Origin of the sequence: Streptomyces sp. S07_1.15 (genome assembly GCF_020739505.1) — a bacterium.
Classification (GTDB): domain Bacteria; phylum Actinomycetota; class Actinomycetes; order Streptomycetales; family Streptomycetaceae; genus Streptomyces; species Streptomyces xinghaiensis.
On the sequence record NZ_JAJBZK010000001.1, the window covers coordinates 3099051 to 3214393 of the forward strand.

The 115343-nt window shown below is 72.7% G+C and carries 96 protein-coding genes, 3 rRNA genes and 1 pseudogene (2 of these 100 cut by a window edge); 31 read left to right on the plus strand and 69 right to left on the minus strand.

Annotation, left to right across the window (positions count from 1 at the left end; genetic code table 11):
* Together LIX60_RS13260 and LIX60_RS13265 are read left to right on the plus strand one after the other, a co-directional pair.
* Positions 1–132: the 3' end of a hypothetical protein gene (locus LIX60_RS13260; RefSeq protein WP_185831215.1), read on the plus strand. Its footprint begins 450 nt before the window's first position; 132 of the gene's 582 nt are visible here — the last part of the coding sequence; the start codon falls outside the window, past its left edge; its stop codon occupies positions 130–132.
* 111 nt (positions 133–243) lie between these two features.
* Entirely contained in the window at positions 244–1137 is an 894-nt protein-coding gene (locus LIX60_RS13265) for a phosphorothioated DNA-binding restriction endonuclease (RefSeq protein WP_227958595.1), read from the plus strand.
* A gap of 72 nt (positions 1138–1209) precedes the next feature.
* Here LIX60_RS13265 and LIX60_RS13270 read toward each other — a convergent pair whose 3' ends face one another.
* Positions 1210–1779, minus strand: coding sequence for a TetR family transcriptional regulator (locus LIX60_RS13270; protein ID WP_227958596.1), 570 nt, complete (start codon positions 1777–1779; stop codon positions 1210–1212).
* A 218-nt stretch (positions 1780–1997) separates the two neighbouring features.
* Between LIX60_RS13270 and LIX60_RS13275 the strand changes: the two genes are divergently transcribed.
* Positions 1998–3536, plus strand: coding sequence for an FAD-dependent oxidoreductase (locus LIX60_RS13275; protein WP_227958597.1), 1539 nt, complete (start codon positions 1998–2000; stop codon positions 3534–3536).
* 34 nt (positions 3537–3570) lie between these two features.
* On the opposite strand, the gene LIX60_RS13280 is transcribed toward LIX60_RS13275, so the two are convergent.
* From LIX60_RS13280 to LIX60_RS13290, 3 genes are all read right to left on the minus strand, one after another.
* Positions 3571–4800, minus strand: coding sequence for a cation:proton antiporter (locus tag LIX60_RS13280; RefSeq protein WP_227958598.1), 1230 nt, complete (start codon positions 4798–4800; stop codon positions 3571–3573).
* Between the two features lie 4 nt (positions 4801–4804).
* Positions 4805–5290 carry a cation:proton antiporter regulatory subunit gene (locus LIX60_RS13285; RefSeq protein WP_078650092.1) on the minus strand — a complete coding sequence of 162 codons (486 nt, stop codon included), beginning with the start codon at positions 5288–5290 and terminating at the stop codon, positions 4805–4807.
* Between the two features lie 241 nt (positions 5291–5531).
* Positions 5532–6014 (minus strand): PepSY domain-containing protein, encoded by a 483-nt coding sequence (locus LIX60_RS13290; RefSeq protein WP_227958599.1) that lies wholly within the window; start codon positions 6012–6014, stop codon positions 5532–5534.
* 193 nt (positions 6015–6207) lie between these two features.
* Between LIX60_RS13290 and LIX60_RS13295 the strand changes: the two genes are divergently transcribed.
* Complete coding sequence (locus tag LIX60_RS13295) at positions 6208–6963, plus strand: SDR family NAD(P)-dependent oxidoreductase (protein WP_227958600.1); 756 nt, start codon at positions 6208–6210, stop codon at positions 6961–6963.
* A 113-nt stretch (positions 6964–7076) separates the two neighbouring features.
* On the opposite strand, the gene LIX60_RS13300 is transcribed toward LIX60_RS13295, so the two are convergent.
* Both LIX60_RS13300 and LIX60_RS13305 read right to left on the minus strand, forming a co-directional pair.
* On the minus strand, positions 7077–7367 hold the full coding sequence (locus LIX60_RS13300; protein ID WP_227958601.1) for a hypothetical protein: 291 nt from the start codon (positions 7365–7367) through the stop codon (positions 7077–7079).
* Entirely contained in the window at positions 7364–7771 is a 408-nt protein-coding gene (locus LIX60_RS13305) for a DUF6247 family protein (protein WP_227958602.1), read from the minus strand. Before LIX60_RS13305 ends, LIX60_RS13300 begins: the two co-directional genes overlap by 4 nt.
* A gap of 216 nt (positions 7772–7987) precedes the next feature.
* Between LIX60_RS13305 and LIX60_RS13310 the strand changes: the two are divergent.
* A pseudogene (locus tag LIX60_RS13310) lies at positions 7988–8281 on the plus strand (ADP-ribosylglycohydrolase family protein); the annotation flags it as partial.
* Between the two features lie 20 nt (positions 8282–8301).
* Here the strand turns inward: LIX60_RS13310 and LIX60_RS13315 are convergent.
* Positions 8302–9084, minus strand: a complete 783-nt coding sequence (locus LIX60_RS13315; RefSeq protein WP_227958603.1) for an AraC family transcriptional regulator — start codon at positions 9082–9084, stop codon at positions 8302–8304.
* 398 nt (positions 9085–9482) lie between these two features.
* Between LIX60_RS13315 and LIX60_RS13320 the strand changes: the two genes are divergently transcribed.
* Entirely contained in the window at positions 9483–9773 is a 291-nt protein-coding gene (locus LIX60_RS13320) for a hypothetical protein (protein ID WP_227958604.1), read from the plus strand.
* Positions 9774–10267: 494 nt separating this feature from the next.
* Here the strand turns inward: LIX60_RS13320 and LIX60_RS13325 are convergent, their stop codons facing one another.
* Together LIX60_RS13325 and LIX60_RS13330 are read right to left on the minus strand one after the other, a co-directional pair.
* The gene (locus LIX60_RS13325; RefSeq protein WP_308101266.1) at positions 10268–10840 is read right to left on the minus strand and encodes a tyrosine-type recombinase/integrase; all 573 of its coding nucleotides are present in this window, start codon (positions 10838–10840) and stop codon (positions 10268–10270) included.
* A 65-nt stretch (positions 10841–10905) separates the two neighbouring features.
* A complete protein-coding gene (locus tag LIX60_RS13330) occupies positions 10906–12099 on the minus strand; it encodes an RtcB family protein (RefSeq protein WP_227958606.1) in 1194 nt (397 codons plus the stop codon).
* 203 nt (positions 12100–12302) lie between these two features.
* Here LIX60_RS13330 and LIX60_RS13335 point away from each other — a divergent pair, with 203 nt between their 5' ends.
* From LIX60_RS13335 to LIX60_RS13345, 3 genes are all read left to right on the plus strand, one after another.
* Positions 12303–13262, plus strand: a complete 960-nt coding sequence (locus tag LIX60_RS13335; RefSeq protein ID WP_227958607.1) for a hypothetical protein — start codon at positions 12303–12305, stop codon at positions 13260–13262.
* Between the two features lie 72 nt (positions 13263–13334).
* The gene (locus tag LIX60_RS13340; RefSeq protein ID WP_227958608.1) at positions 13335–14033 is read left to right on the plus strand and encodes a DUF3558 domain-containing protein; all 699 of its coding nucleotides are present in this window, start codon (positions 13335–13337) and stop codon (positions 14031–14033) included.
* A 192-nt stretch (positions 14034–14225) separates the two neighbouring features.
* A complete protein-coding gene (locus LIX60_RS13345; RefSeq protein WP_227958609.1) occupies positions 14226–15617 on the plus strand; it encodes a DUF2637 domain-containing protein in 1392 nt (463 codons plus the stop codon).
* 60 nt (positions 15618–15677) lie between these two features.
* Here the strand turns inward: LIX60_RS13345 and lysS are convergent, their stop codons facing one another.
* A complete protein-coding gene (lysS, locus tag LIX60_RS13350) occupies positions 15678–17453 on the minus strand; it encodes a lysine--tRNA ligase (RefSeq protein ID WP_227958610.1) in 1776 nt (591 codons plus the stop codon).
* A 272-nt stretch (positions 17454–17725) separates the two neighbouring features.
* Here lysS and argS point away from each other — a divergent pair, with 272 nt between their 5' ends.
* Positions 17726–19513: an arginine--tRNA ligase gene (gene argS, locus LIX60_RS13355; RefSeq protein WP_227958611.1), complete on the plus strand. Its 1788-nt coding sequence runs from the start codon at positions 17726–17728 to the stop codon at positions 19511–19513.
* A 383-nt stretch (positions 19514–19896) separates the two neighbouring features.
* Positions 19897–21036 carry an alanine--glyoxylate aminotransferase family protein gene (locus tag LIX60_RS13360; RefSeq protein ID WP_227958612.1) on the plus strand — a complete coding sequence of 380 codons (1140 nt, stop codon included), beginning with the start codon at positions 19897–19899 and terminating at the stop codon, positions 21034–21036.
* Between the two features lie 895 nt (positions 21037–21931).
* On the opposite strand, the gene LIX60_RS13365 is transcribed toward LIX60_RS13360, so the two are convergent.
* From LIX60_RS13365 to LIX60_RS13395, 7 genes are all read right to left on the minus strand, one after another.
* A complete protein-coding gene (locus LIX60_RS13365; protein ID WP_227958613.1) occupies positions 21932–23275 on the minus strand; it encodes an HNH endonuclease signature motif containing protein in 1344 nt (447 codons plus the stop codon).
* Between the two features lie 803 nt (positions 23276–24078).
* Positions 24079–24780: a LysE family translocator gene (locus LIX60_RS13370; RefSeq protein ID WP_227958614.1), complete on the minus strand. Its 702-nt coding sequence runs from the start codon at positions 24778–24780 to the stop codon at positions 24079–24081.
* 292 nt (positions 24781–25072) lie between these two features.
* The gene (gene hemB, locus LIX60_RS13375; protein ID WP_227958615.1) at positions 25073–26095 is read right to left on the minus strand and encodes a porphobilinogen synthase; all 1023 of its coding nucleotides are present in this window, start codon (positions 26093–26095) and stop codon (positions 25073–25075) included.
* Entirely contained in the window at positions 26092–27759 is a 1668-nt protein-coding gene (locus LIX60_RS13380; protein WP_227958616.1) for a bifunctional uroporphyrinogen-III C-methyltransferase/uroporphyrinogen-III synthase, read from the minus strand. Before LIX60_RS13380 ends, hemB begins: the two co-directional genes overlap by 4 nt.
* On the minus strand, positions 27756–28904 hold the full coding sequence (gene hemC, locus LIX60_RS13385; RefSeq protein ID WP_227958617.1) for a hydroxymethylbilane synthase: 1149 nt from the start codon (positions 28902–28904) through the stop codon (positions 27756–27758). Before hemC ends, LIX60_RS13380 begins: the two co-directional genes overlap by 4 nt.
* A complete protein-coding gene (locus tag LIX60_RS13390; RefSeq protein WP_227958618.1) occupies positions 28901–30307 on the minus strand; it encodes a glutamyl-tRNA reductase in 1407 nt (468 codons plus the stop codon). Before LIX60_RS13390 ends, hemC begins: the two co-directional genes overlap by 4 nt.
* A complete protein-coding gene (locus LIX60_RS13395; RefSeq protein ID WP_227958619.1) occupies positions 30304–31068 on the minus strand; it encodes a redox-sensing transcriptional repressor Rex in 765 nt (254 codons plus the stop codon). Before LIX60_RS13395 ends, LIX60_RS13390 begins: the two co-directional genes overlap by 4 nt.
* 403 nt (positions 31069–31471) lie before the next feature.
* Here LIX60_RS13395 and LIX60_RS13400 point away from each other — a divergent pair, with 403 nt between their 5' ends.
* The 4 genes from LIX60_RS13400 to LIX60_RS13415 all read left to right on the plus strand — a co-directional run bounded on the left by LIX60_RS13400 (position 31472) and on the right by LIX60_RS13415 (position 35377).
* A complete protein-coding gene (locus LIX60_RS13400; protein ID WP_227958620.1) occupies positions 31472–31756 on the plus strand; it encodes a glutaredoxin family protein in 285 nt (94 codons plus the stop codon).
* Positions 31757–31906: 150 nt separating this feature from the next.
* Positions 31907–32845, plus strand: a complete 939-nt coding sequence (locus LIX60_RS13405; RefSeq protein ID WP_043473466.1) for an HAD family phosphatase — start codon at positions 31907–31909, stop codon at positions 32843–32845.
* 293 nt (positions 32846–33138) lie between these two features.
* Positions 33139–33933 (plus strand): ECF subfamily RNA polymerase sigma factor, BldN family, encoded by a 795-nt coding sequence (locus tag LIX60_RS13410; RefSeq protein ID WP_227958621.1) that lies wholly within the window; start codon positions 33139–33141, stop codon positions 33931–33933.
* Between the two features lie 235 nt (positions 33934–34168).
* A complete protein-coding gene (locus tag LIX60_RS13415; protein ID WP_227958622.1) occupies positions 34169–35377 on the plus strand; it encodes a DUF5667 domain-containing protein in 1209 nt (402 codons plus the stop codon).
* A 95-nt stretch (positions 35378–35472) separates the two neighbouring features.
* Here the strand turns inward: LIX60_RS13415 and LIX60_RS13420 are convergent, their stop codons facing one another.
* The 20 genes from LIX60_RS13420 to LIX60_RS13515 form a co-directional block, all read right to left on the minus strand.
* Positions 35473–36567: a lysophospholipid acyltransferase family protein gene (locus LIX60_RS13420; RefSeq protein WP_227958623.1), complete on the minus strand. Its 1095-nt coding sequence runs from the start codon at positions 36565–36567 to the stop codon at positions 35473–35475.
* A gap of 14 nt (positions 36568–36581) precedes the next feature.
* The gene (locus LIX60_RS13425; RefSeq protein WP_227958624.1) at positions 36582–37688 is read right to left on the minus strand and encodes an NAD-dependent epimerase/dehydratase family protein; all 1107 of its coding nucleotides are present in this window, start codon (positions 37686–37688) and stop codon (positions 36582–36584) included.
* A gap of 212 nt (positions 37689–37900) precedes the next feature.
* Positions 37901–37999: a 30S ribosomal protein bS22 gene (locus LIX60_RS13430; RefSeq protein ID WP_003948845.1), complete on the minus strand. Its 99-nt coding sequence runs from the start codon at positions 37997–37999 to the stop codon at positions 37901–37903.
* A gap of 111 nt (positions 38000–38110) precedes the next feature.
* The gene (locus LIX60_RS13435; protein WP_019707698.1) at positions 38111–38320 is read right to left on the minus strand and encodes a helix-turn-helix domain-containing protein; all 210 of its coding nucleotides are present in this window, start codon (positions 38318–38320) and stop codon (positions 38111–38113) included.
* Positions 38321–38448: 128 nt separating this feature from the next.
* The gene (locus tag LIX60_RS13440) at positions 38449–39246 is read right to left on the minus strand and encodes a phosphatase (RefSeq protein WP_227962759.1); all 798 of its coding nucleotides are present in this window, start codon (positions 39244–39246) and stop codon (positions 38449–38451) included.
* A 261-nt stretch (positions 39247–39507) separates the two neighbouring features.
* Complete coding sequence (locus tag LIX60_RS13445; protein WP_227958625.1) at positions 39508–40680, minus strand: acetoin utilization protein AcuC; 1173 nt, start codon at positions 40678–40680, stop codon at positions 39508–39510.
* 77 nt (positions 40681–40757) lie between these two features.
* Positions 40758–41432: an HAD family hydrolase gene (locus LIX60_RS13450; protein WP_227958626.1), complete on the minus strand. Its 675-nt coding sequence runs from the start codon at positions 41430–41432 to the stop codon at positions 40758–40760.
* Positions 41433–41561: 129 nt separating this feature from the next.
* A 5S ribosomal RNA gene (gene rrf, locus LIX60_RS13455) occupies positions 41562–41678 on the minus strand.
* A 75-nt stretch (positions 41679–41753) separates the two neighbouring features.
* Positions 41754–44880 (minus strand): 23S ribosomal RNA (locus tag LIX60_RS13460).
* Between the two features lie 305 nt (positions 44881–45185).
* Positions 45186–46711 (minus strand): 16S ribosomal RNA (locus tag LIX60_RS13465).
* The 16S, 23S and 5S rRNA genes sit together here, the layout of an rRNA operon.
* Before the next feature lie 639 nt (positions 46712–47350).
* Complete coding sequence (gene proC, locus LIX60_RS13470; protein WP_043471536.1) at positions 47351–48160, minus strand: pyrroline-5-carboxylate reductase; 810 nt, start codon at positions 48158–48160, stop codon at positions 47351–47353.
* 246 nt (positions 48161–48406) lie between these two features.
* A complete protein-coding gene (locus LIX60_RS13475) occupies positions 48407–49144 on the minus strand; it encodes an ABC transporter permease (RefSeq protein WP_227958627.1) in 738 nt (245 codons plus the stop codon).
* Positions 49141–50064, minus strand: coding sequence for an ABC transporter ATP-binding protein (locus LIX60_RS13480; RefSeq protein ID WP_227958628.1), 924 nt, complete (start codon positions 50062–50064; stop codon positions 49141–49143). Before LIX60_RS13480 ends, LIX60_RS13475 begins: the two co-directional genes overlap by 4 nt.
* Before the next feature lie 214 nt (positions 50065–50278).
* Complete coding sequence (locus LIX60_RS13485) at positions 50279–51478, minus strand: NAD(P)/FAD-dependent oxidoreductase (RefSeq protein WP_227958629.1); 1200 nt, start codon at positions 51476–51478, stop codon at positions 50279–50281.
* Positions 51479–51951: 473 nt separating this feature from the next.
* On the minus strand, positions 51952–52836 hold the full coding sequence (sigJ, locus tag LIX60_RS13490; protein WP_227958630.1) for an RNA polymerase sigma factor SigJ: 885 nt from the start codon (positions 52834–52836) through the stop codon (positions 51952–51954).
* A gap of 214 nt (positions 52837–53050) precedes the next feature.
* Entirely contained in the window at positions 53051–53566 is a 516-nt protein-coding gene (locus LIX60_RS13495; RefSeq protein WP_043471546.1) for a hypothetical protein, read from the minus strand.
* A 146-nt stretch (positions 53567–53712) separates the two neighbouring features.
* Positions 53713–55566 (minus strand): dihydroxy-acid dehydratase, encoded by a 1854-nt coding sequence (ilvD, locus tag LIX60_RS13500; protein ID WP_227962760.1) that lies wholly within the window; start codon positions 55564–55566, stop codon positions 53713–53715.
* A 247-nt stretch (positions 55567–55813) separates the two neighbouring features.
* Complete coding sequence (locus tag LIX60_RS13505) at positions 55814–56473, minus strand: TetR family transcriptional regulator (protein ID WP_227958631.1); 660 nt, start codon at positions 56471–56473, stop codon at positions 55814–55816.
* On the minus strand, positions 56470–57321 hold the full coding sequence (locus LIX60_RS13510; RefSeq protein WP_095757029.1) for a sugar phosphate isomerase/epimerase: 852 nt from the start codon (positions 57319–57321) through the stop codon (positions 56470–56472). The genes LIX60_RS13505 and LIX60_RS13510 overlap by 4 nt, the downstream gene beginning before the upstream one ends.
* 236 nt (positions 57322–57557) lie before the next feature.
* Positions 57558–58487 carry a Ppx/GppA phosphatase family protein gene (locus LIX60_RS13515; protein ID WP_019707686.1) on the minus strand — a complete coding sequence of 310 codons (930 nt, stop codon included), beginning with the start codon at positions 58485–58487 and terminating at the stop codon, positions 57558–57560.
* 80 nt (positions 58488–58567) lie between these two features.
* Here LIX60_RS13515 and LIX60_RS13520 point away from each other — a divergent pair, with 80 nt between their 5' ends.
* Complete coding sequence (locus LIX60_RS13520; protein WP_227958632.1) at positions 58568–59389, plus strand: hypothetical protein; 822 nt, start codon at positions 58568–58570, stop codon at positions 59387–59389.
* A gap of 250 nt (positions 59390–59639) precedes the next feature.
* Here LIX60_RS13520 and LIX60_RS13525 read toward each other — a convergent pair whose 3' ends face one another.
* Positions 59640–61301 carry a hypothetical protein gene (locus tag LIX60_RS13525; RefSeq protein ID WP_227958633.1) on the minus strand — a complete coding sequence of 554 codons (1662 nt, stop codon included), beginning with the start codon at positions 61299–61301 and terminating at the stop codon, positions 59640–59642.
* A 393-nt stretch (positions 61302–61694) separates the two neighbouring features.
* Here LIX60_RS13525 and radA point away from each other — a divergent pair, with 393 nt between their 5' ends.
* Together radA and disA are read left to right on the plus strand one after the other, a co-directional pair.
* Positions 61695–63200, plus strand: a complete 1506-nt coding sequence (gene radA / locus LIX60_RS13530) for a DNA repair protein RadA (RefSeq protein WP_227958634.1) — start codon at positions 61695–61697, stop codon at positions 63198–63200.
* Between the two features lie 350 nt (positions 63201–63550).
* On the plus strand, positions 63551–64675 hold the full coding sequence (gene disA, locus LIX60_RS13535; RefSeq protein ID WP_019707684.1) for a DNA integrity scanning diadenylate cyclase DisA: 1125 nt from the start codon (positions 63551–63553) through the stop codon (positions 64673–64675).
* An 89-nt stretch (positions 64676–64764) separates the two neighbouring features.
* On the opposite strand, the gene LIX60_RS13540 is transcribed toward disA, so the two are convergent.
* On the minus strand, positions 64765–65598 hold the full coding sequence (locus LIX60_RS13540; RefSeq protein WP_227958635.1) for a hypothetical protein: 834 nt from the start codon (positions 65596–65598) through the stop codon (positions 64765–64767).
* A 326-nt stretch (positions 65599–65924) separates the two neighbouring features.
* On the opposite strand from LIX60_RS13540, the gene LIX60_RS13545 reads away from it, so the two are divergent.
* The 5 genes from LIX60_RS13545 (at position 65925) to cseC (ending at position 70855) form a co-directional block, all read left to right on the plus strand.
* The gene (locus tag LIX60_RS13545) at positions 65925–66962 is read left to right on the plus strand and encodes an A/G-specific adenine glycosylase (protein ID WP_227958636.1); all 1038 of its coding nucleotides are present in this window, start codon (positions 65925–65927) and stop codon (positions 66960–66962) included.
* Positions 66963–67311: 349 nt separating this feature from the next.
* Positions 67312–67866 carry a SigE family RNA polymerase sigma factor gene (locus LIX60_RS13550; RefSeq protein ID WP_019707682.1) on the plus strand — a complete coding sequence of 185 codons (555 nt, stop codon included), beginning with the start codon at positions 67312–67314 and terminating at the stop codon, positions 67864–67866.
* Positions 67863–68639 (plus strand): hypothetical protein, encoded by a 777-nt coding sequence (locus LIX60_RS13555; RefSeq protein ID WP_227958637.1) that lies wholly within the window; start codon positions 67863–67865, stop codon positions 68637–68639. Before LIX60_RS13550 ends, LIX60_RS13555 begins: the two co-directional genes overlap by 4 nt.
* Positions 68640–68649: 10 nt before the next feature.
* Positions 68650–69360 (plus strand): two-component system response regulator CseB, encoded by a 711-nt coding sequence (gene cseB / locus LIX60_RS13560; RefSeq protein ID WP_019707680.1) that lies wholly within the window; start codon positions 68650–68652, stop codon positions 69358–69360.
* Complete coding sequence (cseC, locus tag LIX60_RS13565) at positions 69281–70855, plus strand: two-component system sensor histidine kinase CseC (protein WP_265584851.1); 1575 nt, start codon at positions 69281–69283, stop codon at positions 70853–70855. Before cseB ends, cseC begins: the two co-directional genes overlap by 80 nt.
* An 84-nt stretch (positions 70856–70939) precedes the next feature.
* Here cseC and LIX60_RS13570 read toward each other — a convergent pair whose 3' ends face one another.
* Positions 70940–72676, minus strand: a complete 1737-nt coding sequence (locus LIX60_RS13570; RefSeq protein WP_227958639.1) for an MDR family MFS transporter — start codon at positions 72674–72676, stop codon at positions 70940–70942.
* A gap of 285 nt (positions 72677–72961) precedes the next feature.
* Here LIX60_RS13570 and LIX60_RS13575 point away from each other — a divergent pair, with 285 nt between their 5' ends.
* Positions 72962–73552, plus strand: a complete 591-nt coding sequence (locus LIX60_RS13575; protein WP_374117851.1) for a TetR/AcrR family transcriptional regulator — start codon at positions 72962–72964, stop codon at positions 73550–73552.
* Positions 73553–73583: 31 nt separating this feature from the next.
* Here LIX60_RS13575 and LIX60_RS13580 read toward each other — a convergent pair whose 3' ends face one another.
* Positions 73584–74321, minus strand: a complete 738-nt coding sequence (locus LIX60_RS13580; RefSeq protein WP_227958640.1) for a M23 family metallopeptidase — start codon at positions 74319–74321, stop codon at positions 73584–73586.
* 543 nt (positions 74322–74864) lie between these two features.
* On the opposite strand from LIX60_RS13580, the gene LIX60_RS13585 reads away from it, so the two are divergent.
* The gene (locus LIX60_RS13585) at positions 74865–76895 is read left to right on the plus strand and encodes an NACHT domain-containing NTPase (RefSeq protein ID WP_227958641.1); all 2031 of its coding nucleotides are present in this window, start codon (positions 74865–74867) and stop codon (positions 76893–76895) included.
* Between the two features lie 244 nt (positions 76896–77139).
* Positions 77140–80436, plus strand: a complete 3297-nt coding sequence (locus tag LIX60_RS13590) for an NACHT domain-containing NTPase (RefSeq protein WP_227958642.1) — start codon at positions 77140–77142, stop codon at positions 80434–80436.
* A gap of 108 nt (positions 80437–80544) precedes the next feature.
* On the opposite strand, the gene LIX60_RS13595 is transcribed toward LIX60_RS13590, so the two are convergent.
* Positions 80545–83073: an ATP-dependent Clp protease ATP-binding subunit gene (locus LIX60_RS13595; protein ID WP_227958643.1), complete on the minus strand. Its 2529-nt coding sequence runs from the start codon at positions 83071–83073 to the stop codon at positions 80545–80547.
* 477 nt (positions 83074–83550) lie between these two features.
* Between LIX60_RS13595 and LIX60_RS13600 the strand changes: the two genes are divergently transcribed.
* Positions 83551–84114 (plus strand): SCO3374 family protein, encoded by a 564-nt coding sequence (locus LIX60_RS13600; RefSeq protein ID WP_227958644.1) that lies wholly within the window; start codon positions 83551–83553, stop codon positions 84112–84114.
* On the opposite strand, the gene LIX60_RS13605 is transcribed toward LIX60_RS13600, so the two are convergent.
* From LIX60_RS13605 to LIX60_RS13650, 10 genes are all read right to left on the minus strand, one after another.
* On the minus strand, positions 84093–84431 hold the full coding sequence (locus LIX60_RS13605) for an Lsr2 family protein (protein WP_125625981.1): 339 nt from the start codon (positions 84429–84431) through the stop codon (positions 84093–84095). The genes LIX60_RS13600 and LIX60_RS13605 overlap by 22 nt on opposite strands.
* 225 nt (positions 84432–84656) lie before the next feature.
* Complete coding sequence (locus tag LIX60_RS13610; protein ID WP_227958645.1) at positions 84657–85175, minus strand: amino-acid N-acetyltransferase; 519 nt, start codon at positions 85173–85175, stop codon at positions 84657–84659.
* A gap of 9 nt (positions 85176–85184) precedes the next feature.
* Positions 85185–85580 (minus strand): BlaI/MecI/CopY family transcriptional regulator, encoded by a 396-nt coding sequence (locus tag LIX60_RS13615; protein WP_227958646.1) that lies wholly within the window; start codon positions 85578–85580, stop codon positions 85185–85187.
* Positions 85581–85720: 140 nt separating this feature from the next.
* Entirely contained in the window at positions 85721–85906 is a 186-nt protein-coding gene (locus LIX60_RS13620; protein WP_227958647.1) for a hypothetical protein, read from the minus strand.
* Positions 85907–85953: 47 nt separating this feature from the next.
* On the minus strand, positions 85954–86841 hold the full coding sequence (locus LIX60_RS13625; RefSeq protein ID WP_308101279.1) for a hypothetical protein: 888 nt from the start codon (positions 86839–86841) through the stop codon (positions 85954–85956).
* A 227-nt stretch (positions 86842–87068) separates the two neighbouring features.
* The gene (locus tag LIX60_RS13630) at positions 87069–87866 is read right to left on the minus strand and encodes a type III pantothenate kinase (RefSeq protein ID WP_227958649.1); all 798 of its coding nucleotides are present in this window, start codon (positions 87864–87866) and stop codon (positions 87069–87071) included.
* Positions 87867–87872: 6 nt separating this feature from the next.
* On the minus strand, positions 87873–88961 hold the full coding sequence (gene nadC, locus LIX60_RS13635) for a carboxylating nicotinate-nucleotide diphosphorylase (protein ID WP_227958650.1): 1089 nt from the start codon (positions 88959–88961) through the stop codon (positions 87873–87875).
* On the minus strand, positions 88958–90823 hold the full coding sequence (locus LIX60_RS13640) for an L-aspartate oxidase (protein WP_227962762.1): 1866 nt from the start codon (positions 90821–90823) through the stop codon (positions 88958–88960). Before LIX60_RS13640 ends, nadC begins: the two co-directional genes overlap by 4 nt.
* A gap of 379 nt (positions 90824–91202) precedes the next feature.
* The gene (gene panC, locus LIX60_RS13645) at positions 91203–92180 is read right to left on the minus strand and encodes a pantoate--beta-alanine ligase (protein ID WP_374117976.1); all 978 of its coding nucleotides are present in this window, start codon (positions 92178–92180) and stop codon (positions 91203–91205) included.
* Positions 92181–92296: 116 nt separating this feature from the next.
* On the minus strand, positions 92297–93208 hold the full coding sequence (locus tag LIX60_RS13650; protein ID WP_043467358.1) for a Rossmann-like and DUF2520 domain-containing protein: 912 nt from the start codon (positions 93206–93208) through the stop codon (positions 92297–92299).
* Positions 93209–93393: 185 nt separating this feature from the next.
* Here LIX60_RS13650 and LIX60_RS13655 point away from each other — a divergent pair, with 185 nt between their 5' ends.
* Positions 93394–94548 carry a low specificity L-threonine aldolase gene (locus LIX60_RS13655; RefSeq protein WP_227958652.1) on the plus strand — a complete coding sequence of 385 codons (1155 nt, stop codon included), beginning with the start codon at positions 93394–93396 and terminating at the stop codon, positions 94546–94548.
* 66 nt (positions 94549–94614) lie between these two features.
* Here the strand turns inward: LIX60_RS13655 and LIX60_RS13660 are convergent, their stop codons facing one another.
* Both LIX60_RS13660 and LIX60_RS13665 read right to left on the minus strand, forming a co-directional pair.
* Positions 94615–95286, minus strand: a complete 672-nt coding sequence (locus tag LIX60_RS13660) for a response regulator transcription factor (RefSeq protein WP_019707665.1) — start codon at positions 95284–95286, stop codon at positions 94615–94617.
* 171 nt (positions 95287–95457) lie between these two features.
* Entirely contained in the window at positions 95458–96657 is a 1200-nt protein-coding gene (locus LIX60_RS13665; protein ID WP_227958653.1) for a sensor histidine kinase, read from the minus strand.
* Positions 96658–96791: 134 nt separating this feature from the next.
* Here LIX60_RS13665 and LIX60_RS13670 point away from each other — a divergent pair, with 134 nt between their 5' ends.
* Entirely contained in the window at positions 96792–98195 is a 1404-nt protein-coding gene (locus tag LIX60_RS13670) for an SAM-dependent methyltransferase (RefSeq protein WP_308101281.1), read from the plus strand.
* Between the two features lie 21 nt (positions 98196–98216).
* On the opposite strand, the gene LIX60_RS13675 is transcribed toward LIX60_RS13670, so the two are convergent.
* Complete coding sequence (locus LIX60_RS13675) at positions 98217–99896, minus strand: PH domain-containing protein (RefSeq protein WP_227958654.1); 1680 nt, start codon at positions 99894–99896, stop codon at positions 98217–98219.
* Positions 99893–100432 carry a PH domain-containing protein gene (locus LIX60_RS13680; protein WP_019707663.1) on the minus strand — a complete coding sequence of 180 codons (540 nt, stop codon included), beginning with the start codon at positions 100430–100432 and terminating at the stop codon, positions 99893–99895. Before LIX60_RS13680 ends, LIX60_RS13675 begins: the two co-directional genes overlap by 4 nt.
* A gap of 42 nt (positions 100433–100474) precedes the next feature.
* On the opposite strand from LIX60_RS13680, the gene LIX60_RS13685 reads away from it, so the two are divergent.
* Positions 100475–101617 carry an NADH-quinone oxidoreductase subunit D gene (locus LIX60_RS13685; RefSeq protein ID WP_227958655.1) on the plus strand — a complete coding sequence of 381 codons (1143 nt, stop codon included), beginning with the start codon at positions 100475–100477 and terminating at the stop codon, positions 101615–101617.
* Positions 101618–101876: 259 nt separating this feature from the next.
* Here LIX60_RS13685 and LIX60_RS13690 read toward each other — a convergent pair whose 3' ends face one another.
* From LIX60_RS13690 to LIX60_RS13705, 4 genes are all read right to left on the minus strand, one after another.
* Entirely contained in the window at positions 101877–103196 is a 1320-nt protein-coding gene (locus LIX60_RS13690; protein ID WP_308101284.1) for a hypothetical protein, read from the minus strand.
* Between the two features lie 64 nt (positions 103197–103260).
* The gene (locus LIX60_RS13695; protein WP_227958656.1) at positions 103261–104238 is read right to left on the minus strand and encodes an ABC transporter substrate-binding protein; all 978 of its coding nucleotides are present in this window, start codon (positions 104236–104238) and stop codon (positions 103261–103263) included.
* A gap of 216 nt (positions 104239–104454) precedes the next feature.
* On the minus strand, positions 104455–105201 hold the full coding sequence (locus LIX60_RS13700) for an ABC transporter permease (RefSeq protein WP_227958657.1): 747 nt from the start codon (positions 105199–105201) through the stop codon (positions 104455–104457).
* 4 nt (positions 105202–105205) lie between these two features.
* On the minus strand, positions 105206–106006 hold the full coding sequence (locus LIX60_RS13705) for an ABC transporter permease (RefSeq protein WP_227958658.1): 801 nt from the start codon (positions 106004–106006) through the stop codon (positions 105206–105208).
* A 254-nt stretch (positions 106007–106260) separates the two neighbouring features.
* Here LIX60_RS13705 and LIX60_RS13710 point away from each other — a divergent pair, with 254 nt between their 5' ends.
* The gene (locus tag LIX60_RS13710; protein ID WP_227958659.1) at positions 106261–107547 is read left to right on the plus strand and encodes an ABC transporter ATP-binding protein; all 1287 of its coding nucleotides are present in this window, start codon (positions 106261–106263) and stop codon (positions 107545–107547) included.
* Positions 107548–107751: 204 nt separating this feature from the next.
* On the opposite strand, the gene LIX60_RS13715 is transcribed toward LIX60_RS13710, so the two are convergent.
* From LIX60_RS13715 to tilS, 9 genes are all read right to left on the minus strand, one after another.
* The gene (locus LIX60_RS13715; protein WP_227958660.1) at positions 107752–108243 is read right to left on the minus strand and encodes a DUF3180 domain-containing protein; all 492 of its coding nucleotides are present in this window, start codon (positions 108241–108243) and stop codon (positions 107752–107754) included.
* A gap of 82 nt (positions 108244–108325) precedes the next feature.
* Positions 108326–108919, minus strand: coding sequence for a 2-amino-4-hydroxy-6-hydroxymethyldihydropteridine diphosphokinase (folK, locus tag LIX60_RS13720; RefSeq protein ID WP_227958661.1), 594 nt, complete (start codon positions 108917–108919; stop codon positions 108326–108328).
* Entirely contained in the window at positions 108916–109275 is a 360-nt protein-coding gene (folB, locus tag LIX60_RS13725) for a dihydroneopterin aldolase (RefSeq protein WP_043467300.1), read from the minus strand. The genes folK and folB overlap by 4 nt, the downstream gene beginning before the upstream one ends.
* A 395-nt stretch (positions 109276–109670) precedes the next feature.
* Complete coding sequence (locus LIX60_RS13730; protein ID WP_043467296.1) at positions 109671–110165, minus strand: nuclear transport factor 2 family protein; 495 nt, start codon at positions 110163–110165, stop codon at positions 109671–109673.
* The gene (folP, locus tag LIX60_RS13735; protein WP_227958662.1) at positions 110162–111016 is read right to left on the minus strand and encodes a dihydropteroate synthase; all 855 of its coding nucleotides are present in this window, start codon (positions 111014–111016) and stop codon (positions 110162–110164) included. The genes LIX60_RS13730 and folP overlap by 4 nt, the downstream gene beginning before the upstream one ends.
* Before the next feature lie 176 nt (positions 111017–111192).
* Complete coding sequence (gene folE / locus LIX60_RS13740; protein ID WP_019707653.1) at positions 111193–111798, minus strand: GTP cyclohydrolase I FolE; 606 nt, start codon at positions 111796–111798, stop codon at positions 111193–111195.
* Between the two features lie 110 nt (positions 111799–111908).
* Positions 111909–113936, minus strand: coding sequence for an ATP-dependent zinc metalloprotease FtsH (gene ftsH / locus LIX60_RS13745; protein ID WP_019707652.1), 2028 nt, complete (start codon positions 113934–113936; stop codon positions 111909–111911).
* Between the two features lie 225 nt (positions 113937–114161).
* Positions 114162–114701, minus strand: coding sequence for a hypoxanthine phosphoribosyltransferase (hpt, locus tag LIX60_RS13750; RefSeq protein WP_039820502.1), 540 nt, complete (start codon positions 114699–114701; stop codon positions 114162–114164).
* Between the two features lie 96 nt (positions 114702–114797).
* On the minus strand, positions 114798–115343 hold the 3' portion of the coding sequence (tilS, locus tag LIX60_RS13755) for a tRNA lysidine(34) synthetase TilS (protein ID WP_227958663.1). It continues 642 nt past the right edge of the window; only the last 546 of its 1188 coding nucleotides appear in the window; its start codon lies beyond the right edge, outside the window — the gene reads right to left on this strand; its stop codon occupies positions 114798–114800.

Sequence of the window (115343 nt, forward strand, 5' to 3'; positions counted from 1 at the left end):
TGGTCCACCGTCCCCGACCGCGGCGGCCCGCGCGACGCCTTCACCGTCTACCAGCTGCTCCACGAGTGGCAGGACTTCTCCGAACGCCTCCACCACGCGGGCCACCAGCCGTACTGCCTCGTCTGGCCCTGAGCCGGGGTTTCCCGCGGACTGAGCGGGGCTTCCGGGCTCCGCCCTCGTCATGCGCCGGGAGGGGCCGCCGGCCGCCCGGGCACATCGAGGGGCACACTACGCTCAGCCGCCATGGACTGGCTGGAGCGGATCGCGAAGCTGAGGCAGTGGACCAAGGGCGGAACGCGCGCTCCGCACAAGCCGCTGCTGCTCCTCTACGCCCTCGGCCGGTTCCAGGAGGACGCCGACGGCGGTCTGCGCTACACCGCGGTGGAGCAGGATCTGCAGCAACTGCTGACCGAGTACGGACCGCCCCACAAGACGACACCCGCCTACCCCTTCCACCACCTGGTCGGCGACGGCGTATGGGAAGTCCGCACCGATCGCGGACCGGGCAGCCCCGGCAGCGGGGTACGGGACCTCCGCGGGACGGGGGCCACCGGGCAGCTCGCGCCGGACCTGAGAGCGGCCCTGCGGCGTGAACCGGACCTGCTCGGCAGCATCGCGCGCTTGCTGCTCGACCTCCACTTCCCGCCCTCTCTGCACGGCGAACTGTGCGAAGCCGTCGGCCTGGACCTGGAGCCGGCCGAGGCCGAGCAGCTCCCGGCGGTGCGCAGGCAGCGGGACCGGAGGATGCGGCAACTGGTGCTGACCGCCTACGAGTACCGGTGCGCCTTCTGCGGATACGACGGCAGGATCGGCGCGGTACCGGTCGGGTTGGAGGCCGCCCACGTGCGCTGGTGGGCGTTCGGCGGACCCGACGAGACGGACAACGGGCTGTGCCTGTGCGCGCTGCACCACAAGCTCTTCGACAAGGGCGTCCTCGGCGTGGGACACGACCAACGCATCCTCGTCTCACAACGCTTCACCGGTCACAGCCCCGCCGCCCGCGAGCACGTCATAGCGCTCGCGGGACGCCCGCTCATCGGCCCGCAGCCCGGCTCGCGCCCTCTTGCCGCGGCTCACCGCGACTGGCACACCCGACAGGTCTTCCGCGGCGAACCACGCCCTGCCACGGCCGCCTGACCCCGACAGCCTCCGCGCCCCCCTCACAGAATGCGCGTCCGCGTCAGTCCGGCACCGTGACGTGCCGCCCCGTCACGGCGCCGCCGCCGTCAGATAGCGCTGCACCGTCGGCGCGAGCCAGGCCACGACCTCCTCGCGGGGCATCTCCGCCACCGGCGGCAGCCGCAGCACGTAGCGGGTCAGCGCCATGCCGAGCATCTGGGAGGCCGTGAGTCCCGCGCGGACGGCGGCCTGGGCGGGGTCGGGGCAGACGGCGGCGACGACCGGGCCGAGCTGCTCCCGGAAGATCGCGCGGGTGCGCTCGGCGCCCGCCGCGTTGGTGACACCGACGCGCAGGGTCGCCGTCATCACCTCGTCCTCCTCCCAGCGCTCCAGGAAGTGGGCGACGAGGACGGTGCCGATCTCCTCGCGCGGTACGGCGCCGAGGTCCGGGAGGCGGAGGTCGACGGCGGAGGAGGCCGCGGCGAACAGGCCCTCCTTGTTGCCGTAGTAGCGCATCACCATCGACGGGTCGATCCCCGCTTCCCGGGCGATGGCGCGGATGGTGGCGCGTTCGTACCCGTCGGCGGCGAAGCGCTCGCGGGCCGCGGCGAGGATCGCGTCGCGGGTGGCCTGGGAGCGGCGGACGGGTGCGGGATCCATACCGGTCAGCCTAGGCCCACACCTGTGGGCCAACAGCCGTGGGCCGACGGCCGCGCACCGCAGCGGCACGCCAACGTCCCTGCGGAGCCCCCCTGTTGACCTCGCTGAGCCGCACCCCTACGCTTGCCAACAAGCGTTGGCCAACAACCGTTGACATCATCGGCGGGCGCGGCCCCCCGGATCACGGGGGCAGACCGCGCCGTTCCCAGGAGGCGGATATGCGCACCCCCCTCACCACCTCGGACGTGCTTGTCGTCGGCGCCGGCCCCGCCGGGCTGCTGCTGGCCGGCGACCTCGCCGAGGCCGGGCTCTCCGTCACCGTCCTGGAGAAACGCCCGCCGGGCCGCTCCTCGCTGACCCGCGCCTTCGCCGTGCACGCCCGCACCCTGGAACAGCTCGACGCCCGCGGCGTCGCCGGCGACCTGGTCGCGCGCGGCACGCCCCTGGAGCGCGTCGAGCTCTTCGGCACCCTCGCCCTCGACCTCGGCCGGCTTCCGAGCCGCTTCCCGTTCCTCCTGGTCACACCGCAGTACGAGGTCGAACGGCTGCTGGAGCGGCGCGCCGCGGAGCACGGGGTCCGCTTCCGGTACGGCTCGGAGGTCACCGGCCTGCGCCAGGACCCCGATGGAGTGGAGGTGACCGCCGCCGAGGTGACCGCCGCCGAGGAGCACGGCACGGCGACCCACCGTGCCGCGTACCTCGCCGGCACCGACGGCCACCACAGCACCGTCCGCCGCGCCCTGGGCCTGCCCTTCCCCGGCGGCTCCGTGATCCGCTCGCTGGTCCTCGCCGATGTGCGGCTGGACCGGGAGCCGACGGAGCTGCTCGCGCTCCGGGGCGACGGCGAGAACTTCGCGCTCGTCGTGCCGTTCGGCGACGGCTGGTACCGCGTGGGCGGCTGGAACCGGCACCGCCAGGTGCCCGACGACGCGCCGGTGGACCTGGCGGAGGTGCGGGACATCGTGCGCCGCGCGCTCGGCGACGACTTCGGGATGCGGGACCCGCGCTGGCTGTCCCGGTTCCACAGCGAGGAGCGTCAGGTCCCCGCCTACCGCACCGGGCGGGTGCTGCTCGCGGGCGACGCCGCCCATGTGCACTCCCCCGCCGGCGGACAGGGCATGAACACCGGCCTGCAGGACTCGGCCAACCTCGGCTGGAAGCTCACCGCCGTCCTCCGCGACGGTGCCTCCGGCAGCCTGCTGGACACCTACCACGACGAGCGGCACCCGGTCGGCCGCATGGTGCTGCGCAGCAGCGGCGCGATCCTGCGCCTGGCGATGGCCTCGGGCCCGGCCGGGCTCGGCGCGCGCCGGCTGGCCGCGCTGGCCGTCGGCCGGATCGGTCCCGTGGGCCGGCGCGCGCTCGGCAACGTCACCGGCATCGGCGTCGCCTACCCCGCCGGACGCGGGGCGCACGTCCTGACGGGGCGGCGCGCCCCGGACCTCCGGCTCGCCGCTCCACCCGGGGCCGCCGCGGGCACCGATGCCCCCGCCCGGCTCCACGAGGCCCTGCGCGGGGGCCGGTTCGTCCTCGTGGCTCCGGCGGACGGGCCGGGACAGGCGGGGCTGAAGGAGGCGCTGGCCGGATACGGGAGCCGGGTCCGGCCGGTGCACTGGGCAGGTGACCGGCGCACCACCCTGCTCGTCCGCCCCGACGGCTACGTGGCCTGGGCCTCGGACGCCCCGTCCCCGTCCGGCCTCCGCACGGCCCTCCACCGCTGGGCCGGACCGCCGTCCCCGCCCGGCTCCGGCAGCTGACGGCCGGCCGTGCCCGGGCGCCCGCCGCCCCGCGTCAGGGCTTGCTGCCCGCTGCGGCCGAGGCGTCCGTACCGGCACCGCCGCCCTCCGCGGGCGCGGCCGGGGGCTTCCGGCCGCCGAACAGCCGCAGGGCGACCGGCTCGGTGTAACGGGCGGTCAGCGGGCCGATGATGACGAGCAGCAGCACGTACGCCGTGGCCAGGGCGCCGAGCCGCGGTTCGACTCCGGAGCTGATCGCGAGCCCCGCGATGACGATGGAGAACTCGCCGCGGGCCACCAGCGCGCCACCGGCCCGCCAGCGGCCCTTCTCGCCGATCCTCGCCCGCTTCGCCGCCCAGTAACCCGTGGCGATCTTGGTGATGGCGGTGAGGACCGCCAGGATCAGCGCCGGGACGATCACCGGCGGGATGCTCTCCGGATTGGTGTTCAGCCCGAAGAAGACGAAGAAGACCGCGGCGAAGAGGTCCCGGAGCGGGACCAGGACCGCGTGCGCCCCCTCCGCCACCTCACCGGAGAGTGCGATGCCGACCAGGAACGCGCCGACCGCCGCCGAGACCTGCAACTGCTGGGCGATACCGGCGACCAGCAGCGTCAGCCCCAGCACGACCAGCAACAGCTTCTCCGGGTCGTCGCTGGAGACGAAGCGCGAGATCACCCGGCCGTAGCGGACCGCGGCGAAGAGGACGAGGCCGGCGACGCCCAGCGCCACACCGAGGGTCACACTGCCGGCCGCGATGCTCAGCCCCGAGAGCAGCGCCGTGAGCAGCGGCAGGTAGACCGCCATCGCCAGGTCCTCGAAGACGAGGACGCTGAGAATGACCGGTGTCTCCCGGTTGCCGACCCGGCCGAGGTCGCCGAGGACCTTGGCGATGACCCCCGAGGAGGAGATCCAGGTGACGCCCGCCAGCACCACGGCGGCGACCGGGCTCCAGCCCAGCAGCAGCGCCGCGGCGGCGCCCGGCAGCGCGTTGAGGACGAAGTCGACGATCCCGGCCGGGTACTGCTTGCGGAGGTTGCCCACCAGATCCGCGGCGGTGTACTCCAGGCCGAGCATCAGCAGCAGCAGGACGACGCCGATCTCCGAGGCCTGGGCGACGAACTCCTCGCTCGCGCCCAGCGGCAGCAGCCCGCCGTGGCCGAAGGCCAGACCGGCGAGGAGGTAGAGCGGGATCGGCGAGAAGCCGTAGCGTCCGGCGAGCCGTCCCAGCAGGCCGAGCGCGAGGATGAGGCCGCCGAGTTCGATCAGGAATATGGCTCCGTGCATGCGCTCATTCCCGTTCGAGGATCGCGGCGGCGGCGTCCACGCCCTCGCGGGTCCCGATGACGATGAGCGTGTCACCCCCGGCGAGGCGGAAGTCCGGGGTCGGCGAGGGGATCGCCTCGGAGCGGCGCAGCACGGCGACGATGGAGACACCCGTCTCCGTGCGGAGGCAGGTGTCGCCCAGGACGCGTCCGTTCCAGTGCGAGGACCCGCTCAGCGGGATGCGCTCCGCGACCAGGCCGAGGTCCGTGGTGTAGAGCAGGCTCGGGCTGTGGTCCTGCGGGGCCATGCTGTCCGCCAGGAGGGCCGCTTCGGAGCCGGTGAGGCGCAGCGACAGCGCGCAGGCGTCGGGATCGTCGGACCGGTAGGCGTTGAAGGTGCGGGTGCCGTCCCGGTGGGCGACCACGGACAGATGGCGCTGTTCGCGCGTGGTCAGGTCGTATTGGACACCAATGCCGGGCAGTGGTGTCGTGCTCATGCGTGGTGCCGGCACGGTGACCCCCTCTTTCCGGCCTCACTGGGCCGACGTGGCGGAACGGAGGGCGCGGCCGCGTCAGCGGGGCCGCCCGTCCAGAACCCTGCCATACGGCCCGCCGGCGCCGGACGGCGGTGAAGGGCGCCGGGGGCGGGGGCCGGAGCCGGAGGCGCTGTGTGCGGCTCCGGCCCCGGCCGTCGTGCTCCGGCCCCGCTACCGGGCCGTCCGCCGGGCGTGTCCCGGGTGTCTCTCCGGTGTCTCAGTCGTCCTTCTCGACCTTCAGGATGCAGCCGGTCCTCGGGTCGATCAGCACGTCGTACGTGATCTTGCCGCGCTTGACCTCCACCTCCCAGACCTTCCGCTTCTTCTTGTCCTTGGGGTGGAGCCTCTCCTCCTCCACCTCGGCCGCGGTGACCTTCCCGGGCACGGCGCCCTCCGCGATCGCGATCGCCTCGCGGATCTCCACCGGGTGCGCGTGGCCGTGCCGGCCGCCGTGCTTGTTCTGCTTGCCCTGGTGGCCGTGGTGCTTGTGGTGCTTGTGGCACCGGCCGTGGCCGTGGCCGGAGTGGTGGCCGTGGCCGTGACCGGCGTGGTGACCGTGACCGCGGTGGTGGTCGTGGGCCGAGGCCGTCGCCGGGACTCCGGCGACCAGGGCGGTGGCGGCGACCAGACCGGTGACCGCGGCGCCCAGCCGCTGGGCGACCGTGCGCGAACGGCGGAGGGCAGGGTCCGTTACGGGCATAAAAGGTGCTCCTCGATGTCGGGATCCGATCCGTCCGGTGATGCCGGACGACCGCACCTTTCCCCGCCGACCTGACGGTCTGTCATAGAATATGCATCTCATCCCCCGATCAGACCTTCCTCTGATCCGATCAGCAGCGGCATATCCTGCGTGCGGACGATCACAGCCAAGCCAGGCTCGCAACGGAGGCACCATGAGCACGCGTACCGCAGTCGTCACCGGCGCCAGCAGCGGAATCGGCGCGGCGACCGCCCGCAGACTGGCCGAAGCCGGATACCGGGTGCTGCTCACCGCGCGCCGTGCGGACCGCATCGAGGCGCTGGCGGCCGAGTTGACGGCGGCCGGGCTGGAGGCCGCCGCCCACCCGCTCGACGTCACGGACCGTGCGGCCGTCGACGCCTTCGCCGCCTCCCTCGACCGCTGCGACGTCCTGGTCAACAACGCCGGCGGCGCGCTGGGCCTCGACCCGGTGGCGACCGGCGACCCCGCCGACTGGCGGGCGATGTACGAGGTGAACGTCCTCGGCGTACTGCACGTCACCCAGGCCCTGCTGCCCGCCCTGACCGCCTCCGGCGACGGCACGGTCGTCGTGCTCACCTCCACCGCCGGACACGGCACCTACGAGGGCGGCGGCGGCTATGTGGCCGCCAAGCACGGTGCCCACGCCCTCGCCGGGACCCTCCGGCTGGAGCTGTGCGGCGAACCGGTCCGGGTCATCGAGGTGGCCCCCGGCATGGTGCGCACCGACGAGTTCGCGATGACCCGCTTCCGCGGTGACGAGGAGCGGGCGGCGGCCGTCTACGCGGGCGTGGCGGAGCCGCTCACCGCCGAGGACGTGGCCGACACCGTGGCGTGGGCGGTCACCCGCCCCCCGCACGTCAACATCGACCTGCTCGTCGTCCGCCCGCGCGCACAGGCGTCCAACACCAAGGTCCACCGCGAGAGGTGAGTCCGGCGCCGGCGACGCCGCACGGCCGGCTCTGGAGGGGCAGACTGCCCGCAGGCCCGGAGACGATAGGCGGCACAGCGTCGAGACCCGGTACCGCGGCCATCTCAGTCCCGTCAGAACTGGGTGAAAGGCGGAATCACCCGCGTGATTGCGATGAGCCGCAGGCGTGGAAGGGGCAGTGCGTAGAACCAGCCGTCGGCCAGGAGCGGGATGCGCCGCACACCGCCCGGTACGCCCTTCCGCGGCCCCTCGCCGAGGTCGGTGACGTCAACGCCGACCTCGGCGAGGGCGACCATCTCCCCCGCGAGGCGCTCGACCTCGGCCACCACCTGCGGGGGCAGTCCCGCGACGACGTGCTCGGCATCCGGGTCGTACTCCCAGCGCCAGTCGCTGCGGTCGCTCACGCCGCTCCCTGCCGGTGGTTGATGCCGGCCTCGGCGCACGCCTCGTCGAGGATGCGGCCGATCTCGGCCGCGATCTCCCGGGCCTGCCCGATGTCCTCGGTCTCGGCCGCACGGGCCTCCAAGGCCCGCAGCCGGGCTGCACGTTCCGGATGGCGCTCCACGGCGACGTGGACGGCCCACTGCCCGACGAAGCGACGCATGGGCGCGGCACTCACCTGCTCCCGGGACTGCTGCAGAGCCGCCGCACGCTCGGCGTCGAAGGTCGGCAGCGCGTCCGGGGCGATCACCGCGAGGGCGGCACGCAGCTCCTCCGGAGTGCTCGCCGGCTGCGCGATCCGGTGCACCTCCGCCTCCGTGTCAGCGCTGGCGGTGCCGTGCCGCGGGTGGTCGGGCTGCGTGCTCATCGCGGTCTCCAGTGGGAATCGGCAGGTCCGCTGAGCCTCCTACGGTACGGCCCCGGTCGGCTCCCGCGCAGACAGGGGCCGCATTCGTCCCGGTTCGCCCGGCAGTGCCGGCCTCACGGCGGCGGTCACCCACCAGTCAGTCCTCTCCCAACCCCTGGTCCAAGGGGCCGATCCCATGCCCCGCGATAGCCTGCCCCCGTGCAGGGGACTGACAGGATCCGGCGGGCCCGCGGTGCGATCGTCGGCTCAGCAGTGGGTGACGCCCTCGGGGCACCCTTCGAGTTCGGACCCGAGGGGGCGTTCTCCGCCCGCTTCCCGGCGCCCGGCGCAGGCGGCGAGATGTGCGGCGGCGGTGGCTGGGACCCCGCAGAGGCCACCGACGACACCCAGATGGCCGTCCTGGTCGGGGAATCACTGGTGGAACGCGGCGGGCTCGACCTCCCGGACATCTTCGCCCGATTCCGGCGCTGGGCCCGCTCCGAACCCAAGGACATCGGCCTGCAGACCGAGTCCTGACCACGGAATACGGGTCATGGTGGAGCCAGAACAGAGGTGAAGGGGTGGGCGAGGGGACTGGTGTCGCCCCCCGCGCTGTGGGTGGCAAGTTCCTGGAGGGCGGTTGCGGTCATTCCCGCAAAGGTGCGGAACTCGCGGGCGAGGTGAGCCTGGTCGTGGTAGCCGCACGTAGCTGCCGTTTCGGCCCAGGTCGCACTCGGCTTCAGCAGCCTGGTCAGAGCCTTTTGGAAGCGGAGAACGCGGGCGGCGCTCTTGGGAGTGAGGCCGATCTGCTCCGCGAAGAGGACCTCCAGGCGGCGACGGCTCCGCCCGGTCGCTTCGGCCAGCCGCCCGACGGGCAGCGTGCCGTGACTGGCCTGCAACAGGGTCCAGGCCTCCGACACCACTGGTGAGGGCCAGCACCGGCTGTCCGCGAGCCGCATGGAGATTGCTTCGTCGAGAAGAGCCCAGCGACTTCTCCAGTTGGATGCGCGGGCGAGTTGACCGGTGAGGGCGACGCCCCAGTGCCGTCCCAGTACGTCCACTGGGTGGACCATGGTGTCGGCCAGGTGACGAAGCGGCATGCCGAGGAGTGCATAACCGCCCAACGGCGTCAGTTCCACCTGCACGCCGTGGCCCGTGCCGCCGGTGCGGCTGATCACCGGGCCGGTCTGGAGTCCCAGCAGCACCGCGTCACGGCCCCCGCCCGACGGCGGATCCCGGTCCGAGGCGAGGTCCAGTGGGGCTCCCCACGTCAAACACAGCGTCACGGTGGTCGAGGGGAGGTTCAGCCTCTGCGCGACCGGTGCCGTACTCATGCGGTAGCCGGTGTAACTGACCACGTGGGCGCGCAGCCGGGCAGGAGGATGCCGACGCACCCGGCAGCCCTCCGAGCTCGCATCGTCCGGTGCCGACTCGCGGACCACAACTGCCGCCCTTCTCGATCCATGCGCCTCCAAGGAACACGCACCCGGCAGGGTGCGCGTTTGTACAAGACACCTCGCCGACCTTGGCTTCAGTCTGATGGTGTTCACGACGGGCCGTGAAGCCAAGATCACGCCATCCGGGCGACCGGCCTCGGAGTTCCTCCCTGGGACAAGACACATGCTGACCAGGGACGTTTGCCTATGGCGGTTGCCCAATGCCGACGTGTTGTCGGTCACGGCGGCCCTCGTCCCAACGAATCGAAGGAGTACCCATGCGTTTCCGTACGGCTGTGGCAGGACTGGGAATCGGAGCGGCCCTGCTGCTGGGCGGGGTGTCGGCGCCCGCGCAGGCTGCCGCCCACGACGGAGTTGCCTCTGCGCTCGGGCCCTCGTGCACCAAGGGCAAGAACCTCACCAACGGCTGGGGGAGGTGCACCACTGCGGGGAACTACAAGTGGCGCGTCAACGTCGACTGCACGCTGGGGGGTTCGGGGTCGAGCAGCATCGTGACCGGCCCCACCCGCACCAACGCATACTGCAACTGGGGCTATGTGGAGTACGTGTCCATCGAGCACTTCTGATCGCCCGTGCACCCACGGCGTCCCATGGTGCCGTAATCCCGCCGGGACCCTGACCGCCGACGCTGAACCGTGATTCTCCGAAACACCCATGGGCGCCGGGCCGTTCCTTGCCAACGGCGCCACAACGCAACCGAACAGAAGCCGGCGGCGCTGGAGAGCGAACCGAGTCGATGGTGCTGCGCACGCCGTTGTGGGCCGAAGACTTCCCGTCTTCGGCCCACTGCTCATTCGTTGGCTTGCGGAGTTCCGGGCTGGCTGTGGGTTCAGCGACCGGTCGGGGAACGGGTGATGAGCGCGGTGAAGGTGGGCAGGACGGGTTGGGTCCGGGCCGTGGCGGCTGAGACTCAAGGAGGGGTACCGGTCACTGCCGCATCGACGGCGACGACAGCGGAAAGCCCACAGGCCGAGCGGATGCGCACGAGAAGACTCCGTGGCGAGGAAGGAACGGAAGAAGGGCGACGCGCGGTAGCCCAGGGTCAGCAGGGCCCCAGCCGTCAGCTTCCGCGCTCCCCCTCAACGAACCGGTCCACCAGGTGGTCGTACACCGCGACCGCCGCCGTGGCGTGCTTCGCCTTGAGCAGGTCGGCGTCCCGGCGGCGGATGTACCGCAGCGTGGTCTCGATGTGCGCGTGGTCGGCGTACTCCCGGATCTCCTCCACCGGCACCTGCGCGTCGTGCATGTGCGTCAGCTTGGAGGCCCGCAGGACGTGCGGGGTGAGGTCCCGGCCCGGCAGCACGCCGGCCGTGCGGCCCAGGCGGTTCAGCAGCCGGTCCACCGCGTGCCGGTCCATCGGTTTTCCGGCGTCGTCCAGGAGCAGCCGGCCCTCCGCGCGGCGGCCGGCGGCGACGTCGATCAGGTCGCAGAGACGGTCCGGCAGCGGGAACACGCGTCCCTTGCCGCCCTTGCGGCGCAGGTCGAGCCTGCGCGCGCCGTCCAGCACCCGCACGTCCACCAGGGTTGCCGCGCAGCACTCGGAGAAACGGCCGACCAGCGTGTAGATCAGGACCGGCACCAGCGCCTCGCGCGGTGTGGCGGCCGCGTTCACCACCGCCTGGAACTCGGGCACTTCCAGCACGGGCGTGGCCCGGCAGCCGCCCGGGCCCGGATCCACGGGCCCGGGCGGCGCCCTCCTCAGCCCTTCACGCAGATGACCTGCTTGAGCTTGGCCACGACCTCGACCAGATCGCGCTGCTGGTCGATGACCTGCTCGATCGGCTTGTACGCGGCCGGGATCTCGTCCACGACCCCGGAGTCCTTGCGGCACTCCACGCCCCGGGTCTGCTCCTCCAGGTCCCGGGCCGTGTACCGCCGCTTGGCCGCGTTGCGGCTCATCCGCCGGCCCGCGCCGTGGGAGGCGGAGTTGAAGGACGCCTCATTGCCGAGCCCGCGCACGATGTACGAGCCGGTGCCCATGGAGCCCGGGATGATGCCGTGGTCCCCGCCGCCCGCACGGATCGCCCCCTTCCGGGTGACCAGCAGGTCCATGCCGTCGTACCGCTCCTCGGCCACGTAGTTGTGGTGGCAGGAGATGACCGGTTCGAAGACGGGCCGGGCCTTCTTGAACTCCTTGCGGACGACGTCCTGGAAGACGCCCATCATGATCGCGCGGTTGTGCTGGGCATACTCCTGCGCCCAGAACAGGTCGTTCCGGTAGGCCGCCATCTGCGGGGTGTCCGCGACGAACACGGCGAGGTCCCGGTCCACGAGGCCCTGGTTGTGCGGCAGCCGCTGCGCGATACCGATGTGGTGCTCGGCCAGCTCCTTGCCGATGTTGCGGGAGCCGGAGTGCAGCATCAGCCATACCGTGCCGGACTCGTCCAGGCAGAACTCGATGAAGTGGTTGCCCGAACCGAGCGAACCCATCTGCCGGGCGGCCCGCTCCCGGCGGAACCTGACCGCCTCGGCCACCCCCTCGAAGCGGGACCAGAAGTCCTCCCAGCCCGCCGTCGGGAAGCCGTGCAGCCGCCCCGGGTCGACGGGCTCGTCGTGCATCCCGCGCCCCACCGGTATCGCCTGCTCGATCCTCGACCGCAGCCGGGAGAGGTCACCCGGCAGGTCGTTGGCGGTCAGCGAGGTCTTCACCGCCGACATCCCGCAGCCGATGTCCACCCCGACCGCGGCCGGGCAGACGGCGCCCCGCATCGCGATCACCGAACCGACCGTCGCGCCCTTGCCGTAGTGCACATCGGGCATGACGGCCAGGCCCTGGATCCAGGGCAGCGTGGCGACGTTCTCCAGCTGGCGCATCGCGCCGTCCTCGACGGTGGCCGGGTCGGCCCACATCCGGATCGGCACCCGCGCACCGGGCAGCTCGGTGTATCCCACGACGTCCTCGATTCCCCCGCCGGCCGGGGTCCCCCCGTGACCGGGACTGATGTCTCCCGCTGGTCGAAAGCGCACGGCACAAAACCCTCCATCCCCCCGGATAACCGGCATCGGCCCGGCGGAGGCGGCGGCGCGTGCGGTACACATTGTCTCCATCGGCCGCCGACCGGCGGCAACAGCTTTTCCGAAGGGAGCCGGGCACCGTGCAGCGATGGGCGTACGGAACGAGCGCCGTGGCAGCCGCGCTGCTCGTCGGGCTGACGGGGTGCACCGGTTCCTCCGGTGACGGCGGCGGGGACGGTTCCGAGCAGGGCGGCCCCTCCGCCACCTCCTCCGCCAGGCCCGGCAAGTACCGCACCCTGCCCGAGGCCTGCGGCGCCGTCGAACGCGGCACCCTGCGCGCCCTCCTCCCCGGCCTCGACAAGCTGGAGGGGACGAAGCGCGAGAAGGCGTACGACGGCCAGCCGGCGCTCACCTACGACACCGACCGCCGCACCGGCTGCCGCTGGACCACCGGGCTCTCCGACGGCACCCGCAGCCTGGTCATCGACTTCGAGCGGGTCGTCTCCTACGACCCGGCCCTCAGCGACGACGACCGCGCCCAGCAGCTGTACGACAAGAAGGCGGCCGAGGCCGGCATCCCCGCCCCCGTCGACGAGAAGCCGGAGGACGGCAAGCCGTCCGCCGCCGCTTCCGAGTCCCAGGCCGAGAACGCCGATCCGGCCGAGACCTCGGGCGCGGCGGACAGCGGAGAGGGCGAGGACGGCAAGAACGCCGGGGACGGCGAGCAGGGCAGCGGGGACAAGGGCGGCGAAGGCGGCGCGGACACCGGAGAGAACGGCACATCCGGGGAGAACGGCGAAAAGGGGGAGAAGGAGGAGAAGGGCGACGAATCCCCCGCATCCTCCCCCTCCGCCGGTCCCTCCACCGCCCCCCGCGCCCTCGACGGGCTGGGTGATGTCGCTTACATCGACGACCACCTCGGCACCGCCGATTCCGGCGCCCACCGCGACATCACGATCGTCTTCCGGGCCTCGAACGTCCTGGTGACCATCACGTATGACCAGTGGTCGACGCACCGTTCGGACATCCCCGGCAGCCGGGAGCTCCAGGCCAGGGCGCAGCGCCTGGCCCGTGAGCTGTCCGACACCTTCGACGCATGACCGCCGCCCGTCCCGCCGTCCTCCCTTACGGTGGTGCGGCGTACGGGTGGTACCACCGCCCCTGGATGACAGATGAGCGAAGGAACCATGCACCGATCAGCCACGCGACTTCTCGCCGCCGCAGCCGTCATACCCATGATGTTCGTCGCCGGCTGCTCCTCGGACTCCGGTGACGAGGCGGAGGCCAAGCCGTCCGCGTCGTCGGGGGAGGCGAGCGCCTCGCCCACCACGGCCCCCGCGAAGTACGCCGACCTGCCCAAGGCGTGCAAGGCCGTCGGCAAGGACACCATCGAGGACCTCGTCCCCAAGGCCGACAGCAAGACCGGCACGGCCGGCAAGTCGAGCGACGTCAACGCGCGCAGCACCTGCTCCTGGTACGGCCTCGACGGTTTCCAGTACCGCTGGCTGGACATCTCCCTCCAGCGCTTCGAGTCCGACGCGACGCTCGGCAGCGCGGAGTCGCGCGCCGAGCAGTACTTCACCAAGCAGGTCGGCGAGGCCAAGTCCGTCAAGGGCGGCAAGGACGTGAAGAACGCGGCGCCGTCCGGCATCGGCGACGAGGCGGCCACGGTGCGCTACGACATCACCAAGGACGGCGACGGCTTCAAGAACCAGACCGTCGTGACCCGCACCGAGAACGTCGTCATCACCCTGAACTACAACGGCGCCGGCTACGAGGACGCCAAGCCGCCGAAGGCCGACGATCTGCTCAAGGACGCCGAGAAGGCCGCCAAGGAGGCCGTCAAGGCCGTCGCCGACGCCAACAAGTGAGCGACGGCCGCCGCCCCCGGACCGGGATCCGGACGGGCCTCCGCCCGAACCGCCCCTGAGATACCGCGCGTAACCGGGGATACCGCCCGGGAGCCCGGGCCCGCGACAGGTCCGGGCTCCTCGCACTCGCACACATGTGCCAGGCTGTGCCCGCCAGTTGTCGACACCGGAAGGGGAGCGCGGGTGGCCGCCATGCAGCTGACACGCACACACCGCATCTTGATCGGGGTGGTGGTCGCCGGTGCCGTGCTGATCGCGGCGATCGGCTTCGCCGGTTCGTACGCGGCGGTCCGCGACCTCGCCGAGCAGAAAGGGTTCGGCGCCTTCTCCGTCGTCTTCCCCATCGGGATCGACGCGGGGATCGTCGTCCTGCTCGCCCTGGACCTGCTGCTGACCTGGATCCGCATCCCGTTCCCGCTGCTGCGCCAGACCGCCTGGCTGCTCACCGCCGCCACCATCGCCTTCAACGGTGCCGCGGCCTGGCCCGACCCGCTGGGCGTCGGCATGCACGCGGTCATCCCCGTCCTCTTCGTCGTCTCCGTCGAGGCCGCCCGGCACGCCATCGGCCGGATCGCCGACATCACCGCCGACAAGCACATGGAGGGCGTACGCCTCTCCCGCTGGCTGCTGGCCTTCCCCTCCACCTTCCGGCTCTGGCGCCGGATGAAGCTGTGGGAACTGCGCTCCTACGACGAGGTCATCCGCCTCGAACAGGACCGCCTCGTCTACCAGGCCCGCCTCCGCGCCCGCTACGGCCGCGCCTGGCGCCGCAAGGCACCGGTCGAGTCGATGATGCCGCTCCGGCTGGCCCGCTACGGCGTCCCGCTCGCCGAGACCGCGCCCGACGGACTCGCCGCCGCCGGCATCGACCCGGCCGCCCCCGCCGCCGTACGCCCCTCACCGCGCCGCCCCGAACTCACCGCCGGGGAACACCACGCCGGGGAGCACCACTCCGGGGCCGGCGCCGGGCAGGCGCCCGGCCACGAACGCCCGGCGGAACACACCACCGCCGGGGAGTCCGCGCCGACCGCCGGATACGGCGCCGCGGACCACACCGCCGCCGGCCCCGAGTACACCGGAACCCCCCGGTACGACGGAGCCCCGCACCACGACGGAGCCCCGCACCACGACGCAGCCCCGCACCACGACGGAGCCTCCGAGTACCCCGCCGCCCCCGGGCCCGTCCGCGAACCCCTCTCCCCGGCCGAGCCGGTCTCCCCCCGGGTGACCGTGCCGGTCGCCCCGGGCCGCGAGCGCCCCCTGGGCAGCCCGCAGCCGTACGTCCCGGCGCAGAGCGGCCCCTTCCCGGCCGAGCCGGGCCCCGCCGCGGAGGAGGAGACCGCCGCCGCGCCGGGCCTGCCCGACGACATGTCCCGCGAGGAGGCGTACTTCGGCGCGTTCCGCCGGTACGTCGCCGAGCGCGGCGACTTCCCCAACGCCCGCCAGTTCGGCCTTTACCTCATGGACCTCTACGGCATCCGCGGCCGCACCGGCGGCCCGCTCAGCGAGAGCTCGCTCCGCGGCTACCTCCGCGAGTTCCGCCACCGCTACACGGCGGAGATGGACACCGAGCACATCGCCTGACGGGCCCGCGCCGGCCCGCGCCGCCGCTGCGCCGGCCCGCCCCCGCGGCTCGCCCGCGCCCTACACCCGGGCCGCCAGCAGCTTCCGCACCCGGTCCGCGCCGACCGCCAGCAGCAGCGTCGGCAGCCGCGGCCCCGTGTCCCGGCCGACCAGCAGCTTGTACAGCAGGGCGAAGAACGACCGCTGCGCCGTCTTCAGCTCCGGCGTCGGCTTCGCGTCCGCCGGGAGGCCCGCCTGCAGCTTCGGCACCCCGTAGACCAGAGCCGTCAGCCCGTCGAGCGACCAGTGCTCGTCCAGCCCGTCCAGGAGCAGCCGCAGCGACTCCCGCTCCGTCTCCCCGAGCGAGGCCAGCAGCTCGGTGTCCGGCTCCTCCCGGACCCGGGTGCGCTGCTCGGCCGGCACCTGCGTCCGGATCCAGTTCTCGGCGCGGTCCAGCCGGGGCCGGGCCTCGTCCAGGGAGTTGATCGGGTTCTCCGGGTCGAGGTCACGCAGGATCCGCAGCGTCTGCTCGCCGTGCCCCGTGGTGACGTCCACCACGGAGGCGAGCGTCCGGTACGGCAACGGGCGCGGCGTCCGCGGGAGTTCACCGACGGCCGTGCGGGTGGCACGGCGGTACGCGGCGGCGTCCGCGGGCTGCGCCGAGCCGTCGGCGATCCTCCGCTCCAGGGCGTCCCACTCGTCGTAGAGCCGCTGGATCTCCTGGTCGAACGCGATCTTGAAGGACTGGTTCGGCTTCCGCCGCGCGTACAGCCAGCGCAGCAGCGGCGCCTCCATGATCTGCAGGGCGTCCTCGGGCGTCGGCACACCGCCCTTCGAACTCGACATCTTGGCCATGCCGCTGATGCCGACGAAGGCGTACATCGGCCCGATCGGCTGCTCGCCGCCGAAGATCTCCTTCACCAGCTGCCCGCCGACGACGTACGACGAGCCGGGCGAGGAGTGGTCCACCCCGGACGGCTCGAACACCACGCCCTCGTAGGCCCAGCGCATCGGCCAGTCGACCTTCCACACCAGCTTGCCGCGGTTGTGCTCGGAGAGCAGCACCGTCTCGCCGTGCCCGCACCGGCAGACGTACGTCAGCTCGGTGGTCTCGTCGTCGTATCCGGTGACGGTCGTGAAGTCCGTCCCGCAGACCGAGCAGTACGGCTTGTACGGGAAGTAGCCCGCACCGGCGCCCGAGCCGTCGTCCTCGGCCGCCGCGCCCGAGCCCTCGGCGGCGGCCTCCGCCGCGGCGGCCTCGGCCTCGTCGAGCTTCTTGCCCTTCTGCTGCCCGCCCGCTCCCGCCTTCTGCGCCCCCGGCTTCCCGGCCCCGCTCTTCTCCTTGGTGCGGTAGCGGTCCAGGACGGCGTCGATCCGCGCACGCTCGCGCATGGCGAACAGGATCTGGTCGCGGTACGCGCCGGAGGTGTACTGCAGCGTCTGGCTGATCGGGTGCACCTCGATGCCGAGCTGCTCCATCGCCGCCACCATCGGCGCCTTGAAGTGCTCGGCCCAGTTGGCGTACTCGCTGCCGGGCGGCGCGGGCACGCTGGTCAGCGGCTTGCCGATGTGCTCCGACCAGGACGGGTCGATACCGGCCGGCACCTTGCGGAAGCGGTCGTAGTCGTCCCAGGACAGGATGTGGACGCAGTCGTGCCCGCGCCGCTTGATCTCGTCGGCGACGAGGTGCGGGGTCATCACCTCGCGGAGATTGCCGAGGTGGATCGGACCGGACGGGCTCAGCCCCGAGGCGCAGACGATCGGTTTGCCGGGGGCACGGCGCTCCGCCTCGGCGATGACCTCGTCCGCGAAACGGGAGACCCAGTCGGTCTCAGTGCTCTGAGCCACGATCGGCACGTCCTCTTCTTTCTTCGCTTCCTGCGCTCGGAAGCCGGGCGGTGCGCCCGGCGGTGAGTCCGGCGGTGAGCCCGACGCCGCCATTCTCCCAGACCCGTTAATGCCCCGGATGCCACGGGAGCGCCGTGGGATACTGGCGGCGAACGCCGCCGGTCCGCCCGGCACCGCGGCCCGGCAGCGCCGGAGCGGCACCGGGCGGCACTGGGCGGCACAGTCCGCCGAGCGGCCGCCACGGCCCCGCACCCCACCGCGAAAGAAGGCGCTAGCTCCTCATGGCCCCGGTCCCTTCCCTTGCCGCAACCGTCCACCAGCGTCTCGCCGAGGCCCTCGCCGCCGCCCTGCCGGAGGCCGGCGCCGCCGATCCGCTGCTGCGACGGAGCGACCGGGCGGATTTCCAGGCCAACGGCATGCTGGCGCTGGCGAAGAAGCTGGGCGGCAACCCCCGGGAGCTGGCGGGGCAGGTCGTGGACCGCATCCCCACCGCGGACGACGCCGACCCGGACCCGGTCGTCCGGGCCATCGAGGTCTCCGGCCCCGGCTTCCTCAACATCACCGTCGCCGACTCGGCCATCACCTCCACGCTGGCCCTGCGCGCGGCGGACGACCGGCTGGGCGTGCCGTACGCGGAGCGCCCCGGCACCACGGTCATCGACTACTCCCAGCCCAACGTGGCCAAGGAGATGCACGTCGGCCACCTCCGCTCCACGGTGATCGGTGACGCCATCGTGCAAATCCTGGAGCACCGGGGCGAGACGGTGGTCCGGCGGCACCACATCGGCGACTGGGGCACCCAGTTCGGCATGCTCATCCAGTACCTGATCGAGCACCCGCACGAGCTGGACCACGCCTCCGACACCGCGGACGCGACCGCCGAGGGCGAGGCCGCGATGTCCCGCCTCAACCGGCTCTACAAGGCGTCCCGCGCGCTGTTCGACTCCGACGAGGAGTTCAAGGACCGGGCCCGCCGCCGGGTGGTGGACCTCCAGGCGGGGGACGAGGAGACCCTCGCCCTCTGGCACAAGATCGTCGACGAGTCGAAGATCTACTTCCGCGGCGTCTACACCAAGCTCGACGTGGAGATCCGCGACGAGGACGTCGTCGGCGAGAGCGCCTACAACGACGACCTGCACGCGGTCTGCCGGGAACTGGAGTCCTCCGGGGTCGCCGTGCGCTCCGAGGGCGCGCTCTGCGTCTTCTTCGACGATGTGAAGGGCCCCGACGGCAAGCCGGTGCCGCTGATCGTCCAGAAGTCCAACGGCGGCTTCGGCTACGCGGCCACCGACCTCGCCGCCATCCGCGACCGCGTCGGCAGCCTCAAGGCCGACACCCTGCTGTACGTCGTGGACGCCCGGCAGGCCCTGCACTTCAAGATGGTGTTCGAGACCGCCCGCCGCGCCGGCTGGCTGCCGGAGGGCGCCGCGCGGCAGCTCCCGTTCGGCACGGTCCTCGGCAAGGACGGCAAGCCGTTCAAGACCCGTGAGGGCGAGACCGTGCGGCTGGTCGACCTGCTGGACGAGGCGGTGGACCGGGCCGCGGTGGTCGTCGCCGAGAAGGCCCCGGACCTGACGGCGGAGGAGGTCTCCGAGCGCGCCGCGCAGGTCGGCATCGGCGCGGTGAAGTACGCGGACCTCTCCACCTCGCTCACCCGCGACTACATCTTCGACCTGGACCGGATGGTGTCCCTGAACGGCGACACCAGCGTCTACCTGCAGTACGCCTACGCCCGTATCCAGTCCATCCTCCGCAAGGCCGGCACGGCCGTCCCGAAGGCCCGCCCCGAGCTGCCGCTGTCCCCGGCGGAGCGGGCGCTGGGGCTCCATCTGGACGAGTTCGCCGAGACGCTGGCGGCGGTCGCCGAGACGTACGAACCGCACAAGCTGGCCGCCTACCTCTACCAGCTGGCCTCCGCGTTCACCACCTTCTACGACCAGTGCCCGGTGCTGAAGAAGGACAACTCCCCGGAGCTGGTGGAGAACCGCCTCTTCTTCTGCGACCTCACCGCCCGCACCCTGCGGCAGGGCATGGCGCTGCTGGGCATCCGCACCCCCGAGCGGCTCTGACGGGACGGTCCGCCACCCGTCGCGGCTCCTGCGGGTCCGGCGGGCCGGCGGGCTCACGCCGCCGGGTCACCCGGGCGGCGAGGCGGCCAGGGCGGCCACCCGACCTCAGGATCCAACGGGCCCCCATCCACCGGCGACCGGCCGGCGGGTGGGGGCCCGCGGCGTTTCCGTCCCGGCGAGCGCACACGGGCAAGCGCCGCAGACGCCGGGCCCCCGGCTCTGCGACGCACCCCGCCTGCCGCACGACCGGCGTACGCGGCCCGGAGTGGATCACGGCGGTACGCTCACCCCGGCAACCGATACCGCACCACCCGGCACAAAATCCCCCGCACCGCCCCCCACAGCCCCTTGACCCCACCGAACGAAACGAGTGAGCGAGCCCCATGCCCCACCCCCTCCTCGACCTCGCACCGCTCTCCGCCGAGCACTTCGCCGCCATCGAACGGCAGGTCGCCTCCGTGATGGGCACCGACGCCGACGTGATCGTGATGCAGGGTGAGGCGCTGCTGCCGTTGGAGGGCTGTATCCGGAGCGCCGCCCGCCCCGGCTGCACCGCGCTCAACATCATCACGGGCCCGTACGGACAGACGTTCGGCGGCTGGCTGCGCGACAGCGGCGCCACAGTCGTCGACATCGAGGTCCCGTACGACACCTCCGTCTCCGCCGAGACCGTCCGGAGGGCCCTGCAAGAGCACCCGGAGACCGAACTCGTGTCCCTGGTGCACGCGGAGGCCGCGACCGGCAACACCAACGCCGTCGCACCGGTCGGCGCGGTGGTCCGTGAACACGGCGCGCTCCTGATGCTCGACGCGGTGGCCTCCGTCGCCGCCGAGCCGCTGCACACCGACGCCTGGGGTGTCGACCTGTGCGTGATCGGCGCCCAGAAGGCGATGGGCGGCCCGGCCGGGGTCTCGGCCGTGTCGGTGAGCGAGCGGGCCTGGGAGCGGATCCACGCCAACCCGGGCGCGCCGCGCCGCTCGTACCTCTCCCTCCTGGACTGGAAGGAGCGCTGGATCAACCCCGGCCGCATCGCCCTGCCGCACGCACCGGCGCAGTTGGAGATGCTGGCCCTGGAGGCGTGCATCCGGCGCATCGAGGAGACCGGCGGGCTGGACGCGTCCATCGCCCGCCACCGCGCCACGGCCGCCGCTCTGCGCGCCGGTGTCGAGGCCCTGACCGATCAGAGCGCGGAGGGCCTGCGCCCGTACGTGACCGACGCCCGCGACGCCGCCCCGGTCGCCACGACCCTGCGGGCCCCCGACTCCCTCGACGCCCGCGAACTCGTCGCCGCCGCACTGGCCGTCGCCCCGTCCGGCTCCCCCGCCCCACCGCTGGCCGCGGGCGGCGGCGCCCTGGGCGGCGAGATGATCCGGGTCAACCACTACGGCCCCGACGCCACCCCGGGCACGGTCGTCCGCGTCCTCTCAGCTCTGGCCGAGGCCCTGAACGCGGCAGGCGTCCGCGCCGACTTGGACGCCGCCTCCACGGCGGCAGAGGCGGCCTGGTCGGGCCCGGAGGAGTAACACCGGCAGGAGAGGCCGAGAGGCTGAGAGGCCGGAAAGACACGGACCGAGGTCGCCGACGGCATCCCCGGCCCTGTCCCCATACGCGAGGCAAGAACGCGGACGGCCCGGCCCCTGCCTTCCCCGCCGACAACGCCCAGGCCGCCTGCACGGCCCGCCCCACCGCAAGCCGCTTCCACCGAGTCCCCGGAGAAGGCAACAAGCTGTCCACACGCCATGGGAGCTTCGCCGGGTGTGCCGCACGGCTGCCGCTGCGGCGGGTGTGTCCGGGGTTGTCCGGTGCCGCGCTGGTGCAGGTTACGGCGCCGGGTGGGCGGCGCGATGGTGGTCGCGGGTGCATCGCGGACCGCGGGTGTCGTTCTGGTGCAGGTTACGGCGCCGGGTGGGCGGCGCGATGGTGGTGACCGGTGCGTCGCGGGCTGCCCCTTGTTGTTTCGGTGGGGGTTACGGCATCCGTGCTGGGGGGGGCCGGTGGTCGGTCGTCTATCCGGGACCGTGCGCACCCGGGGACGGTTCGAAAAGCGATGGCGTGGCTGGTGCCGGTGGGTGGTTGCGGGGGCACACGCGCGCCTGGGCTTGTCGGCTTTCCCGTTCGTCGTGGCGGGCTGTCGGTGGTGATGGTCGTGGCGGGTGACGGCCTGGGGTTCGGGTCTCTCTGGTCTCCTCGGCTGCCGACCGGTGGATGGTGATAACCGAGTCTGCGCGTTGAGACCCAGGCGGCTGCCGTTCGCCGGTGCCTATCTACGCCGAGGCGCACGCGTAACCCTCGCCGGGTGATGCCACCCAGTGGCGCACGGGGTGAGTGTCGGGTTCGGGTTCCGGGTGTTGGGCAGGGGTGTGGGCCCCTCCGCGCGGTGGCGGAGGGGCTGGCGCCGGTAGCCGGAGCCCGCTCGGGCTAGGTGTGGGTGTGGGGTGGGTTGGTGTAGGTGTGGCCCGTCGGAGCGGTCCAGGTCACTTCGCCGGTGTCCGGGTTGCGTTCGGCCTGCCATCGGGTGCGGTGTTTCAACAGGTGGTGGCGTCGGCACAGCGGCATCAAATTGTCCGGCTCCGTCGCCCCACCCGCTTGCGGGTCCTGGTGGTCGAAGGGCTGGATGTGGTCGAGGTCGCAGCGGTGGGCGGGCATCTGGCAGGAGGGGAAGGTGCACGTCCCGTCGCGGGCGGTGACGTGGCGTTGGGTTTCGGCGGTGGGCTTGTAGGTGGTGGGGTCGGTCTTGATCAGCAGGCCGGTCTTCGGGTGGGTGATCAGACGCCGCCAGATCGTGCCCGAAGCGAAAGCCACCTCCCGCGCCGCAGTCGCACTGATCGGTCCGTAGCCCTTGAGCTGTGCGGGCTCCTCATCCACCCCCATCAGGGTGTCGAGGGACACCGTCACCTGCACCACCGCCGCCGACCGGCCACCCGCAGTCGCCTCTCCGGCAGGGCGGTTGACGACCAGGTCAAACAGGGCATCCACCCGCTTCTGGTTCAGCGTGCGTCCGTCATCGGCGAAGGTGGCGGCGTGGGCGTCAACGGCCGCGTCCAACTGCGCGGCCTGCGGGACGGGCAGGAAGGCGGTCCAGGTGGCCATGCCGTCCTCGGTGGCCCGGTGCCAGATCGTGCGGTCCTCCCGCCGCCGGCGATGCCGCCGCTCCGCCCCCTGCGGATCGGCCTTGAGCACCGCACGGTTCAACGCCCGCCGGGTCTGACCCACCGACTGGCCCGGCATCTTGGGCAGCACCATCGCCTCCACCCGCCCGGCGGCCTCCGGGTCGAGGGTGCCGGTGACCTCCGCCACCGCCTTCGCCTGCAGATAGCAGATCTCCCCGCGCTCCAACAGGCTGACCGTGGTGGGGAAACGGCCCTCCAGGGCGGTGGCGACTGCCAGGCGGTCCGCGGCCGTGTTTCCCGACAGCTTCAACGCACAGGCGACATCCTCACAGGCGAAGTTCCAGTCATAGTCCACCCAGCCCAACTCATTCGGCGCCGCCTCCAGCGCATCCGCCTCGATATCGGCCAGCAGACCGACCTGCTGCGCCTGGATCCAGGAGGTGTGCCGCTCCCAGGCCTTCAGCGCATCGATCCGCCCCGTGGTGGAGAGCTGCCCGCGCTCCAACAGGCCGAGCATCGCCGCCGTCTGCGGACCAGGCACAGCCGACGCGAGGTGGGCGGCCCACTCATCCGCCGTCACCGGCTGTCCCGGCACCCCGGTGGTGTCCCCGGTTGTGGCCGTGTCGTCGTGGTCGAGCAGCGTGGCCTGCATGACATTCCCCCCATCCTGATCCCGCGCGTGAACTCCCGCCCTCACGGAGCGAGTTCGTACTCCTCATTTTCTGTCACGTACGGTGATGAATCCAGGTCCAGGGCATGGAACCACCCGAACGAGTGAGCGAAAGCGGACCCGGGAACTCCACCCATGGCCCACACCAGGCACCGGTAGCGCGGCCATGGCCACGGGACTGCCACAGCCCGCCGCGGCGGCGGAGCAGCCCGAGAACCGGAGCGCGCCTGCCTCCGGCTTTCACGACCCGGCCGGCACCAGGCCACCGCTCATGACCCACCCGCAACCACCCCTCACCGCCGGACCACCCCCGGAAGAACCCCACCAGCGGGAGCCGACACCCCCACAGCAGCCACGACAGCCGGACACCACCGCCACCACCGACAGCCCGCCACGACGAACGGGAAAGCCGAAGAACCCAGGCGCGCGTGTGCCCCCGCAACCACCCACCGGCACCAGCCACGCCATCGCTTTTCGAACCGTCCCCGGGTGCGCACGGTCCCGGATAGACGAACGACCACCGGCCCGCCCCCAGCACGGATGCCGTAACCCCACCAAAACAACAACGGGCAGCCCGCGACGCACCGGTCACCACCATCGCGCCGCCCACCCGGCGCCGTAACCCCAACCAGCACGCCACCGGACAGCCCGCGACGCACCCGCCTCGGCCACCCCGCCGCCGACTGCGGGCGGCGGCGCCCTTGGTGGGGCAAGCCGCCGACCACCTGTATTCCCGGAACTCCTAGAACTCCCGGAACTCCCGGAGGACGAACCCGAGCCCCGGGCTACTCCTTCCGGCCGGTCGCGGCGACGGTGACCCCAAGGCCGATCATCGCGAATCCGCCCGCTCCGCCGACCAGGGCGAGTCGCCTCGGCGAGCGGGCGAACCAGCTTCGCGCGGCGGCCGCAGCCAGCCCCCATACGCTGTCGCAGCTCACCGCGATGACGTTGAAGACCAGTCCGAGCAGCATCATTTGGAGGGCGGCGTACCCCTGGCCGCGGTCGACGAACTGCGGCAGCACGGCGGCGAAGAACACCATGGTCTTGGGATTGGCCACGCCAACCGCGAACCCCTCCCACACCGTGCGCCGCAGACCACCGCGCCCCCGTTCCTGTCCCGGTTTCGGCCCTGGCCCCGGTCCCGGCCCCGGCCCGTCAACGGCGCCCGACGGTGGCGGCGTCTCGATCCCGTGGTACGCCCCCCGCTGCCGCACCGCCCTGATGCCGAGGTACACCAGATACGCGGCACCCGCGAGCTTCAGCACCGTGAAGACCAGAACCGACCGTTCCACCACAGCCCCGACACCGAGGGCCACGGCCACGACGAGGATGCAGGAGCCGAGCGTGTTGCCCGCGACCGTGGCCAGCGCGGCGCGGCGTCCCTGCGCCAGAGCCCGTCCGATCACGAAGAGCACGCTGGGGCCGGGGATCACGATCAGCAGGAAGGACATGGCCGCGAATGCCAGAAGCCGGTCGGTGGACACCATGCTGCTCACGCAACACGAGAACCGCTCGTGCGTCCATGCCGTTTTCCGCCGGTTCTTCGCCAGCGGATCTCCGCCCCGCCAGGCGTCCGGACCACCAGGCGGCCGTACAGACCTCCGGGCCCCGCCCCGTGCCCACCCGGCGCACCGGGCGGGGACGGGTCCTGAAAGGTCCGTCACGAAGTCGCTGTCACAGAGTCACGGAGTCACAGAGTCACGGAGCCGTCGTCGCTCCCCCGGCCGCCCCAACCGCCCGGCTGTCCCCGGCCGCCCGGCCGCCCCCGGCCCTCCCCGTTCACTCCCCCCGGGCCAGCCGCTGTGCGGCCTCCACCGCCCAGTAGGTGAGGATCATGTTCGCCCCGGCGCGCTTCGCGCCCGTCAGCGTCTCCATGATGGTGCGGTCGCGCTCGATCCAGCCGTTGGCCGCCGCGGCCTCGATCATCGCGTACTCCCCCGACACCTGGTACGCCGCGACCGGCACGTCCACCGCGTCCGCGACCCGGCGCAGCACGTCCAGGTAGGGCAGGGCGGGCTTGACCATCACGATGTCGGCGCCCTCGGCCAGGTCCAGCGCCAGCTCGCGCAGCGACTCCCGTGCGTTGGCCGGGTCCTGCTGGTAGGTCTTCCGGTCGCCCTTCAGCGACGAATCGACGGCCTCGCGGAACGGGCCGTAGAAGGCCGACGCGTACTTGGCCGTGTAGGCGAGGATCGAGACGTCCTGGTATCCGGCGCCGTCCAGTGCCTCCCGGACGACCTTCACCTGGCCGTCCATCATGCCGCTGGGGCCGACCACATGGACGCCGGCCTCGGCCTGCACGCGCGCCATCTCGGCGTAGCGCTCCAGCGTCGCGTCGTTGTCGACCCGGCCCGCCGCGTCGAGGACCCCGCAGTGCCCGTGGTCGGTGAACTCGTCGAGGCACAGGTCGGACATGACGACGAGGTCGTCGCCGACCTCGGCCCGCACATCGCGGATGGCGAGCTGGAGGATGCCCTCCGGGTCGGTCCCCGCGGTGCCGCAGGCGTCCTTCTCCAGCGGCACCCCGAACAGCATGATCCCGCCGAGCCCCGCCTCGGCCGCCTCGGCGGCGGCCTTCCGCAGGCTGTCCCGGGTGTGCTGGACGACGCCCGGCATCGAGGACACCGGCACGGGCTCGCCGATCCCCTCCCGTACGAAGGCGGGGAGGATCAGCTCGGCGGGGTGCAGCCGGTGCTCGGCGACCATGCGGCGCATCGCCGGGCTGGTGCGGAGCCGGCGCGGCCGGACTCCCAGGTGCTCCAGTCCGACGGTGCCCGCTCCCTGCTGGCGGTCGTTGCTCATGAAGTGGCGCGCCTCCTGCGCGATCCGGGCCTGCGCTCGCTCGGACGGGTGACGGGGTCGCCCGCCTCGATGGCGGCCGCCCGGCGCTTGGCGCCGAAGTCGGCGAGCGCCTCGGCGAGCCGGGTGACGGACGGCTCGGGCGACAGGACGTCGACCCGCAGGCCGTGCTCCTCCGCCGTCTTGGCGGTGGCCGGGCCGATACAGGCGATGACGGTGACGTTGTGCGGCTTGCCGGCGATGCCGACGAGGTTCCGCACGGTGCTGGACGAGGTGAAGAGCACGGCGTCGAAGCCGCCGCTCTTGATGGCCTCCCGGGTCTCGGCCGGCGGTGGCGAGGCGCGCACGGTCCGGTAGGCCGTGACGTCGTCCACCTCCCAGCCCAGCTCGATCAGCCCGGCCACCAGGGTCTCGGTGGCGATGTCGGCGCGCGGCAGGAAGACGCGGTCGATCGGGTCGAACACCGGGTCGTACGGCGGCCAGTCCTCCAGGAGCCCGGCGGCCGACTGCTCGCCGCTCGGCACCAGGTCGGGCTTCACGCCGAACTCGACCAGCGACTTGGCGGTCTGCTCGCCCACCGCCGCGACCTTGATCCCGGCGAAGGCGCGGGCGTCGAGCCCGTACTCCTCGAACTTCTCCCGGACGGCCTTGACGGCGTTGACCGAGGTGAAGGCGATCCACTCGTAGCGGCCGGTGACGAGGCCCTTGACCGCGCGCTCCATCTGCTGCGGGGTGCGCGGCGGTTCGACGGCGATGGTCGGCACCTCGCTGGGCACCGCGCCGTAGGAGCCGAGCTGGTCGGAGAGGGACGCGGCCTGCTCCTTGGTCCGCGGCACCAGGACCTTCCAGCCGAAGAGCGGCTTGGACTCGAACCAGGAGAGCTGGTCCCGCCGGTCGTCGCAGCTGTGTTCGCCGACGACGGCTATGACCGGCTGCCCGCCGTCCGCCGAGGGCAGCACCTTGGCGGCCTTGAGCACCTGTCCGATGGTGCCGAGCGTGGCGGTCCAGGTGCGCTGGCGGGTGGTCGTGCCGGCGACGGTGACGGCCATCGGGGTGTCGGGCTTCCGCCCGCCCGAGACCAGTTCGGCGGCCGCGGCCGCGACGGTCTCCAGGGTGGTGGAGACGACGGCGGTGGCGTCGCTGGAGCCGACCTCGGTCCAACATCGCTCGGAGGCGGTGGCGGCGTCGATGAACCGGACGTCGGCGCCCCGGGCGGAGCGCAGCGGCACACCGGCGTAGGCGGGCACGCCCACGGCGGTCGCCACTCCGGGCACGACCTCGAAGACGATGCCCTCGGCGGCGCAGGCGAGCATCTCCTCGGCGGCGTCGCCGTCGAGGCCGGGGTCGCCGCAGAGCGCACGTACCACCCGCTTGCCGCTCCGCGCGGCCTCCATGACAAGATTGGCGGCACCCTCCAAGGCGTGTACCGCCGTGGAGTTTGATGTGCCGTCATGCGCCCGCAGCTGCGGGATGTCCACCCCTGCCCGCGTGTGGGTGACCACGACGTCGAGCACCTGCGGGTCGGCGACCAGCACGTCCGCGTGGGTGAGCGCCTCCACGGCGCGCAGCGTCAGCAGTCCCGGGTCTCCGGGCCCGGCACCGAGGAAGGTGACGTGACCGAGGGGCGGCTGGTGTGCGGAACGGAAGTTTACGGCGGTGGGGCTCACAGTGCTCGCTCCCCCATAAGACCGGCCGCACCCTTGGCGAGCATCTCGGCGGCGAGTTCGCGGCCGAGAGCCGCGGCGTCGTCGAGCGACGAGGGTACGGGACCGGTGGTGGACAGCTGCACCAGCGTCGAGCCGTCGGTCGTGCCGACGACGCCGCGCAGGCGCAATTCGGTGACAGTCTGCCCGTCGGCCAACAGGTCGGCCAGCGCCCCGACGGGTGCGCTGCAGCCGGCCTCCAGGGCGGCGAGCAGGGAACGCTCGGCGGTCACGGCGGCCCGCGTGTGCGGGTCGTCGAGCTCGGCGAGCCGGGCCGCGAGGTCGGTGCCGTACACCTGGTGCACGGCGGCGCACTCGACGGCCAGCGCCCCCTGGCCGGGAGCGGGCAGGACGGCGTCGACGGGAAGCTTCTGCGTCGCCTCGCCGGCGCGGCCGACCCGGTTGAGGCCGGCGGTGGCGAGGACGACCGCGTCGAGCTCGCCGGAGCGCACGTAGCCGATGCGGGTGTCGACGTTGCCCCGGATCGGTACGGTCTCGACGGCGCCGCCGAGTGCGGCGGCCCAGGCGTTGAGCTGCGCCATGCGGCGCGGCGATCCGGTGCCGATCTTCGGCGCCGGGCGGCCGTCGCAGCCGAGGGCGGCCAGCTCCTCGAAGGTGAGGCCGTCGCGCGCCACCAGGGCGTCGCGCGGGTCCTCGCGGACCGGTACGGCCGCGACGACGAGGTCCGCCGGCTGCGTGGTCGGCAGGTCCTTCAGCGAGTGGACCGCCAGGTCGATGTCGCCGGCGAGCAGTGCGTCGCGCAGGGCGGAGACGAAGACGCCGGTGCCGCCGATCTGCGCGAGGTGCTCACGGGAGACGTCGCCGTAGGTGGTGATCTCGACCAGCTCGACGGGGCGGCCGGTGAGGCCGCTGACGGCGTCCGCCACCATGCCGGACTGGGCCATGGCGAGCTTGCTGCGCCGGGTGCCGAGCCGGAGCGGTCCGCTGCCCGCGAGGGCGCCGGAGCCGGTGACGGTGGTGGCGGCGGTCGTGCTCGCCGTGCCCGTCGTGCTCGCCGTGCCGGTCGTGCCCGTCGTCCCGGTCGTGGTCGTGCTGTTCGTGATCCTGCTGGTGGTGCCGGTGGTGCTCATGGTGCCCTTGTCGGTCATGCCCGCTCCCGTTCGGAGTCGCCGCTGTCGGCCCGGCTGACGGCGGCGACCGCCTTGGGGTCGAGGTCGAAGAGTTCACGCAGCGCGTCCGCGTACCCGGCGCCGCCGGGCTCGCCCGCGAGCTGCTTGACCCGCACGGTGGGCGCGTGCAGGAGCTTGTCGACGACACGGCGCACGGTCTGGGTGATCTCGGCGCGCTCCTTGTCGTCCAGGCCGGGGAGGCGGCCGTTGAGCCGGGCCATCTCGCTCCGGACCACGTCGGCGGCCATGGTGCGCAGGGCCACCACGGTGGGGGTGATGTGGGCGGCCCGCTGCGCGGCGCCGAAGGCCGCGACCTCCTCGGACACGATGGTCCGCACCCGGTCGACGTCGGCCGCCATCGGCGCGTCGGCGGAGGCCTCGGCGAGGGTCTCGATGTCCACGAGCCGTACGCCCCGGACGCGGTGCGCGGCGGGGTCGATGTCGCGGGGCATCGCCAGGTCCAGCAGCCGCAGCCCGGGGGCGGCCGCCGGTGAGGCGGGCCCGGTCCTGGCGGCGAGGGCGTCCTGGAGGTCGTCGGCGGTCAGGACGAGTCCGGTGGCGCCGGTGCAGGAGACGACGACGTCGGCCAGCGCCAGCTCACCGGGGACGCTCTCCATCGGGACGGCCCGCGCGGCCGGCCCGGCGTCGCTCCCGGCCGCGGCCGCGGCGGCCGTCCGCTGCTCGGCCAGTCCGGCCGCGAGCCGCTCGGCCCGCTCCAGGGTGCGGTTGGCCACCGCGATCTCGCGGACGCCCGCGCGCGCGAGGGTCGCCGCCGCGAGGGACGACATCGAGCCGGCGCCGATGACCAGCGCCCGCTTGCCCGCCGCCCAGTCGGTGACCTGCGCGGCCCCCTCGGCGGTGGCGAGCTCCGCCAGTCCGAAGGTGACCAGTGACTGGCCGGCCCGGTCGATCCCGGTCTCGCTGTGGGCCCGCTTGCCGACCCGCAGGGCCTGCTGGAAGAGGTCGTTCAGCAGCCGCCCGGCGGTGTGCAGCTCCTGCCCGAGGGCGAGCGCGTCCTTGATCTGGCCGAGGATCTGCCCCTCGCCGACGACCATCGAGTCCAGGCCGCAGGCCACCGAGAAGAGATGGTGGACGGCCCGGTCCTCGTAGTGGACGTAGAGATACGGGGTCAGCTCGTCCAGTTCGACACCGCTGTGCACGGCGAGCTGGGTGGACAGCTCGGCGACCCCGGCGTGGAACTTGTCCACGTCGGCGTAGAGCTCGATGCGGTTGCAGGTGGAGAGCACCGCGGCCTCCGCGGCCGGCTCGGCGGCGAGCGCGTCCTGGAGCAGTTTGCCGCGTGCCTCGGGGGCGAGGGCGGCCCGCTCCAGCACGCTGACCGGCGCGCTGCGGTGGCTCAGACCGACGACCAGGAGACTCATGCCGGCATCACGGCGGGGACGTCCCCGTCCGGGCCCTTTCCTCCGGCGGTGCCGCCGCGGACGGCGGGGGCCGGGCGCGCGGGGGCGGCCAGGGCCTCCTCGCCGGCCTTCCGCTGCTCGTGGAAGGCGAGGATCTGCAGCTCTATGGAGAGGTCGACCTTGCGCACGTCCACCCCGTCCGGAACGGAGAGGACGGTGGGCGCGAAGTTGAGGATCGAGGTGACCCCGGCCGCGACGAGCCGGTCGCAGACCTGCTGGGCGGCGCCGGCGGGGGTCGCGATGACGCCGATCGAGACGCCGTTGTCCTCGATGATCGCTTCGAGTTCGTCGGTGTGCTTCACCGGCAGGCCGGCCACGGGCTTGCCCGCCATGGCCGGATCGGCGTCGATGAGCGCGGCGACCCGGAACCCGCGGGAGGCGAAGCCGCCGTAGTTGGCGAGCGCGGCGCCGAGGTTACCGATACCGACGATCACTACCGGCCAGTCCTGGGTCAGGCCGAGCTCGCGGGAGATCTGGTAGACGAGGTACTCGACGTCGTAGCCCACACCCCGGGTGCCGTAGGAACCGAGGTAGGAGAAGTCCTTGCGGAGCTTCGCGGAGTTGACCCCGGCCGCGGCCGCGAGTTCCTCTGATGAGACCGTGGGAACCGAACGCTCGGACAGAGCGGTCAGAGCGCGCAGATACAGCGGTAGCCGGGCGACGGTGGCCTCGGGAATCCCTCGGCTTCGGGTCGCCGGTCGGTGCGTTCGGCCAGTTGCCACGGTGCTCCTGCGGGTAGAGCGAGGCTGTGGGCGGCCTCGTCTCCACGGACCGCCCCGTCTTTTGCAGGCTATGTCTTTGTGAACGTGTGCACAAAGATGGTGTCCGTTTTGTCCTTGCAAAGTGATCGGGCTCACGCGATGGAATCGCGCCACCGGGGAACCGGGCACGGCGTTCACCGCACCACCACATCGCGCCACGCACGGGGGCACCGGCTCACCCCTCTTCGCCACTCCACCCCCGAGCGCACCAGAACGGGCCCCGATGCTAGTGGAGTACCTGGCCGGTTCCCACCCGTCGTACGGCCCCGGATGCCCGGGCCGGCGGCCGGAACGCGGCGGGACGGCGCCCGGGCCGGAAGCCCGCGGGCCACCTCCCCGCGCGGCGCCGCGTCCGCCCGGCACAATGCACTCCATGAGCCCATTCCCGCGCCGTTCCCGCCGCGACCCCGCCGACCGCGTCGTCACCCTGATCGGCAAGCCCGGCTGCCATCTGTGCGACGACGCCCGCGACGTGATCAGCGCCGTCTGCGGCGAGCTCGGGGCCACCTGGGAGGAGAAGGACATCACCCGGGACGAGGAGCTGTACCGCACGTACTGGGAGCAGATCCCGGTGGTGCTCGTGGACGGGGCCCAGCACGACTTCTGGCGGGTGAACCCGGACCGCCTGCGGAAGGCCCTGCGCGGCTGAGGAGGCCGGGGCTCCGGGGCCCCGCACCCTCCCCCCGGGGGGACGCACCCGAAGCGCCCCCGGGCCGGGTCACATCAGCGCCGTCGGTTGTTCACGCGCCGCAATTCTCCCGTCTCCATGAGGGCATGATCAGTGACTATGCTCGGTTCCATGGCCTCTCTGGGATGGCTCCCCCACCGCAAGCGCTCCGCCACGGCCCGCAGTGTGCTCGCCGGCGAGGCGGCGGCCGAGGCCGCGCGCAAGACGTCCCTGGCACCCGGGGTCGCCGAGGCCGCGCCGGAGGCGGCGAAGGCCGAACCGGAGTTCCCCGTCGTCGGCGATGTCCGCGCGGCGGCGTTCTTCGACCTGGACAACACGGTCATGCAGGGCGCGGCCCTGTTCCACTTCGGCCGCGGCCTCTACAAGCGGGAGTTCTTCAGCAAGCGCGAACTCGCCCGGTTCGCCTGGCAGCAGACCTGGTTCCGGCTGGCCGGCGTCGAGGACCCGGCCCACATGGAGGACGCCCGCGACAGCGCGCTGTCCATCGTCCGCGGCCACCACGTCTCCGAGCTCATGGAGATGGGCGAGGAGATCTACGACGAGTACATGGCCGACCGGATCTGGCCCGGCACCCGGGCGCTGGCCCAGGCCCATCTCGACGCGGGCCAGAAGGTGTGGCTGGTCACGGCCGCCCCGGTGGAGGCAGCGACGATCATCGCCCGCAGGCTCGGCCTCACCGGCGCGCTGGGCACGGTCGCCGAGTCCGTCGACGGCGTCTACACCGGCCGGCTGGTGGGCGAGCCGCTGCACGGCCCCGCCAAGGCGGAGGCCGTACGGGCCCTGGCGCTGGCCGAGTATCTGGACCTGACGCGCTGCGCCGCGTACAGCGACTCGCACAACGACATCCCGATGCTGTCGATCGTCGGGTATCCGTACGCGATCAATCCGGACACCAAACTGAAGCGGCACGCCCGGGAACACGACTGGCGGCTGCGCGACTACCGCACCGCGCGCAAGGCCGCCAAGGTCGGCATCCCCGCGGCCGCCGGTGTGGGGGCGCTGGCGGGCGGGGCCGCGGCGGCCGCCGCCCTGCACCGCCGGCGGCGGTGACGGAGCCGCGTCCGTCCGCGCCGGGCCCGGACCGGGATCCGCGCATCGCCACATCCCGCACCGGAATCGGACAGAAGGTGCACCGAAACAGTCACATCACGGGCCTCGTTCGATATTCGATCGATCAGCATTCCATAACGCACGGGAACTAATCGGCGATTTGAGCAACTCGGCGTAGCACCGCCTACACGAAGCGTTATTCTCCTCAGACGCAATACCGGTTCCCACGATCCCCTGCACCGGGTGAACGGTTCCGCACTGCACGTGATGGAAGCTCTGCCTCTGGGAGTCCCGTGTACCCACATGTCGGGGTTGACGCCTCGGGCCTGGCCACACTCCGCGCCGCGGTCCTCGACCAGCTGCGCGACCTCGTCCCCTCCGCCTGCGCCGCGCCGGCCCTCGCCGTCCCCGCCTTCGCCCTGCCGTCCATCGCGGCCGGTGTCCCCGCCGCCGTCAACAGAAGGGTCCCGCTCACCTCCGGCGCCGCGGGCGCCGGAAGCGGCCGCACCTCCACCGCCCGCCGGCCCGCGGCCGACGGCGACAGCCGCCGCATGATGGACCTGGTCGAGCGGGCCCAGGACGGGGAGGCCGAGGCCTTCGGCCGCCTCTACGACCAGTACGCCGACACCGTGTACCGCTACATCTACTACCGCGTCGGCAGCCGGGCCACCGCCGAGGACCTCACCAGCGAGACGTTCCTGCGGGCGCTGCGCCGCATCTCCACCTTCACCTGGCAGGGCCGGGACTTCGGCGCCTGGCTGGTGACCATCGCCCGCAACCTCGTGGCCGACCACTTCAAGTCCAGCCGCTTCCGCCTGGAGATCACCACCGGCGAGATGCTCGACGCGAACGAGGTCGAGCGCAGCCCGGAGGACTCCGTCCTGGAGTCCCTCTCCAACGCCACGCTGCTGGACGCCGTCCGCCGGCTCAACCCCCAGCAGCAGGAGTGCGTGACCCTCCGCTTCCTCCAGGGCATGTCGGTCGCGGAGACGGCGCGGGCGATGGGCAAGAACGAGGGCGCCATCAAGACCCTGCAGTACCGGGCGGTCCGCACCCTGGCACGCCTGCTGCCCGAAGACGCCCGCTGACCGGGCCGCCCGCCCCCACCGGCTCCGCCGGACGGAGCAGCGTGCGCCCCCCGGCGTGGAACGGCCGCCGTTCCCGCGTAACCCCATGGTGGAGCCGCTCGTTGTGCGGAATGCAGACTCCCAGCGGTTGCGCCATGCTTGCTACACGTCACTCTTTCGAGTGGTCGTGCTCAAGTCCGGCAACCGCCTCCACCGGCCCGGGAGTCGCAGCTGACGAGGAGAGGAGGTGCCGCCTGTGATCGGATCCGTATCGGCGCACCGGCGGGCGAACGCCTTCGCCGGAGCCCTGGACGAGCAGCGGCCCGAACCGCCGGCGGACGACCCCGAGCTGGGGAGACTGCTGGCCCTGGCCACCGGGCTCGGTGAACTGCCGGAGCCCCGGCTGGACCCGGAGGTCAGAACGGTCCAACGGGCCCGGCTGGTCGCCGCCATGGAAGCCATGCTCGCCGACGGCGCCGAGAGTTCCGGGAGCGGGGAGGGCGAGGCCGCACGCGCGTCCGTGCCCGGCCAGCGCGCCGGCGCGCACGCCCGCCGCCGCAAGAGACTCGGCAGGCTGCGCCTCCGCTCGCGCTGGTCCAAGGGGCTCGCGGCCGGCGGACTGACGGTGGGGGTCGCCGCCGGGGCGTTCGGCGGCGTAGCCGCCGCCAGCTCCGACGCACTGCCCGGCGATTCGCTCTACGGCCTCAAGCGCGGCATGGAGGACCTGAAGCGCGGCATGGCCGACGACGACCGCGAGACGGGCAAGCTCTACCTCGACCAGGCCTCCACCCGGCTGCGCGAGGCCGCCCGGCTGATGGAGCGCGGCCGCGCGGGAGAGCTGGACGAGGAGTCGCTCGGCGAGCTCCGCCGTGCCCTGACGGGCATGCGGCACGATGCCGCCGAGGGCCACCGCCTGCTCAGCTCCGTCTACGAGCGGAACGGCTCCCTGGCCCCCATCGAGGCGCTGGACTCCTTCACCCGCACGCACGGCGAGGGCTGGCGCTCGCTCAGCAACCGGCTGCCGCACCAGCTCGTCGACGTGCGCGACGGCGTGACGGCCGTCATGGAGGCCATAGAGCGGGAGTTGGACCCCCTGAAGTCCCTGCTTCCCGACCCTCCGGACCCCGGCGGGCCCGGTCCCCGGGACTCCTCCGGCCGCTCCTCGATCCCGGCCGGTCCGGAGAGCGGGGCCCCGGAGTCGGCATCGCCCCGCACCGGCCCCTCCGTGAGTGCCACGGGCGGAAGCGAGCCCCTGCCCTCCGGCTCCGGCTCGGGCTCCGGCGAGCGGGAAGAGGACGGGCTCATCGGCGGCGCGGGCGATCTGCTCGACCCGCCCGAGACCAGCGCCCCGTCCGACCCCTCCGACGAGGGCGGGGTGAGCACCCCGGAGGAACCGGACATCACCATCCCGCCCCTCTTCCCGGGTCTGCTCACGGAGTTCGGCTTCGAGGAGGACACCCCTTAGCGGCTCCCCACGAACGGCACCGCCATGCCGCCTCCGGTCCCCTTCCGGCAACGCGCCGGGAGGGGACCGGGGCGTTGCCGGGCGGGGCGATACGGCTAGAAGAAGACCGAGCGGCGCTCGACGAGCAGCTTGTACAGGGTGTGCTGAATGGTCTCCCGCACCTGGTCGGTGAGGTTGAACATCAGCATCGGGTCCTCAACGGCCTCCGGCGCATGGCCGTCCGTCGGAATCGGCTCGCCGAACTGGATGGTCCACTTCGTCGGCAGCGGTACGGCTCCCAGCGGGCCGAGCCAGGGGAAGGTCGGCGTGATCGGGAAGTACGGCAGCCCCAGCAGCCGGGCGACCGTGCGGGCGTTGCCGACCATCGGATAGATCTCCTCCGCGCCGACGATCGAGCACGGCACGATCGGCGCGCCGGCCCGCAGCGCCGTGGAGACGAAGCCGCCCCGCCCGAACCGCTGGAGCTTGTAGCGCTCGGAGAAGGGCTTGCCGATGCCCTTGAAGCCCTCGGGCATCACCCCGACCACCTCACCGCGCTCCAGCAGCCGTTCGGCGTCCTCGGCGCAGGCGAGGGTGTGACCGGCCTTGCGCGCCAACTCGTTGACGACCGGCAGCATGAACACCAGATCGGCCGCGAGGAGCCGCAGATTGCGGCCCGCCGGGTGGTTGTCGTGGACCGCCACCTGCAGCATCAGCCCGTCCAGCGGCAGCGTCCCGGAGTGGTTGCAGACGACCAGCGCCCCGCCCTCGTCGGGGATGTTCTCGATGCCCCGCACCTCGACCCGGAAGTACTTCTCGTACACCGGCCGCAGGGCGGACATCAGGACGTGCTCGGTGAGGTCCGCGTCGTAGCCGAAGTCGTCCACCTCGTACTCGCCGGTGACGCGGCGGCGGAGGAAGGCCAGGCCGTGCGCGAGGCGCCGCTCCCAGCCGTCCGGTCCGTGCCCCTGCGGCGGCGTCTCCGGCGGGCCCGCGGCGCCGCCGGACCCGTCTCCGCTCCCGTCGGGAACGGCGCTCAGCGGCGGTTCACCCGGCTCCGGGCCGCCGGGACCCCCGGAGCCGGCGCCGCCCGCCCCGGTGGCCCCGCCCGTGTCGGCGCTCCGTCTCCGCCCGGTACGGCGTCGTGCCGAACGGTCACCCGACCCTCGGGGCCGGTCCTCACCGAACGGGATGACCTTGGCGTCCGCCATGCTGGCTGCGCTCCTCAGGTGGCGTGGGATCGATGGTGGCCGTCACCGCCCGCGGCGTCCGCCGGCTGGTCCAGCAGCGCCTCGGCGAGACGGTCGACGGTGTGGGCGAGCCGCTCCGGGGGCAGCAGGCCGGGCTGCCGGCTGCGCGCGAAGTCGGCGAACGTCTCGGCCGTCGTGTACGCGGGCTCGAACCCCAGGGTCTGCCGCATCTCGGCGGTCCGGACGACCCGGCCGTGCGTGAGCAGCCGGACCTGCTCGGGCGAGAAGTCGGTCATGCCGACGACGCGCAGGGCCGAGCGGACCCAGGCGAGGGCCGGCAGCAGCAGCGGCAGGGTCGGCTTGCCCAGTCTGCGGGCGGTCTGGGACAGCAGCAGCACGCCGTCCCCCGCGATGTTGAAGGTGCCGCTGTTGAGGGTCCCGCGCCGGGGCTCGGAGGAGGCGATGCGCAGCACCTCCATCACGTCGTCCTCGTGGACGAACTGGAGCCGCGGGTCGTATCCCAGGACCGTCGGCAGCACCGGGAGGGAGAAGTACTCGGCGAGGGGGGTGTCGGCGTACGGCCCGAGGATGTTGGCGAAGCGCAGGACGCACACCGCCACATCGGGGCGCCGCCGGGCGAAGCCCCGGACATAGCCCTCGACCTCGACGGTGTCCTTGGCGAAGCCTCCGCTGGGCAGCGACTTGGGCGGGGTGGACTCGTCGAAGACGGCCGGGTCGCGCGGCGCCGAACCGTACACATTGGTGCTGGACTTCACCACGAGCCGCTGCACGGACGGCGCCTTCTGGCAGGCGCCGAGCAGTTGCATCGTGCCGATGACGTTGGTCTCCTTGAGCGTCGCCCGGCCCCGGGGCGCCTTGGCCGAGCCGACGCCGAAGGTCGGGGCCGGCGTGCCGGTGACGTCCAGATGGACGACGGTGTCGACGGCGTACTCGGCGAGCACCCGCGCGATGGTGGGCTGCCGGATGTCGGCCTGGATGAACTCGGCTCCGCCGAGGTGGCGTTCGGGCGGCACGGAGTCCACGGCGATCACCCGGGCGACCTCGGGCTCCCGCTGGACGCGCCGTACGAACCGGCCCGCGAGTTGCCGGCCGGCACCCGTGACGAGCACGACTTTGCCCAATATCCGCGCCTTCCTTCCGAGCTCCGGTCACGCTGCGACGGTTCTTTCCGTCACCGTATCCCGTGGTTGTTGCCCTGTGATGACCCCCGGCGCGGGAAGCGGCCATTTCCGGGAACGGCAGCGCTTTCCGGCAACGGCAGCGCGTGGAACAGCAGAACCGCCCTCCCGCCGTGGGGCGGAAGGGCGGCTGACGTCCTGCTGTCGCCTGCGTCCTACTTCTTGTTGCGACGCTGGACGCGGGTGCGCTTGAGCAGCTTGCGGTGCTTCTTCTTGGCCATCCGCTTGCGCCGCTTCTTGATAACAGAGCCCACGACTACCCTCGCTTACTTCGCATCACTCGGTGCGGGGCGTCCGAGCCCACACTACCTACGTCGGCCCAGCCTACCCGCCGCCGCGTGATGGACGTAATCCGAGGGGCGCCGTCAGGCGGTCTCCACCCCCACATAGGACTCGCGGAGGTATTCGTGGACCGCCTGTTCCGGGACGCGGAAGGACCTCCCCACCCGGATGGCAGGCAGATGACCGCTGTGCACCAGGCGGTACACGGTCATCTTCGACACTCGCATCACCGCGGCGACTTCCGCCACGGTCAGGAACACGACCTCATTGAGAGGCCTTTCGCCACCAGCCATAGAGACACCTGAACCTTCCGCACCTGACGGCCACCGGCTTCCCCTCCGGTGACTCCTTGTCGCTGCGCGCTCACTCCCAGAGTAGGGGCGGGTGGTACGAGTGGGGAAGAGGAGCAGCGTTCGCTCTCCTACTGGGACAGACACGCCCGATTGAGTACATAGCGCGTAAGCGGCCGGTAGTAAGCGGACCGCACTCCGTCATCAAGCGGAACGGCGACCGCGACCCGCCCCTCGGCCTCACCCACGAACGGCGCGGGGTCGTCCGCATCGGCCGGCCCCATGGCCTCACAACCCAGCTGACCTGCGCCGCAGATCCAGCCGTGGTCACCGATCACCAGCGCGGGCAAGGGCCCGGAGGAGTCGGCGGCCGCGGCGAGAAGCATACGAACCGGGAGCGGCGAATGGCTGTGCGCGGGGGCCGCCGCACCGGGTTCGGGTCCGCCGGTTTCCCGGACGAGGGCGACCCCGCGTACGTAGTCGATGCGGTGGATGCGTAGACCGAACCGGGTCGTTATGTCGACACATCTCCCCTGCGCCGGGCTGAGGACAGTACATCCCGCCGCCGAGAGGGCCGCCGCCAAAGAGGCGTAGAACTCCAGGAGCCGGTGCGGATGGCCGGTCCCGAACAGCACCGGGAGGCGGGCCGCGGCCGCCGCGGCGAGCCGGTCCGCGAAGGCGTCCAGGGCCGCGAGCGTCCGGTCCGGGTCAATGGTCTCGGGGCCGACCGTATAGGAGGGATCGCGGGAGACTCCACACCGGTCGGCCATCAGCCGCAGCAACTCCCGCCGCCCCCAGTCGCCTTCGGGGTCGAGCCCGAGCAGCAGCCGGGGATCGCGGGCCGCGAAGAGGCGGTAACTGCGCAGGCTCCGCTCGCGCGGAGTGGCCACGGTCCCCGCCAGCCGGACGGCCCGCAGATACGCGCGCAGCGCTTCGCGGCTCGGGGCGCCGGAGGCCCGCGCGGCGGGGCTCCGCGTGCGGGAACTCCGCGTGCGGGGACTCGGCTCCGGGGGCGTCAGCACCCGCTCATGCTGTCGTACGGGCGCCGGCCCCGCCGCCGTATCGGGCAGACCTCCCACGGCCGGCCCAGCGCACGAGAGTTCCGGGGGGCGCCTGACACCGCGCGGCAAGGGCTCCGGCCGGGGCTCCGGCTGGGGCTCCGGCTGGGACGGCCGGGATCCCGGCCGGGGTTACGGCAGCAGCCCGTGCGCCGGGAACACCGCACGGCGCGTGGCGAGCACCGCCTGGTCCAGCCGGTCCGCCGGGTCGTAGCCGCCGTCCTCGAAGTCGCGCCACCAGGGCTCGCGTCCGTCCGTCATCCGCCGCGGCGCCAGTTGCCGGGTCTTGGCGTAGACCTCCTGCCGCCAGTCCTCGGGGGTCTCCGCCTTGGGGTCGATCGGCCGTCCCGCGGCGATCGCCACCAGATGGGTCCAGGAACGCGGCACGACCTCCGCGACGGCGTATCCACCGCCGCCCAGAGCGATCCAGCGGCCCTCCGCATGCTCGTGCGCCAGGTCGTGGCAGGCCGCCTGCACGGCCCGCTGCGCGTCGAGGCTGACGGCCAGATGCGCGAGCGGGTCCTCGAAGTGTGTGTCGGCGCCGTGCTGGGTGACCAGGACCTGCGGGCGGAACGCCGACAGCATCTCGGGCACCACCGCGTGGAAGGCCCGAAGCCAGCCGTCGTCGGTGGTCCCGGCGGGCAGCGCCACATTGACCGCGGTGCCCTCGGCTCCCTCGCCGCCGGTCTCCTCCGGCCAGCCGGTCTGGGGGAAGAGGGTGCGCGGGTGTTCGTGGAGGGAGATGGTCAGCACCCGGGGGTCGTTCCAGAACGCCGCCTGGACGCCGTCCCCGTGATGCACGTCCACGTCGACGTACGCGACGCGCTCGGCACCGAGCTCCAGCAGCCGGGCGATGGCCAGCGCCGCGTCGTTGTAGATGCAGAAACCGGCCGCGGCGCCCGGCATGGCGTGGTGCAGGCCCCCGGAGAAGTTGACCGCGTGCCGGACGTCCCCGCGCCACACCGCCTCGGCGGCGCCCACGGACTGCCCGGCGATCAGGGCCGAGGCCTCGTGCATCCCGCTGAAGGCCGGATCGTCCTCGGTACCGAGACCGTACGAGCCGTCCGCCGAGGCGGGATCGGCCGAGGCCCGGCGCACGGCGTCCACGTAGTCCGCGCGGTGGACCAGCCGGAGCGTCGACTCTCCGGCCGACCGGGCCGACGTGACCCGCAGTTCGCGGTCGAGTCCGAAAGCCTCGACCAGGCGCATGGTCAGCGCGAGCCGCACCGGATCCATCGGATGGTCGGGACCGAAGTCATAGCGGGTGACCGCCTCGTCCCACATCAGCTGCGCGCGACCGCTCATACCGACCACCGTATCGGTCCCGTTGAGAGCCGAACCAAACGGGCGTGGCGAGACCGGGGAGTGGCGGCCCGGATGGCTCAGATGGCCGTATCCGCCGCGTCCCGGCCGTGTCCGAGCAGGGCCGGCAGCTCGGCCGGCGCGGAGAACAGCGCGGTGGCCTCCGCCAGTTCGGCGGCCGGGGTCATGGCGGTGAAGCCGTAGACGTCCATCCCGGCGGCCACGGCCGCGCGCACACCGAGCGGGCTGTCCTCGACCACCGCGCACCGGCCCGGCTCCGCGCCCATCGCGGCGGCCGCGTGCAGGAAGAGGTCCGGCGCGGGCTTACCGCGTCCGACGTCCTGCGAGCTGAAGATGCGCTCCTCGCCGAAGTGTTCGTACAACCCGGTGGTGCGCAGGGTGACCCGGATCCGCTCGTGGCTGCCCGAGGAGGCCACGCAGTACGGAACACCGGCTGCGCCCAGCCCCGCCAGTACGCCGGCCACCCCGGGGACGGGCTGGAGCCCGCGCCGGAACTCCTCGAAGACCCGGCGGTGAAAGGTGTCGTCGAAGTCGTCCGGGAGCCGGCGCCCGGAGCGCTCGTACACGAGGTCATGGACGCGGTGGAGGGCGGAGCCCATGTAGTCGCGGAGGGAGTCCTCGTAGGTGGTGGGGTGGCCGAGCTCGGTCAGATGAGCGGCGAGGGCCCGGTTCGAGATCGGCTCGCTGTCCACCAGCACACCGTCGTTGTCGAATATGACCAGGTCGTAGCGCATGGACTCACTGTAGAACGGCCGGTCAGGAGACCCGGCCCGGTCGCGCGGGGTGGGAAAGGGTCCTGAAACGCGAGAAAGCCCTGTGGGGAACCGGAGTCCCCCACAGGGCTTTCTTCATTCTCAAGAATTGTTCGGCGGCGTCCTACTCTCCCACAGGGTCCCCCCTGCAGTACCATCGGCGCTGAAAGGCTTAGCTTCCGGGTTCGGAATGTAACCGGGCGTTTCCCTCACGCTATAACCACCGAAACACTATGAAACTATACGAACCGGACGGCAACACAGTTCGTTGTTTCAGAACCAACACAGTGGACGCGAGCACCTGAGGACAAGCCCTCGGCCTATTAGTACCAGTCAACTCCACACCTTGCAGTGCTTCCATATCTGGCCTATCAACCCAGTCGTCTACTGGGAGCCTTAACCCCTCACAGGGGGTGGGAGTCCTCATCTCGAAGCAGGCTTCCCGCTTAGATGCTTTCAGCGGTTATCCCTCCCGAACGTAGCCAACCAGCCATGCCCTTGGCAGGACAACTGGCACACCAGAGGTTCGTCCGTCCCGGTCCTCTCGTACTAGGGACAGCCCTTCTCAAGACTCCTACGCGCACAGCGGATAGGGACCGAACTGTCTCACGACGTTCTAAACCCAGCTCGCGTACCGCTTTAATGGGCGAACAGCCCAACCCTTGGGACCGACTCCAGCCCCAGGATGCGACGAGCCGACATCGAGGTGCCAAACCATCCCGTCGATATGGACTCTTGGGGAAGATCAGCCTGTTATCCCCGGGGTACCTTTTATCCGTTGAGCGACGGCGCTTCCACAAGCCACCGCCGGATCACTAGTCCCGACTTTCGTCCCTGCTCGACCCGTCGGTCTCACAGTCAAGCTCCCTTGTGCACTTACACTCAACACCTGATTACCAACCAGGCTGAGGGAACCTTTGGGCGCCTCCGTTACCCTTTAGGAGGCAACCGCCCCAGTTAAACTACCCACCAGACACTGTCCCTGATCCGGATCACGGACCCAGGTTAGACATCCAGCACGACCAGAGTGGTATTTCAACGACGACTCCACCCGAACTAGCGTCCGGGCTTCACAGTCTCCCACCTATCCTACACAAGCCGAACCGAACACCAATATCAAGCTGTAGTAAAGGTCCCGGGGTCTTTCCGTCCTGCTGCGCGAAACGAGCATCTTTACTCGTAGTGCAATTTCACCGGGCCTATGGTTGAGACAGTCGAGAAGTCGTTACGCCATTCGTGCAGGTCGGAACTTACCCGACAAGGAATTTCGCTACCTTAGGATGGTTATAGTTACCACCGCCGTTTACTGGCGCTTAAGTTCTCAGCTTCGCCATGACGGATCATGACTAACCGGTCCCCTTAACGTTCCAGCACCGGGCAGGCGTCAGTCCGTATACATCGCCTTACGGCTTCGCACGGACCTGTGTTTTTAGTAAACAGTCGCTTCTCGCTGGTCTCTGCGGCCACCACCAGCTCACACCGCAAGGGTGATCACCAGCAATGGCCCCCCTTCTCCCGAAGTTACGGGGGCATTTTGCCGAGTTCCTTAACCATAGTTCACCCGAACGCCTCGGTATTCTCTACCTGACCACCTGAGTCGGTTTAGGGTACGGGCCGCCATGAAACTCGCTAGAGGCTTTTCTCGACAGCATAGGATCATCCACTTCACCACAATCGGCTCGGCATCAGGTCTCACCCTTACACGGAGGACGGATTTACCTACCCTCCGGGCTACACCCTTACCCCGGGACAACCACCGCCCGGGCTGGACTACCTTCCTGCGTCACCCCATCACTCACCTACTACCCCCTCGGGCCGTCGGCTCCACCACTCCGACCTCGTCCGAAGACTCAGCCGGCGGCTTCACGGACTTAGCATCAGAAGGTTCAGCGCTGGCGCTTCAAAGCGGGTACCGGAATATCAACCGGTTGTCCATCGACTACGCCTGTCGGCCTCGCCTTAGGTCCCGACTTACCCTGGGCAGATCAGCTTGACCCAGGAACCCTTAGTCAATCGGCGCACACGTTTCCCACGTGTGTATCGCTACTCATGCCTGCATTCTCACTCGTGAACCGTCCACCACTGCCTTCCGGCGCGGCTTCACCCGGCACACGACGCTCCCCTACCCATCAGCACCCCCGTTAGGGGTATATGTGCCAATGACACGACTTCGGCGGTACGCTTGAGCCCCGCTACATTGTCGGCGCGGAATCACTTGACCAGTGAGCTATTACGCACTCTTTCAAGGATGGCTGCTTCTAAGCCAACCTCCTGGTTGTCTCTGCGACTCCACATCCTTTCCCACTTAGCGTACGCTTAGGGGCCTTAGTCGATGCTCTGGGCTGTTTCCCTCTCGACCATGGAGCTTATCCCCCACAGTCTCACTGCCGCGCTCTCACTTACCGGCATTCGGAGTTTGGCTAAGGTCAGTAACCCGGTAGGGCCCATCGCCTATCCAGTGCTCTACCTCCGGCAAGAAACACACGACGCTGCACCTAAATGCATTTCGGGGAGAACCAGCTATCACGGAGTTTGATTGGCCTTTCACCCCTAACCACAGGTCATCCCCCAGGTTTTCAACCCTGGTGGGTTCGGTCCTCCACACGGTCTTACCCGCGCTTCAACCTGCCCATGGCTAGATCACTCCGCTTCGGGTCTTGAGCGCGCTACTATACCGCCCTATTCGGACTCGCTTTCGCTACGGCTTCCCCACACGGGTTAACCTCGCAACACACCGCAAACTCGCAGGCTCATTCTTCAAAAGGCACGCAGTCACGACGCACCGGACAAGTCCGATGCGCGACGCTCCCACGGCTTGTAGGCACACGGTTTCAGGTACTATTTCACTCCGCTCCCGCGGTACTTTTCACCATTCCCTCACGGTACTATCCGCTATCGGTCACCAGGGAATATTTAGGCTTAGCGGGTGGTCCCGCCAGATTCACACGGGATTTCTCGGGCCCCGTGCTACTTGGGTGTCGCACAAGCAAGTTGCTGACATTTCGGCTACGGGGGTCTTACCCTCTACGCCGGGCCTTTCGCATGCCCTTCGCCTACACCAACAATTTCTGACTCGCCCGATGGCCGGCAGACCACCGAAGTGCGATCCCACAACCCCGTAAGCGCAACCCCTGCCGGGTATCACACGCCTACGGTTTGGCCTCATCCGGTTTCGCTCGCCACTACTCCCGGAATCACGGTTGTTTTCTCTTCCTGCGGGTACTGAGATGTTTCACTTCCCCGCGTTCCCTCCACATACCCTATGTGTTCAGGTATGGGTGACAGCCCATGACGACTGCCGGGTTTCCCCATTCGGACACCCCCGGATCAAAGCTCGGTTGACAGCTCCCCGGGGCCTATCGCGGCCTCCCACGTCCTTCATCGGTTCCTGGTACCAAGGCATCCACCGTGCGCCCTTAAAAACTTGGCCACAGATGCTCGCGTCCACTGTGCAGTTCTCAAACAACGACCAGCCACCCGCCACCCACACCAACCGTGCGGTTCACCGGGACCGGCAACCGAAGACACAAGCAAACAGCCCGTACCCTCAGACACCCAACAGCGCGCCCGGCACACCCCGGCCCCCACCGCGTTCCACGCCCCGAAGAGCAGTACTAGCAGCAGCAACCGTGATGCGCCGAATAGTCAACGTTCCACCCATGAGCAACCAGCACCGGACACTCGCCGGTGTTCTGGCCTCTGACCCGGCAGAACCGGGTGAGAAGTGCTCCTTAGAAAGGAGGTGATCCAGCCGCACCTTCCGGTACGGCTACCTTGTTACGACTTCGTCCCAATCGCCAGTCCCACCTTCGACGATTCCCTCCCTTACGGGTTGGGCCACCGGCTTCGGGTGTTACCGACTTTCGTGACGTGACGGGCGGTGTGTACAAGGCCCGGGAACGTATTCACCGCAGCAATGCTGATCTGCGATTACTAGCGACTCCGACTTCATGGGGTCGAGTTGCAGACCCCAATCCGAACTGAGACCGGCTTTTTGAGATTCGCTCCACCTCGCGGTATCGCAGCTCATTGTACCGGCCATTGTAGCACGTGTGCAGCCCAAGACATAAGGGGCATGATGACTTGACGTCGTCCCCACCTTCCTCCGAGTTGACCCCGGCAGTCTCCTGTGAGTCCCCATCACCCCGAAAGGCATGCTGGCAACACAGAACAAGGGTTGCGCTCGTTGCGGGACTTAACCCAACATCTCACGACACGAGCTGACGACAGCCATGCACCACCTGTACACCGACCACAAGGGGGGCCGTATCTCTACGGCTTTCCGGTGTATGTCAAGCCTTGGTAAGGTTCTTCGCGTTGCGTCGAATTAAGCCACATGCTCCGCCGCTTGTGCGGGCCCCCGTCAATTCCTTTGAGTTTTAGCCTTGCGGCCGTACTCCCCAGGCGGGGAACTTAATGCGTTAGCTGCGGCACGGACGACGTGGAATGTCGCCCACACCTAGTTCCCAACGTTTACGGCGTGGACTACCAGGGTATCTAATCCTGTTCGCTCCCCACGCTTTCGCTCCTCAGCGTCAGTATCGGCCCAGAGATCCGCCTTCGCCACCGGTGTTCCTCCTGATATCTGCGCATTTCACCGCTACACCAGGAATTCCGATCTCCCCTACCGAACTCTAGCCTGCCCGTATCGAATGCAGACCCGGGGTTAAGCCCCGGGCTTTCACATCCGACGCGACAAGCCGCCTACGAGCTCTTTACGCCCAATAATTCCGGACAACGCTCGCACCCTACGTATTACCGCGGCTGCTGGCACGTAGTTAGCCGGTGCTTCTTCTGCAGGTACCGTCACTTGCGCTTCTTCCCTGCTGAAAGAGGTTTACAACCCGAAGGCCGTCATCCCTCACGCGGCGTCGCTGCATCAGGCTTCCGCCCATTGTGCAATATTCCCCACTGCTGCCTCCCGTAGGAGTCTGGGCCGTGTCTCAGTCCCAGTGTGGCCGGTCGCCCTCTCAGGCCGGCTACCCGTCGTCGCCTTGGTAGGCCATCACCCCACCAACAAGCTGATAGGCCGCGGGCTCATCCTGCACCGCCGGAGCTTTCCACCACCATCGGATGCCCGAGATGGTCGTATCCGGTATTAGACCCCGTTTCCAGGGCTTGTCCCAGAGTGCAGGGCAGATTGCCCACGTGTTACTCACCCGTTCGCCACTAATCCCCTCCGAAGAGGTTCATCGTTCGACTTGCATGTGTTAAGCACGCCGCCAGCGTTCGTCCTGAGCCAGGATCAAACTCTCCGTGAATGCTTCACGCAAGAGCGGCGCAGCCCGGAGGAATAATCCGGACCGCGCACAGCGTCCTCGCTGTCAATTGCCTCCCGACCACCACCGCCGAAACGGTGGCACGGAAGGACTTGTTTCAAAGGAACCTCATCCCGGCAGCAAACCTGAATCTGCCGCCCGGACGGGGTATCAACATATCTGGCGTTGACTTTTGGCACGCTGTTGAGTTCTCAAGGAACGGACGCTTCCTTCGGCCCCGTCTCCGGGCCCTCCGGGCGCTTCCCTTCGGTGTTTCCAACCCTACCAGACACTTTCCGAACCGATTTCCCGGTCCGAATTCCGTATCCGGTCCCCGTTGGAGAGGGTTTTCGCTGCGCCTTCCGGCGCGGCCCCTACGTTAGCGGATTTCCCGGCCGGCTCATAATCGAGCCTTTCGGTATCGAATTCCGGCATGCCGGAACCCATCCCCGATCGGGGAGACCCTGCTTCGGTGGGTGCCGCCGAAAGCGGCGGGAAGTGGCCGCCGGGGACCACGTGGGGCCCCGACAACTCGAAGGACACTACACGACACGCCGATGGTCATCAAATCGGCTCCCGCGGGTCCCCGGCGGTGTACCGGCTGGCCCCGCGGGTTCCCCGGCGGACTGGGTCCGCGCCCGGTCAGCCCTGGCCGGAGGCCAGCTCGCGGCTGCGGTCGCGTGCCGCTTCCAGGGCCGCGATGAGCGCTGCCCGGACACCGTGGCTTTCGAGCTCCCGGATGGCGCTGATCGTGGTGCCGGCCGGCGAGGTGACGGCCTCCCGCAGCTTGACCGGATGTTCCCCGCTGTCGCGCAGCATGACGGCGGCGCCGATGGCGGCCTGGACGATCAGGTCGTGCGCCTTGTCGCGGGGCAGGCCCAGGAGAATCCCGGCGTCCGTCATGGCCTCGACCAGGAAGTAGAAGTACGCGGGCCCGGAGCCGGAGAGGGCGGTGGCGGCGTCCTGCTGGGCCTCGGGGACGCGGAGGGTCTTGCCGACGCCGTTGAAGATCTCCTCGGTGTGCGCGAGGTGTTCCTCCGTGGCGTGGCTGCCGGCGGAGATGACGGACATGGCCTCGTCCACCAGGGCCGGGGTGTTGGTCATGACCCGGACGACCGGGGTGCCGGGTGCGAGCCGTTCCTCGAAGAAGGCCGTGGGGATGCCGGCCGCACCGCTGACGACCAGCCGGTCGGCGGGGACGTGCGGGGCGAGTTCGTCCAGGAGACGGCCCATGTCCTGGGGCTTCACCGTGAGGATCAGGGTGTCGGCGGTCTTGGCGGCCTCCGCGTTCGAGACGGCCTCCACCCCGTACCGCTCGCGCAGCTCCGCGGCGCGCTCCGGGCGCCGTGCGGTCACCAGCAGGTCCTTCTTCGGCCAGCCGGCGCGGATCATGCCGCTCAGAAGCGCTTCGCCGATCTTGCCGGTGCCGAGCACGGCCACTTTCTGGGTCATGGTGCGGGTTCACCCCATCCGGTGCGATGACATGCAGGTCGTGACGTGGATGTGAGGGCTGCGTCTGGCTGCCTCGGTGCTGCGCGGGCCATCCTCGCACCGGAGCGGGATCGGGGTGTGCCGTGTCCGAGTGGCGGGCAGGGCGGGTCGCCGTCGCCCTGGCCTGCCCTGGCCTGCCCCGCCCTGCCCTGCTCCCGCCCGTCCTCCCCCGCCCTGCCGGGAGCGGTCCCCGGGCCCCGGGGCCGCTCAGGCCGTGCGGCGGCGGAGGGTTGCCGCGCCGAGGCCGAGGACGAGCAGGGCACTGCCGGCGACGATGCCGACGTCGCGGAAGAAGTCGCCCGTGACGTCCGAGTGCCGGAGCACCTCGTTCATGGCGTCCACGGCGTAGGACATCGGCAGGACGTTCGAGATGGCCTCCAGGACCGGCTGCATGGAGTCGCGTGGCGCGAGGAGTCCGCAGAGCAGCAGTTGGGGGAAGATGATCGCCGGCATGAACTGGACGGCCTGGAACTCGGAGGCCGCGAAGGCGGAGACGAAGAGCCCGAGTGCCGTGCCGAGGAGCGCGTCGAGCAGGGCCACGACCAGCAGCAGCCACGGTGATCCGGTGATGTCCAGGTCGAGGCCCCAGATGGCGAGGGCCGTGGCGAGGCCGGCCTGGACGATGGCGAGCAGCCCGAAGGCCAGCGCGTAGCCGACGATCAGGTCCGCCTTGCCGAGCGGCATGGAGAGCAGCCGCTCCAGCGTGCCGGAGGTGCGTTCGCGGAGCGTGGCGATGGACGTCACCAGGAACATCGTGATCATCGGGAAGATGCCGAGGAGTGAGGCGCCGATGTTGTCGAAGGTGCCCGGGCTGTCGTCGTAGACCCAGTAGAGCAGGGAGAGCAGGACCAGGGGGACGACCAGCATCAGGGCGACGGTGCGCGGGTCGTGCCGGAGCTGGCGGAGCACACGCCGGGTGGTGGCGAGGGTGCGGGAGAGGTTCACTGCGCTGTTCCTCCGGCGTCCGGGGTGCGGTGGGGTGCGGGGTCGTTCCCGGGGGCGTTCCCGGGCTCGTCGCCGCGGGCGGCCGGGGTGGCGGGGTTCCCGCCCCCGGTCCCCTTCTCGTTGCGGGTCCCCTTCGCGGCGTTCCGCCCGGCTCGCTCGGCTTCCTGCTCGGCTTCCTTCTCGGCGTCGACCAGGCGCAGGAAGGCGTCCTCGACGGTCGCGGAGCCGGTGCGGCGGCGGAGTTCCTCCGGGGTGTCGTCGGCCAGGACGCGGCCGGCGCGCATGAGGAGGAGGCGGCGGCAGCGCTCGGCCTCGTCCATGACGTGCGAGGAGACGAGGAGGGTCGTGCCGCGCTCGTCGGCGAGCCGGTGGAAGAGGTTCCAGAGGTCCCGGCGGAGTACGGGGTCGAGTCCGACGGTGGGCTCGTCGAGGACCAGGAGTTCCGGGGAGCCGAGCAGGGCGATCGCCAGGGAGACGCGGGAGCGCTGGCCGCCGGAGAGGTTGCCGGTGAGCTGCTCGGCGTGGTCCTCCAGGTCCACCTCGGCCAGGGCGCGGGCCACTTGGTCCGCGCGTTCGGCGCGGGAGAGGGACGGGTCGAGCACGGAGGCGTAGTAGTCGAGGTTCTGGCGGGCGGAGAGGTCGTCGTAGATGGACGGCGCCTGGGTGACGTAGCCGACGCGGGAGCGCAGGGGTGCGGTTCCGGCCGGGCTGCCGAGGACGTCGAGGGTGCCGGAGACCCTGGCCTGGGTGCCGGCGATGGCCCGCATCAAGGTGGACTTGCCGCACCCGCTGGGGCCGAGGAGGCCGGTGACCTGGCCGTGGTGGAGGTCGAAGTCGAGGGAGTCGAGGACGGTGCGCCCGCCGCGGACCACGCGGAGGCCGCGGGCCCGGACGGCGGGCTCCCCGGAGTTATTCATCATGTGTTGAATAATGCTCCCGGAGCCGGGGCGCGGTCAAGGAAGGGGTTGCGCGCCGGGGGCGTCCGGGAGATGGGCGGGTGGAGGCGGGCGGTGGCGGAGGGCGGGGCGGAGGCCAGCGAAAGCCGCCGGTCCGGACGGCGCACGGGTGCCCGGGGCCGGTACGGGCCGGCGGATCCCGGCATTCCCGGCCTTCCCGGGGTGGGTGCCGGCGGCGTCAGCCGGAGCCCGGCAGGAGCCGCAGTGCGGCCGGGTGGCGGGCGGCCAGGCTCAGTGCGTGCACCGTCGAGCGCACCACTTGTTCCTTCAGCAGGGCCGCCGGGCGGCCGGTGAGGGCACGTTCGCGCGGGCTGTCGTCCCGGTGCACGGACTGGATCAGGCCGTCGTCGCGCCCGAGGCTGACGCACTGGAGCGCGTAGCGGAAGCTCAGCGGACGCTGCTCCCGGCCGCGCAGTTCGGCGGCGATGGCGCCCGCCGCGTGCAGGCCCGTGGGAACGGCGGTCGCACAGGCCATGCGCAGCGGCCCGGAGCCGGGGGTGGACGCGGCCGCGGCGTCGCCGACGGCGTAGATTTCCGGATGGGAGAGCGAGCGCAGGGCCGGGTCGACGCGGATCCGGCCGGCGGGGTCGAGGTCCAGCCCGGCCCGCTCGGCGATCTCCGTCCGGGGCGTCATGGAGGTCGCCCAGAAGACGGCGTCGGCGTCGACCTCGTCGGCCGTGGCCACCCGGCGGCCCTCCTCGACGCGGACCCCGTGGTCGCGGAGGAAGGCGCGGACGTGCGCGCGGCCCTTGCGGGAGAGTCCGGCGCCGGGTTCGCCGGAGGTGAGGAGCCGGATCTCCCAGTCGGGTCGGCTCCCGGCGAGTTCGGCGGCCGTCTCGATGCCGGTGAGCCCGCCGCCGACGACGGTGAGCGCGCCGCGGCCGTCGTCGAGCCGCTTCCGGAGTTCGGCGGCCGTCTCGGCGGTGTACGCACGGTCGCCGGTGCCGAGGGCACCGCCTCGGGTGTCGGTGCGGCTTCCGAGGGCGTAGACGAGCCGGTCGTACGGGAGGGCGCGTCCGTCGTCCGTGTGGACCAGCCGGTTCCCGGTGTCGAGGGCGGTGGCGCGGGAGGCCACGTGTGCGATGCCGGGGCGGCGGGCGAGGAAGCGGCTGAGCGGGTGGGTCACCTCCGTTCCGGCGGCGGCCAGTTGGTGGAGGCGCACCCGTTCGGTGAAGTGGTCGGCGGGATCGACCAGGGTGACCTTGTGGTGCGGCGCCAGGCGCAGGGCGGCCAGCAGGCCGGAGTAGCCGGCGCCGATGACGACGATGCGGTGGTCCGCCGGGCGCCCGCTCGGACGGTCCCCCGGACGGCCGGGCTCCGGGGCCGGGCCGGCGGTGGTCTCGTGGTCGCCCGGCCGGGCCGGGTGCTGCTGCGGCATGGGGTCTCGTCTCCCTCGGGTGTGCGGGCCCGGTCCTGCACGGGGTCGGGTCCCGGGCGGGGGCCGGAGCCTGTGATGGTCCGGTTCTTCGCGTTCACCGGGGAGACGACGTGGGGGGCCGGAGTGTGACATGGGGCGCGGGCCGGTGGTTCGGCGGGCACGGAACAGGTGGAGGTGCGGCGGCAGGGCGGCGGCCGGGGCGCCAGGGCGGCTCGGCGGGCGGGAAGCGGGGGGGGCGGCGAGCTGCTGGTTCCGCGCTTCCGGGCCCGTCCGCCGCCCGCTGCCCGCCGCCCGTCCGGACGCCTGGACGCCCGGACGGTGGGGACGGAACCGGCGGAACGCACGGGCAGGACGGGACGGACGGACGAGCCCGGCGGGCCCCGCTCCGGGGCACACGGGCTCGCCACCGGCAGACGGACGGATGGCCGGGCGGCCGACCGGTCAACGTCAACCGCGTCCCCGCGAGCGGGCGTTCAGCCGCCCAGGCCGAGGTGGCGCAGCTTGTCGGGGTTGACGACGATGTCGATCTCGGTGATGAGGCCGCGGTGCACCGTGAACGCGACGACCGCGGACTGTCCGCTGCCCGGGTCGCTGAGCACCAGGCCGGGTGCGCCGTTGACCTCCCGTACCTCCGCCGTCACGGTGTCCGATGCCCAGCGGCGGAGCAGTCCCTCGACCATGCGGGCCACCTTGTCCCGGCCGTGCACCGGGTGGCGCGCCGCCGACACCTTGCCGCCGCCGTCCGCCCGCCACACGGCTTCGGGGTCGAGGACCTTCATGAGCGCGTCGAGGTCCCGGCCCGTGGCGGCGGCGAGGAAGGCGTCCACGGCCCGCCGGTGCTCGTCGCGGTCGACGGAGCGGCGCGGACTCTCGGCGCGGACCCGCCGGCGGGCGCGCGAGGCCAACTGCCGTACGGAGACGGGGGTGCGGCCGACGACCTCGGCGATCTCGGTGAACGGTACGGCGAACACGTCGTGCAGGACGAAGGCGGTCCGCTCGGCCGGAGTCAGCCGTTCCAGCACCGCGAGGAGTGCCATGCCCACGGATTCGTCGAGGGTGACCCGGTCCTCGGGGAGAGCGGCTGCGCCTCCGCCACCGCCGAGGACGGGTTCGGGCAGCCAGGAGCCGACGTAGGTCTCGCGGCGCGAGCGGGCGGAGCCGAGCTGGTCGTAGCAGATGCGGCTGACGACGGTGGTGAGATACGCGCGGGGCTCGGCCGCCTCGCCGTCGGGCAGCGCCTGCCAGCGCAGCCATGCCTCCTGTACGGCGTCGTCGGCGTCCGCGACGGAGCCGGTGATGCGGTAGGCGACGCCCCAGAGACGTCCGCGGTGCTCCTCGAATTCGCTCAGCCGTGCCACTGGGCCTCCCTTTCCCCTCGCCGGTCGTCCGGCACCGGTCGTTCCTCGCCGGCCGCCGGGCGGCTTTCGTGTCGCCGGTGCGGGCGCCGTGCGATCCGGTCCGTTCGGGAGGGGGACGGAGTGGGCGGCCGGAGTGTGACACGGCGGCCGGTGACGTGCGGCATACAAGCGGCCGGGGCCCCGGCGCCGGGCGCCCTGTCCCGGCGGCCCGGGGTCAGCCGCGCCGCTTGCCCTGGCGCTTGCGGGCGGCCGGGTTGCCGGTGCGGGTCGCGCGCCGCCGCTCGTACAGCTCGCGGGCGCGCTCGTACTCCGCGCGGCGCCGCTTCTCGCCCGGGGCCTCGATCAGGCTGCGGCAGAACCAGGCGAGGAGGACGCCGATGAAGCCGATGGCCTTGATGTTCCGCATGGAGCTCTCGACGGTGGGGTCGGAGTCCGCGCCGGGGCCCGCGGTGAACCCCTTCCAGGTGTGCCGGAAGGCGAGGGCGGCGGAGATCGCGAAGATCACCACGATGATCCAGCTGAGGGTGGAGCCGACGTCGGCGATGAGAAGACCCTCGAAGCCGAGTTTCAGCAGGAACGTGCCCACGGCGGCGGCCAGCAGGGAGCCCGCGGCGAGACCCGCGCGCCGGAGGGCGTAGTGGCCGTCGTGGTCGACCCAGGTGGTGCCGAAGAACCGGATGGGCTCGGGCCGGGGGGCCTGGGAGCCCGGGGGCTGCCGCGTGTCGCTCATGCGGCCGATTATGGCCCGTCCCGGCCGGATCGGTCCCGGCCGGGACGGTGTGACGTACGCCTGTGCCCCAGCCGCCGGTCCCTGCCCCCCGGTCGTCATCGCCGCGGGGCGGGGCGGGGCGGGCCGGGCACGGCCCCTGGGTGCGGTCAGCCGCCGAGCAGGCCGACGTCGCGGACGGCGCCCTTGTCCGCGCTGGTCGCCATCGCCGCGTACGCGCGCAGGGCCTGGGAGACCTTGCGCTCGCGGTTCTCGGGGGCGTACCGGCCGCCGAGTGCCTCGCGGCGGGCGGCCAGTTCCTCGTCGGCGACCTTGAGTTCGATGCTGCGGGCCGGGATGTCGATCCGGATGGGGTCGCCGTCCCGGACGAGGGCGATGGTCCCGCCGGACGCGGCCTCCGGGGAGGCGTGGCCGATGGAGAGGCCGGAGGTGCCGCCGGAGAAGCGGCCGTCGGTGATCAGCGCGCAGGCCTTGCCGAGGCCGCGGCCCTTGAGGAAGGAGGTCGGGTAGAGCATTTCCTGCATGCCCGGTCCGCCCTTGGGGCCCTCGTAGCGGATGACGACGACGTCGCCCTCCTTGATCTGCTTGGTGAGGATCTTGTCGACGGCCTCCTCCTGCGATTCGCAGACGACGGCCGGGCCCTCGAAGGTCCAGATGGACTCGTCGACGCCGGCGGTCTTCACGACGCAGCCGTCCTCGGCGAGGTTGCCGTAGAGGATCGCGAGCCCACCCTCGGTGGAGTAGGCGTGTTCGACGTCGCGGATGCAGCCGCCGGCGGCGTCGGTGTCGAGGGTGTCCCAGCGCTCGGACTGCGAGAAGGCGGTCGCGGAGCGGACGCAGCCGGGTGCGGCGTGGAAGAGCTCGACGGCCTCGGCGGACGGGGAGCCGCCGCGCACGTCCCACTGCTTGAGCCAGTCGGCGAGGGAGGGGCTGTGGACGGTGTGGACGTCCTCGTTGAGGAGGCCGGCCCGGTACAGCTCGCCGAGGATGGCGGGGATGCCGCCGGCGCGGTGGACGTCCTCCATGTAGTAGACGCCGCCGGGGGCGACGTTGGGCGCGACCTTCGCCAGGCAGGGGAGGCGGCGGGAGAGCTCGTCGATGTCCTTCATGTCGAAGGCGAGTCCGGCCTCCTGGGCGGCGGCGAGGAGGTGGAGGATCGTGTTGGTCGAGCCGCCCATGGCGATGTCGAGCGCCATGGCGTTCTCGAAGGCCGCGCGGGAGGCGATGGCGCGGGGCAGGACGGTCGCGTCGTCCTGCTCGTAGTGGCGCTTGGTGATCTCGACGACCGTGCGGCCGGCGTTCTCGTAGAGCGCCTTGCGGGCGGTGTGGGTGGCCAGCACCGAGCCGTTGCCCGGGAGGGAGAGGCCGATCGCCTCGGTCAGGCAGTTCATGGAGTTGGCCGTGAACATGCCGGAGCAGGATCCGCAGGTGGGACAGGCGTTGTCCTCGATGCGGGCGATGTCCTCGTCGGAGACCTGGTCGTTGACGGCCTCGGAGATCGCGGAGATCAGGTCGAGCTTGCGGACCGTGCCGTCGACGAGGGTCGCGCGGCCGGACTCCATGGGGCCGCCGGAGACGAAGACGGTGGGGATGTTGAGGCGCAGCGCGGCCATCAGCATCCCGGGCGTGATCTTGTCGCAGTTGGAGATGCAGATCAGCGCGTCGGCGCAGTGCGCCTCGGTCATGTACTCGACGGAGTCGGCGATCAGGTCGCGCGAGGGGAGGGAGTAGAGCATTCCGCCGTGGCCCATGGCGATGCCGTCGTCGACCGCGATGGTGTTGAACTCGCGGGCGATGCCGCCCGCCGCGTGGATCGCCTCGCTGACGATCCGGCCGACGGGCTGGAGGTGGGTGTGCCCGGGCACGAACTCGGTGAAGCTGTTGGCCACCGCGATGATCGGCTTGCCGAAGTCCTCGCGCGCTACGCCGGAGGCCTGCATGAGGGCTCGGGCGCCCGCCATGTTGCGGCCGTGGGTGACAGTGCGGGACCTCAGCTCTGGCACGGTGGTCACTCCCTTGGATTCTCGCGGTACTGCTCGGGACCGCCGGCGGTCGCCAGAGGTCCGGGGATCCTACGAGCCTACGCCTCGTCGCCACGATCCGGACGGTTCGTCCGGAATCCGAGACGGATTTCGCCGGTTCGCGCACGGGTGTCCGGGCGGCGGCCGCGGCGGTGCCGTGCGGGGTCCGGCGGTCCGTACGGAGCGGGGTCCGGACGGCGGCCCGCGGCCCGTCCGGGCCCCCGGCCGCTCACGGCCCGGTGAGGTGGCGCTGGATCACCGGGGCGACGGCCGCGACGATGTCCTCGATGTCCGCGCTCGCCATCGGGTCGACCTTGATGACGTAGCGCAGCATCACGATGCCGAGCAGTTGCGACACCGCCAGTTCGACCCGGAATCGCGCGTCCGGTACGTCCAGCTCCCCCGCCACCCGTCCCAGAAGCCTGCGCAGGACGAAGCCGCGCAGCAGGGCGGCCGCCGTCTCGTTGGTGACGGCCGAGCGGACCACGGCCAGCAGCGGGGCGCGGGTGACGGGGTTCTCCCAGATGGTGAAGAAGTGGCGGGCCAGGAGCTCGCCGACGCCGCCCGGGTCCTGCGTCATCAGATCGGGCAGGTCGAGAGCCGGTTCGAAGGACTTCTCGATGGCGGTCTCAAACACCTGTTCCTTGGTGCCGAAGTAGTGGTGCACCAGGGCGGGGTCCACCCCCGCCTTCTTCGCGATGCCGCGGATGGACGTCTTGTCGTACCCGCGGGCGGCGAACTCGGCCCGGGCGGCCTGCAGGATGCGGTCGCGGGCGCCGGGCCCCGAGCCGCCGTCGCGCGCGGCGGGCCGGCCCCGGCCGCGGCGGGGTGCGGGGGCGGGTGTGGCGGCGGAACCGGGGCCGGGTTCCGGGGCTGCCGGGTCCGTCACGGCCGGGGCGTCCCGGGGGTCCTGGGCGCGCCGGGCACCCGGGAGGCCGTCGCCAGGTGCTGCCGGGTGAAGGCCAGGGCCTCGGCGAGATCGGCCTCGCGCTCGGCGCCGGACATGGCGCGGCGGGTGTTGACCTCGACGACCACATGGCCGTCGAACCCGCTGGTGGTGAGTTTCTCCAGCAGCTCGGCGCAGGGCTGGTTGCCGCGGCCGGGCACCAGGTGCTCGTCCTTGCCGGAGCCGCTGCCGTCGGCCAGATGGACATGGGCCAGCCGGTCGCCCATCCGTCCGATCATGTCGAGGGCGTCGTTGCGGGCGGTGGCGGTGTGGGAGAGGTCGACGGTGAAGTGGCGGTAGTCGTCGTTGGTGACGTCCCAGTCGGGGGCGTAGGCGAGCATCTCGCGGTCGCGGTAGCGCCAGGGGTACATGTTCTCGACGGCGAACCGGACGTCCGTCTCGTCCGCCATCCGCCAGATGCCGTCCACGAAGTCGCGGGCGTAGTTGCGCTGCCACCGGAACGGCGGGTGGACCACGACGGCCGAGGCGCCGAGCTTCTCGGCGGCGGCCCGGGCCCGCTCCAGCTTCGTCCACGGATTGGTCGACCACACCCGCTGGGTGATCAGCAGGCAGGGCGCGTGCACCGCGAGGATCGGGACCCCGTGGTAGTCGGAGAGTCTGCGCAGCGACTCGATGTCCTGGCTGACCGGATCCGTCCAGACCATGACCTCGACGCCGTCGTAACCCAGGCGTCCGGCGATCTCGAAGGCCGTCGCCGTCGACTCCGGGTACACGGAGGCGGTGGACAGGGCGACCTTCACTTCCGGGGTGCGCACCACTGGTTGAGCCACGGGAAACAGCGTACGGCGTGTGCGATCGGCCCGGCGGGGCCACCGGAGCGTGTGCGCCCGGGCGGCGGATGCCCCAGGTCCGCTTCCGGGAGGCGCGGCGCCGGGCGAAAGGGGCGGTGAGCGGCCCGTACGGGTGTTCCCCCGGCGGGGCCGTCGCGGCGGTGCGGTGTTCGTCACACCGGGCGGGCGGCCCGCGGCCCCGGGACCGGGACCGGGCCGCCCGGCGGGCCGCCGGGTCACTCCGGCAGATGGTCCAGGCGCCGCAGGATGACGCCCTCGCGCAGCGCCCAGGGGCAGATCTCCAGCTCGTCCACGCCGAACAGGTCCATCGCCGCCTCCGCGACCAGGGCGCCGGCGAGCAGCTGCGGTGCCCGTCCCGCCGAGACGCCGGGCAGCTCCGCGCGCCGCTCCGCCGTCATCGTCGCCAGCTTGGGCACCCACTCCTCCAGCGCCGCGCGGCTCAGCAGGCGCTGCACATGGACACCCTCGGCCGAGCGCGCCGCGCCCGCGATCCGCGCGAGCTGCTTGAAGGTCTTGGAGGTGGCGACCACGTGGTCCGGCGTGCCCAGGCGGCTGAACTCGCCGACGATCCGGGCGATCTCGGCCCGCACATGGCGGCGGAGCGCCCGCACGTCCTCCGGCTCGGGCGGGTCCCCGGGCAGCCGGGCTGCGGTGAGCCGGCCCGCGCCGAGCGGCAGCGACACCGCCCTGTCCGGCTCCTCGTCGACGCCGTACGCGACCTCCAGGGAGCCGCCGCCGATGTCGAGCACCAGCAGCCGGCCAGCCGACCAGCCGAACCAGCGGCGGGCCGCGAGGAAGGTGAGCTTGGCCTCTTCCTCGCCCGACAGCACGGTCAGCCGCACGCCCGTCTCGCCGGCGACCCGGGCCAGCACCTCGTCCGCGTTGGGCGCCTCGCGGACGGCGGAGGTGGCGAACGGCAGCACCTCCTCCACCCCCTTGTCCTCGGCGGCCTGCAGCGCCTCGCCGACCACCGCGACCAGCCGGTCGACGCCCGCGTCGCCTATCGCGCCGCGTTCGTCCAGCAGTTCGGCAAGCCGCAGTTCCGCCTTGTGGGAATGGGCGGGAAGCGGGCGGGCACCGGGGTGTGCGTCCACGACCAGCAGATGCACCGTGTTCGATCCCACGTCGAGGACACCGAGTCTCATAGCGTGCACATTCTCATATGGCTCACGGCAACGCGGCAGGTGAGCGGCCCGTACGGGATCCGTCCGCCTACGCTGAAGAGGTGTCGAAGACGAAGAGGGCGAAGCCGGACCGGGGCAAACCGGTCCCGGCCCCGAAGAAGCCGCCGCGGTCCGCCCCCGCCGACGAGCAGGGGCTGGACTTCCCCCGGGCGTGGGTCGAGTTCACCGACCCGGAGGACCCCGAGCAGGTCTTCCGCTGCGATCTGACCTGGCTCACCTCCCGCTGGTCGTGCATCTTCGGGCAAGGCTGCCAGGGCATCGAGGCCGGGCGCGCGAGCGACGGCTGCTGCACCCTGGGCGCGCACTTCTCCGACGAGGACGACGAGCAGCGCGTCGCCGGGCACATGGCGCGGCTCACACCCGAGAGCTGGCAGCACCACGCCGAGGGCACCGGCCCGCGCGGCTGGACCGAACGCGACGAGGACGGCGCCCGCAAGACCCGCCGCTTCGGCGGCGCCTGCATCTTCCACAACGGCCCGGACTTCCCCGGCGGTCACGGCTGCGCCCTGCACCGGCTGGCGCTGAGCGAGGGCCGTGAACCGCTGGAGACCAAGCCGGACGTGTGCTGGCAGCTGCCGATCCGGCGGACGTACGAGTGGATCGACCGCCCGGACGACACCAGATTCCTGCAGGTGTCGATCGGCGAGTACGACCGCCGGGGCTGGGGCCCGGGCGGCCACGACCTGCACTGGTGGTGCACCTCGGCCACCAGCGCGCACGGCGCGGGGGAACCGGTCTACGTCTCGTACCGGCCCGAACTGACGGAGCTGATGGGCAAGGCGGCCTACGAACGGCTGGCCGGGCTCTGCGCGGAACGGCTGGCGGCGGAGCTGCCGGTCGCGCCGCACCCGGCGGACCGGTAGGCACTGGCGGGTCTCCCGGCACTGGCGGGTCTCCCGGCTCCGGCGGATCTCCCGGCTCCGGCGGGGCCGTCACCCCGGTGCGGGAGCGCCGCGGCCGCCGGTACCCGCCGTCATGGCCCGGCCGGCGGCGCCCAGGACCTGTACGACCGCCTGCGACGACGACCCCCTACGGCCCTCGGCCCCGCGAGGCGCCCGGTCCCGCGGGGCGTCCGTTCCGCGGGCGGCAGCGGAACGGCGGCGCGCCGCCGCCTCACCCGGCCGCGTCCCCGGGCTCTCCGGTGTCCTCGGGGTCCGGCGGCTCGCTCGACGGCTCCTGCGCCGGGGGTGACGGGGCGGGCTCCGGCTCCGGGTCCGGGTCCGCCGGTGCGGTCGGCGGCGGTTCCACCGGGTCCTCCGGCGAGGGGGCGCCGCGGCCCGTCACGGTGACCACCGTGCCGGACGGCCCGATCGTCACCCGGCCCGTCCACGCGCCGCCGGGCTGCCGCGCCCGGTCCACCGTCACGGTGACCGTCACCGAGCGCCCGGGGCGGAGCGTGCCGCCGGTGTCGCTGAGCCGCAGCCAGGGCGCATCGGTGCGCGCCGACCAGTCGACCGGTGCGCCGCCCGAGGCGGTCAGGGTGATGAGGGTGGAGCCTCCGCCGCTCCGGCCGGCGACCGTCAGCCCGGCCCCGTCCCGGCCGTCGCCGCCGGAGCCGTCCTCCTCCGCGCCGGACCGGCCGTCCTCGCGGGCCGCGTCGTCGCTGCCGCCCCTGTCGCCGCCGCGCTCCGCGGCGCCGCCCGGCCGCCCGTCCCCGCCCCGGCCGCCCGGGGCGCCGCCGGAACCGTCCGCCGAATCGTACGGATGTGCCCCGGGCCGGCCGTCCTCGGCGGCGGAGACGGGACCGGCGTACCGGTCCTGCCCGGGCGGCGCGCCCCGGTACGCCGCCCACAGCGCGAACACCGGTGCGGCGACGGCAGCCGCCACCACCGTCGCCGTGGCGACGCGGCGGCGTACGGCCCGGCGGCGCGCGGCGAGGCGTCCGGGATCCATCGGGAAGCCCTGCCGGTCGCAGCGCGGGCTGCCGGCGGGGAGGTCCCGGGGACGGGCGCGGAGCGCGGCGCGCATCGCGGCGGCCGCCGCCGCGCGCGGTGCCGGGACCAGGGGGAGCACGTCGGCGGTAGTGGTACCGCCCGGCCCGCGGGCGTCCGCCGGGGAGCGCTGGACGGTGGCGCGGCAGGCGTCGCAGTTCTTGATGTGGCGCAGCAGTTCGCGGCGGAGATCGCTGCCCATCAGGGCCCGGGTGTCCCCGGTCATCCGGTTGACGGTGGGACAGCCGCCGCCCTCCGCGACGGCCAGTGCCGCGCGGGTGCGCTCCACCTCGCGGGCGCCCGCCGTCAGCAGGCGCCGCGTTTTCTCCTCGTCCGTGCCGAGCACGGCGGCGACTTCCGGGGGCGCCAGCCGGTGCCGCACGGCGAGTTCCAGGGCCTCGCGCTGCTCGCGGGTGGTGCCGGCGGCCTCCGGCCAGACGAGCGCGGACAGTTCCCGGCGGCGCCGGGCGGCGGTCTCCGCGGAGGGGCCGGGCCCGGACGGATCGCCGGCGTGGGCCGGATCCGGATCGTGGGCGCGGCCGGACGGGTCGTGCGGGGCGGGGCGGCCCGCGGAGCCGGGCTGCGCGGACGGGCGGGGCCGGACGGCGAGGTGCCGCAGACAGGTCCAGCGGGCCAGTGCGTAGAGCCGGGCACGCTGCCGCTCCGGCTCGGCCGGCGAGCGGCGGTGGCGCCGCTCCGCGTGGGCGAGGACCTCGCCGAGTACGGCGGTCGCCGCGTCGTGGTCGCACATCGCGGCGAGGCAGTACGTGAACAGCCCGTCGAGGTACGGCTCGTAGCGCGCGCCGCCGGTGGCGTGGGTCGGGTGCTCGGGCCTGCTGTTCATCACCCGGCGACGGTAGGGGGACGGACCGGCCCGCTCGCCCCGCTCCGGCGCTTTTCATCCCTACGGGTGATGGACGCCGTCGGTCCCGCGCTCGGGGGCGGCTTCGGAGGCGGCCCGCGTCCGGGGCCGCCGCGCCCGGTGGGCCCTCGCTCCGTCCCGGGGCTTCCTCCCCGCGCTCCGTCCCCGCGCTCCGTCCCCGCGCTCCGTCCCCGCGCTCCGTCCCCGCGCTCCGTCCCCGCGCTCCGTCCCCGCGCTCCGTCCCCGCGCTCCGCACCGGAGCTTCGTCCCGGGCTTCGTCCCCCGGCTTCGTCCCGCGCCCGGCGTCCCGCGCGGCCCCTGTCCCGTTCCGGTACCGCCCCGTGCGTTGTCACCGCCCGGCGCTAGCGTTGCGGCATGGCTTCCCGCACCCGTACGTCCGCCAAGGACCGTCCCTCCTACCGCTGCACCGAGTGCGGCTGGACCACCGCCAAGTGGCTCGGCCGCTGCCCCGAGTGCCAGACGTGGGGCACGGTCGAGGAAGCCGGCGGCGCGCCCGCCGTGCGGACGACCGCGCCCGGCCGGGTGTCGACCGCGGCGCTGCCGATCGGCCAGGTCGACGGCCGCCGGGCGACCGCGCGGGCCACGGGCGTGCCCGAGCTGGACCGGGTGCTGGGCGGCGGCCTGGTGCCGGGCGCCGTCGTGCTGCTGGCCGGCGAACCGGGCGTGGGCAAGTCGACGCTGCTGCTGGACGTCGCGGCCAAGGCGGCCACCGACCAGGAGCGCACGCTCTACGTCACCGGCGAGGAGTCCGCGAGCCAGGTGCGGCTCCGCGCCGACCGGATCGGCGCGATCTCGGACCATCTGTATCTGGCGGCGGAGACGGATCTGTCGGCCGTGCTCGGCCATCTCGACTCCGTCAAGCCGTCGTTGCTCGTCCTGGACTCCGTGCAGACGGTGGCCTCCCCGGAGATCGACGGCGCGCCCGGCGGCATGGCGCAGGTGCGGGAGGTGGCGGGGGCGCTGATCCGGGCCTCCAAGGAGCGCGGGATGTCCACGCTGCTGGTGGGTCACGTCACCAAGGACGGCGCCATCGCGGGACCGCGGCTGCTGGAGCATCTCGTCGACGTGGTGCTGCACTTCGAGGGCGACCGGCACGCCCGGCTGCGGCTGGTCCGGGGCGTCAAGAACCGCTACGGCACGACGGATGAGGTGGGCTGCTTCGAACTGCACGACGAGGGGATCACGGGCCTCGCCGACCCGTCGGGTCTCTTTCTCACCCGCCGCGCCGAGCCGGTCCCGGGCACCTGTCTGACGGTGACGCTGGAGGGGCGCCGGCCGCTGGTCGCGGAGGTGCAGGCGCTCACCGTCGACTCGCAGATCCCGTCACCGCGCCGGACGACCTCGGGCCTGGAGACCTCGCGGGTGTCGATGATGCTGGCGGTGCTGGAGCAGCGCGGCAAGATCTCCCAGTTGGGCAAGCGCGACATCTACAGCGCCACGGTCGGCGGGGTGAAGCTGTCGGAGCCGGCGGCGGATCTCGCGATCGCCCTGGCGCTGGCGAGCGCGGCGAGCGACACCCCGCTGCCGAAGAACCTCGTCGCGATCGGCGAGGTCGGCCTGGCGGGCGAGGTCCGGCGGGTCACGGGGGTGCAGCGCCGGCTGTCGGAGGCGGCCCGGCTGGGCTTCACCCACGCGCTGGTGCCGACCGATCCGGGGCGGGTGCCGGAGGGGATGCGGGTCACCGAGGTCGCGGACATGGGGGAGGCGCTGCGGGTGCTGCCGCGCCGGCCGCGCCGGGAGCGGCCCGAGCGGCCGGAGGGAGCCGACGGAGCGGAGCGGTCCGGGCGGCCGGGCCGGTCCGGGCGGCCGGATCGCGGTGCGGCGGAGTCCTCGCCGCTCTCGGGAGGCGCCTCCGGCTGAGGCCCCGGCGAGCCGGCCGGCAGCCCCTCCGCCCTCCTCCCGCCCCCGCGCCCTGGTCCGCCGCCCGTCCCCGAGAACGCTCCCGCCGAGCGCTCCGCCGCGCTCTCGCCGGCCGGTGTTCCCGGACGCCGGGCAGGCCCGCGACGGCCCGTCCGGCGCGCGCTCCGGCGGGAGCTCCGGGCGGCTCCGCACCGCGCTCCCCGGCGTGCGCTCCGGAGCGTGCGCCGGGGGCGCCGCGCACCCCTGAGCCGAGACGCACCACACAAGTCGTCCGGCCGCCGGTAGACTTTGCCCTGGTCTCGCCCGTACGTACGCACCCGGGCCCCGAATTCTGCGACCGGAGGAGTGCAGTGGCAGCCAACGACCGGGCAGCGACTCCCGGCAAATCCGGCGGGAGCTCCGGTACCGAGGGCCTGATGCGCGCCTCGCTGAGCGCTGTCGCGCCCGGTACCGCCCTGCGCGACGGACTCGAGCGCGTTCTCCGCGGGAACACCGGCGGACTGATCGTGCTGGGCATGGACAAGCACGTCGAGGCCATGTGCTCCGGCGGCTTCGTCCTCGATGTGGAGTTCTCCGCGACGCGCCTGCGCGAGCTGTGCAAGCTCGACGGCGCGCTCATCCTCGACAAGGACATCACCAAGATCGTGCGGGCGGGCGTGCAGCTCGTCCCCGACGCGTCGATCCCGACCGAGGAGACCGGCACCCGGCACCGCACGGCGCAGCGCGTCTCGATCCAGGCCGGCTTCCCCGTGGTCTCCGTCAGCCAGTCGATGCGGCTGATCGCGCTCTACGTCGGCGGGCAGCGCCGGGTGCTGGAGGACTCGGCGGCGATCCTGTCCCGCGCCAACCAGGCCCTCGCCACGCTGGAGCGGTACAAGCTCCGACTCGACGAGGTGGCGGGCACCCTCTCCGCCCTGGAGATCGAGGACCTGGTGACGGTCCGGGACGTCTCCGCCGTGGCGCAGCGGCTGGAGATGGTCCGCCGCATCGCCACCGAGATCGCCGAGTACGTCGTCGAGCTGGGCACCGACGGCCGCCTTCTCTCGCTCCAGCTGGACGAGTTGATCGCGGGCGTCGAGCCGGAGCGCGAGCTGGTGGTACGGGACTACGTGCCCGAGCCGACCGCCAAGCGGACCCGCACGGTCCCCGAGGCCCTCTCCGAGCTCGACAAGCTGTCGCACACCGAGTTGCTGGAACTGCCGGTGGTGGCCCGCGCCCTGGGCTACAGCGGTTCCCCCGAGACGCTCGACTCGGCGGTGTCGCCGCGGGGTTACCGGCTGCTGGCCAAGGTGCCGCGACTGCCGAACACCATCATCGAGCGGCTGGTGGAGCACTTCGGCGGGCTGCAGAAGCTGCTCGCCGCGAGCGTCGACGATCTGCAGACGGTCGACGGGGTGGGCGAGGCCCGGGCGCGCTCGGTGCGCGAGGGCCTGTCCCGGCTGGCGGAGTCCTCGATCCTCGAACGCTACGTCTGAGGGACGCGGAGCGTTCGTTCCCGGGCGGCGGCCGGTTCCGCGGCCAGGCGGGCCGCGGGCCGCGGGCTGGTGTGCCGGGAGCGGCCGGGTCAGTCCTTGGTCAGGACGAAGGAGACCTCGGCCTTGTCGACGCCCTTGGCCTCCGCCTCGATCAGATAGGTGCCCGCCTTCGCCGAACCCGCCCCGGGCGTGGCGCACTTGGGCGCGCTCGGCCTGCGGTCCCATTCGACCGTGTACATGGCCTCGCCGCCGGCCGGCACCCGCAGCCGGATCTCCCGGCTCTCCTTGAGGCAGTCGTCGGACGCCCACAGCGGGTCGTCCTCGTCGGCCGGGGTGATGGTGAGCACCGCGGTCTTCTCGCCGAAGTCCACCTCGCAGGAGCGGTTCGAGGTGCTCTCGGCGGTCAGCTCGAACTCCGGCTTCTCGCCCGGCTCGTAGCGGTTCTCGACGGTGCGGATCCGCAGTTCCACGTCCTCGGCGCCGCAGTCGGGGAGGGCCGTTCCCGCCGGGATGCCGCTCCCGCCGCCGCTGCCTCCGGAACCCGAGCCGCCACCGGCCGCACCGCCACCGCCACCGGAGCCACCGCTGCCGGCGTCCCCGCCCGAGCCGCCGCCGGAGCCGGCCGAGCCGCCCGTGCCGCCGCTGTCACCGCCGCCGTCGCCGCCCCCGGTGCCGCCCGAGTCGTCGCGGCCGCCGGGCCGTTCGCTGATCGCGGGCCCGGAGGAGGAGGGGCCGGGGGTGATGGACTGCGCGGGGCCCTTGCCGTCGGCTCCGCCGCCTCCGTCACCGCCGCCGCCTCCGGTGGACCGGACGGCCCAGACGACGAGCACGGCCAGCAACGCGACCACGCACAGGGCTACCGCCCTCCGGCGCCAGTAGATGGAGGAGGGAAGCGGCCCGACAGGATTGCGCAGAGAACCCACGCCGGAAACCTTACGAGAGAAGAGGGCCCGTTCAGGCGTTTACCCGCCGCCGTCACCGCAACTTTTGACGATCATCATTCCGGTTCGGTCTCGGCCGGGCCCTCCGAGCGCCCTTCCCTTCGCGCTCGGTTCCCGTCCGGTGCACCCCGGGTGACGGCTCGCCCGCTTCCGGTAACTCCCGTGCCGGGTACGGGAGACGGGCGTGGCGGAGAGTGGCGGCGGCGCCTCCTTCCGCGCCGTGCGGCGTGGGGGCGGCGGACGGCGGCTGACGGCGCCGGTGGCGGAGCCCCCCGGCGTCGGAGGGCTCTGGCAGGATCGGGGATGTCATGACTGCGATCCCGAAGCCCTCGAAGAGCGCACCCCCGAAGAGCACGACAGCCCCGGAGCACACGGCGGCAGCCGGGAACACGGCGGCGAGCGCCGCGACGGCGACCGCGGCGGCGGTCGCCTCCGCCGCCCCGCCTCCGGTCGCCTCCCCCGCCGCCCTCCACTCCGCCGTGATCGACTGGTTCGGCGAGCACGCCCGCGACCTTCCCTGGCGCCGCCCCGAAGCGGGCGCGTGGGGTGTCATGGTCAGCGAGTTCATGCTTCAGCAGACCCCGGTGGCGCGCGTGCTGCCCGTCTACGAGCAGTGGCTGGCGCGCTGGCCCCGCCCGGCCGGCCTCGCCGCCGAAGCACCCGGGGAAGCGGTACGTGCCTGGGGCCGGCTCGGCTACCCGCGCCGCGCGCTACGGCTGCACGGGGCCGCCGTGGCGATAGCGGAACGGCACGGCGGGAACGTGCCGCGCGACCACGCGAAGCTGCTGGCGCTGCCGGGTGTGGGCGAGTACACGGCCGCAGCCGTGGCCTCGTTCGCGTACGGCGGCCGGCACGCCGTGCTGGACACCAACGTCCGCCGGGTCCTCGCCCGCGCCGTGACCGGCGTCCAGTACCCGCCGACGGCCACGACCGCCGCCGAACGCCGCCTCGCCCGTGCCCTGCTGCCGGAGGACGACGGCACGGCGGCCCGCTGGGCGGCGTCCACGATGGAGCTCGGCGCACTGGTGTGCACGGCGCGCAACCCCGGCTGCGGGCGCTGCCCGATCGCCGCGCGGTGCGCCTGGCGGCTGGCCGGTTCGCCGCCGCACGACGGCCCACCGCGCCGCGGGCAGACCTACGCCGGTACGGACCGCCAGGTGCGCGGCAAGCTGCTCGCGGTGCTCCGCGAGGCGACGACGCCGGTTCCGCAGCGGGTGCTGGACGCGGTGTGGGAGGAGCCGGTGCAGCGGGCCCGCGCGCTGGACGGGCTCGTCGCGGACGGCCTGGTCGAACCGCTGGCGGACGGCAGCTACCGGCTGCCGCAGAGCCGAGCCGAACGGACCTGAGCCGAGCCGAACTGCCGAGCTGCCGAGCTGCCGAGCTGCCGAGCTGAGGGGAGAGGACGGCACGGGGCCGCTTACGCGATCCGCACCGGTCGAAAGCCCTGCGAAACACGTCAGAGTTGATCAGCAGCCGATCCGAACCGGTCAAGTCCCCTTCCGCAGCCGCCTCCTGACCCCGTTCGGTTCCACGGACCGCCCGTCCCGGCGGAGTTGTTACACAACCGATGGGTTGCCGTGCGCCCGCCGAGGGGCAGACCGGACCGCTCCGTTACAGCCGCTCAGTAGCTTGCTTCCGTGCCGGGGAGACCGGTCGCACACGGGGCGGGAAGAGCGGGGACGGAGGCGGTCGGCGATGGCGGACAACGAGGTGCTGGGCTTCGAGGAGTACGTACGGTCCCGGCAGGACGCCCTGCTGCGCAGCGCCCGCAGGCTCGTCCGGGACCCCGTCGACGCGCAGGACCTGCTGCAGACCGCGCTCGCCCGCACCTTCGGCCGCTGGGACGGCATCGCCGACAAATCCCTGGCGGACGCCTACCTCCGGCGCGTGATGATCAACACCCGCACCGAGTGGTGGCGGGCCCGCAAGCTCGACGAGGTGCCCGTCGACCAGCTGCCGGAGGCCAGCCTGGAGGACGGCTCCGAGCAGCGCGCGGACCGGGCGCTGCTGATGGACGTCCTGCGGGTGCTGGCCCCGAAGCAGCGCAGTGTGGTGGTCCTGCGACACTGGGAGCAGATGAGCACACAGGAGACGGCGGCGGCCCTGGGCATGTCCACCGGAACCGTGAAGAGCACACTGCACCGGGCGCTGGCCCGGATGCGCCAGGAGCTGGAGAACCGCGAGCTGGACGCGCGGGCGACGGAACGCAGAGAACGCATGGAACGAGGGCAGCCGCAGTGCGCGGCGTGACGGACACCGAACGCCCCCGGGGGCTCCCGGAGCCCACCGGTACCGCACCCGGACCCGCCCGGACGCGCACCGTCCCGGCGGGTTTCGTGCGGGTCGGGGCGGCGGTGGCCGCCGCGTCCGCCACCGCACTGGTGCTGGCGGGGTGCAGCGCGCCCGGGACGGGGGTGCGCGAGGAGGGGCCCGCGCGGACCGAGTCGGCGCCGACGCCTTCCCCGGCGCCGTCCTCCGCGTCGCCCCGCAAGGTCGATCCGGTCGAGATCATCAAGAACGACCCCACGGTGGACGCCAAGATCCGCAAGAGCCTCGAACCGTGCGCCGGGGACGAGTACCCGGTCGACGTCAGCTATGGCACCCTCACCGGGAACGATGTGCCCGATGTGGTGATCAACGTGCTGACCTGTCAGGACTCCTTCGGCATCGCGGCCTACGTCTACCGCGAGCAGGGCCCCGCCACGGTCCGTCCCGGCGGGAACGACGGCGAGAGCGGGAAGGACCTCCGCGAATCCGTCAGCGTGGACGGCCGCTGGTACCGCAATGTCTTCGCCGACGACATCTCCCCGGTCTACGCCGAGATCATCGGGGGTGAACTGGAGGTCAAGAAGCAGGTCTACGCGAAGGGCGACAAGGTCTGCTGCCCCTCCGGCGAGGAAGTGATCACCTACCGGTGGCGCGACGGGGCCTTCTCCGAGCGGGCGCGCATACACAACGATTACAGCAAGTCCGCGGGCGGCGTTCGCGAGGAAGCACAGCCCAGCCCGCGACCGGACGACTGAGGGGCGGGCGATGGCCGCGACGCATGTGCTCTTCGTCGAGGACGACGACGTCATCCGGGAGGCGACCCAACTCGCCCTGGAGCGCGCCGGACTCGTGGTCACGGCGGCACCGGACGGGCTGACCGGCCTGGAGCTCTTCCGGGGCGACCGGCCCGACATCGCGCTGCTCGACGTGATGCTGCCGGGCCTGGACGGGGTGAGCCTGTGCCGCCACATCCGGGACGAGTCGGCGGTGCCGGTGATCATGCTGTCGGCGCGGGCCGACTCGATCGACGTGGTGCTGGGCCTGGAAGCGGGCGCGGACGACTACGTGACCAAGCCGTTCGACAGCGCGGTCCTGGTCGCCCGGATCCGGGCGGTGCTGCGCCGCTTCGGCCACGCGGCCGGCGGTCCCGACGGCCCCGCGGGCGCCGGACCCGACGGCGAGGCGGGCGAGGAACCGCTGCGCTTCGGCGATCTGGAGATCGACACGGGCGGCATGGAGGTCCGCAGGGACGGCGAGCCGGTCTCGCTGACCCCGACCGAGATGCGGCTGCTGCTGGAGTTCTCCTCCGCGCCGGGCACGGTGCTCTCCCGCGACCGGCTGCTGGAGCGGGTCTGGGACTACGACTGGGGCGGCGACACCCGCGTCGTGGACGTCCATGTGCAGCGGCTCCGCACCAAGATCGGCCAGGAGCGCATCGACACGGTGCGCGGCTTCGGCTACAAACTGCGCGGCTGAGCGGGGACCGCCTGTGCCGATCCGCGACCCCTCACCGCCCGGGCCCTCCGCCACGCCCTCGCAGCCGTCCGCTCCCCCGCCGTCCCCCAGTCCCTCCGCGGCCGCGACCGCGGACGGGTCCGGCCGGGAGCCGGGCGCCAAGCGGGAGCCGGGCACCGGCCGGCTCCGCGCCCTGCCCCGCCGCCTCGCGCGCCGCGTCCCCTCCGGCCGCTTCCGCCCGCGCACGGGGCTGCGCTGGAAGCTGAGCGCCGCCATCGCCGCGGTGGGCGCGCTGGTCGCCCTCGCGCTCAGCCTCGCCGTCCACAACGCCGCCCGCGTCTCGCTGCTCAACGGCAGCCGCGACATCCAGGACGAGCGGGTCACCTTCGCCCAGCGGATCTACGAGTCCACCGGCCGGCTCAACTTCGACGCGCACATCGACGACCCCGCCCTGCCCCCCGAACTCCGGGAGGCGGTGCGGGGCGGGCAGCGCGCCACATATCTGGAGGACACCGGCGAGGGCCCTCCCGAGGTGTGGGCGGCGGTACCGCTGGCCGGCGGCCGGGTCCTCTCCATCCACACCCGCTTCGAGGACCGCTACGCGGTGCTGAGCGATCTGGACCGGGCGCTGTCCATCGGCTCCGTCTCGGTGATCGGCGGCGGCTGCCTGCTGGGCGTCCTCGTCGGCGGCCAGCTCTCCCGGCGGCTGCGGCAGGCCGCGACGGCCGCGGGCCGGGTCGCCCAGGGCGATACGGACGTCCGGGTACGGGACGCGATCGGCGGCCGGGTGCGGGACGAGACCGACGATCTGGCGCGCGCCGTGGACGCCATGGCCGACGCGCTCCAGCAGCGGCTGGAGGCCGAGCGGCGGGTCACCGCCGACATCGCGCACGAACTGCGCACCCCGGTGACCGGGCTGGTCACGGCGGCCGAGCTGCTGCCGCCCGGCCGCCCCTCGGAGCTGGTGCGGGACCGTGCGCAGGCGCTGCGGACCCTGGTGGAGGACGTCCTGGAGGTGGCCCGGCTGGACAGCGCCACCGAGCGGGCCGAACTCCAGGAGGTCGCGCTCGGCGAGTTCGTCGCCCGCCGGGTCCGCGTCCTCGCCCCGGAGGCCGGGATGGAGGTCGTACGGGACGCGCGGGTGCAGACCGATCCGCGGCGGCTGGAGCGGGTCCTGGGCAATCTGCTGGCCAACGCCGCCAAACACGGCCGGGAACCGGTCCGGGTCACCGTGGAGGGCCGGGTCCTGCGGGTACGGGACCACGGGCCGGGCTTCCCGCCGGCGCTGCTGGCGGAGGGGCCGAGCCGGTTCCGCACCGGCAGCGCCGACCGGGCCGGGCGGGGCCACGGCCTGGGTCTGACCATCGCGGCCGGCCAGGCCCGGGTGCTGGGCGCGGCCCTCACCTTCCGCAACGCGCCGGACGGCGGTGCGGTCGCCGTGCTGTGGCTGCCGGGAACGGCCCCCACGGACAGCGGCGGCATCCCCGTCGTGACCCTGCCCGCGCCCCGGACCTGAGCGCCGGGCCGCACGGCTCCGGACACACGGCCACCCCGTACGGAACCCGCACGGGGTGGCGTGAGGGGCTCGCTCCCCCTCGGTTCAGACGGGCTTCGCCGCCGGGAGCCCGCCCGCCCGGACACCGCCGCCGGAACCCGGCCGGGTGCCGCCGTCGCCGGTGCCGCCGTCGCCACCGACGGCACCGGCACCGGCGCCCGCGTGCGCACCCGCGCCCCCGGCGTCCGCCCCGGCCCGCGCGCCGTCCGTCCCTCCGGGGCCCGCTCCCGGCCCGTCCGGGCCGGCCCCCCGAAGGGGCACCTCCTCGACGAACCAGGCCGCCAGGAAGCCGGCCACGGCGGCGAACGCGGCCACCAGGAAGACGATGTGCGTACCGCCGGCCACCGCGGACTGGTACGCCTCCCGCACCGCGTCCGGCAGCTTCGCCAGGCTCGCCGCGTCGAGCTGTGCGGCTCCCTCCGTGACGGCCGGGGCACCGGGCCCGGCTCCGCCGGCCATGCCGTCCTGGACCCGGTGGGTGAAGAGCGCGCCCATGATCGCGACGCCGAAGGAGCCGCCGACCGTGCGGAACAGGGTCGCCGTCGAGGAGGCGACGCCCATGTCCTTCATCTCGACGCTGTTCTGGGCGACGAGCATGGTGATCTGCATCAGGAAACCGAGGCCGGCGCCGAGGACCGCCATGTAGCAGCCGGAGACGAACCGGGAGGTGCCGGTGTCCATCGTCGACAGCAGGAACAGCCCGGTGACCATCAGCCCGCCGCCGAGCACCGGGAAGATCTTGTACCTGCCGCTCCGGGTGGTGACCCGGCCGGCGATCAGCGAGACCACCATCATCGCCAGCAGCAGCGGCAGCAGGAGCAGCCCGGAGTTGGTCGCCGAGGCGCCCTGCACGGTCTGCTGGTAGAGCGGCAGGAAGGTCATCGAGCCGAACATCACGAAACCGACCAGGAAGCCGATGAGGGTCATCAGCGAGAAGTTGCGGCTGCGGAAGATGCCGAGCGGCAGCACCGGTTCCGCGACCCTGCTCTCCACCACCAGCAGCGCGATCGTCGTGACGACGGCGGTGCCGGCGAGGCCCGTGATGACGGCGGAGTCCCAGGCGTACTCCAGGCCGCCCCAGGTGGTGACGAGCACCATCGAGGTGATGGCCACGGTGAGCAGCGCGGCGCCCGCGTAGTCGATCCGCGCCTGCGTCCGCTTCTTCGGGAGGTGCAGCACCGTGGTGACCATGGCGAGGGCGACGGCGCCGAGCGGGAGGTTGATGTAGAAGCTCCAGCGCCAGCCGAGCGTGTCGGTGAGGGTGCCGCCGACGAGCGGTCCGCCGATCATGGCCAGGGCCATGACCCCGGCCATCATGCCCTGGTACCGGCCGCGCTCCCGGGGCGGTATGAGATCGCCGATGATCGCCATCACGCCGACGATCAGGCCGCCCGCGCCCAGGCCCTGGACGCCGCGGAAACCGATGAGCTGGCCCATCGTCTGGGCCATGCCGGAGAGCGCGGAGCCGAGCAGGAACACCACGATCGAGGTGATGAAGATGCCCTTGCGGCCGTACATGTCGCCGAGCTTCCCCCAGACCGGGGTGGAGGCCGCGGTCGTGAGGGTGTAGGCGGTCACCACCCAGGAGAGGTGTTCGAGCCCGCCCAGCTCACCGACGATGGTCGGCATCGCCGTCCCGATGATCATGTTGTCGAGCATGGCGAGCAGCATCGCGATCATGAGGGCGAGCAGCACCACGCGGACGCTGCGCCGGGGCGGCGCCGTGGCCGGCGGGCCGGCGGACGGTTCCTCGTGGACGGTGTCGGGTGTGGCCTGGGTCATGGTGGTCGCTCCCCCGGGAGTGCGCGAGAAGAAGGCTTCGGCGCCGGCCGGGTACCGGCGCGTGGAGGCGGCGGGCGCGCGGAGGCGTGTGCCGGCCGCCGAGGTAAACTTACTTGCCGCCCGGCTAGCAGAATATCCCGGAAGCTAGCCCGCTCACTTGCCGGGCGTCAAGTAAATTCGGTGGCGGCCGGACGGCACCGCCGCCGGGCACGGGCCCGTACGGCGGCCGGCCCGTCACGGCCGGCCGGACCGGTACGCACACGAGCAGGGAGCAGGAGAGCCATCGTGGCCACACCGCGCACGCGCCGGGGGGACACCCGCCGCCGCATCCAGGATGCCGCGCTCTCCCTCTTCGTCGAGCAGGGGTACGAGAAGACCTCGCTGCGCGAGATCGCCGCACAGCTGGACGTCACCAAGGCGGCGCTCTACTACCACTTCAAAACCAAGGAGGACATCCTCATCAGCATCTTCGAGGACCGGACCCGGCCCCTCGACGAGCTGATCGCCTGGGGCCGGGAACAGCCGCGGAACCAGGAGACCAAGCGGGAGCTGCTCCGCCGCTACAGCGCCGCGCTCCACGACGCCGCCCCGGTCTTCCGCTTCGTCCAGGAGAACCAGGCGACGGTGCGCGACCTGAGCATCGGCGGCAACGTCAAGGAACGGATGTTCGCGCTCTTCGACCTGGTGAAGGAGCCGGACGCGAGCCTCACCGACCAGGTCCGCTCCGTCAGCGCGCTCTTCACCATCCACGCCGGGATCTTCGCGCTGAAAGACATCGAGGGCGACCCCGAGGACAAGCGTGCTGCCGTCCTCGAAGTCGCCCTCGATCTGATCGCCGCGGCGGATGCCGGCCGCCCCCTCAAGCGGTCTCAGTGACCCCGCGGCCGCGCGGTGCGCCCCACGTCCGTCAGAGGGTGACGCCGCGCTGCTTCAGGAAGGCCACCGGGTCGATGCCGGAGCCGTAGTTCGGCGTGGTGCGGGTCTCGAAGTGCAGGTGCGGGCCGGTGGAGTTACCGGTGGAACCGACCTTGCCGATCTCCTGCCCGGTGGTCACCTGGGTGCCGACCGGAACGGTGATCTTCGACAGGTGGGCGTACTGGGTGAAGGTGCCGGCGTCGTGCTTGACCACGATGTTGTTGCCGTACGCGCCACCCCAGCCGGCCTGGACCACGGTGCCCTTGTGCACGGTCTTCACCGAGGTACCGGTCGGCGCGGCGAAGTCCTGGCCGGAGTGCTTGTTCGCCCAGCGGTCACCACCGATACCGAAGGTGGAGCCCTTCACATAGCTGTCCACCGGCTTCACCCAGGAAGCGGGAGCCTTCGCGGCGGCCTGGGTGACGGTCTGGCGCTTCGAACGGTCGGCGGCCTCCTGGCCGGCACGCTCGGCGGCGGCGGCCTCGGCCGCGGCCTTGCCCTCGGCGGCCTTCTTCTGCGCCTCCGCCTGGGCGGTGAGCGCCTTGACACCGGACTTGGACGTGGCGGCCGAGGCCATCCCCGTCTGCGGGGCGGGGTTCTCGGTCTCGCCCTGGGTGCCCAGCGCGACTCCGGTCCCCAGCACGGCGGTGGCTCCGACACCGGCGGCCATGAAGGCGGCGCGGCGGCGCAGGGGAGTCATGTCGGTGAGGATCTGAGCGTGCTTGAACATCAGGAGTTACCTCCGAAGTGGGGGGTTTGCGCGTTTCGCGGATTTCGTCCGCTTGCGCCCTACCTTGGTAACCCGCCCCGCCCAGGGGTTCAAGCACCCCCACTCCTACCGGAGGCCGTAGCCGGCACCCGGCCCCTCCCTCCGCCGAACGCGCCGCCGGGGGAGGCGCGGAACCCCGCCCGACCCGCCTCCGGGGCCCGGGGGCGCCACCTCCTCCCCGCTCGCCCGCCCCGTAAACGCCCCACTTCGGAGGCCGTCCGGTCACGCGGCGCACACCCCGTCCGCGCCGGGCGCCCCCGGCTCCCCCGCACCGTCTCCTAAGGCGGATAGGAGGTGAGCCGGGCCACGTGCGGCACGTCACCGGAAACCGAGATCAACGACTTCTCCGCGCCCTCCCGGCCCTCCGGACCGGAGCTCCCACCGCCCCGCCGGGCCGTGCCCCGAACCGGCGCAAGCCGGTTCACGCAGCGCCCCGCTCCCCTACCCTGGGTGCCCAGAGAGAGCTGTAGAGCTGTCGCCACAGCCACCCCGGGGGGACGGGACATGCATCCCGAGGACGCCGCGTTCGAGAAGCGCTACGCCCACGACATCATCGCCGGACACAACCACCTCACGATCTACGGCATCGATCTCAACCACTCACCCGACACCTGGCCGCTGGACACCGCCTATCTCAGCCTGGAGGCGGAGGTCGGCCCGGACGGCTCCGGAACGGCGGGCCCGCAGCCGTACCCCGCCCTCCCCGCCGAACAGGCCCTCGCCGGCCGGGACCGGGTGCTGCTGCGCGGGGTGGCGGGCTCCGGCAAGACCACCCTGGTCCAGTGGCTGGCGGTCTCCACGGCCCGGGACGAGCTGCCGGACCAGCTCGCGCCGCTCCGCGACCGGGTGCCGTTCGTCCTGCCCGTACGGCGCTTCCCGCACAAGGGGTTCCCGGCCCCCGAGGAGTTCCTGACCGCCGTACGGCACCCGTGCGCCGAGAACCAGCCGCCGGGCTGGGCCGGGCGCGTCCTGGCCGACGGGCGCGGACTGATGCTGATCGACGGGATCGACGAGGCCCCCGAGGGCCTCCGCGAGCAGCTCCGGGCCGAACTGCGGACGCTGATCGCCACCCACCCCGGCAACATCTGGCTCGTCACCTCCCGGCCCTCGGCCGTGCCCGACGCCTGGCTCGCCTCCGACGGCTTCACCGAGCTCAAGCTGGCCCCGCTGAGCCGGGACGGCGTGGCCGCGTTCATCCAGCGCTGGCACGCCGCGGCGCGGGCGGAGCGGCCCAAGGACCTGCACCGGCTGGAGGAGTACGAACGCACCCTGCTGGCAGCCGTGCGGACCACCCGCGAACTCGGCCGGCTGGCCACCAACCCGCTGATGTGCGGCCTGCTCTGCGCCCTCCACCGCGACCGGCGCGGCTATCTGCCGCGCGGCCGCCGCGCCCTGTACGACGCCGCGCTCTCCATGCTGCTGGAGCGGCGCGACCGGGAACGGGACATGGCCACGACCGACGGCATCGACCTGGCCCAGGAGTCGAAGGTCCAGCTGCTCCAGAAACTGGCCCACTGGATGCTCGTCCACGAGCGCTCGGAGATGGACGTCGGCACGGCCGTGGACACCCTGGAGCGCCATCTGCCGGCGATACCGGAGGCCCTGAAACAGGGCGGGCCCGCGGAGATCTACCGGCATCTGCTCAACCGCACCGGGCTGCTGCGGGAGCCCACGCCCGGCTCGGTGGACTTCGTCCACCGCACCTTCCAGGACTATCTGAGCGCGCGGGCCGCCGTGGAACGCCACGACTTCGACTTCCTCATCGGCCACGCCCACCAGGACGACTGGGAGGAGGTCGTCCGGATGGCCGTGGCCCTGGCCAGGCCGGACGAGTGCGCCAAGCTGCTGGAGGGTCTGCTGGCCGCCCGGCCGGGCGCCAAGCCCGTGGAGGCCCGGCACCGCAAGCTGCTCGCCGCGGCCTGCCTGGAACACGTCACCGAACTGGACCCCGGGGTGCGCGCCAGAGTGCACCAGTACACCAAGAACATGGTCCGCCCGACCACGGAGGCGGCCGCCCGCGCCCTCGGCTGGATCGGGCCGATAGCCCTGGAGATGCTGCCCGACCCGGCCGGCCTCCCCGACCGCGAGGCGTATCTGCTGGCCGTCACCGCCACGTCCATCGCCGACGACCGGGCCATCGACTACCTGGTGCGGCTGCGGCACCGCGAGTCCTGGCACCTCCGCTCCCTGCTCGCGGGCGCCTGGCGCCGGTACGACACCGACCGGTACGCCGACGAGATCATCGCCCACCTCGACGAGCGCGCCCTGGACTTCCCCGTGTCCGACCTGGAGGAGCTGCACGCGCTGCGCCGCCTCGGGGGCCGCCCGGCCGTCCAGATCGCCGGACGGTTCACCCCGGGGCAGCTGGTCGAGGGGCTCGTCGCCGAGAAGCTGACGCACCTGTGGCTCGCCTACGACCTGGGCACCCCCCTGGAGTGGCTGAGCTCGTTCCCGCGGCTGCACACCCTGAGCGTGAGCCGCCACGCCCTCCCGGTGCACGGGGTTCCGGAGGGCATACACCTGGTGACGGTCTGACGGGCGGGCCGTGACCGGCCTCCCCCGTCGCCTCCCCGCCGTACCGGCGGGCTTCCGGCATCGTCTGCGCCCGCGACGGGCGGCGCCCTAAGCTGACGCTCCGGCCACGGAGGGCGGCCAACGGGGACGCTCCGGCCGCGGAGGGCGGCGACGGGGCCGGGAGACACGGGCCCGCAGCAGCCCGCCGGACCGCTGATGGCCGCACAGCCACGCATCCGCACGCACAGCCGGGGGGAACCGGGGGATGGATCCCGCAGTCGTGGGCGCACGCGTCGCGTCCGCCGCCGTCGCACCGCTCGTCAAGAAGCTCTTCGTCCGCGAGGGCCCGGGCGCGGGCCTGCTGGACCGTCCCGTGCGCCTCTCCGGCCATCTCTCCTTCACCGGGGAGAAGCGAACCCTCACGGAGCGGGACCTGCGCAAGCTCGCCTCCGAACTCGTCCGGCGGGCGGTGGCCGCAGGGGAACGCCCGGTACCGGAGGACGAGGAAGAGGCGGTCGCCGATGCCCTGGCGCGCAGCCTGCACGCCCTCGGCGACCTCGCCATGGACGACGTCCAGGCCGTCCGCCTCGGCCACACCCACCTGGCCCGCGAACTCCGCCAGGCGGCGGACGGCCCGGACCGCCTGCTGTCCGCCGACGCGGCCGGCCTCTACGAACGCCTGCTCGACACGGCCTGCCTGCACGTCCTGCACTTCTTCACGCAGCGCTCGTCCTTCGTAGCGCGCTCGGCCGTCGAGCAGGCCCGCAGCCAGGCCGAACTGATCGCGAAGACGGACGAGTTGCTGTTGCGCGTCCCGCGCCCGGACGGCCGCGACACCGCGTTCGAGGAGCGCTACGCGGCCTACGTGGCGGAGAAGCACGGCACGCTGACGATCGTCGGCATCGACCTCCACCACACGGAGGCGGTCTGGCCGCTGGACACGGCGTATCTGAGCCTGGAGCTCCAGGACCGCGATCCGTCCTCCCCCCGGCTTTCGGGTCACGACGACTGGGTGCCCTTCGACACGAACCGCCCGGACTCGCCGCACGGATTCCCGGTCCCGGAGTACGGGGACGACTGGGCCCCGCCGGCCCTCGAAGCACCCGCCACCCCACTCCCCACCGACCGGATCTTCTCCGGCCGGGACCGCGTCCTGCTCCGCGGTGCCGCCGGTTCCGGCAAGACCACCCTCATCCAATGGCTCGCGGTCTCCACCGCCCGTGGGGAACTGCCGGAGGGGATGGCGGAGCTGCGCGGCCGGGTGCCGTTCGTGCTGCCCCTGCGCAGCGTCATCCGTGCCGGGACGCTCCCGCTGCCCGACGCCTTCCTCTCCGCCGCCCACAACCCCCTCCACGCCGCGCAGCCGGAGGGCTGGGCGGACCGCGTGCTGCGCGCCCGCCGGGGACTGCTGCTGGTCGACGGGCTGGACGAGATCCCGGAGCGGGAGCGCGAACGGGCCCGCCGCTGGCTGGCGGACCAGCTGATCGCCTATCCCGGCAACCTCTGGCTGGTCACCTCCCGCCCTTCGGCCGTGGGCGACGGCTGGCTCGCCGCCCAGGGCTTCGCCGAGCTGGCTCTAGCGCCCATGAGCGGGCAGGACGTGGCCGCCTTCGTCGACCGCTGGCACGACGCCGCCAAGGCCGGCTGCCGCACCCCCGGGCACGCCGAGCGCGCCGCCGAGCTGGACCGCTTCCGCACCGCCCTGCACACCGCCGTACTCACCAAGCGGGACCTAGGCCGGCTGGTCACCAACCCGCTGATGTGCGCCATGGTTTGCGCTTTGCACCGCGCCAGGAACGGCTATCTGCCTCCCGGCCGGAAGGAGTTGTACGAGGAAGCGCTGCGGATGCTCCTCTCCCGGCGGGACGTGGAGCGGGACATCCCGGCCCCGGACGACATCCAGCTCACCGAGGAACCGCAGATCCAGCTCCTCCAGCGGCTCGCCTACTGGCTCATCCGCAACGGCCGCACCGAACTCGACCGCGAGCACGCGGAACGCATGATCGCCGACGCGCTCCCCTCCGTACCGGCCGCGGCCCGCCAGGGCGATGCCCCGAGCGTCTTCCGCCACCTCCTCCTCCGCAGCGGTCTGCTCCGCGAACCCACCGACGGGACCGTCGACTTCGTCCACCGCACCTTCCAGGACTACCTGGGCGCCAAGGCCGCCGTGGAGGAGTGGGACATCGGCCTGCTGATCCGCAACGCGGCCGACGCCCAGTGGGAGGACGTCATCCGCATGGCCGTCGCCCACGCCCGGCCCCGCGAACGGGCGGAGATCCTGCGGGAGTTGCTGGCTTCGGCTGATGCGGCCAGGGGCACCGCCCGCATGAAGACCGACCTCCTGGCCCTGGCCTGCCTGGAGCACGCGGCGGAACTGGATCCGGCGGTGCGCACTGCCGTGGAGGAGCGCACCGCAGCTCTGATCCCACCGTGCGACACACAGCGGGCCCGGATTCTTTCGGAAGCGGGCCCGCTGGTGCTGGAACTGCTGCCCGGGCCGCAAGGGTTGACGGACAGGCAAGCCCTGCATGTCGTCACCGCCGCCTCGCATGTGCCGTCCGACGCGGCGGTCGACTTCCTCGCCCGCTTCCGCTCCCATTCTTCGCTTCTGGTGCGGTCCCAGCTCACGTGGAGCTGGCACCGGTTCGACCTCCGTCGCTACGCCGACGAGGTGATCGCTCATCTCGATCCGGATGGTCTCTTCTTCACGGCTCCGGCACCGGAGCATCTGGAGGCGCTGCTGGACCTCGGCGGACGCCCGATGCTGGAAATCCGGTCCGCGGAGGCGGCCGAACATCTGCCCGCGTACGCGCGGAGCACGCCCCTGACCCATCTGTCACTCAACCGCCTCGGGGGCGGACGAGTGCCCCTGTCGCCGTTGCGGGGTCTGAACGATCTGAAAGGCCTGGTCCTCTCCGGACGCTACGGCACGCTCGATCTCGCCGCCCTCTCGCAGCTGCGGCTGACGCACCTCTCCCTGACCGACGTTCCCGGGGAAGGCGTTACCGCCCTGCCGGACACGCTCACCTCGCTTGAACTCAGCCCGATCGACGAAGACTGGGAGCTGGCCGATCTGCCGTCCGGCGCACCGCTGGAGAATCTGTCTCTCGGCCTCAAGGAGTACTTCCACCGCGCAAAGCTGCGCCCCCGGGGAGGGCTCCGAGGGATCGGCCGGTGGCGGAGACTGCGGCGCCTCAGCCTCGGGCCGGGAAGCAGTCCACGCGAGCCAGTCGAATGGGAGGAGATCGGCGAGCTGTCCGAGCTGCGGAGACTCGCGCTCCACATCGACTCACTGGTGCATTGCGGACCGGAGTTGGTCCTCAACGGGGTCGAACACCTGCTGGTCCATTCCCGCCGTTCCGTGGATCTGTCCCGGGTCGTCCGGCACTTCCCCGGCCTGCGCAACCTCGATCTCGGCTGGGCAGCGGCATCCACAGCACAGGAGAACCTCGCCCCGTTGGCCGCCCTGCCCCATCTGCAGGTCGTCACCCTGGGCCAGCGGAACCCGGCCCGGGGCGCCGACCGCCTTCCGGAGTCGGTGAAGGTCATTCGGCGCGGCTGACCGCCGACAGGCCGACCACGGCAAGCCAAAGGGGCGGCCCCGGAACCGTTACGGTCCCGGGGCCGCCCCCTCGGCCTTGCTCTGCCGTTCAGCCCTCCGCGCGAGCGGTCACGCGTCCTTGCTGAGGTTCGGGCCCGAGCCGCCGCCCGCGGCGGACTCGATCGGCGGGGCGTCCGGCAGTGCCGACTTCTCCTCGCCGCGGAAGGTGAACTTCTTCTGGTCACCCTCGCCCTCGGTGTCCACGACCACGATGTGACCGGGGCGCAGCTCGCTGAAGAGGATCTTCTCCGAGAGCTGGTCCTCGATCTCGCGCTGGATCGTCCGGCGCAGCGGCCGGGCGCCCATGACCGGGTCGTAACCCTTCTTGGCGAGCAGCGCCTTGGCCTCGGAGCTGAGCTCCAGGCCCATGTCGCGGTCCTTGAGGCGCTCGTCCACCTTGTCGATCATCAGGTCGACGATGCGGATGATGTCTTCCTCGGTGAGCTGGTGGAAGACGACCGTGTCGTCGACGCGGTTGAGGAACTCGGGGCGGAAGTGCTGCTTGAGCTCTTCGTTGACCTTGTTCTTCATCCGCTCGTAGTTGCTCTTGACGTCGCCCTGGGCCGCGAAGCCGAGGTTGAAGCCCTTGGAGATGTCCCGGGTGCCGAGGTTGGTCGTCATGATGATGACCGTGTTCTTGAAGTCCACGACCCGGCCCTGGGAGTCGGTCAGCCGGCCGTCCTCCAGGATCTGCAACAGGGAGTTGAAGATGTCCGGGTGGGCCTTCTCGACCTCGTCGAAGAGGACCACGGAGAACGGCTTGCGGCGCACCTTCTCGGTGAGCTGGCCGCCCTCCTCGTAGCCCACGTAGCCGGGGGGCGAGCCGAAGAGCCGCGAGACGGTGTGCTTCTCGCTGAACTCCGACATGTCGAGGGAGATCAGCGCGTCCTCGTCGCCGAAGAGGAACTCGGCGAGCGTCTTGGACAGCTCGGTCTTACCGACACCGGACGGGCCGGCGAAGATGAACGAGCCACCGGGACGCTTCGGGTCCTTGAGGCCGGCGCGGGTGCGCCGGATCGCCTGGGAGAGCGCCTTGATGGCGTCCTCCTGGCCGATGACGCGCTTGTGGAGCTCGTCCTCCATGCGGAGCAGCCGCGAGGACTCCTCCTCGGTGAGCTTGAAGACCGGGATGCCGGTGGCCGTGGCGAGGACCTCGGCGATCAGCTCCTCGTCGACCTCGGCGACGACATCCATGTCGCCGGCCTTCCACTCCTTCTCCCGCTTGGCCTTCTGGGCCAGGAGCTGCTTCTCCTTGTCGCGGAGCGACGCGGCCTTCTCGAAGTCCTGGGAGTCGATCGCCGACTCCTTGTCCCGGCGGACGTTCGCGATCTTCTCGTCGAACTCGCGGAGGTCCGGCGGAGCGGTCATCCGGCGGATGCGCATCCGGGAGCCGGCCTCGTCGATCAGGTCGATCGCCTTGTCCGGCAGGAAGCGGTCGGAGATGTAGCGGTCGGCGAGCGTCGCGGCGGCCACCAGCGCCGCGTCCGTGATGGAGACGCGGTGGTGCGCCTCGTAGCGGTCGCGCAGACCCTTGAGGATCTCGATGGTGTGCGGCAGCGACGGCTCCGCGACCTGGATGGGCTGGAAGCGGCGCTCCAGGGCCGCGTCCTTCTCCAGGTGCTTGCGGTACTCGTCGAGCGTGGTGGCGCCGATGGTCTGCAGCTCACCGCGGGCGAGCATCGGCTTGAGGATGCTCGCGGCGTCGATCGCGCCCTCGGCGGCGCCCGCACCCACCAGGGTGTGGAGCTCGTCGATGAACAGGATGATGTCGCCGCGGGTGCGGATCTCCTTGAGCACCTTCTTCAGGCGCTCCTCGAAGTCACCGCGGTAGCGGGAGCCGGCGACCAGGGCACCGAGGTCGAGGGTGTAGAGGTGCTTGTCCTTGAGGGTCTCGGGCACCTCGCCCTTGACGATCGCCTGGGCCAGGCCCTCGACGACCGCCGTCTTGCCGACGCCGGGCTCGCCGATGAGGACCGGGTTGTTCTTGGTCCGGCGGGACAGCACCTGCATGACCCGCTCGATCTCCTTCTCGCGCCCGATGACCGGGTCGAGCTTGGATTCGCGGGCCGCCTGGGTGAGATTGCGGCCGAACTGGTCCAGGACGAGGGAGGTCGAGGGCGTGCCCTCGGCCGGGCCGCCGGCGGTGGCGGCCTCCTTGCCCTGGTAGCCGGAGAGCAGCTGGATGACCTGCTGCCGGACCCGGTTCAGGTCGGCGCCCAGCTTCACGAGGACCTGGGCGGCGACGCCCTCGCCCTCGCGGATCAGGCCGAGCAGGATGTGCTCGGTGCCGATGTAGTTGTGGCCGAGCTGGAGGGCCTCGCGGAGCGACAGCTCCAGGACCTTCTTGGCACGGGGAGTGAAGGGGATGTGGCCGGACGGGGCCTGCTGGCCCTGACCGATGATCTCCTCCACCTGCTGGCGGACCGCCTCGAGCGAAATCCCGAGGCTCTCCAGGGCCTTAGCGGCGACACCCTCACCCTCGTGGATCAGGCCCAGGAGGATGTGCTCGGTGCCGATGTAGTTGTGGTTGAGCATCCGGGCTTCTTCCTGAGCCAGGACGACAACCCGCCGCGCGCGGTCGGTGAACCTCTCGAACATCGTTAATCGCTCCTCAGAGCGGTCGGGCAGATCGGGGACGGTCCCCTCCCTGTCCTTCCGCATGCTAGTCCCGCAACAGGGGACAGCTCATTCCATCTGCCGACACCCGTCCGGTCTCCCCCGCTGGTTACGGGGACTTACTCCCACAAGTCTCCTGCCCCGGACAGCCGACAACAGCTCCAACCCGATGGTGCGAGACGATGTTCCCGCAGGCCAGGCATCTATCCACCTCGGCAGTACGCCGATGGCGAACGCCGGGCCGTGCCCCGGGCCCGCGGCAACCGCGCTCCGTCCCTCCCACAAGGCAAGTCTTACCCCCGGGGACCGACAGTCCATGCGGCGCGACCCCCGTCGCTCAGCTACGGGCGAACACCATTGCGCCCCCTCGGGCGCTTCGTACGCCCCCGTCGCTACCACGTTGCGTACCCGTTTGCCAACTCTGCGTAACCCATACGGGTCCGCTCAGTTGCTCCGGGCATGACCACCGCCCCCGGCCGGCCCCGCACGGTGCCCGCCGACGAACGCGCCGCCCGCGACTGGTACGAGCACGGGCTGGGCTGGCCCACGGCCGGCGGCACGCCGCTGGAACTGCTCACCGGGGTGCGCTTCGACGTCCTGGAGCTGCCCGCCGCCGCGGGGCCGGCCGTGCTGCGGCGCGTGCCGGACACCGGACCGGTCGCGCTGCACGGCACCCGCATGCGGCTGCTCGTGGCGCCCGGGAGCGCCCAGGAGCTGCCGGAGCTGCTCCGCTGGCTGGAGTGGGGCGGCGTCCCCCTGGATCTGGGCGCGCTCGGCGCGGGCGGGCGGACGGCCGCTCCCCTGGCCCGCGGGGCGGGCGACGGGCCCGTCTGGCTGCGCCCGCCCGTGCCGGGGCGCGAGGTGGAGCCGACCCTGCCCGCGGCGACGGTGCGCGGCGGGACACGGGCCGGGGGCGCCGGTGCGTCCGCCCCCGATCTCGTACGGCTCCTGGGCACGGCGGCGACGGAGTGCCACCGGGCCCGGCTGCTGCGCGGCCGGGGTCAGCCGTTCGCCTTCTCGTAGGCCTCCCGCACGGTGGCGGGGACACGGCCGCGGTCGTTGACCTCGTAACCGTTCTCCTTCGCCCAGGCGCGGATCTTCGCGGTGTCCTGGCCGCCGCCCCCGGAGGCCGCCCGGGCCTTTCCGCGACCGCCGGCCGAACGGCCGCCGGTGCGCCGCCCGCTCTTGGTGTACGGCTCCAGAAGACCCCGGAGCTTGTCCGCATTGGCGGTGGTGAGGTCGATCTCGTAAGTCTTGCCGTCGAGAGCGAACGTCACGGTCTCGTCCGCCTCGCCACCGTCGAGGTCATCAACAAGAAGGACCTGAACCTTCTGTGCCACCGGATTCCCTTTCATCGAAAAAGCAGTACGACGGAAAGCAAACCGCCTTTCAGGGAAAAACACAAACCCCCGGGTGGGGTTCAGTGCGGCATCGGCACGAGAAAGGTGCGCGTTTCGGACATAGGGTATGGGTTCCGCCGGGGAAGAGCCGTGGAAGGCGTACGGAAGGCGCGGGGCAAGGACTGCCGAAGACGGCTGAACGAAGACGCGCGAATAACCTCGCGGTCACAGGTGCAGAAGCATCCGGCTGTTGCCCAAGGTGTTCGGCTTCACCCGTTCGAGCCCGAGGAACTCGGCCACGCCCTCGTCATAGGAACGGAGGAGCTCGCTGTAGACATCGCCGTCGACGGGGGCGTCACCGATCTCCGTGAAGCCGTGCTTGGTGAAGAAGTCGACTTCGAAGGTAAGGCAGAAAATACGGCGAACCCCGAGGCGGCGGGCGGTCTGTACCAATTTCCCGAGGACCCGGTGGCCCACCCCGTGGCCCTGCACGGCGGGATCCACGGCCAGGGTGCGGACCTCCGCGAGGTCTTCCCACATCACATGGAGTGCGCCGCAGCCGACGACCCGGGCGTCCTCCGCCCGTTCGGCGACCCAGAACTCCTGGATGTCCTCGTAAAGGGTCACCGTCGCTTTGTCGAGCAGGATACCGTCACGGACGTAGCCGTCGATGAGACCGCGGATCGCCGGGACATCGCCCGTCCGCGCCCGCCGGACAGTGACCTCATTTGATACTGGGGACATGCACGGACGCTATCGTTCCGCGGCCTCCGGCCCCTCATCGGGACGGTCCAGCCGCACCACGCGGATGGCGTCCCGGAGGTCTTCCCGCTCTTCCTCGGACATCATCCCGAAGAAGGCGACAAGGGCGGCGGCGCGGTTGTCGCTGGCGGCCCACGCCTCGTTCATGAGTGCGGCGGAGTAGGCGGCCCGGGTGGAGACGGCCGTATATCGATAGGCCCGGCCTTCCGCTTCTCTGCGCACCCAGCCCTTCCGGTGCAGGTTGTCCAATACGGTCATGACCGTCGTGTAGGCGATGGGGCGTTCCTGCCGGAGGTCCTCCAGGACTTCGCGGACGGTGACCGGGCGGTTCCATCGCCACACCCGCGTCATCACGGCGTCTTCCAGCTCACCCAATGGTCGAGGCACCCGGAAACCCTAGCGGCAAAACCTGCGAATTCCGGCTATTCGGACAGAAAAAAGGGCACGGCCCGGGAACGTACGGTCCCCGGGCCGCGCCCCTCCGGCCGGTGCGGCCGGCGCGGCCGGTCATGCGGACGGCGGAGCCGTCAGGAGGCGGCGCCCTCCGGCGGCGTTCCGGGGCGGGCGGCCTCGGCGCGGGCCAGCGCCGCGTCGACGGCGGCGTCCTCCTTGGCCTTGTTGGCTCCGCCCTGGCTCTTCACGATCGTCACGATCAGCGCGATGAAGGCCACGGCCATGACCGTGGAGGGCAGAAGCGCGGCAACGTATTCCATACCGACCAGGGTAACGAGCCGGGCGCGCCGCCGGGCCTCCGGCACCCTCAGCCGGCCGCGCGCCCCTCCTCGGGCCGCTGGGGCGGCGCGGGGGCCGGGCGCCGGCGCGGCGGGAAGACTTCGGCCGGGGTCGGCACCGGGCGGGCCGGGGGCTCGGACTCGGGACCGGCCGGGCGCTCCGGCTCGGGGCGGCCGGCCGGGGGCTTCTCCGCGGGGCCGGTGTCCCGCCGCGGGCGGGGCCGCTTCGCCGGTTCGGCGGCCGTCGCCGCACGGCTGCCCGGAACGACCGGAAGGGCCGGAGAAGCCGGTAGGGCCGGAAGGGACAGAGGGGCCGGGAGGGCGGGGGCCGAGGGGCCGGGGAGGGCCGGTACGGCGAGCAGGCGCCGGGCGGCCCGCCGGGCGGGGCCCGGCACGGCCGCGAGCCGGGCCTGCGCGGGCGCCGGGGGCCGGTGGGGGGTGGCGGCCGGGGGCCGGTGCCGGGCGGCCGCCTCCGAGGCGGTGGTGCGGGCGGTGGGGCGACCGGTGCGGGCGGGGCTCACACCGCGGCGCAGCAGCGCGCGGCCGCGGGCCGCGTCGGCGGGGCTCACCGACGGGTCGGCGCAGAGCGAGCGGAGCGCGGCGAGATCCTCCTCCCCGGGCGGGCGGCCGGCGTCGGCGGCCTCCCGGAGACGGTCCAGATAGCCGGCCGACGAGCCCGGGAGGGCGGCCCGGTAGCGGGCCAGATCGGCGTGGAGGAAGGCGCGGAGCCTGTCACTCTCGCGCACCGCCTCGGCCATGTCCTCGGCGAGGCGCTCCAGTTCCCGGCGCTCCCCGGCCCGCTCGGGGCCGGGGCGGGCGGGGGCCGGGCCGGGCCGCAGGGCGAGGGCGAGGGCCCGGCGCAGGACGGACACTTCGTCGGCGCTGAACGCCAGGGCGCCGCGGGAATCAAGAGGCATGGGCATAAGCAGATTTTTACCACTTAACGGACATTATTCGCCGCGTGTGGCGCCGTCGGGCGTGCCCCGGGGGCTGTGTGCGGTCATGGGTCCCGGCGGCGGGCCCCGGCCGCGGTGGGGCGCGGACGGAGCGGTCCGGCGGGGGCGCCGCGGGCGTACGGGCCCCGCCCGGCGCCGTCCCGGCCGGTGCGTCAGGTGCGTCAGGTGCGTCAGATGCGTCAGGCGCGTCAGGCGCGGGAGACGTTGCGTTCGTAGACCAGGCGGAGGCCGATCAGCGTCAGCCAGGGCTCGTGCTCGTCGATCACCGCCGACTCGCCGAGCACCATGGGGGCGAGGCCGCCGGTCGCGATCACGGTGACATCGTCCGGGTCGTCCGCCAGTTCGGTGGCCATCCGGCCCACGACGCCGTCGACCTGGCCCGCGAAGCCGTAGAGGATGCCGGACTGCATGGCCTCGACGGTGTTCTTCCCGATGACGCTCCGCGGGCGGGCCAGCTCGATCTTGCGGAGCTGGGCGCCGCGCACCCCGAGGGCGTCCACGGAGATCTCGATGCCCGGGGCGATCACGCCGCCGACGTACTCGCCGCGCACCGACACCGCGTCGAAGGTGGTGGCCGTGCCGAAGTCGACGACCACGCAGGGGCCGCCGTACAGCTCGACGGCCGCCAGGGCGTTGATGATCCGGTCGGCGCCGACCTCCTTCGGGTTGTCCATGAGGATCGGCACACCCGTCTTGACGCCCGGTTCGACCAGCACGGCGGGCACGTCGCCGTAGTAGCGGCGGGTGACCTCGCGCAGTTCGTGCAGCACGGAGGGGACGGTGGAGCAGATCGCGATGCCCTCGATGCCGTCGCCCAGCTCGTCGCCGAGCAGCGGGTGCATGCCCATCAGGCCCTGCAGGAGCACGGCGAGTTCGTCGGCCGTGCGACGGGCGTCCGTGGAGATCCGCCAGTGCTCGACGATGTCCTCGCCGTCGAACAGGCCGAGGACGGTGTGGGTGTTGCCGACGTCGATGGTGAGCAGCATCGTCTCTCACGCCTCCGGGCGGTCGTCGGCGGTGCCCGCCCCGGGGCCGGCGCCGGAACCGGCCTGCGGCTCGTCGCGCAGGTCGAGGCCGATGTCGAGGATCGGGGAGGAGTGGGTGAGCGCCCCGACCGCGAGGTAGTCGACCCCGGTCGCGGCGTAGGCGCGCGCGTTGCCGAGGGTGAGGCGGCCGGAGGACTCCAGCCGGGCCCGGCCCGCGACGAGGGCGACGGCCTCGCGGGTCTCCTCGACGGTGAAGTTGTCCAGCAGGATCAGGTCGGCGCCCTCGGCGAGCACCGGCTCGATCTGGTCGAGGCGGTCCACCTCGACCTCGACGGGCACATCGGGGAACTCGCTCCGCACGGCCTTGAAGGCCGCCGCGATCCCGCCCGCCGCCACGACGTGGTTGTCCTTGATGAGCGCCGCGTCCGAGAGCGACATGCGGTGGTTGAGGCCGCCGCCGCAGCGGACCGCGTACTTCTCCAGGAAGCGCAGTCCGGGGGTGGTCTTGCGGGTGTCGCGGACGGCCGCGCCGGTGCCCTCCAGGGCGTCGGCCCAGGCGCGGGTGGCGGTCGCGATGCCGGAGAGCCGGCAGAGGAGGTTGAGGGCGCTGCGCTCGCCGGTGAGCAGATCGCGGGTGCGGGTGCGCACGGTCAGCAGCTTCTGGCCGGGCTCGACCCGGTCGCCGTCCATCACATGCCGTTCGACCTCGAACTCGTCGGTGCAGACGACCGAGAGGACCGCCTCGGCGACGCGCAGGCCCGCGATGGTGCCGCTCTGGCGGGCGGTGAAGTCGCCGGTGGCGACGGCGTCCTCGGGGATCGTGGCCACCGTCGTCACGTCCACGCCGTGGTCGAGGTCCTCCTCGATGGCGACGTGCGCCAGGTCCTCCACCTGGACGGGGTCGAGCCCGCCCAGCGCCAGCAGTTCGGCCAGCGCGGGGTCGAGACCGCACTCCAGGGGGTCCAGGTCGTAGCCCTCGCCGCCGTCACCGCAGCCGCAGGAGTCGCCGCACCCGCCACCGTCCGCCCCGGCGGAGGGGCCGCCGATCTGGAGCAGCGGAAGGTCCACGGGCTGTGGACGGTCAGGGGTGTTCACGAGTTGTCCCTTCGGGGTGGATCGTGGTGGACGGCCGCGGAGGCGTCCGTCCGGCCGGCGGGGCCGCGGGAGGCTCCGGGGGAATCCGTGCCGGTCGCGGCCCCGGCGCGCGCGCCGGGGCGTACGGGCGGGAAGTCTGCCGTGTCCGTGGAGATGATCGCCAGTTCGGCGTCCGGCCCGAGGCGGGCGACGAGGTGGCGGCGCCAGTGCTCGTCGTCGCGGTCGGGGCGGTCCTCGCGCCAGTGGCAGCCGCGGGTCTCCTCGCGCTCGCGGGCCACGGCGACCAGGACGCGGGAGACCAGCAGGAGGTTCGTGGCCTCCCAGCTCTCCACACACGGCTCGGCCGTCTTGCCGTCCACACTCAGCTCGGCCGCGGCCGTCGTGTGCAGGCGCTCCAGATCGGCGGCGGCACCGGCGAGGCTGGCGGCGCTGCGGAGGACACCGGCGCCGGCCGTCATGATGCGCTGGATCTCGTAGCGGGCCTCGGGGACCAGGAGAGGGCCGCCGGGCGCGGCGTCGGGGACGGGGCCGGGGCCGGAGCCGGGGACGGGGCCGCCGTGCGGGGTGCCGGTCCCGGTGGTCTCCGCGGGTCCGGTGCCGGTCCCGGCCGGGGCGGCCTCGGCGCCGTCCGGGGTGCCGGAGATGTCGGCGGCGATGCGCTCGGCGAAGACCAGGCCCTCCAGCAGGGAGTTGGACGCGAGCCGGTTCGCGCCGTGCACGCCGGTGCACGCGACCTCGCCGCAGGCGTAGAGCCCGGGGACGGTCGTCCGGCCGCGCAGATCGGTCCGCACCCCGCCGCTGGCGTAGTGCGCGGCCGGGGAGACCGGGATCAGCTCCGTCACCGGGTCGATGCCGTGCGACCGGCAGGCCGCGAGGATGGTCGGGAAGCGGTGCTCCCACATCTCGGCGCCGAAGTGGCGGGCGTCGAGGTACATGTGGTCGGCGCCGGTCTCGCGCATGCGGCGCATGATGCCCTTGGCGACGATGTCGCGGGGCGCCAGCTCGGCCAGTTCGTGCTGCCCCCGCATGAAGCGCACGCCGTCGGCGTCCACCAGGTACGCGCCCTCGCCGCGGACCGCCTCCGACACCAGCGGCTGCTGCCCCTCGGCGCCGGGGCCCAGGAACAGCACGGTCGGGTGGAACTGGACGAACTCCAGATCGGAGACCTCCGCGCCGGCCCGCAGCGCCAGCGCCACCCCGTCGCCGGTGGACACGGCGGGATTGGTGGTCGCGGAGAACACCTGCCCCATGCCGCCGGTGGCGAGCACCACCGCGGGGGCGCGCACGGCGCCCACGCCGTCCCGCTGCCCCTCGCCCATGACGTGCAGGGTGACGCCCGCGGTACGGCCCCGGGCGTCCTTCATCAGATCGAGCACCAGGGCGTTCTCGACCGTCTCCACCCCGGCCTCGCGGACCGCCTCGACCAGCGCCCGGGAGATCTCCGCGCCGGTCGCGTCGCCGCCGGCGTGGGCGATCCGGCGGCGGTGGTGGCCGCCCTCGCGGGTCAGCAGTATCTCGCCGGTGCCGGCGTCGGTGTCGAACCGGGCGCCGCTGCCGATCAGCCGGCGCACGGCGTCGGGGCCCTCGGTGACCAGGGCGCGCACGGCCGTCTCGTCGCACAGCCCGGCGCCCGCGACCAGGGTGTCGTCCAGATGCTGCTCCGGGGTGTCCCCGTCGCCGAGGGCGGCCGCGATGCCGCCCTGCGCCCAGCGGGTGGAACCGGCGTCGAGCCGCGCCTTGGTGACGACGACGGTCTTCCGGCCGGCGGCGGCGCAGCGGAGGGCGGCGGTCAGCCCGGCGACGCCGGAGCCCACCACGACGACATCCGCGTCGAGGGCCCAGCCGGGTGGCGGGGCGGTCAGCGCGAGGGCCTCGGGGGCGGCGGGGCCGCCGGGGCGGTCGGCCGGGGGGACCCGGTCGGACTGGTGGGTCTGGTGCGGGTGGTGGGGCCGCTGGATGTGGTGGGCGCGGTGCGGCGGGCGGGGCCCGCCGGGACGGCGGGGGTCGTCGTCCTGGCGGCGGTGGTCGTCCTGGCGTGCCCGGTCGGCGCCGTCGGCCCGGTGTCCGTTGTCGGGAGTACTCACAGGGCGGCTCCGGACGGGCGGTGGGCGCGTGGTCCGGGCCGCGTTGCGGAGCTCCCCGGGGCAGCCGGGGCGGCCGGGGCGAGGGCTTGCCGGGCGGCGGGCCGCCGGTTCGGGGGCCGGCGCGGCGTGCGCGACGGACTCATCGGGCCGGACAGGCTCATCGGGTGGCTCCGAACTGCAGGCGGATGTTGTCGATCAGACGGGTGGTGCCCACCCGGGCCGCCACGGCCAGCACGGCCTCGCCCCGGTGGTCCGCCGGGACCTCGGTGAAGTCGGACGGGTCGACGAGGGCCAGGTAGTCGGTCACCAGCGGCGGCTGCCGCTCCGCCGCCTCGTCGAGCACGGCGCGGGCGGCGGCGCGTACGGCGTCCGGGTCCGCGACCGGCGCGGTGGACGGCTCCGGCTCCGGTACGAGTACCGGCGCCCCGGGCGGCGCGGACGGCGCGCGGTCCCCGGCCGGCGCGGGCTTCCCGGCCGCCGGTTCCGTCCCGGCCGCCGCGGCGGTCCCCGCCTGCCGGCCCGCCGCCAGGGCGCGGGACAGCGCCAGCGCCGTGACCCGCTCGGGCCCGGAGAGATAGCGGTTGCGGCTGGACAGGGCCAGCCCGTCGGGCTCGCGGACGGTCGGGACGCCGGCGATCCGGACGGGGAAGTTCAGGTCGCGCGCCATGCGCCGGATCAGCGCGAGCTGCTGGGCGTCCTTCTCGCCGTAGAGGGCGAGATCCGGGGCGGTGAGGTGGAGCAGTTTGGCGACGACGGTGAGCATGCCGTCGAAGTGCCCGGGGCGGCTGGCACCCTCCAGCCGCTCCCCCATCGGGCCGGCGGAGATCCGGACCTGCGGTTCCCCGCCCGGGTAGACCTCCTCGGCGGACGGCGCGAAGACGGCGTCCGCGTGCTCCCGCGCGGCGACGAGGAGATCGGCGTCGAGGGTGCGCGGATAGCGGTCGAGGTCCTCACCGGCACCGAACTGCAGGGGGTTGACGAACACGGTCACGACGACCTGGCCGTCCGGGCCGACCCGGTCGCGGGCGGCGCGGATCAGGGCGGCGTGCCCCGCGTGGAGGGCTCCCATCGTCATCACGACCGCGCGCTCGCCGCGCCGGTCCAGGGCGCGCAGTGCGGCCGCCGTGCGGATCAGGGCGGGCTCGGGGCCCGGGGCGGTGGTGACCGCGTCCCCGTCGACGTGCCCGCCGGGGGCGGTGGTCGCGCCGCCGGGGGCGGTGGTCGTCGCGTCCGTCGTGTGCCGGTCGTCCGTCATCGGGTGCCTCCGTCGGCGAGCACGCCCAGCAGGTCCTCGGCCAGCTCCGGTTTCAGCAGGCCGGAGGCCATGGCGCGGTCCGCCGTGGCGCGTGCCATGGCGAGATAGCCGGCGACGGTCTGCGGCGCGTGCTCGCGCAACTCGGCGACGTGCGCGGCGACCGTGCCGGCGTCACCGCGCGCGACGGGGCCGGTGAGGGCCGCGTCACCGGAGCGCAGGGCGTTGTCCAGGGCCGCGCCCAGGAGCGGGCCCAGCATCCGGTCGGGGGCGCCCACCCCGGCGGCGCGCAGCAGTTCGAGCGACTGGGCCACCAGCGTGACGAGATGGTTGGCGCCGAGCGCCAGCGCCGCGTGGTACAGCGGGCGGGCGGACTCCTCGATCCACTCGGGCTCGCCGCCCATCTCGATGACCAGGGCCTCGGCGGCGAGCCGCAGTTCCTCCGGCGCGGTCACACCGAAGGAGCAGCCGGCCAGCCGCTGGACGTCGACGGCGGTGCCGGTGAAGGTCATCGCCGGGTGCAGCGCCAGCGGCAGGGCGCCGGCGCTCCGGGCGGGGTCCAGTACGGCTGTGCCGTAACGGCCGGAGGTGTGCACCAGGAGCTGTCCGGGGCGTACGGCGCCGGTCTCCGCCAGACCCTGGACGAGCCGGGGCAGGGCGTCGTCGGGAACCGTCAGCAGGACGAGCTCCGAACGGGCCAGGACCTGCGCCGGCGACACCAGGGGCACCTCGGGCAGCAGGGCCGCCGCCCGGCGCACCGACGCGTCGGAGACGCCCGAGACGGCGACCGGGCGGTGCCCGGCGAGCCGCAGCGCGGCGGCGAGCGCGGGGCCGACCCGGCCCGCGCCGACGACCCCGACGGCGAGCCTGGCGGGGCGGTCCTTGGCCTCGGGGAGAGGGGGTGTGTTCACGGAATACGGCCTTCCGTTCCAGTCCGCTGGCCCGGTTCGGGAGGGCCAGGGGCGGTACCGGACGTGTCCCGGCCAGCTTACGCGAGGACGGCCGGCCGCCTTTCCGCGCTGCGCGCCGGGGCCGGGGGCCGGGGGAAAGGGCCGAGGGCCGGGCGCGCCCGCGGCCGGTGCGCCATCATCGGCGCATGGTGGACGACACGAGCGACGAGGGGCGGGCCCGCAGACTCGCCGCCTGGGGCGGGGCCCGCCGGAGGCTGGCGGAGGTCGCGCCGGCGGAGACCATCGGCGGCCGGCTGGCGCGGCTGGCCGCGGAGGCGCCCGCCGCGTACGACCTGACCGAGCGGACCGATGTCTACGGCGACGGGGCCGTGGAGGCCCTGGAGCGCCGGGTCGCCGGGCTGCTGGGCACGGAGGCGGCCGCGTTCTTCCCGACCGGGACGATGGCCCAGCAGATCGCCCTGCGCTGCTGGGCCGGCCGGACGGGGAACGCGACCGTGGCCCTCCACCCACTGGCGCACCCGGTGCGGCACGAGCGGAACGCCCTGCCGGTGCTGAGCGGTCTGCGGACGGTGCACCCGACGCAGGAGCCCCGGCAGCCCACGGCGGACGAGGTGCGGGCGCTGGACGAGCCGTTCGGCACGCTGATGCTCGAACTGCCGCTCCGCGAGGCGGGGTTCGTTCTGCCCTCCTGGGAGGAGCTGGAGGCCGTCACCGGGGCGGCGCGGGAACGGGACGCGGTGGTGCACATCGACGGCGCGCGGATCTGGGAGTGCGCCCGCCATCTGGGGCGTGAGCTGCCGGAGATCGCGGCGCTCGCGGACAGCGTGTACGTGTCGTTCTACAAGTCGCTCGGCGGTCTCTCGGGAGCTGCGCTGGCCGGCCCGGAGAGCCTCGTCGCGGAGGCGAAGGCGTGGCGGCACCGGTACGGCGGGCAGCTCTACCAGCAGTGGCCCGCGGTGCTCTCCGCGCTGGCGGGGCTGGACCGGGAACTGCCGAGGCTGCCGTCGTACGCCGCGCACGCCGGGGTCGTCGCGGCCGCGCTGCGCGAGGGACTGGCGGCCGCCGGGGTGCCGTGGTTCCGGGTGCACCCGGAGCCGCCGCACACGCACGAGTTCCAGGTGTGGCTGCCGTACCCGGCGGACGCGCTGACCGAGGCGGGGACGCGGCAGGCCGAGGAGACGGGGACGCTGCTGTTCCGGGCCTGGTGGGACGAGCAGCGGGTCCCGGGGATCGCGATGACCGAGGTGACGGTCGCCGGTCCGGGGCTGGAGTGGACGGCGCGGGACGTCACCGAGGCGGTCGCGGGGTTCCTCGGCTTCCTGGAGCGGACGGAGGGCTGAGCCGGGCCCGGCCGCCCGGCTGCCCGGCCGCCCGGCTGCCCGGCGGAGCGCCGGCCCGCGGCGCGGCTACGGCGTTCCGCCCGCCCGGACCAGGCCGGTCTCGTAGGCCAGGACGACGACCTGCACCCGGTCGCGCAGCTCCAGCTTGGTGAGGATGCGGCCCACATGGGTCTTCACCGTGGCCTCGGAGAGCACCAGCCGGGCAGCGATCTCACCGTTCGACTTTCCCTGCGCCACCAGCAGCATCACCTCGCGCTCGCGTTCGGTGAGCCGCCCGATGCGGCCCTTGGCGGGGACGTCGGCGGGGCCCGGCATCATGGGCGTGAAGCGGTCGAGAAGGCGGCGGGTGGTGCTCGGGGCGACCACCGCGTCCCCGCTGTGCACGGCGCGGATGGCGGACAGCAGTTCGGCCGGCGGCACGTCCTTGAGCATGAAGCCGCTCGCGCCCGCCTTGAGCGCGGAGAAGGCATACTCGTCGAGGTCGAAGGTGGTCAGGATCAGCACCTTGGGCGCGCCCTCCCGGGCGCAGATCCGCCGGGTGGCCTCCACTCCGTCCAGCCGGGGCATCCGGACGTCCATCAGGACGACGTCCGGAGCGGCCGGGCCGAGCACCTCCAGGGCCTCCGCGCCGTCGCCCGCCTCGGCGACGACCTCCATGTCGGGCTGTGCCGCCAGCACCATGCGGAAGCCGGTGCGCAGCAGCACCTGGTCGTCGACGAGCATCACGCGGATGGACATGAGTTCCCTTTCCGAGGGGTGGGGTCGTGCTGGAGCGGTGCTTGAGGGCGGTGCGGGCGAGGGGGTGTGAGGTGGGACGTGGGGGGACGTGAGGGGTGACGTGAGTGGGGACGTGAGGTCTGCGCGAGACGGCGCCGGAGGCCCGGGGCCGGCGCCCGGCCGGGGGCCGCCTCAGCCCACCGGTTTCAGCGGCAGCACCGCGCTGATCCGGAAGCCCCCGCCGGGTCTCGGTCCCGCGTCCAGCTTGCCCCCGACCATGCCGACGCGTTCCCGCATACCGATCAGGCCCTGGCCGAGCCCGTCCGAGCCGCCCTTCTCGTACACCTGCCGCTGGGCGCCCCGGCCGTCGTCCTCGACCAGCAGTTCGAGCTCGCTGTCGCCGTAGGTGAGCCGCACGGACGCCCCGACGTCCGGGCCGCCGTGCTTGCGGGTGTTGGTCAGCGCCTCCTGGACGATCCGGTACGCGGTGAGCTCCACACCGCTCGCCAGCGGACGCGGCTCGCCGCCGACCCGGAAGTCGACCGGGAGCCCGGCGCCCCGCACCTGTTCGATGAGATCGCCGAGCTGCCGGACGTCCGGCTGCGGCACGTACTCCCCGCACTCCTCGCTCTCGCCGGTGCGCAGCACGCCCAGCAGCCGCCGCATCTCCGCCAGCGCCTGGCGCCCGGTGCCGGAGATGGTCTCCAGCGCCTGCTTCGCCTGCTCCGGACTGGAGTCCAGGACATAGGCCGCGCCGTCCGCCTGGACGACCATCACCGACACATTGTGGGCCACCACGTCGTGCAGCTCCCGGGCGATCCGGGAGCGTTCGGCGGCCACGGCCATCTTGGCCTGCGCCTCGCGCTCCTTCTCGAGCCGGGCGGCGCGCTCCTCCAGCTGGGCGTAGTAGGCGCGGCGGGTGCGGATCGAGTCGCCGAGCACCCAGGCGAGGGCGAAGGGGACGGTCATGAAGATGACGGCGACCGCGAACGAACCCGTGTCCGGGCCGTACGGGGGCCAGCGGAGGTTGTAGATCGTCGGCGCCGCGAGACCCGCCGCCAGGGCAAGCCGGGACGCCCAGCGCGCCCCGTTGGCCGCGACCGTGTAGACGATCACCAGCATCCCGAAGTCGGCCGGGTTCTGCCGGACGTCGGTGAGGAGCTGCACCACGCCCGCTCCCGCGGCGATCAGCAGCATCAGCTCCGGCGCCCGGCGGCGCAGGGCGACCACCGTGCACAGCGCGGCCATCACGAGGATCCCGGCGAGCCGCTGCCCGGGATGGCCGGCCGTCTCCTCCGCGACCCACAGCCCGCCGAGCATCAGCAGGATGGCAGCCCAGAAGCTGTCGACACCGGTCGGGTGCCTGCGGAGGAAGTCGTAGAGACGCTGCACGTGACCCAGCGTAGGGACGGCGGGTAGGTGTAGGGGTCAACCGGACGGCCGATCCTCGGTTCGCGGGCCTACTCCCCAAGGTGGACACATCACCCATCACCGGCGCCTCCGCGGGGCGCGCATACCGTGGTCGGATGACGAGCGAGGGCGCGGGCGCGGGCGGGGACGGGGACGGGGACGGCAGCGGTGACGGGAGCGGCCGTGGCGGGAGCGGCAGCGGCCGTGGCGGGAGGGGCCGTGGCGGGGGTGGCGCGGCGGGGCGCGGGGGCCGTTCCCCGGGCGGCTCGCCGGTCACGGAGGTCCCGTCCGGCCCGCTGGGGTGGCGGCAGGCCACCGAGCGGGCGCTCTACGGACCGGGCGGCTTCTATCTGCGCGAGCGGCCCGCGAGCCACTTCCGCACCTCCGTCCACGCCTCGCCCCTCTTCGCGGACGCGGTGGCGGAGCTGCTGGCACGGGTGGACCGCGCACTGGGGCGGCCGGCGGACCTGGCCCTTGTGGATGTCGGCGCGGGGCGCGGCGAACTGCTCACCGGCGTTCTCGCGGCCGTCCCGCCGGCCCTGGGCGCGCGGCTGCGCCCGTACGCCGTGGAGCGCGCCGCGCGCCCCGGCGGGCTCGACCCCCGGATCGTCTGGCGTCGGGAACTCCCGGCTCCGGAAGAGGGGCTGCGGGGACTGCTGTTCGCCAACGAGTGGCTGGACAACATCCCCGTCGACGTGGCGGAGACGGACAGCCGGGGAACCCCGCGGCTGGTCCTCGTCGGCCCGGACGGGCGGGAGACCCCGGGCGGACCGGTCACCGGACCGGACGCGGAATGGCTGCGCCGCTGGTGGCCCGCGGACTGCGGACCGGGCACGCGCGCGGAGATCGGCCGCCCGAGGGACGACGCCTGGGCGCGGGCCGTGCGCGCCCTGGAGAGCGGTCTGGCGGTCGCCGCCGACTACGCCCACACGCGGGCGTCCCGGCCGCCGCAGGGCACGCTGACGGGCTTCCGGGCCGGCCGCGAGGTGCCGCCCGTGCCGGACGGTTCCTGTGACATCACGGCCCATGTCGCTCTGGACGCCTGTGCGGAGGCGGGACGGCGGACGGTCGCGGAGAGGGACGCCCGAGAGGGCGCGCGAGGGGGCGCGCGGCCGGCCGCGGCAGACGGCGGGCGGGAAGCGGGGCCGGGAGCCCGGCATGAGGGCGGTGGGGAAGCGGGGCACGACAGCCGGCGGAAGGGCGGGCACCAGGACCGGCGGGAGACCGCGCGCGGCTCCGGGCCGCCGCCTTCGTCCGGCGCTCCGGTCCTGCTGACCCAGCGGGAGGCGCTGCGGGCGCTCGGCGTCAGCGGCTGCAGGCCGCCCCTCGCCCTCGCGTCACGCGATCCGGCGGCGTATGTGCGGGCGCTGAGCCGGGCCGGCGAGGCGGCGGAACTCACCGACCCGGCCGGCCTGGGCGCGTTCGGCTGGCTGCTCCAGCCGGTCGGCATCGCGCTGCCGGCGGACCTGGCGGCGGGGGAGGCGGAGAGCACGGAGGACACGGCGGGGAGGCAGCCTTGAGGGCTGTCCGGCAGGGCTGCGTCAGCGGCCCGTCATCCACCGGTCCGGCAGTGCCTCGCGGCGGCCCGTCCGGGAGCGGTCGGCCTGGGCCCGGATCACGGCCCGCGCCTCGTCGGCGTCACGGAGCCGGGCCGTCACCGACTTGTTGGCACCGGTGTCCACGGTGACGTCGGCCAGCCCGCGCGCCCGCGTCCACGGCCCCTGGCGGAGCCGTACGCTCTGCACCTTCGCGTGCGGGACGAGCGACAGCGTGCGGCTCACCCGTCCGTGCCGGGCCGCGAACACCGGCCCCTCGGCCGTGAATCCGTAGCCCCGCCACCACAGCGGCACGCACCAGCGCGCGCGGCGCGGCACCGGACGCATCGCGCCGGCGACCGCCCGTACGTCCACCCCCGGCAGCACGCGCGCGATCACCATGCCCGCCGTGTCCCGGTCCGCCACGGGCAGCAGCACGGTGTTCTTCGAACCCGCCACGTCCAGTTCGACCCGGACCCAGCCGCGCCGCCGCCACAGCAGCGGTTCGACGATCCGCACGGTCTGCACGCGCCCCGGCGGCACCGTCTCGTGCGCCCGGTCGAGGAGCCCGTGGTCGAGCCGGAGCCCGTCCGGGGACTCGCCCACCGTCCAGTCGTACTCGGTGATGTAGCGGCCCGCGCTCGCCGCCCAGAAGGCGCCCATCGACGGAATCGCCGCCGCCAGAGCCGGCCAGGGGCTGCCGCTGAGCGCCCAGACGACCGCCGTGACGCCGGCCGCGGCGGCGAGGCCCGCCCAGACCCCGGCGAGCAGCAGGATCGCCACGGCGAGGGTCCGGGGGTGGACCCGCGCGAGCTGCCGCGCGGGCGCCTCGCCGACGTCCCGCGCGGACTCCGGGGCGATGCCCGCCGCACGGGCCAGCAGCTCGGCGCGGAGCTCCCGCGCCTCCTTGTTGCTCAGGAACGCCAGTTCGTCCTTGGCGTCGGTGCCCAGGACGTCGAGCTTGAGCTTGGCGACGCCGATGACGCGGGCCAGCAGCGGCTGCGTGACGTCCACGGCCTGGAGCCGGTCGAGCCGGATGTGCGCGGTGCGCCGGAACAACAGGCCGGTACGGATGCGCAGTTCGGTGTCGGTCACGGAGAAGTGGGTGAACCACCAGCTGAGGAAGCCGTACGCGGCCGCGGCCGGGATGATCACCAGCAGGCCGAGGAGGGCGTGGGTGAGGGTCAGCGCGTCGATCCACTTCTGCGCCTGGTCGAGGTCGTGGATCACCCACCCGACGGCGATGGCGATCGGCGCCCAGGCGCGGCGCAGCGGGGTGACGGGGTGGAGCCGGCGCTCGCCGGGGGCACCGCGGCCGAAGGCAGGGGCGGCACCGGTGCCGGGGGCGGTGCCGGTGCCGGGGGCGGGCGCGGGCGCGGCTTCGGTGGCCGGGCCGGCGGAGGGGGGCCGGGCGGCCGGGCCCCCGGGAGGGGTGGCCGGGGCCGCGTCCGGCGGGGCAGCGGGCTCCCCCGGACCGGCGCCGTGGCCCGACCCGCCGCTTGGGCGCGGGCCGGGACCGGAGCCCGGGCCGGGACCGGAGCCGGGACCGTGAGCGGGACCGCCCGGCTCGGTGCCAGTGCCGTTGCCGGGGCCAGTGCCGTTGCCGGTGCCGTTGCCGGGCTCCGGGTCCGGCTCCGTGCCCGCCCCGCCGCCGTTCCGTTCGGTGCCGGGCCCCGCGCCGGTCACAGCCCCGCCGATCGGGCCTGGCCGAGTTCGGTGAGCCGGTCGCGCAGCCGGGCGGCCTCCGACGGCAGCAGACCGGGGATACGGGCGTCGGAGGCGGCCGCGGCGGTGTGCAGCTGCACGCTCGCCAGACCGAAGTGCCGTTCCAGCGGCCCGGAGGTGACCTCCACGAGCTGCATCCGCCCGTACGGCACCACGGTCAGCTCCCGCCACAGCACCCCCCGGCTGATCAGCAGGTCGTCGGCCCGCTCGGCGTACCGCCAGGAGCGCCAGTTGCGCTCCAGCAGCCACCAGCCCCAGCCACCGAGGAGCGCCGGCGGCACGGCGAAGAGGGCCCAGACCGGGCCGGCGGTGAACCACAGCAGTGCGCCCAGGCCGGCGGTCAGTACGGGCACCGTCGCCGCGAGGACGAAGCGGCGCAGCCGCAGCAGTCCGCGCGGCAGCGGGGTCCAGTCGGCGTCGATGCCGGCCGCCGTGCCGTCGCCCGCGGTGCCGCCGTCCGCGCTCGTGTCACCGGCCGTGTCCGTCCCCGTGTCCATGCCCCCAGCGTAGGCGGACTCCGCAACTGCCAGACTGTTCCCATGACGGAGACGACAGTCGGGATCGGCGGCGCGGCGGAGAGCACGGACATGGTGCTCAACATCGGCCCGCAGCATCCGTCCACGCACGGCGTGCTGCGCCTGCGGATCGTGCTGGACGGGGAGCGCATCCTCTCCGCCGAGCCGGTCGTCGGCTACATGCACCGGGGCGCGGAGAAACTGTTCGAGGCGCGCGACTACCGCCAGATCATCGTGCTCGCCAACCGGCACGACTGGCTCTCGGCGTTCTCGAACGAGCTGGGCGTGGTGCTCGCCGTCGAGCGCATGCTCGGCATGGAGGTGCCCGAACGGGCCGTGTGGACGCGGACCCTGCTCGCCGAGCTGAACCGGGTGCTGAACCATCTGATGTTCCTCGGCTCGTACCCGCTCGAACTCGGCGGGATCACCCCGGTGTTCTACGCCTTCCGGGAGCGTGAGGATCTGCAGGCGGTCATGGAGGAGATCTCCGGCGGCCGGATGCACTACATGTTCAACCGGGTCGGCGGGCTCAAGGAGGACCTGCCCGCGGGCTGGACCGGCCGGGTCCGGCAGGCCGTGGCCTCCGTGCGGTCCCGGATGAGCGACTACGACAACCTGGTGCTCGGCAACGAGATCTTCCGCGGCCGCACCCGCGGCGTGGGCGTGCTGTCGCCGGAGGCGGTGCACGCCTACGGGATCAGCGGGCCCATCGCGCGCGCCTCCGGGGTCGACTTCGACCTGCGCCGCGACGAACCGTATCTGGCCTACGGCGAGCTGGGCGACGTGCTGAAGGTGGTCACCCGTGACGAGGGCGACTGCCTGGCCCGCTTCGAATGCCTGCTGGAGCAGACCCATGTCGCGCTCGATCTGGCCGACGCCTGTCTGGACCGGCTCGCCGCGCTGCCGCCCGGGCCGGTCAACCTGCGGCTGCCGAAGGTGCTCAAGGCGCCCGAGGGGCACACCTACGCCTGGACGGAGAACCCGCTCGGGCTGAACGGCTACTACCTGGTGTCGAAGGGCGAGAAGACGCCGTACCGGCTGAAACTGCGCTCGGCCTCGTTCAACAACATCCAGGCGCTGGCCGAACTGCTGCCGGGGACGCTGGTCGCGGACATGGTGGCGATCCTGGGGTCGCTCTTCTTCGTCGTCGGCGACGTCGACAAGTAACGGGTCCGGGCGGGCTGCCCTGCGGCGGCCGGGCGGACCGGCTACGTCCCCGGACCGGACCGGACCGCACAAGGACACCCCTCCGTCCGTACGTCCTGCTGCCCGGCCGCCCGGTCCTCCGGTGCCGCCCGGCTGTCACATGGCACCGCCGCCCCGACGGGAGCGTCGGAGCGGCGGTGATGCCGGTGTGGTGGTCCGTGCGGCGCGCCCCGCGCGGAGCCCGGCGAGGGCTCACCGGTGCGGGGCGCCGGTACGGCGGTCAGGAGGAGTGGGCGCGCAGCTCGCTGAGGTTGAGCTGTTCGGTCTCGTCGTGCTCGGTCAGGTCGATGACCTCGTTCTGTGCGTGCTCCGGCTCCTCGGGCTCCGGGGTCGCGGAGGCCGGGCCGGTCTGCCGCGGCGGCTGCCGCCGCTCGGACTGCTGCTTCCGTGAGAGCGGCTGCGGTCCGCGGCCCTGCCCGGAACGCGGCTCGTCCCGCTGCCCGGTGCGCTTGCCCCGCGAAGGCGTCTGCCGGGTCCGCTTCGCCGGCTGCGAACGTCCGGACCCGCCGGCCTGCGCGGAGCCCTCGTCGCTCCGGGCGGGCCGCTCGTCCTGCCCGGCCGGCTCGCTCTGCCCGGCCGGTTCGTTCTGCCCGGCCGGTTCGTTCTGCCCGGCCTGCCCCTGCCGCGCCTCGTGCTCGGCGAACGCCTCGGCGCCGACCACATCGGCCAGATCCTCTTCCCGGGCGACGGCCGTCAGCTCCGGGCGCTGCCGCGCGGCCCGTTCGGACTGCGTACCGAAGAAGTCGAAACCGCCCTCGGTGCGCGGTGCGCTGCCGCGCCGGGGTTCGTACGGCACCACGGCCGCCGCGGCCGGCATCGTGTGCTGCTCGCGCGGCGCGGGCGTGCTGGGGTCGGCGGCCGTGCGGTCACCGCCATCGCTCCCGGCGGCCGCCGCGTGCTTCCCCCGGGGCTCGTCCGCCTCACCGCGGCCGGCCTGCTCGGCCTCCCGCCTGCGGGCGGCCGTGACCGTGCGCTCGGCCTGCTGGCGGGCGCCGTTGCGGGCCAGCCGCCGCAGCGCCTCGGAGGCCCGGAGGTAGGCCGCCGGTGTCGGGGTGCCGTCCCCGCCGAGGGCGGGCCGGGATGGCCCGGCCTCGATCGCGAGCAGGCGGCGGCCCTCCAGGGCGCTGGCCCGTTCGGTCTCCGCGGTGGCGTAGCGGCGCAGCAGCCCGGCGTGCTCGTTGCGAAGCCGGGCCAGTTCGGTGCGCTTGGCGCGCAGCTTGGCCTCCAGCTCCCCGCGGAGCTCGCGGGACTCCTCGACGTCCGACTCCAGTTCGGCGATCCGCTCCTCGGCGCGCCACTCGTCGCGCGTGCGGGCCCGGTGGAGGTCGGCGACCTGCTTGCCGGCGGCCCGGTCCCAGGCGCGCATGAGCACCGCGCCGATGACGGCGGCGGCCGCCGCGGCCACCACCAGCAACCGGAGCCCCACCGGATCGTCGGTGAGCAGGGCGCCGACGGCACAGGCGGCCGAGACACCGATGACGGTCGACGGGGGCAGAAGCCGGTGCAGGGGTGGCGAATGGCGGTGGCGTCCACGTGGCATGGCCAGAAACTTACCGTGCGCCTGACGTAGATGGGGACCACGACGACAATCTGTTTTCCGCCGGTTACGTGTCAAGCAGTCCTTTGGACTTGAGGTAGTCGGCCGCCACATCCGCGGGCTTCTCCCGGTCCGCGTCGATGCGGCGATTGAGTTCGACGAGATCGCGGGTGGAGAGGGTGTCGGTGAGCCGGCCGAGCGCCGTCTCGATGTCCTTGCCGCCGGCGTCCTCCGCGTTCACCACGGGGAGCACATTGTCGGCGTTCTGGAGTCCCTTGTCGTCGGCGAGCAGGACCAGCCCGAATTCCTCCAGCGTGGCGTCGGTGGTCGTGGTCAGCACCATCTGGTCGGTGCCGTCCTTGACCGCCTGCTTGGCCTGCGGGGTGCCGACGCCCTTGGGGTCGACGGCGGTGATGTCGATGCCGTAGGTCTTCTCCAGACCGGGCCGGCAGAACGGGCGGATGTCGCACTCGTCGCCCGCGGCCAGCCTGATGGGCTTCCCGGAGGCCCCCAGATCGGAGAGCGTCTCAAGATCGTTCCGCTCCGCGAATTCCTCCGTGACGGCGAAGGCGTTCTGGTCCACGGCTTCACCCGCACGGAGTACCTTCAGACCGCGCGGCCCGGCGAGCTTCTTCAGGGCGGCGACGGTCTCGCCGACATCGCTGGAGGCGACGGGCTCGGCTTTCGGGCCGTTCTCCTTGGCGTTGAGGAATTCGGCGAGCGTGGCCGCGTATTCCGGCACGACATCGATCTCGCCCTTCTCCAGCGCCGGTTCGTACAACTCCCGGTTCTTGAGCGTCTTGACCGTGGTGTCGTAACCGGCATCCGCCAGCAGCGCCGCATACAACTCGGCCATCAGCGCGGATTCCGTGAAGCCGGCCGAGCCGACGACCAGCGAGCCCTTGCCGGAATCACCGGTTCCGCCGCCGCCCTTCTCCTCCAGGCTCCCGCCTCCGCAGCCGGTGAGCCCCGCGGTCAGGACGGCGAGGCCGGCGGCCGCGGAGAGGACGCGGCGGAAGCGGACGGAGTGCGCGATTCGGGTCATCGGGGGACCTTCCTGCTCGTTCACGGGGACGGGGAGGAGATGGGGGAACGGAGTACGGACGGGGACGGGGACGGGGATACGGAAGCGTGGTGACCGGGAGACGGACGGGGACGCCCCGTGGCGCAGGAGCCGGCGGAGACCCCCGGACACCCGGGCGGCGGAGCCCCCCGGACACCCGGCGCACCCGAGGCCGGGGCCGGAGGCGGCGCGCCCCGGTCACGGCGCCACCCGGGTACGGAGACCCGTACCGCCGCCCCGGGCTCCGGACCGGCCCCCCGCCCTGCCCCGGGCCGCGGAGCCCCTGCGCCGGATCGGGTCGAGCAGCCACTGCGCCAGCGCGAACAGCGCCTCGACGGCCAGCGCCAGCGCGGCGACGAGCAGAGCCCCGGCCACCACCTGCGGGGTGCTGTAGGTGTTGAACCCCGCCGTGATGATCCGGCCCAGCCCGCCGCCGCCCACCAGCCCGGCGAGGGTGGCCGTGGCGACGACCTGGATCGCCGCCGACCGCACCCCCGTCATGATCAGTGCGAAGGCCAGCGGCAGTTCGACCCGGGCGAACACCTGGCCACCGGACATCCCCATGCCCCGCGCGGCCTCCACGACGTCCCGGTCCGCCTCGCGCATCCCGACGTAGGCGTTGGTCAGCAGCGGCGGCACCGCGAACAGCACCAGCGCGATGACCGTCGGCAGGTCGCCGTGGCGGCCCAGCGGGGTGAGCGTGAGCAGGACCAGCACCGCGAACGTCGGCACCGCCCGCCCCGCGTTGGAGATGTTGACGGCCAGCGCTCCGCCCCGCCCCCGGTGCCCCAGGTACAGCGCCACGGGCAGCGCGACGGCGCAGGCGAGCCCGAGGCTGACCGCCGTCAGCCACAGATGTTCGGTGAGCCGCCGCCCGGCGCCCGCGCCACCGGCCCAATGCGCCTCCGTGGTCAGCCAGTTCCAGGCTTCCGCCAGGACACCCATGCGCTCAGCCCGCCTTCGCCGCCGGGGCGGCGGGAGGACCGGACGCCGGAGCCGCCGCCCGAGGGGCCGCGGGAGCGGAGGAGGGCCCGGTGCCGCCCGGCCCCGCGCCGCCCGGCCGTGCGGACGCACCGGCGGTGCGTATGTGCCGCGTCCAGGGCGTCAGCAGCCGCTGCGCCCCGAGCAGCAGCAGATCCGCCAGTACGGCCAGCAGCACGCAGATCACCGAGGCGGTCAGCACCTGGGCCCGGAAGAAGCTGTCCAGGCCCGCGTAGAGGAGATTGCCCAGACCGCCGTGGCCGACGATCGCGCCGACCGTCGTCAGCGACACGGCGGAGACCGCGGCGATCCGCAGTCCGGCCATCAGCGCGGGCAGCGCGAGCGGTATCTCCACCTCGAACAGCAGCCGGGCCGGGCCGTATCCCATCCCGCGCGCCGCCTCGCGCGTGCCGGCGGGGACGGCGTCCAGCCCGGCCAGGATGTTCCGCACCAGCACCGTCAGCGAGTACAGGGCGAGCCCGGTCACCACCACCGAGGCCGACAGCCCGAACACCGGCATCAGCAGGGCGAACATGGCGAGCGACGGAACCGTGTAGAGGACGGTCGTCAGCCCCAGCACCGGGCCGGCCAGCCCGCGCCACCGGCGGGCCAGCAGCGCCAGCGGAAAGGCGGCCAGCAGCCCGAGCACCACCGAGGAGAGCGCGATCAGCACATGCTGCGCGGTGGCGTCCAGCAACTCCTGCGAGCGCGTGCGGAGATACTCCCCGCAGATCCATTCGTTCGCCCTCAGACAGCTCTGCCCGCTCACGACCGTCCCCCTCGCGGTGCGTTGTCAGCCGTTCTCTCCGCGCTTCTCTCCGCCTGCCCGTCCCCGTGGTGTCCATGGTGCCCATGGGTGGCACCGGGTCACGCTCTCCTCATGCTCACTGTGCGGCGACCCTATCCCCCGGGTCGGACAACTCCCCGGGAAACGGTGGCCCGCCGGTATCGTGGGCCACCGGATCCGGTCACGGGCGCCCGTCGCCCGGCCGGAGAGCCGGAGCCGTCGTCCCGGGGGGACCCTTGATCCGCTTCGAGCAGGTGACCAAGCGCTATCCCGACGGCACGACCGCCGTGAACGACCTCTCCTTCGAGGTCGCGGAGGGTGAACTCGTCACCCTCGTCGGTCCGTCGGGCTGCGGCAAGACGACCACGATGAAGATGGTCAACCGGCTGATCGAGCCCACCTCAGGCCGGATCCTGCTGGACGGCGAGGACATCGCCGCCGCCGACCCGGTACGGCTGCGCCGCCGCATCGGCTACGTCATCCAGCAGGTCGGCCTCTTCCCGCACCGCACCGTCCTCGACAACACCGCCACCGTGCCGCGCCTGCTGGGCCGGCCCCGGAAGGCGGTCCGCGAGCGCGCCGCCGAACTCCTCGACCTCGTCGGCCTGGACCCGGCCGTGTACGGCGACCGCTATCCCGACCAGCTCTCCGGCGGGCAGCGCCAGCGCGTCGGAGTCGCCCGCGCGCTGGCCGCCGACCCGCCCGTCCTGCTGATGGACGAGCCGTTCGGAGCCGTCGACCCGGTGGTCCGCGAGCGGCTGCAGAACGAGTTCCTGAAGCTCCAGGCGACCCTGCGCAAAACGGTTCTCTTCGTCACCCACGACCTGGAGGAGGCCGTCCGTCTCGGCGACCGCATCGCGGTCTACGGGCAGGGGACGATCGAGCAGTTCGACGCCCCGGCCGCGGTGCTGGGCGCCCCGGCCACCGAGTACGTCGCCGGCTTCGTGGGCGCGGACCGCGGCCTGAAACGGCTCTCCGTCACCCCCGTCGAAGCGGGCGACCTGGAGCGGCCGCCCGTGGTCCGCCTCGACGACCCGCTCGGCACGGCCGTGCGCCGGCTGACGGCGGAGGGGGCGCGCTGGGCGGTCGTCCTGGACGACGCGGGACGGCTCCACGGCTGGCTACCGGCCGACGCGGCCCGGGCCGGAGCCGCCGCCGGAGCCAACCCCTCCGGTCCGGGGACCGGCTCCGGGGCCGGGCAGGGAAGCGCCGCGAGGGGTTCCGCCGGGGGCGCCGGGGGCGCCGGGGGCGCCGGGGGCGCCGGAGCCGCCGGAACGGACAACACCGTCCGGCACCACACCCGCCGGATGGAGGCGTGGCTTCCGGTCGGCTCCTCGCTCAAGCAGGCGTTCGCCACCATGCTCCAGCACGACGCCGGCTGGATCGCGGTGCTGGACGGCGACCACTTCCTGGGCGTCCTCACCCCGGCCCGCCTCCACGAGGCCCTGCGCCGCTCGATCGGCGCCGACGCGAACGCGCTGACCCGCACCGAGGTCACCGTGGAGACCGTTCCCGACCGCTGACCTCCCCGCCCGGCCGAGCGGGCTGCGGACCGACGGGCTCCGGACCCACCGGCTCCGGACCGAACGGGCTCCACACCCACGCCGTCCAGTTCTGGGACGACAGCAGGGGGGCGCCCCCGGCTCAGCGCACCGGGGTGCCACCTCCGGGTGGCCTCCGCCGGCCGTCACCGGGGCGGCTGCCCGAGCCCCCGGGGGCCGGGGCCGTTACGCCGGGGCCGTTCCCGGGCCGCCCTCGTCGTCCTCGTCCTCGGGGAGCTTGCAGACCCGTTCCAGCAGCAGGCCCGCCGCCACCACCGCCAGCCCCGCCAGGACGGCGAGGCCGGCGTAGAGGGCCTGGTCGCCGCGGCTGCCGCCGTCCAGACCGTTCGTCAGCAGGAAGACCCCGACGCCGCCGTACATCCCGGCGACCGGGGCGGCGACCAGCGCGCTCGCCTGGCCGAAGAGCACCGCCCGGGCGGCGACCATCGGGTCGACGCCCTTCGCGCCCGGCTGCCGCTCCCGCTGGGCCTTCAGCCGGCTCCGCAGCGACAGCGCGGTGGCGGCGAGGACGGCGGCGATGGCCGCCAGCACCACGGGAGCGGCGAAGGGCACGCCCGGCAGCGAGCCGAAGGAGTCCCAGAGACCGGCCACCGCCCAGGCCAGCACGCCGGCGACGGCGAAGATCCCGCCCAGCACTCTGATCCGAAGTTGCCTCACCGAGTGCTCGCCTCGCTCTTCCTGATGGACGGGAACCGACCCCCGCACCACGGGTCACCGGAGGTGGACACGAGGGTAACGGCTACTCGGGCAGTCGGAGTTCCAGGTCCGCGCGCCGCTCCACCCCCTGGCCGGGGACCTCGTCCAGCAGCTCCGCCACCGGGCCGTGGCCGGGCACCTCCGCGGCCGGGTCGACGTCGTGCCACGGCGCCAGCACGAAGGCGCGCTCGTGGACCCGCGGATGCGGCAGCGTGAGCGCCGGGTCGTCCGAGAGGACGCCCTGGTAGGCGACGATGTCGACGTCCAGCGTCCGGGGGCCCCAGCGTTCGTCGCGCACCCGCTCGAACGCCTCCTCGACGGCGTGGGCCCGCTCCAGCAGGGAGCCCGGCGGCAAGGTCGTCCGCACCAGCACCACGGCGTTGAAGTAGGACGGCTGGGTGCCGGGATCCACGCCCCAGGGCTCCGTCTCGTAGACCGGGGAGACCGCCTTGACCCGGACACCGGGGGTGTCCTCCAGCGCGTCGACCGCTCCCTGCAGGGTCTCCAGGCGGTTGCCGAGATTGCTGCCGAGAGCGATCACGGCCTGCTTCGGATTGGAGAGCGTGGTGTCCGCCGCGTCCACCCAGTCGGCCACCGAGGCGGGGACGGGCTGCACGGTCGGGTCGCTCGTGGTCATGGGCGGCTCCGGGTAATGGTGATGGTCACGTCGTCGAAGGGCACGGTGATCGGCGCGTCCGGCTTGTGGACGACCACCTCCACCTCCCGTACCGGCTCGTGCCGGAGGCAGCGCTCCGCGATCCGCTCGGCGAGCGTCTCGATCAGCTCGACCGGCTCGCCCTGGATCACGGCGACGACCTCCTCGGCCACGACGCCGTAGTGCACCGTCAGCGTGAGGTCGTCGGCGGCCGCCGCGGGACGGGTGTCCAGGCCCAGGACGAGGTCCACGACGAAGACCTGGCCCTTCTCCCGCTCCTCGGGGAAGACCCCGTGGTGTCCGCGTGCCCTGAGGCCGCGCAGCGCGACTCGGTCCACGACTGTCACTCCCGCTGTCGGTTACGGATGGACGGACGCCGGGCGGAGTGTGCCGCAGGTGTCCCCCGCGGCCCCGCCCCGCTCCGGGACCGGTGCGCCGCGCCGATGGAACGAACCTACCGGCGGCCACCGACAGCACCCGTCCCGGGCCGTGCCCGCGCGTGCCACGGTGCCGCCGGAAGCGCGGCTCGGCTGAGCTGGGCGCCGCCGGACCCGCCGGGGTCCGTGCCCCACGCTCTCACCCCTTACCCGGCCACCGCGCGACTCGAACGGGTGAACTGGGACACCATTCCGGGAACCGCGCGGGAAGCCCGGGAGAACACGGGACACTTCTCCCGCAAGACACCCGTAAGGCACCCGCACGACGCCCGCACGGCGCTCACCGGTCCTCACACCTAGACGAGCCCGGTGCCGCCCGCGCCGCCCGGCTCCTCGTCCTCGTCCGGCTCGCCGTCCTCCCCCGCCGTGTCCGCCAGCACCGGCGAGCCGTGGTGGGCCCAGATCCGCCAGCCGTCCCCGGTGCGTCGGAAGACGTTGGTGGCGACGACGAGCTGGCCGACCAGCGGCCCCAGCTCGCCCTCCTCCTCGGCCGGCCCGCCGCTGAGGATGTTCTCGGTGCAGGTCACCAGCGCGGTGTCGCCCTCGATCTCCACCTCGACATCCGTCAGGAAGAACTGGATGTACTCGGTGTTCGCCATGATGAGCGCATACGAGCGCAGCACCTCGCCGCTGCCCCGCAGCACCGGCCACCCCGGGTGCACGCAACTGACGTCACCGGGGAGCCACATCGCGGAGAGCGCCTCGAAGTCGCCCTGTTCCATGGCCTCGTAGAGGGCCGTGTTGGCCTGCTCGACCTGCTCGTAGTCGGTGCTACGGGCGGGCCTGCTCACCCGGCCCCCTCGACGGCGCGCGCCACGCGCACCGCGTCGGCCGTCGCCCGCACCTCGTGGACCCGTACGGCCCAGGCGCCCTCGCGCGCCGAGATCGCGGAGACGGCGGCGGTGGCCGCGTCCCGTTCCCGGGCGGGCGGCGGGCTGCCGCCGGGACCGGCCAGCACCCGGCCGAGGAAGCGTTTGCGGGAGGCCGCCACCAGCAGCGGACGGCCCAGGCTCCGCAGCTCGGGAAGGGACGCGAGCAGGGCCAGATCGTGCTCGGCCTGTTTGGCGAAGCCCAGCCCGGGATCGATCACGATCCGTTCCGGAGCGACGCCCCCGGCGACCACGGCGTCCATCCGCTCCCGCAGTTCGCCGACGACCTCGCGGACCACCTCGGAGTAGACGGCACGGGCGTTCATGTCCTGGCTGAAACCGCGCCAGTGCATCACCACGAACGGCACCCCCGCCTCGGCCACCACCGGCACCATCGCAGGGTCGGCGAGGCCGCCGCTCACATCGTTGACCAGCGCCGCCCCCGCGGCCACCGCCTGCTCCGCAACCGAGGCCCGCATGGTGTCCACGCTGACGGTCACGCCCTCGGCGGCCAGTCCGCGCACCACGGGGAGGACCCGGCGCAGCTCCTCCGCCTCGTCCACCCGGGAGGCCCCCGGCCGCGTCGACTCGCCGCCGACATCGACCAGATCGGCACCCTCGGCGACGAGCTCCAGACCGCGCTTGACCGCGTCCCCGGTGTCGAACCACCGGCCGCCGTCCGAGAAGGAGTCGGGCGTGACGTTCACCACGCCCATCACCGCGCAGCGGTCCCACTCCGGCAGACCGGTCACCACGCCGCGCAAGCTCCTCATCCCTCCACCTTAGGCCCCGGAGGGACCGCGTCCCGTCCGGGGCACCGCGCCGGGGCGCGCTCCCGGCGGAATCCGGACGCCGGCCCGGGAGGGGTGCGCCCCGGCGCGCGCCGGGGGGGCGGGACCATCCCCGCTCGGGTCCCGGCGCGGCTCCCGGCCCGGTCCCGGCGCGGGTCTCAGCGCGCGAGGATGAGGCTCATCGCCTCGGCGCGGGTGGTGGCGTCGCGGAGCTGGCCGCGGACGGCCGAGGTGGTGGTCTTCGCTCCGGGCTTGCGTATGCCGCGGACCGACATGCACATGTGCTCCGCCTCGATGACGACGATCGCGCCCCGCGCCTCCAGGATGCGCATCAGCGAATCGGCGACCTGCGTGGTCAGCCGCTCCTGCACCTGCGGCCGGCGGGCGAACACGTCCACCAGGCGGGCCAGCTTCGACAGTCCGGTGATCTTGCCGGTCTCGGCCGGGATGTAGCCCACGTGGGCGACCCCGTGGAACGGCAGCAGGTGGTGCTCGCAGAGGCTGACGATCTCGATGTCCTTGACCAGCACCAGCTCGTCGTGGCCGAGGTCGAAGGTCGTGGTCAGGACGTCCTCCGGGTCCTGCCGCAGCCCGCCCAGGATCTCCCGGTACGCGCGGGCCACCCGGGCCGGGGTCTCCAGCAGCCCTTCGCGGTCCGGGTCCTCGCCGACGGCGATGAGCAGCTCGCGGACGGCGTTCTCGGCCCGCTTCTCGTCGAACTCGCCGACGGCGCGCCCGCTGTTCAGCGTCACCGGGTCGGTCATGTGGTGCCTCGTTTTCCTGGTACGTGCCGTACGAACGCTCGTACGACGAATGCCGCGCCTTCCCAGGGTAGAACCCAGGAGGGCACGGCACTCATTCCGGACCGGGCGGCTCAGCTCTCCGGACGCGTCTCCTCGGGCAGCTCGGCCTTCTCCGTGGAGATCTTGGAGGAGGCACCGGCCGACTGGGAGCCGTTGGCCATGGTGAGCTCCTTGGGGGAGAGCACCGGAGGCCGGGTGGAGGGCGTACGGCGGGAGGAGCCGGTCCACGCGGGGCGGGCCGGGCGCTTGACCACCGGGGCGAAGATCTCGGCGATCTCCTCCTTGTTCAGGGTCTCCTTCTCCAGCAGCCGGAGCACGAGGTTGTCCAGGACGTCGCGGTTCTCGACCAGGATCTCCCAGGCCTCGTTGTGCGCCGTCTCGATGAGCTTCTTGACCTCTTCGTCGACCAGCGCGGCGACCTCTTCGGAGTAGTCGCGCTGGTGGCCCATCTCACGGCCGACGAAGGGCTCGGAGTTGTCGCTGCCGAACTTGATGGCGCCCAGCCGCTCGGTCATGCCGTACTGGGTGACCATCGCGCGGGCCGTGGTGGTGGCCTTCTCGATGTCGTTCGCGGCACCGGTGGTCGGGTCGTGGAAGACCAGCTCCTCCGCGGCGCGGCCGCCCAGCATGTACGCGAGCTGGTCCAGCATCTCGTTGCGGGTGGTGGAGTACTTGTCCTCCTCCGGCAGCACCATGGTGTAGCCGAGGGCCCGGCCTCTCGACAGGATCGTGATCTTGTGCACCGGATCGCTGTTCGGGGAGGCCGCCGCCACCAGGGCGTGTCCGCCCTCGTGGTACGCGGTGATCTTCTTCTCCTTGTCGCTCATGATCCGGGTCCGCTTCTGCGGTCCGGCCACGACACGGTCGATCGCCTCGTCCAGGAAGTGGTTGTCGATCAGCTTGGCGTCACTGCGGGCGGTCAGCAGGGCCGCCTCGTTGAGGACGTTGCTGAGGTCCGCACCGGTGAAGCCGGGGGTCCGGCGGGCGACCGCCTGCAGGTCCACGTCGGGCGCGACCGGCTTGCCCTTCTGGTGCACCTTGAGGATCTCCAGCCGGCCCTGCATGTCGGGCCGGTCCACGGCGATCTGCCGGTCGAAGCGGCCCGGGCGGAGCAGCGCCGGGTCGAGGATGTCCGGCCGGTTGGTGGCGGCGATCAGGATGACGCCGCCCTTCACGTCGAAGCCGTCCATCTCGACGAGCAGCTGGTTGAGCGTCTGCTCGCGCTCGTCGTGGCCGCCGCCCATACCGGCGCCGCGGTGCCGGCCGACGGCGTCGATCTCGTCGACGAAGACGATCGCGGGGGCGTTCTGCTTGGCCTGCTCGAAGAGGTCCCGGACCCGGGAGGCGCCGACACCGACGAACATCTCGACGAAGTCGGAGCCGGAGATCGAGTAGAACGGGACGCCCGCCTCGCCGGCGACGGCGCGCGCGAGCAGCGTCTTGCCGGTGCCGGGCGGGCCGTAGAGCAGCACGCCCTTGGGGATCTTGGCGCCGACGGCCTGGAACTTCGCCGGCTCCTGCAGGAACTCCTTGATCTCGTGGAGCTCCTCGACCGCCTCGTCGGCCCCGGCCACGTCGGTGAAGGTGGTCTTCGGGGTGTCCTTGGTGATCAGCTTGGCCTTGGACTTCCCGAAGTTCATGACCCGGGAGCCGCCGCCCTGCATCTGGTTCATCAGGAAGAGGAAGACCAGCACGATGAGGACGAAGGGCAGGAGCGAGAGCAGGACGCCGACGAAGGCGTTCTGCGACTGCGGGGAGACGGTGTACCCGTCCGGCAGCGTGCTCTTGTCGCCGTCGTTGACCCTCGCCTGGAGGTCCTTGGCGAGCTCGGTGCCCTGATCGCCGATGTAGCTCGCCTGCAGCTTGTCGCTGCCTTCGATCTCGACGTCGTCCTTGAGCTCGATCTTGATCTTGCTTTCGTCGCCGGTGGTGAGCTCGGCGGACTTGACCTTGTTGTCGGCGATCGCGTTGACGACCTGGCCGGTGTCCACCGTCTTGAAGCCGCCGGACGAACCGACGACCTGCATCAACACGACCACGGCGAGGACGGCCAGCACGATCCACATGACCGGCCCACGGAAGTAGCGCTTCACGTCCATCCATACGGGGCGCGGGCGCCCCGTCCCTCCTGCCACAGTGAGGCACGCCGGCTTCGCGGTGAGCCGGCCGTGCGTACGGTGAATTACTCGACCTGTTGAAGACTTGCCTTCGGACGGTACCTCAGCTTCCGCCCCGGGCGCTGCCCGGGCGGTGAATGACCACCGTCCGTACAAACCTCAACGCCGCGACGGCGCCCGGCGTTCCCGCCGGGCGCTCCCGGCCGCTCAGCCGCCGTAGACGTGCGGCGCCAGGGTCCCGACGAAGGGGAGGTTGCGGTACTTCTCCGCGTAGTCGAGGCCGTAGCCGACGACGAACTCGTTGGGGATGTCGAAGCCGACGTATTTGACGTCGATGTCGACCTTGGCGGCCTCGGGCTTGCGCAGCAGCGTGCACACGTTCAGCGAGGCCGGTCCGCGCGAGCTGAGGTTGGACAGCAGCCAGGAGAGGGTGAGCCCGGAGTCGATGATGTCCTCGACGATGAGGACGTCACGGCCGGCGATGTCGGTGTCCAGGTCCTTGAGGATCCGGACCACGCCGGAGGACTTGGTGCCCGCTCCGTACGAGGAGACCGCCATCCAGTCCATGGTCACGGGGGTCGACAGCGCCCGGGCCAGGTCGGCCATCACCATGACCGCGCCCTTGAGCACCCCGACGATCAGCAGATCGCGGCCCGCGTACTCGGCGTCGATCTCCGCGGCCAGCTCGGCCAGCTTGGTGTCGATCTCTTCCTTGGTGATGAGCACCGACTGAAGGTCGGTGCCCATGTCCTTGTCGTCCACCCGTGTCACTCTCGGTCGTTACGGCCCGGTCCCGGCAGCACTCGTTCCCGGCGGTGGCCGGAGGATGCGTCGGGAGGCGGCTCAGTGCTCGGCGGCGGTCTGATCGCGCCGCCCGATGACCAGATTGCCACACCGCCGGCGGACCTCGACGCGCCCGGGGAGGTTGAGTGCGCCCTGGCCGTGCCAGTCGGTGACCAGCCGGTCCATTTCCTCGATGTGCCGGGCGAAGAGCGAACCCGCGGGCGAACCGGCCGCGATGGCCGCGCGGCGCAGCACCCGGCGCCGGATGGCCGGCGGCAGCACGGCGAGCTTGGCGACGTCCAGGCCGCCGGCCGGATCGGCCCCCCCGGGACCGCCGCCCGGACCGCCGCCCGGGGCGGACCGGACGGAGCGTTCGGCGTCGTCCGCCCAGACGTCCAGGGCGTCGGCGTCGTCACGGGAGAGCTGGGCCGTTCTGGCGAGGGCCTCGATCACGCCCTTGCCCAGGGATTTCTCCAGGGCGGGCAGACCTTCGTGGCGCAGCCGGGAGCGGGTGTAGGAGGGGTCGCTGTTGTGCGGGTCGTCCCAGACGGGCAGCGACTGGGCGAGGCAGGCCGTACGCGCCGTCTGCCGGTCGAGCCGGAGGAA

Coding starts and splice junctions, on each gene's coding strand:
- LIX60_RS13265 (WP_227958595.1), top strand. CDS start 244: ATGGACTGGCTGGAGCGGATCGCGAAGCTGAGGCAGTGGACCAAGGGC.
- LIX60_RS13270 (WP_227958596.1), bottom strand. CDS start 1,779: ATGGATCCCGCACCCGTCCGCCGCTCCCAGGCCACCCGCGACGCGATC.
- LIX60_RS13275 (WP_227958597.1), top strand. CDS start 1,998: ATGCGCACCCCCCTCACCACCTCGGACGTGCTTGTCGTCGGCGCCGGC.
- LIX60_RS13280 (WP_227958598.1), bottom strand. CDS start 4,800: ATGCACGGAGCCATATTCCTGATCGAACTCGGCGGCCTCATCCTCGCG.
- LIX60_RS13290 (WP_227958599.1), bottom strand. CDS start 6,014: ATGCCCGTAACGGACCCTGCCCTCCGCCGTTCGCGCACGGTCGCCCAG.
- LIX60_RS13295 (WP_227958600.1), top strand. CDS start 6,208: ATGAGCACGCGTACCGCAGTCGTCACCGGCGCCAGCAGCGGAATCGGC.
- LIX60_RS13305 (WP_227958602.1), bottom strand. CDS start 7,771: ATGAGCACGCAGCCCGACCACCCGCGGCACGGCACCGCCAGCGCTGAC.
- LIX60_RS13315 (WP_227958603.1), bottom strand. CDS start 9,084: ATGAGTACGGCACCGGTCGCGCAGAGGCTGAACCTCCCCTCGACCACC.
- LIX60_RS13340 (WP_227958608.1), top strand. CDS start 13,335: ATGAGCGAAGGAACCATGCACCGATCAGCCACGCGACTTCTCGCCGCC.
- LIX60_RS13345 (WP_227958609.1), top strand. CDS start 14,226: ATGCAGCTGACACGCACACACCGCATCTTGATCGGGGTGGTGGTCGCC.
- argS (WP_227958611.1), top strand. CDS start 17,726: ATGGCCCCGGTCCCTTCCCTTGCCGCAACCGTCCACCAGCGTCTCGCC.
- LIX60_RS13360 (WP_227958612.1), top strand. CDS start 19,897: ATGCCCCACCCCCTCCTCGACCTCGCACCGCTCTCCGCCGAGCACTTC.
- LIX60_RS13365 (WP_227958613.1), bottom strand. CDS start 23,275: ATGCAGGCCACGCTGCTCGACCACGACGACACGGCCACAACCGGGGAC.
- LIX60_RS13370 (WP_227958614.1), bottom strand. CDS start 24,780: ATGGTGTCCACCGACCGGCTTCTGGCATTCGCGGCCATGTCCTTCCTG.
- hemB (WP_227958615.1), bottom strand. CDS start 26,095: ATGAGCAACGACCGCCAGCAGGGAGCGGGCACCGTCGGACTGGAGCAC.
- hemC (WP_227958617.1), bottom strand. CDS start 28,904: ATGACCGACAAGGGCACCATGAGCACCACCGGCACCACCAGCAGGATC.
- LIX60_RS13390 (WP_227958618.1), bottom strand. CDS start 30,307: ATGAGTCTCCTGGTCGTCGGTCTGAGCCACCGCAGCGCGCCGGTCAGC.
- LIX60_RS13400 (WP_227958620.1), top strand. CDS start 31,472: ATGCACTCCATGAGCCCATTCCCGCGCCGTTCCCGCCGCGACCCCGCC.
- LIX60_RS13405 (WP_043473466.1), top strand. CDS start 31,907: ATGGCCTCTCTGGGATGGCTCCCCCACCGCAAGCGCTCCGCCACGGCC.
- LIX60_RS13420 (WP_227958623.1), bottom strand. CDS start 36,567: ATGGCGGACGCCAAGGTCATCCCGTTCGGTGAGGACCGGCCCCGAGGG.
- LIX60_RS13435 (WP_019707698.1), bottom strand. CDS start 38,320: ATGGCTGGTGGCGAAAGGCCTCTCAATGAGGTCGTGTTCCTGACCGTG.
- LIX60_RS13445 (WP_227958625.1), bottom strand. CDS start 40,680: ATGAGCGGTCGCGCGCAGCTGATGTGGGACGAGGCGGTCACCCGCTAT.
- LIX60_RS13450 (WP_227958626.1), bottom strand. CDS start 41,432: ATGCGCTACGACCTGGTCATATTCGACAACGACGGTGTGCTGGTGGAC.
- proC (WP_043471536.1), bottom strand. CDS start 48,160: ATGACCCAGAAAGTGGCCGTGCTCGGCACCGGCAAGATCGGCGAAGCG.
- LIX60_RS13480 (WP_227958628.1), bottom strand. CDS start 50,064: ATGATGAATAACTCCGGGGAGCCCGCCGTCCGGGCCCGCGGCCTCCGC.
- LIX60_RS13485 (WP_227958629.1), bottom strand. CDS start 51,478: ATGCCGCAGCAGCACCCGGCCCGGCCGGGCGACCACGAGACCACCGCC.
- LIX60_RS13495 (WP_043471546.1), bottom strand. CDS start 53,566: ATGAGCGACACGCGGCAGCCCCCGGGCTCCCAGGCCCCCCGGCCCGAG.
- LIX60_RS13515 (WP_019707686.1), bottom strand. CDS start 58,487: ATGAGACTCGGTGTCCTCGACGTGGGATCGAACACGGTGCATCTGCTG.
- LIX60_RS13525 (WP_227958633.1), bottom strand. CDS start 61,301: ATGAACAGCAGGCCCGAGCACCCGACCCACGCCACCGGCGGCGCGCGC.
- radA (WP_227958634.1), top strand. CDS start 61,695: ATGGCTTCCCGCACCCGTACGTCCGCCAAGGACCGTCCCTCCTACCGC.
- LIX60_RS13545 (WP_227958636.1), top strand. CDS start 65,925: ATGACTGCGATCCCGAAGCCCTCGAAGAGCGCACCCCCGAAGAGCACG.
- LIX60_RS13550 (WP_019707682.1), top strand. CDS start 67,312: ATGGCGGACAACGAGGTGCTGGGCTTCGAGGAGTACGTACGGTCCCGG.
- cseB (WP_019707680.1), top strand. CDS start 68,650: ATGGCCGCGACGCATGTGCTCTTCGTCGAGGACGACGACGTCATCCGG.
- cseC (WP_265584851.1), top strand. CDS start 69,281: ATGTGCAGCGGCTCCGCACCAAGATCGGCCAGGAGCGCATCGACACGG.
- LIX60_RS13570 (WP_227958639.1), bottom strand. CDS start 72,676: ATGACCCAGGCCACACCCGACACCGTCCACGAGGAACCGTCCGCCGGC.
- LIX60_RS13580 (WP_227958640.1), bottom strand. CDS start 74,321: ATGTTCAAGCACGCTCAGATCCTCACCGACATGACTCCCCTGCGCCGC.
- LIX60_RS13585 (WP_227958641.1), top strand. CDS start 74,865: ATGCATCCCGAGGACGCCGCGTTCGAGAAGCGCTACGCCCACGACATC.
- LIX60_RS13590 (WP_227958642.1), top strand. CDS start 77,140: ATGGATCCCGCAGTCGTGGGCGCACGCGTCGCGTCCGCCGCCGTCGCA.
- LIX60_RS13595 (WP_227958643.1), bottom strand. CDS start 83,073: ATGTTCGAGAGGTTCACCGACCGCGCGCGGCGGGTTGTCGTCCTGGCT.
- LIX60_RS13600 (WP_227958644.1), top strand. CDS start 83,551: ATGACCACCGCCCCCGGCCGGCCCCGCACGGTGCCCGCCGACGAACGC.
- LIX60_RS13610 (WP_227958645.1), bottom strand. CDS start 85,175: ATGTCCCCAGTATCAAATGAGGTCACTGTCCGGCGGGCGCGGACGGGC.
- LIX60_RS13620 (WP_227958647.1), bottom strand. CDS start 85,906: ATGGAATACGTTGCCGCGCTTCTGCCCTCCACGGTCATGGCCGTGGCC.
- LIX60_RS13625 (WP_308101279.1), bottom strand. CDS start 86,841: ATGCCTCTTGATTCCCGCGGCGCCCTGGCGTTCAGCGCCGACGAAGTG.
- LIX60_RS13630 (WP_227958649.1), bottom strand. CDS start 87,866: ATGCTGCTCACCATCGACGTCGGCAACACCCACACCGTCCTCGGCCTG.
- LIX60_RS13655 (WP_227958652.1), top strand. CDS start 93,394: ATGGTGGACGACACGAGCGACGAGGGGCGGGCCCGCAGACTCGCCGCC.
- LIX60_RS13660 (WP_019707665.1), bottom strand. CDS start 95,286: ATGTCCATCCGCGTGATGCTCGTCGACGACCAGGTGCTGCTGCGCACC.
- LIX60_RS13670 (WP_308101281.1), top strand. CDS start 96,792: ATGACGAGCGAGGGCGCGGGCGCGGGCGGGGACGGGGACGGGGACGGC.
- LIX60_RS13680 (WP_019707663.1), bottom strand. CDS start 100,432: ATGGACACGGGGACGGACACGGCCGGTGACACGAGCGCGGACGGCGGC.
- LIX60_RS13685 (WP_227958655.1), top strand. CDS start 100,475: ATGACGGAGACGACAGTCGGGATCGGCGGCGCGGCGGAGAGCACGGAC.
- LIX60_RS13690 (WP_308101284.1), bottom strand. CDS start 103,196: ATGCCACGTGGACGCCACCGCCATTCGCCACCCCTGCACCGGCTTCTG.
- LIX60_RS13695 (WP_227958656.1), bottom strand. CDS start 104,238: ATGACCCGAATCGCGCACTCCGTCCGCTTCCGCCGCGTCCTCTCCGCG.
- LIX60_RS13700 (WP_227958657.1), bottom strand. CDS start 105,201: ATGGGTGTCCTGGCGGAAGCCTGGAACTGGCTGACCACGGAGGCGCAT.
- folK (WP_227958661.1), bottom strand. CDS start 108,919: ATGACCACGAGCGACCCGACCGTGCAGCCCGTCCCCGCCTCGGTGGCC.
- folP (WP_227958662.1), bottom strand. CDS start 111,016: ATGAGGAGCTTGCGCGGCGTGGTGACCGGTCTGCCGGAGTGGGACCGC.
- folE (WP_019707653.1), bottom strand. CDS start 111,798: ATGACCGACCCGGTGACGCTGAACAGCGGGCGCGCCGTCGGCGAGTTC.
- ftsH (WP_019707652.1), bottom strand. CDS start 113,936: ATGGACGTGAAGCGCTACTTCCGTGGGCCGGTCATGTGGATCGTGCTG.
- hpt (WP_039820502.1), bottom strand. CDS start 114,701: ATGGGCACCGACCTTCAGTCGGTGCTCATCACCAAGGAAGAGATCGAC.